This is a genomic window from Acinetobacter sp. T63, from assembly GCF_053852345.1.
Genome location: NZ_CM132659.1, coordinates 922,744 through 1,038,086, shown reverse-complemented (window position 1 = coordinate 1,038,086; position 115,343 = coordinate 922,744). Strand labels below are relative to the sequence as shown.

The window sequence follows — 115,343 nt, the reverse complement described above, 5'->3', positions numbered from 1 at the left end:
CTTTTAATTGTCCAGCCACTAAGAACAGGCCGTGTATAGCTGCTGCTGTGTGGCCTTTAGCTAGATTGAAATCTGATAACTCATCAATAGTGACTACAATGCCATTCGCTAAGTCGATATAAGCGGAAATATATAATTTAGTTTTTACACTGGCACTTTCAATATCTTCTAAAGCACCATTCGCCAGCACTTCACACACACTGAGCATGGCCTTTGCTTTATCATCTGAAAGGTCGCACTGGTCGTAGCTAGTGTACAAGCGAAGCAATACGCTCTCTAGTGATTCAAGATAGACTTGAGCATCTTCTAAATGATTTGCTGCTGTTTTATTGATTTGATTAGGCATGAGAATGCGCTCCTGAGTTTGTAGGAGCCTTGCCAATTACGACCAAGTAATTTAGGTGGCAAAGCTGAAAGGGGTTGGTCGACCAGTAACTCAGGTGACTGGCAAGCGCGAACGCTTCCCCCTCCAGCTCCGCCATAACATGCGAACGCATAGAGATATTACGCATACAAAAAAAGTCCATTAAGCGGACTGTATGCGCTGAGTATTCATAGCCGACCAAAGCTAACTTTGAGATTTTGCTCAAAGCAAGAGAACTATAACCAATATGATCTGGTCTTTGCAATGTGAATTTTTTAAATAGTTTCATTTTTTCCCACCTTTAATGCCCTGGTGCTGCTGGGATAATTTGAAGTTTTTAAAATAGTGGCTTTCTGCTGCCAGTGGCTTCATGTATTCAACAAGTGATTTCAGATAGTTATGATTGTTTTTCATGGCCGACCTCACTTAAAAAAGCATCAATGAGCTGTTTCAGGCTTTCACCATGTAACGCCACAACGCCAGTGGCTTGAGGGTTTTGCATGAGCTGCTCGATACCTTCATCAATGGCCTGAACTCCACCGCCTATGGTGATTAAGTCGATAAAACTGCAAGCCTCATTGTTTACGATTAAATCTGCCTCAATGTCTGCCTCGGTGTTAGTGCGATATGAAGCCAATACAATATCTTTCATGCTGCCACCTCTTTCATAAGCTCATAACGTGCATGACTGCCAATACCTGACTTATTGCGCTCACGATGGGTCACAATGTCATAGCCTGCATTTCGTAAACGCTGAATGATTGCGCTCAGTCGGTAGCAGTTAAAAAGGTCGATAGCTTCAGCCTGGGAAATAGTTTTGCCTTGCTTGAGGTGTGCTAGGACTTGTTTTAATTGGGTGTTGTTCATGCCGACTGCTCCTCAATCCACTTCTGAACGTCCGAAGCTCTCCAGACAGTGACATTGCCACCCATGCGGATCGGCTGCGGAAATTTACCTTCACGCGTCCAAGTCCATAGAGTTTTTTCTGAGATTGGCAAAATACCTTGTCGTGCTGGCTTGGCATTTAGTTTTCGGGTTTTTCCAGCATTTACGCCAGTTTTATATACGTGGATTTTTTCGGGAGTTGCTGGAGCTGAAGCGATTTGTTTAGCTCGATAGAATTGTTCACGTGTTTGCATACTGCACCTTCTATTACGTTATGCGTCATTGCATAGGTGCAGTGTCGTTTTTCTAAGATTTTTGCATCAGGGTAGAAAATCAGCCTCTTTAAGTTGAATAACTACCTGTTTTTATTTTTACTTATAATTTTTCTAATCTTATCAATATCTTTTGGTACTGTTGGTATTTGATTTAACCGCAAAAAATCACTAATAAAACTATATTTATCTTCGGCCTTAACCTTGCCAGTCTTACACTTTTCAAAAAGAAAATTTATTGTGCAGACAAGATTAGCCTCAATATGATTTGTATTTCTTCCCTTTAAATTAGAATATTTTTTGATTTCTTCTTTTGAGTAAATAATTGAGCATTGATATTTAATTAATGAGGATTTTAATTCTTCATCAAGTAAGCTACTTAGCCCCATCTTGTACCAGGCTTCAAGCATATAAGCATTTTGATTTAATGATGTTAGATTAATTTCATCAACTAAATTTTTAATTAATCTCTCCATTTTCTCAAGGTGGATAACATCCTCCTGCGCTGAATTTCTTGTTTCTCTGACCTGAATATCTAGTTTCGCTCTACCCAGAATCAAGCCAGCATCATCCAAAAAAGATTGCCTATCAATATTCAGGCCATCAAATAAATATAAGCTCTGCTCAGATATAGAGGTATTCAAAAAACCGCCATCACATTGTTTTTCTCTTTTTCTAGCCATCACCCCACCCCATTAATTTTATTCGCCAGCTCTGTAGCAGTTGGGTTGTAATACTTCATCAGCGTTTTTAAATCTTTATGTCCTGTGACTTTTGCCAAGTCTTGAACTGGTAGCTTTTGGGATAGCCTTGTGGTGGCCTCATGCCTGGTATCGTGGAAATTTAAATCTTCAATTTTTAGTTTTTCAGTAACGACCTGCCAAAAGTAGCTCGATAAAGTATTTGCACTTGTGAGAGTGCAGACTGTTTCTTCGTGGATTCCCTTCATCAACTCCAGCAATTCTTTTGCTTTCATGGAGAGTGGAACCTTCCGCGAAGTACCGTTTTTTGTATCAGGCAAAAGCACATAATCATCCGTGATATTCGCCCATTTCATACTAACGATTTCGCTGGCTCTCATTGCTGTTTCGATAGCAAACAAGAATGCCCAGGCGGTCTGCTGTTTTTTATTCACTGGCTGGAATGTTGGGTGATAACTGAATGCTTTTAGAATCTGATCTATTTCGTCTTGAGATATGCGCCTGTCCCTATGGTCTGATTCGCTTGGCTTTGAAATATCAGTCAATGGTGAACCTGTGATGATACGAAGCTCTTGTCGTGCATACTTAAACACACCACCCAGCAAGCCTAAATCTCTCTTAACTGTTGCAGCCTTGACCATCTTTAGGCGTTCATTTCTAAACTCAATCATATCGAGCTGATCCACTTGGCTAACTGGCTTCTGCATAAGTTTAGGAAACAACCGGATAAATAAGTTGAGAGAAGCAACTTCTTGTATGTGGCCTTTATGAGTGGGAGCTACAACGTCCCTATAAGATTCAATCAACTCTATAAAGCTCATACCTTCAAGCTGCTTTTGCTTTTCTTCTTTCTTTTTCTGACCTGGACTTATACCACTGGCCAGCATGATTTTTATTTCATCACGCTTTAATCGTGCTTCTTTAATAGAGATAAGCGGATACTCGCCTATTGTGATAGTCCCTTTTTTTCCATCAAGCGTATAAAGCACCTTCCAGACTTTCTTCCCAGTTGGAGAGGTGAATATATATAGCATGTCACCATCACTGACTTTAAACAGCTTTTCTTTTGGTTTTATAGCTTCAATCTGTTGTTTAGTAAGCATTGCACACCTGTGGAGGTTAGAACCACATAAAAAAAGAGGTTAGACTGATTTAACCTCCAGTTTAACCTCTATGTGTACGGTGTTTCAATGAAATTACTTGTTATTGCTTAACAGTACAAAGTGAGATAAAAATATTGATTTTCAATCACTTTCATAGCGTTTTACACACTGCAAGTAAGTGCATGTTTTTGCTAATAAATAGCCATATGATTGCGATGGATCATTTCCAGCGAACGTGCTTCACCTAATACCTGATGCACTTTGTCCGAGGCCAGACCTTTAATAATGTCTGCTGAACGCGAGCTAAAGTTCACCCGCCCGACAGCCACCCGATGGCCTTGACGATCGACACATTCCACCACATCACCACGCTCGAAATGCCCTTCCACGGCGCGTACACCCACCGGTAACAGGCTACGATGATTTTCCTTGATGGCTTTTACCGCACCTTCATCCAATACCAGACGGCCTGCGGTTTGCAGATGCGCCGCTAGCCATTGCTGATGTGCGGTGATACGATCATTGTCGGTAATAAACAGCGTACCGAGCATTTCGCCATCCATCAGACGGGCCAGTACATTATCACTTTCACCGCTGGCAATTAAGGTTGGACAACCCGATTTGGCTGCTAAACGCGCTGCACGGACTTTGGTCAGCATACCGCCACGGCCAAACTTGCCACCACCACCGGCCATATCGAACAGGCTTTCATCTAAAGCACGTACGGTATGGAACAGTTTGGCATCCGGATTAGAGCGCGGATCAGAATCAAACATGCCTTGCTGATCGGTCAGGATAATCAACAGATCCGCATGTACCTGTCCGGCCACCATAGCTGCCAGGGTATCGTTATCACCAAAACGGATTTCGTCAGTGGAAACCGTGTCATTTTCATTAATCACCGGAATCACGCGCCAGTCAATCAGGTGCTGCAAGGCATCACATGAATTGAGATAACGGCGACGATCTGCCAGGTCATCATGAGTTAATAACACTTGCGCAGTTTTAATGTCGTGTTTTTCCAGCACGCTGGACCAGGTTTGTACCAGGCCCATTTGACCAATGGCCGCACAAGCCTGAAGACTGGGTAGATCAGTGGGTCGATTCTCTAGTTTCATTCGAACCATGCCTTCAGCCACAGCACCGGAGGACACCAGAATAATCTCGTGTCCTGCATTATGCAGATCTGCAATCTGATTCGCCCAATGCGAAATTGCATCCAGATCTAAGCCTTTCCCGTTTGCTGTGAGTAAAGATGATCCGATTTTAACAACGATTCGTTTACAACCCTGGAGCTGACGTTGCCCATCTACCACTTCTATCATCTTGTCCTCAGTTACTCTTCATCAAGAGCTTAACGTACGTAATATACTTCCATTTCGCCATCATCTTCATCGTCATCATCGAAGTCATCGCCCTGACCCGCCAGACGTTGCTGACGACGCATTTCACGATAAGCTTCTTTAGCGGCGATGGTTTGCTCGCGTGTTTCAGCTTCAAGCTGGTCACGGAAGGCTTTCATTTCTGCTGCATAGTCTGGATCTTCAACTTCGCGTTCGCGTTGCTGTTCAATCTGATCCATCAGGTAGTACACCACTTCTTTGGTACCTTCAGACATTAGGCCCGAGGTCTGGAATACCGGACCATCCCATTGCAGTTCTTCCAGAATATGTTTACACCATTCTTCGCGTGAATCTTCCGGTAATTGGTCGAGCTTGTTCAGCACCAAGACTACTGGCAATTTGGCCAGCGTTGGCGAGAATTTTTCCAGCTCGTTCAAAATGGCACGGGCATTGTGTGCCGGATCTGAACCATCAATTGGCTGTACATCGACAATGTGAAGCAGAATACGGGTACGCGCCAGGTGTTTCAGGAAGCGAATCCCTAAACCGGCCCCTTCTGCCGCACCTTCAATCAGACCTGGAATATCGGCCATCACAAAAGAACGATGACGATCGGCATCGACCACACCCAGGTTTGGCACCATGGTGGTAAACGGATAGTCTGCAACTTTTGGTTTTGCTGCCGATACTGCACGAATAAAGGTTGATTTACCGGCGTTTGGCATACCCAGTAAGCCAACATCTGCCAGCACTTTCAGCTCTAAACGGATTTCGCGGAATTCACCTTTCACACCTGTGGTAAATTTACGCGGGGTACGGTTAGTCGATGATTTGAAGTGAGTATTCCCCAAACCACCATCACCGCCCTGGGCAACCAGTACTTTCTGACCGTCTTCGACCAAGTCAGCAATAATGTCACCAGAATCTGTATCTACAATCGTGGTGCCTACCGGTACTTTCAGCACCACAGATTCACCACCACGGCCAGCACAGTTTGCGCCTGCACCATTTTTACCGCGCTCAGCACGGAATTTACGGGTATAACGATAATCTACGAGTGTACTGGTGTCGTCATCGGCCTGAATATAAATGCTACCGCCACGACCACCATCACCACCATCTGGACCACCAAATGGTACGAATTTTTCACGGCGAAAACTGGCTACGCCATTGCCACCGTCGCCAGCCTCTACGGTAATGACTGCTTCATCAACAAAGCGCATCTTGCCAATCCTCTAAAAACTTTAAAACCGCCTATTCTGCCATATTTTAAAGGATTTCTCGAATAATTTATGCAGCAAATCTATTGTGCTCACAATTCTTTTTACAATTTGTGTGTCGCCATCTAAAAAGCGCAATCTAGCTAAAACCGGACAGCGCTTATTTTTTTCCAAGCATGATATTCAGCAATCAAATGATTGTTTTTTCTTATTTCTATTTTCAGTCCACAACACCTATAGTGTGCTACTCGCTGACTTGAGAAATTGTTATGTCCTCCCCAACCGCCACGCCAGTGCTGTCCCCTCAATTTGTATTACTGATGGCGCTGGCCTGTGGCCTCTGTGCCGGTTCTGCCTATTTTAACCAGCCACTCATTTATTCAATTGAAAAAAGTCTGGGCATTAGCACCAGTCAAGCCGGCTTTGCTGTAGTAGTCGCGCAAATTGGTTATGGTTTAGGACTTATGCTATTGGTGCCACTGGGTGATTTACTCAATAAACGCAAGCTAATTGTTAGTCTGATGGTCTTCGCGGCAATTTCACAAATCCTGCTGTCTTTGAGCAGCAGCCTGTCTGGACTGTATTTCTTTACCTTATGTGCCACTTTTGGTGCGATTTCTGCGCAGGTGTTAATTCCGTTTGCCTCGACCATTAGTCCGCCGGAATCGAGTGCCGCGATTGTGGGTAAACTGATGAGTGGTCTGGTAATGGGGATTATTCTGTCGCGCACCTTTGCCGGTTTTGTATCGACTTACTGGTCATGGGAAGGTGTGTATTTATCTAGCGGAATACTGACCTTGGGCTTTGCCCTGCTGATGTGGCACAAACTGCCGAATACCGAGCCACAATCCGGTTTAACGGTGATGGGAATTTACCGTTCCTTATTTAAACTGGCGCAGCATCATCCGCATTTAATTCGCCGTGCCTGTGCCGGTGCCTTGGGCTTTGGCATTTTGTCGATGGTCTTTACCTCAATGACCTTTGTCTTGGGCAGCGCGCCTTATCATTTTAGTGATTTTGAAATTGGCCTGTTTGGCTTACTTGGCGTGATCGGGATTTATTCGGCCAGCTGGTCGGGGAAAACCGTGGGACAAGGCAAGGAAAATCTGGTTGCAACGCTCTGTATTTCCCTGATGCTGTTGTCCTGTATTCCGCTGTTTTTTGCCCAGCAGAATATTGTGGTCTACGCGATTGGGGTACTGATGAGCTATTTTGGCCTGACCGCATTTCACGTATTAAACCAGAACCTGGTCTATCGGATTGATATTAAAGCGCGTTCAAGAATTAATGCGGTATATATGACCATTTACTTTTCAGGGGCAGCCATTGGTTCACTCGGTGCGGTGTATGCCTGGGAACATTTTGAATGGATTGGCTGTGTGGCACTTGGACTAATCTTTGCGCTTGGCATTTTAGTGATTGACCGTTTTGATTTTAAAAAGATGAAACAGGCTTAAAATATTTTGATTCATCACTGCTCATGACTCATTCATAAGATAAATCCTGCAAGTTCCTTCTCCCTTTGGGAGAAGGCTAGGATGAGGGGCTGTTATGCTGAATGAGAAGTTTAAACTAGCTTATAAAAATATTTCTTTTTATTATTGTTGATCAATTGCATAGCGCATTAACTTCTGACCTAACGCGATAAAAGTATGACCCATTTCTTTTCCAAGCCTAGATACTCGATAATCAATAAACTCGATATTTTTCGACGTTAACCTCCGCGAATAGCTTGAATATAATCCTATTCTTTTATGATTAAATTATTTAATCCTATCCTTTAAGCTTTGATCTCCAGTCGTGTCTTCCAGAAATTGAAAATGAGCCCAATATATTTGCGCTTAAGTTATAAAATTCGGCTATGAAATAAAAGTCAAAATAATGGCATAGACCGCCAAAAGCGTCGCGACCAGATGTTCAGAGGGTTTCATTCTTGCTTCCCCACAAGCAACTTAATCTATTTTGAAATGCGCGCTTTATTCTCTAAAATCTCCGGCAAACTACGCTCTACCCATCCAATCAAGTAATTCAACTTTTCAGACGCTTGCGAACCCAAAATCGTCAGCTGATATTCCACCTTAGGCGGCACAACGGGATAAACCGTTCTTAATATAAAACCATCTTGTTCCAGCATTTTTAAAGTCTGCGCTAACATTTTCTCGCTCACCCCTTCAATGCGCTGTTTTAACTCGCTAAAACGATGTACACCATCACTTAAACAGCGCAGAACCAATACCGACCATTTATTGGTTAAGTGTTCCAAAATTTCACGTGATGGACAATCTGTGGATAAAACCTGACCAAGTAATTTACTGGTTTCATAAGCTGACATAAAAATCTTTCCTGTGAGTAATAGACTTACTTTTTGGTACGTACTTACATTTAGTAAGTTATCAGATTAGTATTTAACCATCAAGATTATTTTTCAAACAATGTTGGAGTGAGATATGAATATTGCGATTACAGGTGCAACCGGTCAGTTGGGGCAATTGGTGATCCACCATCTTTTCAATTTAAGTTCAGAACATCACCTTATTGCATTAGTCCGTAATATTGAAAAAGCCCAGGCACAATTACCGAAAGGCATCGAAATCCGCCATTTCGACTACGACAAGCCTGAAAGTTTAAGTACCGCATTATTGGGCGTAGATAAGTTACTTTTAATTTCAGCCAATGAAATTGGTCGTCGTACTGCACAACACCAAGCTGTAATTGAAGCCGCCCAGGCGAGTCAAGTTCCTTATATTGCCTATACCAGTTTGTTAAATGCAGATCACTCCAGTTTAGGCTTGGCACAGGAACATCGTGAAACTGAAAAATTGATTCAAGAAAGTGGATTGAGCTATACCCTGCTTCGCAACAACTGGTATATCGAGAACTATTTGGGTGGCTTAACCCAAGAGATCCAACATGGCACAATATATGGTGCAAGTGGGGATGGTCAAATTAGTGCCGCGTCTCGTGACGAATATGCTGAAGCAATTGCACGTGTATTACTCACGGATACCCATCTGAATAAAACCTATGAGTTGGCATCAAGCCAAAGCTTTACTAAGGCTGATCTTGCTCAAGCCATCTCCGAGGTGAGTCAACAACCAGTGCAGTACAATAACTTAAGCCCTGAAGCCTTTGAGCAACTGTTGCTACAGGTGGGCTTAGACAAGGGTTTTGCCAGTTTCTTGGCGGATGTCGATGCTCAAACCCAAGATGGCGTCATGTATAGCCAAAGCCAGGATTTGCAAACATTACTGGGACGTCCAACGGCAAATATCACAAGCATTTTACAAAAACTGATCTAAAGTCAGCTTCAGTTTATGGATGGATCTGGCTCAGTTTCAGATCCATTTTCATATCCAGATTGGCTTGTGTGCGTCGTTCAACATTACGCATCGTGGCATTAAAACCGGAAACTTTCTGCAAGCTCATTGGATCATTCAGATTTAATTGCGGCGCAAATTGATGCAGCAAGCGGACCTTTAACAGCTCATGAAATTCCAGACCGACCGGGCCATTAAATAAAATCTTGACCGGCAGCCGATAGGTGCGCTGCAAATGAAACGGCACACTCATTTTAATTGGAATATCCAGCTGTAACGGCAGTTTGGACAATAACGGATTCTGATAGATTAAATCGGTGCTGGTCTGTAGCGGCATCAGCTGATCAATTTGAATATGGGTTTTATAGTCCACTTTTACATCAATCGGTGTGGTGACTACAAATTGCAGATTGGCCGGATATTTACCTTCCAAAGGCAATTGCACCTGCTGATCCAGCTGAATTTCAGTATCTAAATGGCCTTGGGTATGGGCCTGTAAATAATTGCCGACCTCAATATGAGTAGGTAAATCTTCCGGTAACAACAACCGCGCTTTTTGGGCATTGACATACATCGAGGCCTGAATATTTAAATACAGCCAGAACAGAAGTGCGACCAGCGCAGCTACAATCAAACCCAACACAAGCTGATGGCGAAGTGAAGAAAACATCTTGCACGCTCCTCTACTCGACCATTTGTACAGTAGTCTGTGGCTGCGCCGTTTCGGCCGTCGCCAGACGGATACTTTTTAAAGGAATATTCAGCTCACCCTGCTCAATCTTAATTGGTAAGGTATTTTTTACATCCACCGAGGCCTTCAGCGCGGTTTGAATTGGCACATTTAAATGACCTTGTACCGGAATCTGGGTATTCAGTGTGGTTTTTAAAGGAATATTCAGGTTTTCTTTTAATACCGTTTTTACCGGCGCATTAAATTTCAAATGGACTTTTTGTGCCAGCGGCACATCCATATGAATAGGCACATCCAGCACAATGGGAATGGTGCCTTTGAGCGGTAAACTGATGTCTTTACCCATTAACCTGACTTTGACCTGGGTATCAACCGCCAAGGGCTGGTTAATTTTTAAGGTTTCCCGCACCGGAATGGTGGTACGAATTGGCACATGCGTATCAAAATACACCCGTGGATTTAAGGTCTGGGTCAACGGAATATCCAGATTTTCCTGAATGGGAATAACCGCATTGACCCGGCCACTGACATCGACATCCAGTGCATCATGAATTTTAACTTCGGCTTGGAGTGCTTCCTGCAAATCAATATTGACCTGCTGGTTTTCGAGCGGAATATAAATCTGAAAATGCCGAAAAATCCATAAGGCAATTGCTACACCTACCATGGCTGCCAGCACCATCAAGATTATGCCGCGGAGCATCAATCTGTTTGGCAACGGTTTATCCTATCTGTCATTTTTGTTTTTCTCGACAGAAATTGTGCCCAAAAACCGTGATACGGTTTGCATTTTTTTGTATAGCGTCTTTGCTTATTATTTTAATGAAAGATAAAAAAGAGCCTCAAATGAGGCTCTTTCTGGTCTGCATTACAAATTAAGCATTTGTTTCAGCAGGAACTTTTGGATAGCTTACGCCGCCCATCTGTTCAGCGATACGCAGTACCTGGCAGCTATAGCCCACTTCGTTGTCGTACCATACATAAGCCGTTAAACGGTTACCTGAAGTGATGGTTGCTTGCGCGTCAAATACACCTGCAGTACGTGAACCGATGAAGTCAGAAGATACCACTTCAGTCGAGTTGGTATAACCGATCTGACCTTGCAGGTTCGAGCTGATTGAGATTTGACGGATGTATTCGTTCACTTCGTCACGCTCAACTTCTTTCTCAAGCGTCAGGTTCAGAATTGCCAGTGATACGTTTGGTGTTGGAACACGTACAGAGTTACCGGTTAACTTGCCTTTCAGCGCTGGAAGTGCTTTCGCCACTGCTTTCGCTGCACCAGTTTCAGTAATTACCATGTTCAATGTAGCAGCACGGCCACGACGGTCAGCTTTGTGGTAGTTGTCGATCAGGTTCTGGTCGTTAGTGAACGAGTGAACTGTTTCAACGTGACCGTTAAGCACCTTGTATTTGTCGTCTAACACTTTCAAGGTTGGCGTGATTGCGTTTGTAGTACAGCTTGCTGCAGAGATGATGGCATCTTCATCCAGAATGTCGCCCTGGTTTACACCATAAACAACGTTCTTCATGTCACCTTTACCAGGTGCAGTCAGAATGACACGTGCTGCGCCTGGGCATTGCAGGTGCTGAGCCAGACCGTCAGCATCACGCCATTTACCGGTGTTGTCGATTACCAGTGCATTGTTAATACCGTATGCAGTGTAATCTACTTCAGACGGGTTAGATGCATAGATCACTTTAATGAACTGACCGTTCGCAATAATTGCTTCGTTTTCTTCATCAACAGAAATGGTGCCAGAGAATGGACCATGGATCGAGTCACGACGTAATAAAGACGCACGTTTTTCCAAATCACCATCTGCAGATTTACGCACTACGATGGCTTTTAAGTTCAAGCCACGGCCAAGACCAGACTGACCAATCATTAAACGTGCCAGGATACGACCGATACGACCGAAACCGTAAAGTACAACATCACGGCCTTCTACAGAAGTTGGACGACCTTCAACCGCTTTGACTGCAGCTGCTACAAATGCAGCTGCATCGCCGCCTTGCTCTTTAAAGGCAACCGCAAGTTTACCCAGGTCGATTTCAGCAGTACCAATGTTTTCAACTTTTGCTAATGCTTCAAGAATCGGGAAAGTGTGTACAACTGAAAGCTCAACGTCCATCATACGCGTGAAACGGTGTGCTTTTAAAATCTGAATCACTGAACGGTTAACTAAAGAACGTCCAAATACTGAAACAACAATATTTTTCTCACGGTACAGCTTACCGATCAAAGCGATCATTTGTTCCGCGATTTCTTCACGGTTTTTCCAGCGACCTTGGTGCTCTGCGTGTAGGGCGATGATAGTCTCTTTGCTCACAGATACGTCCTCTAATTAATTGTATATCTAGGCATAAAATTCAAAACCCGACAATTGTAATGGAATTGGCGGCAAGATTGAATCAAAAGCTGTCTAAGACCGCTCTATTTTGCTATATATTCAGTATAAATTTGCAAAATAGTTGTAATTATTTTTATGATTTCGCACCTAAATCTTTAAAAAACGCTATTTTTCATATAAAAAAGAGCAAGTTATCTGTTTGTTGCTTTATCAGACAAATTTTACCGACTGATAACAATATTTTTTTGCTATTCCAGCCGGTCCTGATAGTTCTCGATATTTTTTTGCAAGGCCCGCTCCTGCCGTTTCTGTTTCAGTACATGCAGTACACCTTCAATCACCAGCAGCAATACCGCCAGCCAGATTGGAATGTAGGTCAGCCATTCATCGGCTTCAACACGCTCGCCCAGCATCATTGAGGCGAAAGCCAGCAACACCGGTTCCAGATAGCTAAGCAAACCAAAAATCACAAAAGGCAAATAACGGCTGGCCAGAATATAACTGCCCAAACCTAAGGCACTTAAAAAGCCCAGTCCCAGCACAGCCCAGATCAGATGCGAGTAATTCAACAGCAATGCCATGCTGTCGCTATAAACAAAGCCCAGATAAAACGCGACTGGTAAAATCAGGAACAGATCCCACCAGAAACCGCCTAAATTGTCGGTTTTAAACTGACGGCGTAAAAAGAAATACAAAGGATAAGCCAGCGCCACATACACAGTTTCCCAGGCCACACTGCCAATGCGCCAGATTTCATGTCCGACGCCCAGTACGGCTAGCGCCACCGCCAGCATTTGCCAGCTGGACAGTTTTTCCTTATACAGCACACAGCCAACCAGCACCATCACCAGTGGCAACAGGAAATAACCGAGCGACACTTCCAGACCACGGCCGTTAATTGGCCCCCATAAAAACAGCCACAGTTGCGTGGTACATAAGAACGAACTGATCAGCAGCCACAGCAATAAAAGCGGCTGTTGTAGCACCCGCCTGAAAATCTCGGCCACATGCTTTAAATCACCACTCCACCACATAAACAGGGTGATAAAAGGCAAGGTGGACAGCATGCGCCAGGCAAAAGTTTCTTCACTGTCTAAAGGTTGCAGAAACTGGGTATAGAAATACAGCACACCAAAAGTGATGGATGCCAATACAGACAAAGCAACGCCTTTATACATCTTTCACTCCTGATCTTTGCCGAACGCTGATTATACTCAGTTCATCTCCGGAAAATTCTGTTCGTGCATGAATTATTGACCGAAAAATAAAAAACCATGCCGGAGCATGGTGTATTTTTAGTAGGAGATTGCTTTAACGGGCTGTCTGTTTGGTGTGAATAATATCATCCAGGTTATAGCCTAAAGATTTGGCATATTCGAGATATTCATTGATCACTTCGGGATTGGCCTGCGGGGTACGCGACAACACCCACATATATTTGCGATGTGGCTCACCGACCAGCACGGTCTGATAATCTTCATCCAGTTTTAGCACCCAGTAATCACCGCGACCAATTGGCATCCAGCGGATAAATTCTGGCAGGAAGCTGACTTTCAGTTTGGTATTAAACGGCGCATTTTGTACAAAGGCTTCACCAATAGAGACGGTTTGTTCGCCATTTTTGGTGATACAGCGGTTATCGACCTTGATATTGCCATTTTCATTTAAGGTATAGGTCGCCGTGACATCCCGATCACATTTATTCTGGAAGGACATCGGTTTACGTGCCACCTCATACCAGACCCCTAGGTAACGATCCAATTCCACTTTTTCAACGGTGGGTAGTGGCTCTTTCTGGGCATAAGCCATGGTGGCCAGCCCTAAACCGACCAGCACTGCCCCGCCTACGGCAATTTTTGCCAATTTATAACTCGCTTTAGGGAGATTATTCGTTTTCATCAGGTCACCTTATAGCTTCAATATTGTTCTGGAGTTCTCAGCATACTTGGCTAAATTAACGGTAAATTCAGGTATTTACTGTTGTGTTATGTAAGGAGTTTTTTAACAGTTCCCACACTTTTCTTTACTGCAGCATTTGTGCCTTCAAACGAATAATTTCATCACGCAGACGTGCGGCCTGTTCAAACTGCAATTCTTTTGAGGCTTTGAGCATCTCTTTTTCCAGCTTGGCCACATGCTTGGCAAACAGTTTCGGGTCCGACACGATATGCCGTTCATCCGCGGTTAATGCCAAGGTTTGGGCTGCCATCTGCTCATCAATTACATCTTCTTCCAGCACCTCGCCGGTATCAATTTCTTTAATGACCTGACGCACAGCACTGCGCGGAGTAATACCATGTAGCTGGTTAAATTCAATTTGCTTGGCACGGCGACGTTCAGTTTCATCAATGGCTTTTTGCATGGAATCGGTTATCCGGTCGGCATATAAAATTGCTTTGCCGGCAATATTCCGCGCAGCACGACCAATAGTCTGAATCAGCGAACGTTCGGAACGCAGGAAGCCTTCCTTGTCGGCATCCAGAATCGCCACCAGCGAGACTTCAGGCATGTCCAGACCTTCACGCAGCAGGTTAATCCCCACCAGCACATCATAAATCCCGGTGCGCAGCTCATGAATAATCTTGACCCGCTCGACCGTATCAATATCGGAGTGCAGATAGGCCACTTTAATGCCGTATTCTTTTAAATAGGAACTTAAATCTTCGGCCATGCGCTTGGTTAAGGTCGTGACCAGAACCCGCTCGTTTTTATCTTTACGCAGGTTAATTTCCGACAGGACATCATCGACCTGGGTCAGCACTGGGCGGATTTCAATTTCCGGATCAATCAAACCGGTTGGACGCACCACCTGCTCTACAATCTGCTCGGCTTTTTCCAGTTCATACTGCGCCGGTGTGGCACTGACATAAATGGTGCTTGGAATAATCCGTTCCCATTCTTCAAATTTCATTGGCCGGTTATCCAGCGCGCTTGGTAAACGGAAACCATAATTGACCAGGTTTTCCTTACGCGAACGGTCCCCTTTATACATGGCACCAATTTGCGGCACGGTAACATGCGACTCATCAATAATCAGCAAGGCATCATCCGGCACATAATCAAACAGAGTTGGTGGCGCTTCACCGGCCGGACGACCGGATAAATGACGGGAATAGTTTTCAATGCCGTTGGTATAGCCGAGTTGCTGCATCATTTCCAGATCATAACGGGTACGCTGCTCAATACGCTGTGCTTCCAGCAGCTTGTCATGTGCACGGAAAAAGCCTAAACGCTCTTTCAGTTCTTCACGAATAGTTTCAATGGCGCGCTGCAGATGGTCTTTAGGCGTGACATAGTGGCTTTTCGGGTAGATGGTGACGCGTGGCACTTTGCGGATCATTTTGCCGGTCAGCGGATCAAACCAGCGGATCGAATCAACCTCATCATCAAACAGTTCAATCCGGATGGCATTCTGCTCTGATTCTGCCGGGAAAATATCAATAATTTCACCGCGAATCCGGTAGGTCCCGCGCAAAAATTCCAGTTCATTGCGGCTATATTGCATTTCTACCAGCCGGCGGATGATATCTTCACGTTGAATCCGGTCGCCCTGCACCACATGCAACAACATGCTCATATAGGCATTCGGATCACCCAGACCGTAAATAGCCGATACCGATGCCACAATAATCGAGTCACGACGTTCCAGTAATGCCCGCGTCGCCGACAGTCGCATCTGGTCAATGTGATCATTAATGGCAGCATCTTTTTCAATAAAGGTATCGGAAGATGGCACATAGGCTTCCGGCTGATAGTAGTCATAATAACTGACAAAATATTCAACCGAGTTATGCGGGAAAAAGGCTTTAAATTCGCCGTAGAGCTGGGCCGCCAGAGTCTTGTTATGCGCCATCACAATAGTTGGCCGCTGTAACTGGGCAATCACGTTGGCCATGGTATAGGTCTTACCGGAACCGGTTACCCCCAGCAGCAACTGATCATGCATGCCCTTTTGAATTCCCTGCACCAGCTTTTCAATGGCCTGCGGCTGATCTCCAGCAGGTTGATAATGGGTAACCAATTCAAAAGGTTGATGATCACTCACGGATAGCGTACTCATACAGATCGAAAAAAATAGTCTAACAGATTCAGCCTATTATCTGGCTTCAGATTGTAATTTTTGTACACTTTCTTGTCACCGGCAGCATCGGCAAGGTTCTGTTTTTAGTCCGCAGTGCAACTGAAATAAAGACCTTCACCCGCTGCTGTTTGGCACACTCTCACCAGACATACCCAGATCAAAGCAAAATCTTCATGTGAAACAGAAAAACACCCTCGTCTTGTGCTTTTTCACTTGATTCTGCCCCGCTTCACGGGCAACATGAACACAAGGGATCACATAGATTTAATGACAATGACTTACCGATATCATGATGAAAGTATTATTAAAAGCTTGCCTGAAGATACGATTTTTGTCTTTGGCAGTAATCTGGCGGGTGATCATGCCGGCGGTGCAGCGCGCACTGCCCTGCAACACTTTGGCGCCGTGCGCGGCGTAGGGCGTGGCTGGGCCGGACAAAGCTTTGCCATTCCAACCATGAACGAGCATTTGCAGCAAATGCCGCTGTCGCAAATTCAGCACTATATAGATGACTTTAAAACCTATACCAAAAATCATCCGAAAATGAAGTATTTTCTGACTTCAATTGGCTGTGGTATTGCCGGTTATAAAGTCGAGGAAATCGCCCCGATGTTTAAAGGCATTTCCCACAATGTGATTTTCCCGGCCTCCTTCCGGCCTTTTGTCGAGAAATCTTTACCGAAACTGAACCAGCATTTTCTGCATACCATTTTTCGTGATCCGGTGATTTTTGCCAGCAATCCGGATGAGCTGATTGAAGTACTGGCTTTAAATGACAATGAAAAAAGTCTGGCTAAAATTTTGCTGAATACCCAGATGTACCCGACCGACAGCAATGGCCGTGACCGGATTTTTGAAATTGAAGATATTTTATATGGCCTGAAAGACAAGGTCTTCGAATGGCAAAGCAACTCTGAAGGTTCCATGCTGTTTGGCGGGGTGATTCTAGCCTTACTGGAACTGTATAGTATTAATGAACAGGATTTTGCCGAAGTCTGGCATGGTCAACGTGAAATTACCCCACCGCGTCCGGCGCATCGGGCCAAAAAATAATCCCTCTTTTTAATACCAGAGCAGCCGGCCACTGAGCCGGCTGCTTTTTAATTCAGTGATGCAAATCACATTTATAAAAATAAACACAATTCTTATCACATAATAAAAACTTGATTATAATTCTATTTTTCATTCACTAGAATAATCGAGCTTCAGACTATGACAATACTGGACACGCCTGTTTTTACCCTTGCGCCGATTGCCCTGTGGCTGGAAGACTTTAGTGAAATTAAAAAACAGTTTGAGCTGTGGCGCGCACAAGGCATTCAGGATTTACGTGGCTATTTACTGGAAGATCCAAGCCGTGTCATTGAATGTGCCCGTAAAATTAAAATTCTGAGCGTAAACCAGAAAACCCTGGAACTGTATGAAGCCCAAGATCTGCAGCATTTAATTAGCAACCTGGAGCAGATTTTTAAAGGTGATATGGCCAGTACCCATATTGATGAGCTGATCAGCTTGTGGGAAGGTCAAACCGAATTTTCCAGTCAGGCGGTCAATTACAGCCTGAACGGTAAACGGCTGGATATCCAGTTACGCGGCACCGTAGTCCCTTCACATGAGCATGACCTGTCTTTGGTGCTGGTCAGTACCGAAAACATTACCCCTTATACCGCAGCGCGCCGGCAGGCAGACCAGCAGCGTTTACTGGCTGAATCGCGCTTTGTCTATTCTCCCACCTCCTTGTGGGTGGAAGATTTTAGCCGGATTAAAAGCCGGCTCGATCAGCTGCGCCATTTGGGCATAGATGATTTCAATACCTTTTTAGATGTGCATCCGGATTTTATCCAGCAATGTATCCGCGATGTACTGATTATTGATGTCAATCAGGCCACGCTGGATTTATTTGGCGCCCCGGACAAAAACACCCTGCTGCAAAATATTCATAAAATTTTTGCCGGTGAAATGCAGCATACGTTCAGGGAACAGCTGATCGAGCTCTGGAACGGCAATATTCACCATCAGCGTGAAGCCATCAATTATGCGCTGGATGGCAGCATCCGCCATGTATTGCTGCAATTTACCGTATTTCCCGGCTATGAAGAGGACTGGAGCACGGTTCAGGTGGCCTTGACCGATATTACCGCGCGTAAAAAAAGCCGAAAATTATCTGGAATATCTGGGCAAGCATGATGTGCTGACCAAGCTGCTGAATCGCTCGCATTATAGCGAAGAAGTGAATCGCTTAGAGCGCAGCAGTCTACGGCCTGTATCCAGTATCTATATTGATATGAATGGCTTAAAAGTTGTGAATGATGCCTTTGGCCATGATAGCGGTGATGATCTGCTCAGACGCACCGGTGAACTGCTGAATCAGCTTGTCCAGAATACCCAGTACAGTGCCTGCCGCATTGGTGGTGATGAATTTGTGATTTTGCTGCCGGGTGCCGATGAGATTGCCCTGCACAACTGTTTGGCAGGCTTGCAGGAACTGCTGTTAATTGACAGTCAGTTTCATGGTAATCAGATGCTGAATCTGTCGATTGGGTCTGCGACCACACTACCACAGGAAAGTATTGAAGAGATGCTAAAACGCGCCGATCAGGCCATGTACACCCAAAAACGCGCCTATTATGTCCAGTTTGACCGGCGTGAAACCCAGGATTAAACCCATCAAGCGCCCATAAAAAATGCCACAGAACGTGGCATTTTTCTTAGCGTTTACCCATAGATTTACGGGTCCCACGTGGTGGTGGAAACAGCTTGTCGGCATAACCTTCATCTTTAGGACGAACCTGATTATGCAAGGCATCCATCTGGGCTTTTTCTTCCGCAGATGGCATTGGGAATGGGAGTTTTACCACAGGTTTTTTTGAAGTAGGCTGCTGCTTACTCATGACGATAACTCAAATCAAATTAGCGCTATTTTAAGGTTTTTTGCAGTCAGAAGCGAGCCTCCGGCTTTTTATTCTCAAAAATGCCTTATTTTGAGGCGCAGAAGCACAAATTTCGTGATTTTTTATTAATTTGTTGAGATTTTAAACGACGAAGTGACTATTTTTGAGCTAAGATAGTGTGCTTTTTATTTTTTAATCCCTATAAGAAGGAATACTGCCGTGGACGTACGTCTCTCTGATCGTGTAAATGCCATCAAACCGTCCCCAACGCTTGCTGTGACAAACAAAGCTGCTGAATTGAAAGCTGCTGGTCATAACGTAATTGGCTTGGGTGCAGGCGAACCGGATTTCGATACACCACAACACATCAAAGATGCAGCAATTGCAGCGATTAACAACGGTTTTACCAAATATACCGCTGTTGACGGTACGCCAGGCCTGAAAAAAGCCATTATTGCGAAACTAAAACGTGACAATAACCTTGACTACCAAGCCAACCAGATTCTGGTGTCTTGCGGTGGTAAACAATCATTCTTTAACTTGGCACTTGCACTGTTAAACAAAGGTGATGAAGTGATCATCCCTGCACCATTCTGGGTAAGCTATCCAGATATGGTCATCATCGCTGAAGGCGTGCCAGTGATTGTAAAATGTGGCGAAGAACAACGCTTCAAAATCACTCCTGCTCAGTTAGAAGCAGCCATCACAGACAAAACCCGTTTAGTGGTACTGAACAGCCCGTCTAACCCGACAGGTATGATCTACACCAAAGCTGAACTGGAAGCTCTGGCTGAAGTACTGCGTAAATACCCAGAAGTGTATATCGCATCTGACGACATGTACGAACCAATCCGCTGGGATGACGAGTTCTACAACATCGCTACTGTTGCACCAGACCTGTATGACCGCACTATCGTGTTAAACGGTGTGTCTAAAGCCTATGCCATGACTGGCTGGCGTATCGGCTATGCAGCGGGCCCTGCTAAATTGATCGGCGCGATGAAAAAAATCCAGTCTCAGTCTACGTCTAACCCGACGTCTATTTCACAAGTAGCTGCAGAAGCTGCATTGAACGGTCCTCAAGACGTTCTACAACCAATGATTGAAGCGTTTAAACGCCGTCATGACCTGGTGGTAAACGGCCTGAACGACATCAAAGGTATTTCTTGCTTACCTGCAGATGGTGCGTTCTATGCTTACGCCAACATCAAACCACTGATTCGTGCTAAAGGCTTAAAATCTTGCACAGAATTCTCTGCATGGTTACTGGAAGAAACGGGCGTGGCCGTGGTTCCAGGTGATGCATTCGGTTTAGGCGGTTTCATGCGTATCTCTTATGCAACGGCTGATGAAGTGCTGGTAGATGCGTTAGCGCGTATCAAGAAAGCGGCGGATTCAATCGAAGGCGTTGATGAAGCGATTGCGTCTATCGAAGCTGAAAAAGCTGCTCAATAATCTCTTCTGAGCAATAAAAAAACCGCGACCTGTTCGCGGTTTTTTTATGGCCTGATTTGCTCTAAACGCTCAATTCAGCGGACCATAGATAACGGTTAGATGGCCTTTTTCAGCGCCTGAATGAGCTGACTGCGTGAGATATCAGGACGGTCTGTACCCTTATAAATACAGTAATATTTAAAGGCACTATCCAGACTCACCCGCAGTTTTTTTTGTTCAGAAGCCGACCAGACCCGGCAGCGGTTACTACCCGACAAGGCACTGCCGGCAAGCTGATACAGGTATAAATCCTGGCTGCGCTGTAATGGCGTGCGGATCGCATGATCCGGATGCTCTGAAAGCTGGAAACATGGCTCATTGATCAGCCATTTTTCACTAAACCACAGCTGCAGTAAATCACCCAGATACAGATCGACATGCCCGACTGGCCATATGTTGATATAGGCCGAAGCAACAGGCGTATAATAATCTTCTGGATTGCTGATAAGAGAAAGGTAGTTGTCTTTGTAAAAATTGAGGTTTGCAAAAATTTCAGGGATGCTGAGCGTATTCATTCGCTGTCTCCGATTTAGCCATTTTTGTGCTGGCAAGTTGGTTTAAATCCACACTGTTTAACCATTTGGTCAAACGACTTTCTGGATTTAATCTAACAACAGATTTTTTGCTTTGCAAGATTTTTTCGTGTTTTATTTTATTTTGCACAAATAAAAAGCATATAAACTTTAAATGTAAAAAAGATGACAGTTTTCGCTTGACCCTTGCCAAAATCCCTCTATAATCGCATTCAGATTCTCCCATAGCTCAGTCGGTAGAGCGACGGACTGTTAATCCGCAGGTCCCTGGTTCGAGCCCAGGTGGGAGAGCCAAATTCAAGAAAGCCCAAGCATTTAAGACTTGGGCTTTTTTATTGCCAAAATTTATAGCTTCCAATCTTTTTAATTCCCACAGCGATTCACATCTGAAGGCTGCCAAAAGAGGATGACATCTTCCCGAGCGATCTAATGGCGAGACGTCAATCGCCAGATCAGCAGAGCATCTATCTTCAAAAACAGGTAAATCAGCCCTGATTCCCCTTCTCACAGCCATAAAAAAACGGAACCGAAGTCCCGTTTTCTCTCAAAAAATATTGACTGTTTCAAGCTGCCTGCGCCGGCACACCGCTATGGAAACGGAAAGTATCATCCGGGCTTAAAATCAGATTTTTTTCCACTTCACGAATATGCTGAATCCGACCCTGAATATCTTCTTCCGGATTTTTTAGCTTGGCAGTTTTGGCAACGTCCAATGCCAGTGCCAGATAATCTTCATAATGACGCGATTCAGATTTCAGCAAATAGCGGTAGTAACGCCCCAGCTCTTCATCAACATGCGGTGCCAAGGCATAAAAACGCTCACAGGAACGCGCTTCTACAAAGGCGCCAATCACCAGTACATCAATTAACGCTTCTGGTTCATAGGTACGGATTTCTTTGCGTAAGCCGCCAGCATAACGACCTGCGCTTAAGCCTTTCCACTCCTGTCCGCGTTTGTTCATGAATTCCAGCACCTGTTCATAGTGCAGCATTTCTTCACGAACCAGTTGCGCCAGCTTGACCTGCAAATCGGTAAAGAAGCTGTAGCGGAACATCAGGTTCATGGCTGTACCGGCGGCTTTTTTCTCGCAGTTAGCATGATCCTGCATCAGGATTTCCAGATTATTCAGTGCTTCGTCCAGCCAGGCTTGCGGGGTTTCACAGCCCAGGAAGCCGATCACCGGCTTCATGAGCTCATCATAATTGATTGTCGACATACTAAAACTTCAAGATTATCGTGCAGCTTTAATCGCTGCTTTCATTTGCTGTACAGCTTGGGCCAGACCCACAAACACCGCATCGGCAATGAGCGAGTGACCAATATTCAGTTCGTGAATTTGCGGAATTGCGGCAATCGGCGTCACGTTATCTAAATTCAGGCCATGGCCGGCATTCACCACCAGACCTTTGGCCGCGGCATATTCGGCACCTTTCACAATACGTTCCAGCTCAGCCTGCTGCGCCTCTGCGGTTTCAGCATCGGCGTAGGCACCGGTATGAATTTCAATGGTTGGTGCACCACAAGCAACTGCGGCATCAATCTGGGCAAAGTCAGCATCAATAAACAGGGATACATCACAACCCAGAACAGAGAGAGCCTGCGTTGCCGCTTTTACCGCCGCAAAATTACCGACCACATCCAGTCCACCTTCAGTGGTGACTTCCTGGCGTTTTTCCGGGACAAAGCAAACATGATGCGGTTTGATTTCTTTGGCGAACTCGACCATTTCATCAGTCACCGCCATTTCCAGATTCATGCGGGTTTTCAGCAATGGACGCATACGACGCACATCATCATCCTGAATATGACGACGATCTTCACGCAGATGCAAGGTAATACCCTCTGCACCAGCCTGTTCACAAATCAGTGCGGCATTGACCGGATCTGGGTAAGTGGTGCCACGTGCTTGTCGCAATGTTGCAACATGGTCAATATTTACACCAAGTAATGCAGCCATACTCTTTTCCTAATTACGATTGTGTTTGGGAGTTCTGTATCCACAATTGACGACTTTTTAACGGCCGATCTCCCAGCAGGGAGCTGATCATCTGCCGATATAATTTAGACAGTAATTGTAACTGTTTTGGATTAAAATCCCTACCCTTTTCATGGTCACGCATACTCAAAATCTGCGCGCCACTTAAACCAGAACGGGAAGCCTGCACCGTTGGCATAAAGCCTTCATTTAATAAAAACTGGTACTGCTGCGTTGCACCAATCGGCTGCTGGTTGGCATCCACTTCAAAGTCGATGGCATAACCCAGTTCTTGCAGCAACACATGCTCAAACTGGCGCAGAATCTGTCTTAAAAAGCTGTTCGGCTGCGGATGGCTCGACAGCTGCTGCAATTGCTGCAAAGTCGTGGCATATTGCAGAAAAGTCTCGGGCATCTCGACTTCGAGCGGACACAGACGCAGCAAAATTTCATTCAGATAAAAACCGGAGAAAAAGGCATCGCCAAAGAAAAATACGGGCTGGTTGATAATTTCCAGTTTGGTAAAATTTTTCAGTTCAGATTTACCCGAGGCCTGCAGGCTAATCGGTTGATATTGTGGTGGCGGGGTTTGTCTTAAAATACCATCAATCCGCCCATATTCCTGGGTAAACAGATGCACAATATGACTACGCTCGCGGTATTTACGATGATGGATCAGGTAGCCATGCAAGACTTCATTACGCATGCGGGCAGGATATCAGCCTAATCATCTTTCTTTTTGCTTTCATCTTCTTCATCCCCATCGGGAATGACTGCACCGACCACAGCGGCCGTGCCTTTGACCACGCCTTTGGTGGTTTTATAGGCCACTTTAACCGGAACTGTAACCACCTTATGAATACAGCCTTGCAGCATGAACATGCAGGCTAAAATCACAGCAATTTTGGTCATTACAGTTCCTCGTTTCATGGCTTAGATATCGCTATATCCCAAGCTTTTTAATGCACGTTCATCATCTGACCAGCCACCTTTGACTTTCACCCAAAGCGTGAGCATGATTTTCTGTTCGAACATTTTTTCCATATCGACACGGGCATCCATCCCGATTTTTTTCAGCTTAGCACCTTTTTCACCAATCACAATGGCTTTTTGCCCCGGACGGTCTACAAAGATGGTGGCATCAATATAGGTACAAGCCGGTTTCATACGACCGGTTTTTTCATTTAAAGCCGGCTCTTCGGTTTTAAATGATTCAATCTGTACGGTTAAATCGTATGGCAGTTCTTCACCGAGCTGACGCATGATTTTTTCACGAATAATTTCAGAGGCCAGGAAGCGCTCGGAACGGTCGGTAACCTGATCAAATGAATATAGCGGTGGCTGGAATGGCAGATATTGCTCAATGGTGTCACGCAGATGTTCCAGATTGGCACCACGCAGCGCAGATACCGGTACAATTTCTGCGAAGTTCATCAGCTTGGCGCGCTCCTGAATCAGCGGCAGCGCCTGATTTTTATTCTCGAAGGTATCCAGTTTATTGATCACCAGAATGACTGGCATGTCTGCATTTTTCAATTTCTCCAGTACGAGTTCATCGTTCTGGGTCCATTTTTGTGCATCGACGACGAATAATACCAGGTTCACATCACGCAGCGCCGAGTGCGCGGCACGGTTCATCATTTTGTTGATGGCACGCACTTCTTTTTTGTGCATCCCCGGGGTATCGACATAGACCGCCTGAGATTTTTCACGCGAATCAATCCCGACAATTTTATGGCGGGTGGTTTGCGGCTTACGCGAGGTAATAGACAGTTTTTGACCCAACAGGTGGTTCATCAAGGTAGATTTACCCACGTTTGGCCGGCCCACAATGGCCACAAATCCGCTACGGTAATCCGATGGAATTTCCTGACCTTGTGAACTGAAGAATTGATTGATTAAATCGTGGCTGTCGCTTTGCGACTCGTGATCAGCATCGTTGTGATCGGAATGGATTGTCATTGAGACGTTTGCTCCAAGAGTTTTAAAATTTCCGCGGCAACTGCCTGCTCGGCAAAGCGGCGGCTAGAACCTTCACCTTTCATTACCGGTAAAGCATCGACCCGGCATTCCACCTTGAAATGCTGGTTCGGGGCATCACCCTGAATATCTACAACCTCGTAAACTGGGAGAGGTTTTTTACGTGCTTGTAAATACTCTTGTAGGCGTGATTTCGGATCTTTGAGCTGATCGGTTGGCTCAATATGATCCAGATAAGGCACGTACCATTTTAACACAATCGTCTGTAGCAGGTTTAAATCCCCACAGTCGATATAAATCGCACCAATAATCGCCTCGACTGCATCTGCAAGTATAGACTCACGATGATGACCGCCTGATTTCAATTCACCGGTACTGAGAATTAAATTTTGACTGAGTTTTAAATCATTGGCGATTTTACCCAGTGCTTCCTGACGCACCAGTGTTGCGCGCATACGGGTCAGCCGCCCTTCATTTTCCTGCGGATAGGCGGTGTAGAGATAATTGGCAATAATCATCCCTAAAAGTGAATCGCCTAGAAATTCTAGGCGTTCATAGTTGTGTTTGTGACTGACCGAACGATGTGTCAGCGCCAGCTTGAGCAGATCCGGCTGTTTAAACTGGTATCCGATGCGGCTGGCCAAACGCGTTTCATTGAGCTTGGACTGAGCTTTGATCAAAACTTTTCTCGAATTTCATGACAATATCAATATTCAATAAGAACGGTTTTCTTATCTCATAGTCTTTCTTCACCTGTAGACCATCTACATTGGTGACCTGGGCAACATCCGCAAATTTAATATCACGAATGTTGTTCATACTTAAACGCTTATCCATTTCCCCAATGAATCTTTGCGGACTCAGGTTTTTGGGTCCATGAATCAACTGCTCTTTAATCTGGTTATCCAGCATTCGATCATCGAAATACGGTCCCCAAACCGCAACTGCAATTTTTGCCATAAAAGCAAAACCAATAATTGCAACCAGAATTGCAATATACGATGCCCCTTGTTGATGACGCATTTTGTTATTTTCCTAATGGATGATTTTAATCTATGCTGCCGTTTCGGCTAAAAGACGGCAATTTAAAACCAGGCTCTTTGTGCATCCAGATATAGACGGCACGGCCGGTCAGGTTTTCTTCAGGTACAAAACCCCAGAAACGGCTGTCAGCACTCTGATCGCGGTTATCCCCTAACGCGAAGTAATGACCTTCTGGAACTTTGACTTCCCAATATAAACCATTTGTAGAAGCATATTTACCATTTTCGATATAATTAATAAAGGGTGCCTGACGCGCCACGTTTACGCCTTCCAGTTCACGCATGGTAAAAGTATGCTTGCCTAAAGTTTCCTGATGGTAAATCGAGTTGGGTGTATCGAGGCTGTCTTTTTCACGGCTAAATTCCAGTGCAACTTTCTGCACCTTTTCGCCGTTAATGGTAAATTGGCCATGATCATAAACAATATGATCACCCGGCAAACCCACAATCCGCTTAATGTAGCTAATGCTTGGTTGTGGCGGATAACGGAACACCGCCACATCACCGCGTTCTGGCGAACCGGTATCAATAATTTTGCTGTTGACGATTGGCAAACGCACGCCATAGTCAAATTTATTTACCAGAATAAAATCCCCGGTCTCCAGGGTTGGCACCATTGAATCTGACGGGATATTAAACGGCTCATATAAAAACGAACGCAGCACCAGCACAACGGCCAGTACCGGCCAGAAGTCATACGCCCATGTGATAATGAAATTTTCATTGCCCCGCCCTTTGGTCTGTCTTTGCTTGAAGACAAATTTATCCAGCAACCACACAGCAATAAAAAACAGCGTGGCAGGAACGAGGATCAAATTAAAATCAAAATCCATGGGCGTTTATCCTTCTAATCTTATTAGCGTTCGACTTTTAATACAGCTAAGAACGCTTCTTGTGGGATTTCAACGCTACCCACTTGCTTCATACGTTTCTTACCTTCTTTCTGCTTGGCCAGCAGTTTCTTCTTACGCGACACGTCACCGCCATAACATTTGGCCAATACGTTCTTACGCATGGCTTTTACCGTTGAACGGGCAATGATTTGCGCACCAATGGCCGCCTGAATTGCGACATCAAACATCTGACGTGGAATCAGGTCTTTCATTTTTTCAACCAGTGCAATACCACGATGACGGGCATCCTGACGGTGACAGATCATTGCCAGCGCATCGACTTTTTCACCGTTAATCAAGACATCGACTTTCACCAGCGATGAACTTTCAAAACGCACGAAGTTGTAATCTAGTGATGCAAAACCACGTGAGCAGGATTTCAATTTATCAAAGAAATCCATCACCACTTCGGCCATTGGAATTTCAAAGGTAATGGATACCTGATTACTCATGAATTTCATGTCTTTTTGCACACCACGACGCTCGATACACAAGGTCATGACGTTACCCAAGTATTCTTGCGGCACCAGAATGTGACATTCGGCAATCGGTTCACGTAAGTCTTCAACGGTGGAACCGTCTGGCATTTTCGATGGACTGTCGATGTACACGGTCTGGCCATTTTTCATTACGGCTTCATAAATAACCGTAGGCGCAGAAGAAATCAGGTCCAGATCGTATTCACGTTCTAAACGTTCCTGAACGATTTCCATGTGCAGCATACCAAGGAAGCCACAGCGGAAACCAAAACCGAGCGCATCTGAACTTTCCGGTTCGAAGAATAGCGCTGAGTCATTGATTTGCAGCTTTTGCAGTGCTTCACGGAACGGTTCAAAATCGCTGGCATCAATCGGGAACAGACCAGCATAGACCTGCGGTTTTACTTTTTTGAAGCCCGGTAACACTTCCACTTCTGGCGTGGTTGCCAAAGTAATGGTATCACCAACTGGTGCACCAAAAATGTCTTTAATGCCGGCAATCACGAAGCCGACTTCGCCCGCTTCCAGAATATCGGTTTCAGTATGTTTCGGATTGAAAATACCCACCGAGGTAATGATGTGCGTTTGACCGGTTGATTTCATCAACATCTTGTCGCCTTTACGCACACGTCCCTGCTTCACACGCACCAGAGACACAACGCCCAGATAGTTATCAAACCATGAGTCGACAATTAAAGCTTGTAATGGCGCATCACGGTCACCGGTTGGTGCTGGAATGACATCGACCAGACGCTCTAACACACCCGCAATCCCCAGACCGGTTTTGGCTGAACAGGTCGGCGCATCGGTTGCTTCAATACCAATAATATCTTCAATTTCCTGAATCACACGTTCAGGCTCTGCTTGCGGCAGGTCAATCTTGTTCAGAATTGGCAGTACTTCCAGCCCTTGCTCAATCGCGGTATAGCAGTTGGCAACCGATTGTGCTTCTACGCCCTGGGCAGCATCAACCACCAGTAGTGCGCCTTCACACGCTGCCAGTGAACGTGAAACTTCATAAGAAAAGTCAACGTGTCCCGGGGTGTCAATGAAATTTAACTGGTATTCCTGACCATTCGGATGGGTATAGTACAAGGTCACCGAAGTCGCTTTAATGGTAATCCCACGTTCACGCTCAAGTTCCATTGAGTCCAGTACTTGCGCCTGCATTTCGCGATCCTGCAAACCGCCACAGGTCTGAATGAAACGATCCGCAAGGGTCGACTTGCCATGATCGATATGTGCAATGATCGAGAAGTTACGAATGTTTTTAATATCAACAGATTTTTTAGCTTGCGCCATGGGCTACCTTAAAAAATAACGCGCTATGCAAACCAGATTCAGTGCACAGCAAAAGCCGAATAGAAATTGCGAAGGATTATAGCAGATGGATTTTTTAAAGTATCCAAAATAATGCAAAGCTTTTCGGCCCGGCCGGTTTTAGATCATCCGATACAAACCGGCCAGTGACGATGCTTATGCCGGCTGTGGCGGATACTGGTTAAAATCCATCGGATTCAGATCGGCTGGAATAGGCTGATACGCCTGGGAAAAACTTGGCGACATGCGTTTTGGACGGCCGCTGTCAATTTCCACACAAGCCCATTTGGTCTGCGCGACAAACAGCACGCTCTGGTCCTGCGGACGATAAAACACATACTGGCGAAACAGGTACAGCGCATTAATTTCACTGAGCCAGGTTCTTAAAATCAGCTCTTCACCGGCAAATGCTGCCTTGCGATACTGCACATGATGCTCCACCGCCACCATGGCATGTTTCATTTCCAGAAACTGCGCCATGCCCAGGCCTAAGGTTTCAATATGGGCGCTGGCCACATCCTGCATCCACTGCACATAAACCACGTTGTTGACATGGCCCAGACTGTCAATATGCTCGGGTTGAACCTGAAGTTTTAAATCAAAAAATGTACTGCTCATGCTCTGTTACTGTACTGTGGTATCGGCTATTGAGGCCCCTAGTCTACTGAAAATTGGCCCTGGATAAATTGAAAAATAAAAAAACCACAGCAGGCTGTGGTTTTTAACTGGCTCAGATCAGGAAATTCGCATGCCGACAATAGCACGTTGTCCCTGACGGATTAAGGTCACACGCGCCACGCTGCCCTTTTTCAGCTGCGAAACCGCCTGAACAAAGCTGTTGCTGTCGGTGACTGGGCTATTGTTCAGCTGTACGATGACATCACCCGGTAAAATTCGCGACTGCGCTGCAATACTGCCCGGACGGACTTCCTGAATCAGCACGCCGCCTTTAATTTCCAGCTGACGCATTTCTGCTGCTGACAGGTTCCGGATTGCGACCCCAAGTACCGGGCCTTTATTCTGGCTTGGCGTAACATTGCTCTTGGCCGGGGTGTCATCCGGTGCAGTACTTAAAGTAGCCGAGATATTCCGGCGACGGTCATCGCGTAAAACTTCCAGCTGGATGGTCTGTTTAGGTGCAGTACGGTTCAGATAATTGAGTAATTCGCTGGTGCGCGAAATTGGGGTACCGTTGTATTTTAAGATCACATCACCCGCACGCAAGCCGGCTTTGGAGGCTGGAGAATCCGGTGCCACCTGGGTAATTAAGGACCCTTCCGGTTTATCCAGTCGATACGATTCTGCCAGCGTCCGGTCAATATCCTGCAGGCTCACACCTAAATAGGAACGGGTGACTTTACCATGCTGTTTTAACTGGTCTGCCACTTCCATGGCGACATCAATCGGAATCGAGAAAGACAGGCCCATATAGCCGCCCGTTCCACTAAAGATGCGCGAGTTGACCCCAACCACTTCACCGCGCTGGTTAAATAGCGGTCCACCCGAGTTACCCGGGTTTAAGGCAACGTCAGTCTGAATAAACGGTACCGAGGTTTCCCCCATCATGTTACGCATTTTGGCGCTGACAATACCGGCAGAGGCGGAATAGTCAAAACCGAATGGTGAACCAATCGCCAGCACCGGCTCACCGACTTTCAGGCGATCAACATTACCGGTACGCAGTTCAGGGAAATTGCTGCCAGATACTTTCAGCAAGGCCACATCGGTCCGCTCATCACTGCCGACTACAGTGGCATCAATTTCACGGCGATCATTCAGGACAATGGTGACTTTGGAGGCATTTTCAATCACATGGTGGTTAGTGAGCAGGTAGCCATCTTTGCTAATAAAGAAGGCACTGCCATAACCGGTTTTTTCCTGTGGCGCCTGACGCTGCGGAATCACCACCCCATCGCCAAAGAAACGGCGTAACAGTTCCGGAACCTGTTGTTGTAACAGCTCTTCCTGGCTTAAACGTTTGACCACATTGACACTGACAACACCGGGGCTGACCTGTTCAACCAGGTTGGAAAAATCTACTGAAGCAGAGGCCTGTGCTTGAACAGATGCCATAGTGAACACAGCTGCATAGAGACCCTTCTGTAAGTAGCGATTATTCATATATAGCATTCACTCAATTTGTTTATAAAAATGTGATGTTCTGTTTTTAACATAACGCTTTTTAAGATTTCGTAATAATATGTTCAATTCCTCAACAGGATACAAGTGCTTATGCCATTTTTTATAAAATGGAGTTTTATTGCTTTTTCTCATCATTAATAAGCATCTTGACCCTTGCCTTTTGTTTTAAAAAGCGTTGTCATTACCAGACTTTTTTCAAATTAGCTGATGGACATGTCTAATTTACATGCAACTCATCATTTTGATGTGATCATTGTGGGTAGTGGCGGCGCAGGTTTAAGTCTGGCACTGTCGTTACCAGCTCATTTTAAAATTGCCGTGCTGGCCAAGTCGGCCCTGACTGATGCCAGCACCTTTTATGCCCAAGGTGGGGTCGCAGCCGTACTGGATGAAACCGACTCTATTCAACAGCATATAGATGACACAATGATTGCAGGCGCGCATTTATGTGAACTGAATGCCGTGCAACAAACTGTAGAGGGCGGTAAACCTTCGGTCGATTTCCTGCTTGAACATGGCGTTCAATTTACCCTCGATGAACAGGAACAACTGCATTTAACCCGTGAAGGCGGCCACTCCCAGCGCCGGATCATTCACGCAGCAGATGCCACGGGACGTGCCATTTCAACGACACTGGTCCAGCGGGCCAGAGAAAAACAGAATATCCAGATTTTTGAAAACTTTGTTGCCATTGACCTGATTACCACACAGAAACTCGGTCAAACCGGTAACAATCGTGCATTGGGCCTGTATGCCCTGGATGAAAACACCGATCAGATTGATACCTTCCTGGCACCCTTTACCGCACTGGCCTGCGGCGGTGCCATGAAAGCCTATCTGTACACCTCTAACCCGGATATTGCCACCGGTGACGGGATTGCCATGGCCTACCGCGCCGGTTGCCGCGTCGCCAATATGGAATTTAACCAGTTCCATCCGACCTGTTTATACCATCCGCAAGCCCGTTCCTTCTTGATTACCGAAGCCATGCGCGGTGAAGGCGCCTATTTACGCCTGCCAGATGGGGAACGCTTTATGCTACGTTTCGATGAGCGTGCCGAACTGGCGCCACGTGATATTGTGGCACGTGCGATTGACTTTGAAATCAAGCGTCTGGGGATTCGTCATGTCTGGCTAGACATCACCCATAAACCGGCCGAATTTGTTAAAGAACACTTCCCGACCCTGTATGCGCGTTTACTGGAACTGGGCATCGACATCACCAAAGACATGATTCCGGTGGTCCCGGCAGCGCATTATACCTGTGGCGGTGTAGTGGTTGATGAACACAGCCAGACCGATATTGCCGGCCTGTATGCCATTGGTGAAACGTCTTATACCGGCCTGCATGGTGCTAACCGTATGGCCAGTAACTCACTTTTAGAATGTTTTGTATATGGCATGAGTGCCGCTGAACACATTCAGGCTGAATTCAAGCCCGATTATCAATCACCAAATGTGCCGGCCTGGGATGATTCTCAAGTGACCCATCCGGATGAAGATGTGGTGATTCTACAAAACTGGGATGAACTGCGCGCCACCATGTGGAACTACGTCGGAATTGTCCGCACCACCAAGCGTTTGCAACGTGCCCTGCACCGTATTGAAATGCTGAAACGTGAAATTACCGAGTATTATCAGGACTACAAAGTCAGTAAAAACCTGATTGAACTGCGTAATCTGGTGCTGGTTTCAGAAATGATTGTGCGCTGTGCCATGCAGCGTAAAGAATCGCGTGGCCTGCATTACACCCTGGATTATCCAGAACTGGCAGATGAGCTGCGTAAAACTGTCCTCACGCCGCCAAACTTCCAGGTAGAAACGCCATTGGTGAATGAGGATGTGCCGGCTTAAAATGCTTTTACATCTTCAGTTCTGAAAGATAAAAAACCGAATCGCAGGATGTGATTCGGTTTTTTATTGGGATCAGCCAAAAATGGTTTCAGCCGGATGGTTCCTCAAGTTGAAGCATATTGCGCTGCACTCGAGGTTGGCTTTAATAATGGCAACTGCTCAGGTTCTAGCACTCCGGACAGCAATTGCGGCAGATAGGTCTGCACATAATTACGTAAAGTCAGTGCCACTTGTGCCGAGAAATGTGGCTGCTGCAATTGTGTCTGTAAATGTGCCAAAGCCTGCGTTTCAGTCAGCTGATGGGTTTGCACGGCATAGACATAGCCCAATAAAGCACCTTGTGCCAAAAACTGATACGGCAACCCGGCCTGAGCATTGCTGGCAATTGAACCTAACACCCGTTCGGACGCACTGAGCTTGCGTAGCGGATCACGCGCCACCCGTGCACATGGGTCTTTATAGGCATGGACACAGGAGTTTGCAAAACTTTGTGCCAGTGCATGTAGATCTTTCTGTCGGTGTGGTAACACCACCGCCAGTCCCTGCTGAACCTGCTGTAACAACTGCTGCATGAACTGTTCAATCTGCGGGTCGGCCAGAGCCACACCAATGGTTTGATGACCACGCAGGCTGGCATACCAGGCAAGCATGGCATGCACCCCGTTCCAGAGCCGGTTTTTAATCAGCTGGATTTCACTGATGTCTTCGACAAGAATCATCTGCCGCATTTTTTGTAGTAACGGGCTGGCATTTTCTACATAAATTGGCATGTCAATTTCTGCATTAAACAGAATGAGATCCATCGTTTGTAGAATATGACTCGGCTGGAAATTACGGCGCAAATCTTCCACATACAGGCTGGCCTGACGTTCCTGCTCCGGCTGCAAACGGGTGTTATCCTCAATTTCAACCGGCTCGGCTTCATCTTCTGTCTGCGACTGCTTGAAGATGTTGTATTTAATCCGTAGCTGGCGGTACAGGTTCTGATCAGTCAGTTTGGATACCATACGGTTGACCACGGTATCGCAGAAATAATGCTGCGCTAAAATGGCTTGTGCGGTCTGCACATCACTTAAGGCCACCAGGGCTTTACGGATATGCTCCAGCAATAACTGCTTGGCACCAACTTTATTTAAAATAATCAGCACGGTTAAAGGCGCAGCCGGCTGGTCCTGATGGGCCAGATAACGTGCATACAGGCCTTGCGCAATCACCTCAGCTTCGCTGCTCAGCGCTTTTTCTGGCAGACATAAGGCAATCAAGCTGGATTCGATATACATCTCCTGCATGTGCTGCAGGTTATCTGCATCAATAATGCTCATGTTTTCAATACGTTCATCATAGGACATTTGCCCATAACGAATGCAATAGGTGCCAAAAGCATTCACCGCAGAGCGATACAGCTGGTTACGGGTAGAAGCGTAAATCCGTTTCGGACGGGTATAACCATCCCAATGCGATAATACCTGCGCCAGATAACCGCCACCAATCGCACCAAAACCATGGATTCCGACAGTTAGCTGGTTCAAGGTTTGTGGAAAGGCTTCCTGCAGGCTGGGCATGCCCAAGGCCGGAATATACAGGTTTAAATCTTCCAGATAATCTTCCATGCTTTCATAGTAGTAATGCGCCTTAGACAGCATCTGTTCATTTGGTGCTTTAATGTCCCGCAGCAGCACGGTAATGCCCTGCGCTGCATAGGCCGAGGTCACACCATTGTCTGAATCTTCAAACATGAAACAGTCACTGGCGGAGAGATTCAGCTTTTGCGCAGCGGTCAGGAAAATTTCCGGATGCGGTTTGCCACGTTGGACTTCATCTCCGCACACCAGTACATCAAAAAATTTATAGACATTGGCATTAATTAAATATTCTTCGGCAATGGCACGGCGACTGGACGTCGCCACTGCCATGCGCAGCCCGGATTTACGCAAGCGCTCCAGCACCTGTAGCAAACCGGTTTTAATCGGCACGCCAAACTGACGCACACTTTCCAGCTCCAGCTCATCGGCACGCTGGCGAATTTCGGTATAGGGAATATCTTCACCATATTCAGCCTGTGCCAGCTGTTTGGCACTCCGCGCACTCAAGCCCAGACAACCCATTAAATAGTCATCGCTGAACTCGACTCCAATCAATTCCCGAGATGCCTGTTTCAAGGTTTGAAACCGTAAACGCTCAGTATCAAACATTGTGCCATCCATATCGAAAATTGCGCCCTGGATCATTTTATTTTTAAATTTAAGCATTTCCCCCCTCATTTGATCATTTTTCAACAGGCCTAGAGCCTAGAGCAATTTTTGAGGGAACAACACCTTAGACAAAGAATGAAATATTTAAGGTTAAAAATTAACCACTTGATTGGAGTAAGATTTAAGATATGTAACATTGAGTAATTAATAAGTAACATCATGTAAATCAATAAAGCGATTTTGCTGAAATATAAGGATAAGTTTTAAATAATTCGGAGGGTGCTTTTCGGCGAATTAAATAGGCTTCAAAAAATAAAAAGCTGGAAGCATCAGATTGGCGAAGAAACTGAAGCAAGCAAAATTAAGACGAGTAAGAAAAGGATAAAATCAAGCGAGCCAGATCAAAAGAACAAGTGACCTGAGAATCAAGCCACTTGGGGTGGAATTGAATAGGTTCCGGTCACATGCGCCACCGGTTCCTCCTGCCCGACTGAATAAATCCAGACTTCACCCACGGCCAGACTTTTACCCAGTTTCATGAGCCGGCATTCCGCCCGCAGGTTTTTTCCACCAGCGGGTTTGCGTAAAAAATTGATATTCAGGTTGGTGGTGACCGCCAACCCGACAATCCCAATCTGGCCCAGAATGGCTACATATAAAGCCAGATCTGCAGCCGTCATCATGGTCGGACCAGAGATCGTGCCACCCGGACGTAATTCACTTTCCCCAACCCGATAGGTCAAGCAGGCACCCATTGGCGTGACCGCATCAATCTCACATTTTTCCAGACTCTGGGGAAATTCTTGTTGTAAAAATTCAATAATTTCAGCACGGTTACTTTTCATTGTGATCAAAAAATCCTCTATCATCACGCTACTATAGAAGATTTTTAGTCTTGACCCAAATTTAAGCAGCGACTGTCTGTAAATATTTGAGCGCCTCGGCAAAGACCAGATCCGGACTTTGGGTGGCATCTAAACGTTTAATCCGTTCTGGTTCTGCCTGCCACAACTCCTGATAACCAGCACGCACCTTTTCAAAAAAGGTGACTTTTTCCTGTTCAAAACGGTCCAGCGCACCGCGTTCACGCGCACGGGACATGCCCAGTTCAATCGGTGCATCCAGCCAGAAAGTCAGAGCCGGCATGTGCGAAACAAAATTCTGGTTCAGCAATTGCAACTTTTCCCGGCTTAGGCCACGCCCAGCACACTGATAGGCAAAGCTGGCATCAGTAAAGCGGTCACAGAGTACCGTTTTGCCAGCTGCCAGTGCAGGCAGAATCACCTGCGCCAGATGCTGGGCGCGCGCTGCGTACATCAGCAGTAATTCAGTGTCATTACACATCTGCTCGTCATGATTCACCGAAAGCAGCAGGCTGCGAATCTGCTCGGCCATCGGGGTACCACCCGGCTCACGGGTCAGCACTACTTCGCTGCCTTGGGCCTGCAAATGTTCATAAATACGACGGATGAGCGTGGTTTTACCTACCCCTTCGGTGCCTTCAAAGCTAATAAACATGCTCACTCCTTGTTCTTCGCACGAATGACCGCCAGATATTCCTGAACTGCGCGGTTATGATCTTGCAGATTGGTACTGAATTTATGTCCGCCATCACCGGTGGCGACAAAATAGAGATTGTCGGAATCATCCGGATGCATTGCTGCTTCAATCGCGCGTTTGCTTGGCAGTGCAATTGGTGTTGGCGGTAAACCATAGATGGTATAGGTATTGTACGGCGTTGGGGTACGTAAATCCTTACGGGTAATATTGCCCTGATATTTGTCGCCCATCCCGTAAATGACGGTCGGGTCAGTTTGTAAACGCATACCAATCTTTAAACGGCGCACAAATACGCCAGAGACCTGACGCAGTTCGCTATCGACATGGGTTTCTTTTTCAATAATCGACGCCATCACCAGCGCTTCATATTTATTCTTGTACGGTAAATCTGGTGCACGGTTGGCCCAGGCTTCATCCAGTGCTTTCATCTGACGCTGATATAAATCGGTCAGAATTTTACGATCCGATTCGCCCTTGGCAAAGAAATAGGTATCTGGCGCAAACAGGCCTTCCGGATGCTCAAACGGAATATTCAGTGCTTTTAATAATTGATCGGTCGGCAGATGGCTGACTTCTTTAGTCACCAGCTCATCCTTTTGCAGATGCTGCACCAATTGTTTAAAGGTGGTGCCTTCAATGACCAGAATCCGATTCATCTGCGCATTTTCTGCATTGGAGATCATTTCCATGACTTCACGGATGCTCATACCCTGCTGGATTTCATAAACCCCGGCTTTCATCGAATCATGAATCATGATTTTCTGATACAGCTTCAGAATAATCGGAAAACTGACCTGATCATTTTTTTCCAGACGATCAATAAAACCGGAATAGGTATCGCCATCGCCAATGGCCAGTAATTCTTTCTGGCCTTTTACCGGATAGTCTTTAAACAGGCTGGACCAGAGGATGACTACGACAATGAGGAGTACGCCCAGTAACAGGGTTAAAATGCCTTTCATCGGCAATGGGGAACGAGGCTTGTTTTTCTTTTTCGTTTTAGAGCGGGATGAAGACATATTAATGCATCTGATTCAATTGAAGACGATTAAACAGTTCAATACAGGCTTGAACATCTAAAAGGCGTGCATCGAGCTGGATCACGATTTTCATCGGACTGAGCGCATTACAGAAAAACAGACTCTGGAACTGCGCAATTTCTTCCATATTGACATAACGCTGGCGACAGGAAATGCCGTGCTGCTGCATACGGGCCAGAATTTCAGCCCGCATCACGCCGTGGACGCCATTATAACGAAGTTCCGGCGTAATCCATTCATTGTTTATAAGAATGAAACAATTACTGCTCACCCCTTCAACAACCGAGCCTTGCACATCAGTCACCAAGGCTTCCGGCCAACCCTGCGCATCGGCTTCTTTTTTCAGTATCACTTGTTCTAAACGGTTCAGGCTTTTGATGCCGACCAGATGTGGCATACTCAGCCCCATCGCTTGTTTCAACACACCACTGGCGATTTTTTCATAGTGAAAATCATCCACTGCTTTGGGATAAAAGAAGACCCAGACATCAGCCTCTTGTGCGGGCAGGCTATAACCGCGCTGTCCATCCCCCCGACTAATGATGATTTTTAAGGTGCCGTTAACCTGCGGATAGCGCTGCTGCAGCTGTTGAATCGACTGCTGGATAAACGCCAGATTGGCATGTAAATACAAACGCTCACAGCCGCGTTGTAGCCGCAGCAGATGTAAGGCCTCCAGTTCAATATGGCCATTGCGGATGCGCGCGGTGCTAAAGCAGCCATCGCCATAATGAAAGGCACGGTCCAGCACTGAAACGGCCGATATTTCCTCAGCATTCTTAAAACATTGCATACAACAAGTATCCATTTGAGCTGGCTTTAGTGTAAGAATGGAAGATCTATTTATATTTCTTTTTTATTCATATAAAATTCATTTTTTATTATTTTTTTAGGAATAAGACTAGCGCTATTCTTGCCTCATGTTACAAAACAGCGAAAAATTTGAGGTTAGTCATGAGTTTTACAAAATTAAAAATTGGGGTACTGGCCGCATTAATTTCGGCATCCTCCTTTGGTGTTGCTGCAAAAGATTTTCTGAACGTGTCGTATGACCCGACCCGTGAATTATATGATGATGTGAATAAACAGTTCGGCAAATACTGGGAAAGCCGGACCGGACAAAAAATTAACTTTAAACAGTCGCATGGTGGTTCAGGCAAACAGGCCCGTGCCGTAATTGATGGCCTGAGTGCCGATGTGGTGACGCTGGCTTTGGCCGCCGATATTGATGTAATTGCGGAAAAAGCCAAACTGTTTCCGGCAGACTGGCAAAAGAAATTACCACATAACTCGACACCTTATACCTCGACCATTGTATTTTTAGTGCGTAAAGGTAATCCGAAAGGGATTCAGGACTGGGGCGATCTGGTCAAGCCGGGCGTAGGTATTATTACCCCGAACCCGAAAACCTCAGGCGGTGCACGCTGGAACTATCTGGCCGCCTGGGCTTGGGCTAAACATCAGCCGGGTGGCAATGATCAAACTGCACAGGAATTTGTCCGTAAAATTTATAAAAACACCAAAGTTCTGGATTCAGGCGCCCGCGGTTCAACCACCACCTTTGCCGAGCGTGGCATTGGTGATGTACTGCTGGCCTGGGAAAATGAAGCGCACTTAGCCATTCGTGAGCAGCCGGGTAAATTTGAAATTATTACCCCTAGCCTGTCGGTACTGGCAGAACCGCCGGTGGCCATTGTTGAGAAAAATGCGGAAAAACATGGCAACAAATATTTGGCCCAAGGCTATTTAAACTTCCTGTATTCCCCCCTTGGACAGGATTTAGCCGGCAAACATTATTATCGTCCTCGTAGCGAAGCAGCATTAAAGAAATACAGCCAGGTGTTTAAGCCGTTAAAGCTGGTCACGGTAGATCAGGAATTTGGGGGCTGGGCCAAAGTCCAGTCTGCACATTTTGAAAATGGCGGTATTTTCGACCAGATCGTAAAAGCCAATAGCGCTAAATAATTCAGCTGTAGCATCAGCAACTGTAAGGTAAGCAAAGGAGCATCGACATGATTCATACCGTAATTGTTCCGGGCGTAGGTGGCAGTGAATATAGCCACTGGCAATCCTGGTTACAACGACAGCTCATGTCCTGCTCCCGCGTCGAGCAGCAGGACTGGAATGCTCCGGTACTCGAAACCTGGGTAGAACAGTTCCGAAGCACCGTGGCGGCGATTGATGCACCGCTGCAAATTGTGGCGCATAGCTTTGGCTGTTTGACTACCGTAGCCGCTCTGGCGCAATACCCGGCGCTGCAACGCAAGGTCAAGAATCTGGTACTGGTGGCACCGGCCAACCCGGGCCGTTTTGGTGAAGCCGGTTTTGCCCGTGACAGCCAGCATGACTATCAGGACTATTTTCATCAGCTGCAAGTGCAGGTTCCCGCCAGCATGCTGATCAGTGAAAATGATCCCTGGTTAAATGCCGAACATGCACTGGAACTGGCGCAGTCCTGGCAATTAGAACCGGTAAGCTTGGGCCATGTCGGGCATATTAATGTCGCCTCTGGTTTTGGTCCTTTTCCTGAACTCTGGAATTACCTGATTTCAGAAAAGGCTATGCAGCATATCAGTATTACTGATGACAGCAAGTATTTATTTAAATTTGCAATTTAACCCTCGCAAATTATGCTTGTGCCGAAATTTATTTATTTTTCGCTGGCTGATTTCAGCCCGCATTCTCTCTTTGAGGAGTAATCATGTCGCAGCGGTCCCGAGTGCTGCCAGGATTTGGTCTTTCTCTAGGCTTTACCCTAGCGTATTTATCATTAATCGTTCTGATTCCTTTGTCTGCCGTATTTTTAAAATCGCTGGACATTGGCTGGGAAGGTTTATGGGAAATTTTAAGTTCTGAACGTATCTTAAAATCTTTGCAGTTAAGTTTTAGTGCTGCGCTGATCGCAGCGCTGGTGAACGTCGTTTTTGGTTTATTGCTGGCCTGGTGTCTGGTGCGTTACCGCTTTCCGGGCAAACGCCTGATTGATGCGCTGGTCGATTTACCTTTTGCCTTACCGACCGCCGTGGCCGGTATTGCCCTGACCTCTTTATATGCACCTACCGGCTGGATTGGTCAGTATCTGGAGCCTTTAGGCATTCAGGTGGCCTATACCCCTATCGGGATTACCCTGGCCCTGATCTTCATTGGTATTCCATTTGTGGTGCGTACCGTACAGCCGGTACTCAGCGATCTGGAAACCGAGCTGGAAGAAGCTGCATCTGCCTTGGGCGCAAACCGTCTGCAGATTGTTACCAAAGTGATTTTCCCGATTTTACTGCCGGCATTAATTACTGGTTTTGCCCTGGCCTTTGCCCGTGGCGTGGGTGAATATGGTTCGGTAATCTTCATTGCCGGGAACCAGCCTTTTGAAACTGAAATTGCCCCGCTGATGATTATCTCCCGTTTAGAAGAATATGATTATGCCGGTGCAACCACTATTGCGGTGGTGATGCTGCTGATTTCATTCGTGATGCTGTTCCTCATTAACTTGTTACAAGCATGGGCCAGCCGTCGTACAGGGAGAACAGCCCGATGAGTTTAAATACCAATAGCAATGCTTTGGCCGACAAGCTGCAATCGCGTGATGCCACCCGTGAACCGACCTGGGTACGCTACACCTTACTGGCCATTGCCCTGATTTTCTTCCTGAGCTGCCTGATTCTGCCATTAATTCTGGTATTCGTTGAAGCCTTTAAACAAGGTGTGGGCGTGTATACCCAGGCACTGGTACATCCAGATACCTTATCTGCGGTCAAACTGACCTTACTCACTGCAGCCATTGCCGTTCCACTCAACGTGGTGTTTGGTGTGGCCGCAGCCTGGTCGGTGGCCAAGTTTAACTTCCCGGGTAAATCGATTCTGACCACCATCATTGATTTGCCGTTCTCGGTCTCTCCGGTCATTGCCGGGATGATGCTGGTACTGATTTTTGGTACTCAGGGCTGGATGGGCAACTGGTTAATGGACAACGACATCAAGATTTTATATGCCGTGCCAGCGATTGTCATTGCCACCATCTTTATTACCGTACCGTTTGTGGCACGTGAACTGATTCCACTTATGGAAGCACAAGGCACCGAAGAAGAAGAAGCGGCCATTGTACTGGGTGCATCTGGCTGGCAGACCTTCTGGAAAGTCACCTTGCCGAATATTAAATGGGGCCTGATTTACGGTGTCATTCTGTGTAATGCCCGGGCGATGGGTGAGTTTGGTGCGGTATCAGTCGTGTCTGGACACATTCGCGGTGAAACCAATACTTTGCCCTTACACGTTGAGATTCTCTATAACGAATATACCTTCAGTGCTGCGTTTGCGGTGTCATCCCTGCTGGCCCTGCTGGCGATTGTGACCTTGATCCTGAAAACCTGGGTCGAAATCCATCAGGAAAAGCAGGACAAACGTAATGAAGATTCAACAGTTTCTTAAGGAATGACCTCATGAGTATTCAAGTTAAAAATATTGAAAAACACTTTGGTGCATTCCATGCACTGAACAATATCTCCCTCGATTTTCCAGATGGCCAGCTGGTGGCCCTGTTAGGTCCATCGGGCTGTGGTAAAACCACCCTGCTGCGGATTATTGCCGGTTTGGAATCTGCCGATGGCGGTCAGGTGATTCTGGAAGGTCAGGATGCCACCGATGTTCACGTGCGTGAACGTCAGGTCGGTTTCGTCTTCCAGCATTATGCGCTGTTCCGTCACATGACTGTTTTTGACAACATTGCCTTTGGTTTACGTGTGCGTCCGCGTGCCACCCGTCCATCGGAAGCTGAAATAAAAAAACGCGTGACCCGTTTGCTTGATCTGGTGCAACTCGGCTTTCTGGCCGACCGTTATCCGGCACAATTGTCTGGCGGTCAGCGTCAGCGTATTGCCCTGGCGCGTGCCTTAGCCGTTGAACCACGTGTTTTGCTGTTGGATGAACCGTTTGGTGCGCTGGATGCCAAAGTGCGTAAAGAACTGCGCCGCTGGTTACGTACCTTGCATGATGAATTGCACATCACCTCTATTTTTGTTACCCATGATCAGGAAGAAGCCTTAGAAGTGGCGGATCAAATCGTGGTGATGAACAAAGGCAACATCGAGCAGATTGGTTCACCACGCGAAGTCTACGAAAAACCGGCGACGCCGTTTGTGTTTGACTTCCTGGGTCAGGCCAACCGTTTTGAAGGTCAGAACAGCAATGGCCTGATTCAGCTGGGTGAAGACCGTATTCAGCTGGCCAGCGCACAACAGGGGCCTCAGGGCGAGATCATTGCCTTTGCCCGCCCGGATGAGCTGACCATTCATGCCCAGCCACAGGACAATGCCATTCAAGCCACCTTCTTACGTGAAGTCTGGATTGCCGGTAAAGTGCTGGCAGAACTGAACGACCGTCAAGGGAACTTAATTGAAATTTCCCTCACCCCAGAAGAAGCACGCTTGCATCAGTTCCGTCCAAACCAGACCGTCTGGCTGACAGCAAGTCAATTACATTTATTTGAAAATCAAGTCGCTTAACCGCGCACCGATGGGGCATTTCAAGCCCCATCCTTTTTTGAGGGAAAAAGGACATGAACTTCCAACAGCTCAGAATTATTCGAGAAACTGTGCGCCAGAACTTCAATTTAACCGAAGCCTCTGCGGCGCTGTACACCTCCCAGTCCGGGGTGAGCAAGCATATTAAAGACCTGGAAGATGAACTGGGTGTGCAACTGTTTATCCGTAAAGGCAAACGCCTGCTCGGTTTGACTGAACCTGGTCAGGCCCTACTCGGTATTGTTGAGCGCATGTTGGTGGATGCCGATAATATTAAACGTCTGGCCGATGATTTCAATAAAGTGGATGAAGGCACCCTAACCATTGCCACCACCCACACTCAGGCACGTTATGTACTCCCGCCGATTGTGAACCAGTTTAAAAAAGAATTTCCCAAGGTCCATCTGATTCTGCAACAGGCCAGTCCGGTTGAAATTACCGAGATGCTGCTACAAGGCGAAGCCGATATTGGTATTGCAACAGAATCCTTAACCACAGAAAGCAATCTGGCCAGTGTGCCTTACTATACTTGGCAGCACAGTATTATTACCCCGCAAAACCATCCGCTAGCCCATAAAGCCGAGATCAGCATTCAAGATTTGGCGGAATATCCGATTATTACCTACCACGGCGGTTTTACCGGCCGTTCTAAAATTGACAAAGCTTTTGAAGATGCCGGTATTGATGTTGATATCGTGATGTCTGCCCTGGACGCCGACGTCATTAAAACCTATGTCGAATTAGGCATGGGCGTGGGTGTAGTCAACAATGTAGCCTATGACCAGGAACGTGATTATCGTTTAAAACAAATTGAAACCGATATTTTTGGCCTGAATACCACCTGGCTGGCGGTGCGTAAAGGACATTTACTACGTGGTTATGGCTATGAGTTTATTTCCCTGTGCTCACCTGAAGCCGACATTAAAGCCCTGAAAAAAGTCGCGTATCCGGAAGACTAACCCCAACAAAAAATGGAAATGGAGAGGATGGCATCAGCATCCTCTTTTTTTTATATCTCTCAAGTTGATCCACTAATCAGACTAGTCCAATCCACACTTCTTAAATTTTATGCTAACGCTCATTTTGCACTACATTACAGCACCCCTAAAAAATGGGATAAAGATCACTTAAAATTGTTTATTTTTTCATCAAATTCAGTTTTAATAGCTAGATAATTTTTTAATATCAATACTTTATAAATTTATAATTTAACCAAAAATTAAAGGACGGCCAATGAAGGTCTATTTTTTCTGGGTGTCGATGAGCCTGCTTTTACCAGTGCAAGCTGTCTCTGCAGCAGCGCTGGAGCAGTCCGGACAATCCATGCATATTTTTTTCCAGCCCGATCATTATGCCGAAATCTCCCTGGTGCATTTAGAGGCAGATGTTGCAGGACAAGTCGAAAATCAGGCTGCACTGGCCGAGTTAGGAATTTATGACTATTCCACCGGCAACCTGGCACCCGAGCAGCGTTTTGTTCTCGGTGGTTTTAAACTGCAGCTGAATCCAGAGTTTTCCTTTGCCCTGCTTTATGATCAGCCCTTTGGTGTTAAGGTCAACTATAACTACAACCCGGATTTTTATGGTCAACCATTAGACGTCGAAGCTGCCGACATTCGCTTTAAAACAGAAAATATTAGCGCACTTATCGGGTATCATCCGGATACGCACTGGACTTTTTATGCAGGACTCAGTCATCAGTCTTTTCAGGGAAACCTAGAGCTTTTGGGACAAAACTATTATATTTTTCATGGCTATCAGGCCCATTTTCCTAAAGATGATGCTTGGGGCTGGCTGGCCGGGTTACGCTACCAGATTCCTGAATATGCCATGAGTGCGGCGCTAACTTATCGTTCGGCCATTCATCATCAGCTAGCGGTACAGGAACAGTCTCCACAAGGCCAATTGCAGATTGTGGCGGACCAGAATACTGCTGTTCGCACACCTGAATCGCTGAATCTGGATTTACACACCGGCATCAGTGCCAATAACCTGCTCTATGCGGGTATACGCTGGGTCAACTGGAAAGATTTTTATATACAACCGACTCAATTTGGCGCCGTGATTGATGCTTACGCAACATTCGTTCCTGAAATTAAAGACTTTAAATTAATTCATTATCAGAAAGATCAATGGTCGGCCAAACTGGGCGGGTTACATCGCTGGAATGCACGCTGGATCAGTCAATTAGAACTGGGCTGGGACTCCGGGATTGGCAATCCGGCCTCGACCCTAAATCCGGCAGATGGGCACTATAGCCTCGGCTTAGGCCAGCTCTTTTATTTTCGACCCGACAGTTTTATGGCTGCAGGGGCCTATTATTTAAAGTTTAAACAACCACATATTCAACCCAGTAATTTTGCCGGTACTCAAATTTCCAGTCTAGCCTCGGTCAATCGGGACAATCATGCCTGGGTATATGGACTAAGATTTGGCCATCATTTCTAAAGGCATAAAAAAACGAGCCGAAGCTCGTTTTTTTATAGAAATGGTTTAGAAGCGGAAGCTTACGCCCAATTTCGCCACTGGTAACCATTCATATTCGTTGTCATTGGCAATTTCACGTTCTTCAGCAGCAAGGGCTTGACCTAAAGTACGGCCATCATCACCGACTAAACCTAAAGCAGCTGGATTCGCATTTAAGTTTACAGATGGATTACCATTATAGTAGGCACCGATCTCACCAAACACACCCCAACGGTTAGTAATTGCAGGAGAGAAACCGATCCCTACATAAGGGGCTAAATCATTTTTATAAGATAAGTCACCACTAATTTGAGCACCGGTTGTACCCGCATTAAAACGTGAACCATCTACAGTAAATGACGCATTTGTACCTACGCGACGATCCAGACCATAATCATTGTCAATATAACCTACACCAGCTGCCATATAGAACCAGTTCGCCCATGGACGAATTTCAGCATTTAAATATGTCAGGTTATTATCCATATCTAGATCATATTTGGAGCCATTGATAGATAAGTCATCTGACCAGGAAATATCGCCGCCGTTATAACCTAAAGTTACACCTACGTATGGGTTTGCACTCCAAGAAATCGCACCACCATAACCTGTTGTACCAACTTCAGCACGAACTGCAGCGGGTTTAAAGAAAGAGAAAGTTGAAACACCTTCATCTGTCACGACTGTCTGATCTGCTGCCATTGCTGAACCTGCTGCTGTTGCAAGCACGGAAATGGCTAAAATTTTATGTAAAGATTTCATGTAATGTGCTCCTCAAAATAAAAACTTATTTTTCATGTTTAGTACTATTGTTGATAAGCACAATATAAAGAAGTTCCCGCACAGTTTTTATGCACATTTTGCTCATTTTTTGTTATTTTTTGATACAAACCTATGTTTCTTTTTGAAAGATAACTCTTTTTTGAGGTGAAAGTTTAAGCAGATGTTTCTTCTATTGAGCGAAAACATTTTTCTTTATTATTAATTTCGATCTTAGCGCCAATTTTCATCTAACCCGTGTTCAATTTAGTGTAAAATCTTGAAAATTTTTTTGGAAGGAAGATCATGTCTCAGCTTTCAACGATTATTGAACAAGCGTTTGAAGATCGTGCTAATTTCACCGCGGCAGACTGCCCGGCTGAAATCCGTCAGGCAGTAGAGGAAGCTATTGCTGGCTTAGATAACGGTACACTGCGTGTAGCGGAAAAAATTGACGGTGAATGGGTTGTACACCAATGGTTGAAAAAAGCCGTTTTGTTATCTTTTAAACTGAACGACAACAAACCAATTGAGTCATGTGATCTTCGTTTCTATGACAAAGTCGACACCAAATTCAAAGGCTGGACTGAAGAACAGTTTAAAGCGGCTGGCGTACGCGTAGTACCCCCTGCAGTTGCACGTAAAGGTTCGTTCCAGGCAAAAAATGTGGTGCTGATGCCATCGTATGTCAACATTGGTGCATACGTAGATGAAGGCACTATGGTCGACACTTGGGCCACTGTCGGTTCATGTGCACAAATTGGTAAAAATGTACACTTGTCTGGTGGTGTTGGTATTGGTGGTGTACTTGAGCCACTACAAGCCAATCCGACCATTATTGAAGATAACTGCTTCATCGGCGCACGTTCTGAAATCGTGGAAGGCGTGATTGTTGAAGAAGGTTCTGTGATTTCAATGGGCGTTTACATTGGTCAATCTACCAAGATTTATGACCGTGAAACTGGCGAAATCCACTACGGCCGTGTTCCTGCCGGTTCTGTAGTTGTTTCTGGTAGCCTGCCATCTAAATGCGGCACATACAGCTTATATGCTGCCATTATCGTGAAAAAAGTTGACGCGCAAACACGTGCGAAAACCAGCCTGAACGATTTATTACGCGAAGACTAATTTTTCTTTAGTTTAAGCGGAGCTATCGCTCCTCATCTCTACGGTTAGCAATGATCGTAGAGATTTTTGTTTTTCTACCCGGTGGTTAATTTGTTATGAGTACGCTTCGATCTTCCGCTATTCCTGTTTCTGATCCGTCTGCGGGTTTACGCATTACGGAGATCTTCTATTCATTACAAGGCGAAGCCAATACCTCAGGGCTGCCTACCGTATTTATCCGTTTAACCGGTTGTCCGCTGCGCTGTACTTATTGTGATACCACCTATTCTTTTGAAGGCGGCGAACGTCAGTCACTTGAAGCAATTATTCAGACCACGCTGGACTTTAACACACCGTATGTCTGCGTGACGGGCGGTGAACCGCTGGCACAGCCGAATGCACTGCCTTTAATGCAGCGATTAGCAGATTTAGGCTGTGAAGTATCCCTGGAAACCAGCGGTGCTTTAGATGTATCTAAGGTAGACCCGCGTGTTTCCAAAGTTCTAGATTTAAAAACCCCAACCTCGGGGGAAGTTGCACGAAATTTGCTTTCAAATCTGGACTATTTGACTGCGCATGATCAAATCAAGTTCGTAATTTGTAACCGTGAAGATTATGAATGGTCAAAGCAGCAAGTAGAGTTATATCAACTGCATAAAAAAGTCAGTACCGTCTGGTTTTCCCCTGCCTTTGAAGTTGAAAATGGTGCCGCACGCATGCCGCAACTGGCCCGTGATTTGGCCCAATGGATTTTAGAAGACCATCTCCCTGTTCGTTTTCAGCTACAGTTACACAAACTGCTGTGGAATGACGAAACTGGTCGTTAATCAGGCTGCTGTATAATTGCTCTGTTTGCAAAATTAAGCTGCGAAACGCAAAGCTTTATACACAGCTCAAATTGCTTTTTATTATTTTGGAGATTCTGATGCGCCCTCGTGCCATTGTATTGTTATCTGGTGGTTTAGACTCAACAACCTGTTTAGCGTGGGCGCAAGCGCGTTATGAATGTATCGCCCTCAGTTTTCGTTATGGCCAGCGTTCAACCACTGAACTGGACGCTGCCAAAGCCTTAACCCAGCGTGCAGGTGTAGAACATCGTGTCATTAATATTGATTTAGGTAACTTAGGTGGCTCTGCCCTGACCGATCATAATATTGAGGTACCCGAGCAGGAACAGGATGGTATTCCGGTGACTTATGTGCCAGCACGTAACACCATCTTCCTGTCTTATGCACTGGCAGCAGCGGAAGTATTTGATGCAGAAGCCATTGTTATTGGTATTAACGCGGTGGATTATTCGGGTTATCCGGACTGTCGTCCTGAGTTTATTGAGGCTTTTGCCAATATGGCGCGTCTGGCCACCAAAGTGGGCGTAGAAGGAAAACCACTCAAATTTGAAACACCTTTGTTACATTTATCCAAAGCAAATATCATTCGCTTAGGTCTTGATCATGGCGTAGACTATAGTCAAACGGTGTCTTGCTACCAGGCAGATGACCAAGGACGTGCTTGTGGAAAATGCGATAGCTGTCGTTTACGTAAACAGGGTTTCCTAGACGCAGGTGTGGCTGATCCGACACGTTATATACCGTAATGACAAGGTAGAATCTATGAAGAATTTAAAATCAAACATTATCCTTTCTGCGATTGTGTCTACTGTAGCCGTATTTGCAACATCTGCTCAGGCCAACACAGACAAATTGCAACAGGCATATAAAAGCACCAATGTAAAATCGGCGCTGATTAATGTTTGTAAAGAAGAAACTGCAAAAGGTAAAAAGTTAAGCGCTGCTGAAGTCAGCAAATACTGTACCTGTGCGGTTGAAGCCGATGGCAAGCTGACCAATGCACAAAAATGGGAAATCCAAAGTACCATTAACCAGAAGAAAAGCCCAAGTACCCTTGCTTTTGTCCAAAAACAAAACAAAGACTTACAGGCATGTTTTGGTCCTCAGTTAACCGGTAAATTAAAAACCTTAACTGAAGAAGCCATGAAAGCCGCGCAAGCGCAGCAAAAGAAATAATCATATATTTCCTCCAGAGGCCTGCATCCATTGCAGGCTTTTTTTTGCCCAGTTTGCTGCGTTCATTTTTCTCTACCGGTAATTTGTGAGAAAACGCAGGAAATTCGGTATGATAGAGGCAATTTAAAAACTGACACAATCTAAAAGGACGATATCATGAGCGACTTGAACTTACCGAATCAGACTTTTCCGACCACCACGGCGGAAATCAATCTGGCTGAACTACAGGCGGAATGGTTAATTGTGTATTTTTATCCAAAGGATTCCACTCCAGGCTGTACCACGCAGGCGGTAGATTTTTCTGGCCTGAAAGATCAGTTTGAGGCATTGGGTGCGACCATTCTTGGCGTGTCGCGTGATTCGGTGAAAGCGCATCAGAACTTTACTGCCAAACAGAACCTGACGATTGATCTGATCAGTGATAAGGAGGAAGTGCTGTGCCAGCATTTTGATGTGATTAAAGAAAAAAATATGTATGGCAAAAAAGTCATGGGGATTGAGCGCTCTACCTTTATTTTCCATAATGGCCAGCTGGTCAAGGAATACCGTAAAGTCAAGGCTGCAGGACATGCCGAGCAGGTACTGGAAGATTTAAAAACCTTACAAGCCAACAGTTAAACAATTGCTGGATCGGAAAAAAGCCTGATACAAGCTCAGGCTTTTAATTCACTCATCACGTCTATTGTTATCTCATTATTGAACACGCCACTGACCTTTAAGCTGAATATTGACCTTTTCTCCAACACCACCCATCGCCTTTTTCATACCGAAATCACTACGCTGAATTTGGGTTGATGATTGCACATCCAGCAATTTCGGGTTTCCTGTATTCGGTTTTAAACTGGTATGAAAAACAACCGGACGCGTCACGCCGCGTAGGGTTAAATTACCGGCAATACGATATTGATCAGGACCTAAAGCAGTAAAACGCGTGCTTTTAAAACTGACGGTTTTATATTTTTGGGCATGGAATAAGTCCTCGCCCAGAATCATATGTCTTAAAGACGGTTTACTCAGCTGCAGACTGTCCACATTTAGCACAAATTGGGTTGAGGCCTGCTGCGGTGCTTTTGGATCAAAATGCATGACTGACTGCACCTCTTTAAACTGCCCTCCGACCAGTTGCACGCCCATGGACTTAATCTCAAAACCAACTTCACTTTTTGGGGTCAAGGTCCAGCGCTCGGCATAGGCCGGGCTGATACCCAACAGCATAATAGCCGCACCCAGTAAGCATTTGGTCTTTGACCTTGCTACATGTGACGGGTTCAAGTTCATCGCTTATCTCCTTGCTACACAGCTGGCTTGCTTTATCTCGTTAACAAGATGGAGCCGGCGAGCTTAGGTGAGATTACTACGGTCTTGCGCATGATATTTGTCTTGTAATTGTTGATAAACCGGCGTGTGCTGAAAATTCTGTAAAAATTTGATTGTGCCCGGCGGGAAGGCATCGGTCCAGATTTCTCCACGAAAATAGGCTTCACGTACCGGCGTGGCAGACATGGCACCTTCCAGACTGTCAAGCTCGACCATCTCCCACTCCGGGAAAAATTGCAGATAATAGGAAGACTCATCTTTAAAATGGCCAATTAAACCGACTTTGGCTTCTGGTCCGGCCACCGTGGCCACCAGCATTTTCACCAGTTTCTGCCATTTTTCATCGTTATATACATCGACCACATGCACAAATTTGATCCGCTGCTGCTGCTCTGGGCTAAAGTTGGACAGAATCATCTGCTGGCGTTCAGCGGCAGTAAACGGATTTTTGATATTGCGTTCATCTTGTGCAGAGCCCAGTGCCAAAATCACGTTTTCACTTTGCTCCAGCGCGATTAAAATGGTCTGCATATGTGCCAGATGAAAAGGCTGGAAGCGGCCAATAAACACAAGATAATCAAATTTATAATTCATAGCACATCAACTTTTATGAACTCACCAGTTGTGGCGTCAACAATAATTTTCGCCATAATAAGCCCATAAATTCAAATTAATTGAAAGCAAGGATAGTACGATGACACTGAGCTGTATTCAACAACCCCATCCACATTTGAATGCGAATTTAGACAATGGCGTACTGACCTTAGCCATTCAGCGCCCGGAAGCCAAAAATGCCCTGTATGGCGAACTGTATTTATGGATTGCGCAGGCACTGGACGAAGCCGATCAGAATAAAGACGTCCGCGTAGTAATTTTACGCGGAGCCGATGCTGATTTCAGTGCCGGTAACGACATGCAGGACTTCATGAAGTTTATTCAAACACCATTGCAAGGCAAAGCTGGAGATACGCCACCCTTTGTATTGCTAAAAGCTGCTGCACGTTTTTCCAAACCGCTAATTGCTGCGGTGCGTGGTGTAGCCATTGGCATTGGGGTCACGCTGTTATTACATGCAGATTTAGTCTATAGCGACAACACTGCCCTGTTCCAGATTCCATTTGTGAGCCTCGGCCTGTCCCCAGAAGGTGCGTCCAGCAAACTGCTGGTACAGCAGGCCGGTTTCCATAAAGCCGCAGAATTGCTGCTGACTGCACAGAAGTTTAATAGTGATAAAGCGCTGAGTGCCGGTCTGGTCAATAGCATTGAAGAGGATGTATATGCCACTGCCCAGCAACAGGCGCACATTTTGGCCGCCTTGCCACTGGCTTCTCTCAAACAAACCAAAGCGCTAATGAAACACAATCTGGATGAGATCATTGACTGTATTGATCATGAAGCTGAAATCTTTATGAAACGGGTCGGCTCACCGGAAATGATGGAAGCTGTACAGGCTTTTATGCAAAAACGTAAACCTGACTTTACCCAGTTTCATTAAGTATTATGCTCATCAACGTAGGTGCAGTCGCTGCGCCTACGTTTTTTATGGTTTAGTTGTTTTCTCTTTCTTTTATTTCTTTTGTGATGGTTCCCATGTCAAATTCGTCAGATCCCTCATCTTTAAACTCTGCATCATCTTCAACCGAGAAAAAACGCTATTACGAACCGGCACCACAAGATATTGATGTCGAAAACTTTCGTAAAGTCATCACCAGTCGCCGTTCAGTACGTAAATTTACCGACAAGCCCATTCCAGCGGATATTTTAGATGCCTGTCTGGATTTAGCCTTACTGGCACCGAACTCTTCCAATTTACAGCCATGGACCTTTTATGTGGTTCAGAACCCGGCCAAGAAAAAGCAGCTGGTCAAAGCCTGTCTGAGTCAGTTAGCAGCCAAAACTGCGGCCGAGCTGATTGTTTGTGTAGCACGCACTGATCGCATTGATGAAATGGCCAAACTCAATATTTCCGAGTTCCCTTTTCCTGAAGCGCCGGCTCCGGTAAAAAAATACTATAAATTTATTCCCTATAATTATAAAACTGGCTATTTCAATGCCTTCGGTCATTTCAAAAAAGTGGCCTTTAAAGTCGCACGTAGCCTGGACAAACAATTGCCAGTGTCAGCGTTTCATCCGGCCGATGCCAAACTGTGGGCCTCGAAAACTACCGCTTTGGCCTGTGAAAATCTGGTGCTGGCCTTACGCGCTTATGGCTTTGACAGCTGTATGATGGAAGGTTTTGATGAGCCAATGGTGCGTAAAATCTTAAAGCTGAATGAACAGCAATATGTGGTGATGGTAATTGCTGCCGGTGAACGTGCGAAAGATGGCGTGTTCTTCCCGCAATACCGGTTTGACCGGGAGTTGTTTATTCAGAAAGTTTAAACAAGATGTAAAAAGTCCCACTTTTCTTTAAGAGAGAAGCGGGACTGCTGCACAAGGGAGAGCTGATTAAAAGGCTCTCCCTCTCTGTCAGATATTCCAATATTCAATAATTAAAACTGCACATCTATCATCTGAATAAACTCGAATGCCGGTTCTTCATAAGGATGGCTATCTTTTAAGGCACGGGCTACATTTGCTGCGTTATCTTCCGGTACAATGATTTCCACCCGCCATTCCTCTACTTTTTCAAGCGTGCCGACTTCCCCAATATACGGGTCTGCGCCACGTAAGGGTTTAAATTGCCCGGTGCCCAGCACCTGCCAGGCACAGTGTTCATAATCGCCGATTCCCCCACCACCGGCTTTAAATACAGCAGCTTTGGTGGCTTCCAGATGCGATTCAGGCACATAAAAAATCAGTTTTAGCATAGTCACTCCCGGTATTGATCTATCTTTCATACCGTATTGACTGGCCTGTTGTCATCTGCTGTTTGCAAGAAATGACCTAAATCCTGAATAGCGCTACATCTGTTTGAATAGATACAGTACTGATCCCAAACAATTGCCCAGCTTTAGCTATGGGTTTGGATGAAACATGGCAATGGAATAGCGAGAATTATTGAATCTTCAAAATCGATTAGATCCTTTCTTTGCTTAGGCTATTCCATTGAGCTCATTATTTATCTCAGCAAGGTAATCTGCTTTAAATTTTTTTTAAGACGCCCACAATATTCAGCATCTCGAAATTATCCTGATCGGTGTCCAAGGTATGTGACTTAATTTGCACCTGAATATGATCATTCACCTGAAAATGCCTTAACGGGAAACAGTGCTCATTGGCACTATAGGCGCCCGTACTCGGACTGTCTGACAGCAGTTGGGTAATGCTTAAACGCAGGTCATTTTTTCTGGAGATGGAAATCTTATCCTGATTGGCATACTGACTCTGAATGCCCTTGCCATACAGCTGGATACAGAGCTGGTTATACTGTTTTTGCAGCGCCTGCGTGTACTGAAAACCATCACTCCAGACCAGTCCTTGTGGCGCGGTCTGAATTCGGGTTTCCGGGTTTTTCACCAGTGAATCATCACCCAGATGAATTAAATGTAGCCCCTGCTGAAACACCACATGCGCTTCGGTTAAAGGCTTGAGCTGAACCAGATGACTATGCTGATCAATATATAAATGCTGGTTCTGATAGGACAGCAACAGGATTTCCGGTTGATAGCCCTCCATCCAGACCGTGCCGGCAATATGATCCGGATAATCATATTCACGAGGCAGATATAAGGTATAGCGGCCATCAGCCTGAGAATGGGCATAATAGTTGTGTTCGCCCAGCTGCACATAGATTTTGGCTTGAGCAACAGGCTGCCCACTGGCATCAAATACCTGACCTGAAACCGACCACTTTTCACCTTGTGGCTGCGTACCAGACTGGGACTGGGTTAAACTGGAATGCAGCGGCTGAGCATATCTGACAGACTCCTGAATCTTGGCACTCTCACCACCACAACCGTTCAGCATAATCAAGCTGGTAAAAATAGGAATGACCGTTCGCATCTGCATTTTTGTTATCCACTTTTATAATTATGCTGTTTATTGTACGGTGCCGGGCAAAATCAGCTATCCCCATTTTGGGATGAAACGCCGATAAAAAAGCCACCCGTAGGTGGCTTTTCAAAATAAGGTCAATTAACCAATGAATTTACGTGCGTTACGGAACATACGTAACCATGCACCATCTTCAGTCCATTCTTCAGGTTTCCAGGAATGTTGTACGGCACGGAAGTTACGCTCCGGATGCGGCATCATAATCGTGGCACGACCATCTTTAGAGGTCACACCAGTAATCCCTTCTGGAGAACCGTTCGGGTTCAGTGGATAGTGCTGGGTCACATTGCCCTGACTGTCGACATAACGCAGGCTGATCTGGTTGCCAGCATTTAATGCGGCAAAGTCTTCAGCGCTGGCAACAGCACGACCTTCACCATGCGCAACCGCGATTGGCAGAATTGAACCTTCCATGCCATCAAACAGAATCGAGTTTGATTTTTCTACACGCACGTTCACAGTACGCGCTTCAAACACTTCAGAGGTATTGCGATGGAAACGTGGCCAATGCTCTGCACCCGGAATCAGTGGTGCTAGTTGTGACAGCATTTGACAGCCGTTACAGATACCCACACTGAAAGTTTCTTGACGGTTAAAGAATTTCTCGAACTGATCACGCAGTTTGGCATTAAACAGCACCGATTTTGCCCAGCCACCGCCGGCACCTAAAACGTCACCGTAAGAGAAGCCGCCACAGGTGACCAGACCTTCAAAGTCATCCAGGCTGATACGACCGGCCAGCAGGTCACTCATGTGTACGTCAACGGTGTTGAAACCGACTTTATCAAACGCAGCCGCCATTTCAACATGACCGTTAACCCCCTGCTCACGCAGAATCGCCATGTTTGGACGACGGGTGTTGATGTACGGTGCTTCAACCGGCTCGTTCAGGTCATAAGTTGGCTGCGCGATAATCCCCTGATGGGCTTTATCTGCAATTAAGGCAAATTCCTGATCGGCATTTTCAACGTTGTCACGTAAACGCTGGATCTGATAAGACACTTCTGCCCATGCCTGTTGCAGGTCAGTACGTTCCAGCACCAAACCGTTTACCGCCAACTGGTCAGAATTGTTGACTGTACCGACAACCGCAATTGCATCTTTCAATGTCGACGCTGCAACTTCAGCTTGTAATGCTTCCCAATCTGCTTTGGTAATTTGCAGCACAGCACCAATTTCTTCAGCAAACAGGCTTGCAGTCGATTGATCTTCCAGTGCCACACCCAAGCGTGACGCAAACATCATCTCTGCAACAGTAGCCAATAAACCACCATCACCGATGTCGTGGTAGGCTTTAATCAGGCCGCGGTTGTTCCAGTCTTGTACCAATGCGAAGAAGGCTTTGAAGTCATCGAAGCTGTCGACATCTGGTGTCACTGAACCAATCGCTTTGTACACTTGCGCCAGGATCGAACCGCCCAGACGGAATTGACCTTTAGACAGGTCGATACGTACCAGTACAGATTCAAGATTTTTCAGTTCTGGTGTTAATGTCTTACGCACATCAGTCACAGGTGCAAATGCAGTGATCACGCCTGACATTGGCGAAGTGACAGATTTGTCTTCACCTTCGTCATTCCAAGTCGTACGCATAGACAGTGAGTCTTTACCGACTGGAATGGCAATGCCCAGTGCCGGACACATTTCCATACCAATCGCTTTTACGCCTTCGAACAGTGCCTGATCTTCACCTTTTTGTCCTGCTGCTGCCATCCAGTTTGCAGACAGTTTAATGTCGCCAATCTGGTCAATTTTTGCAGACATCAGATTGCTGATCGCTTCAGCTACCGCTAAACGTGCAGACGCTGCCGGGTTCAATAATGCCACTGGTGGACGTTCACCCATGGCCATCGCTTCACCGGTATAACCCACCAGGCTTGTGGTTGTTACTGCAGCATCCGCTACAGGCACTTGCCATGGGCCAACCATCTGGTCACGTGCCACCATACCGGTAATCGAACGGTCACCAATGGTGATCAGGAACGATTTAGAGGCAACGGTCGGGTTTTTCAGGACACGGTAAATCGCATCTTTCAGATCTGTCACTTGAGCTGCATCAAAATCATCGCCTTTACGCTCGATGCTTTCATATGAACGGCTCATACGTGGTGTACCGCCCAGCATCACCTGCATTGGCATATCCACTGGCTTGTTGCCAAAAAGTGGATCTTCAACGGTTAAATGACGCGCTTCAGTCGCTTCACCCAGTACCGCAAACGGACAACGTTCACGCGCACAGATCGATTCAAACAACGCTAGAGATTCTGGACGGATTGCCAGTACATAACGCTCTTGTGCTTCGTTAGACCAGATTTCCATTGGCGACATGCCTGGCTCAAGCGATGGAATCTTACGTAAATCCAGTACCGCACCGAGCTCATGATCGTTGACCAGTTCTGGCATTGCGTTTGAAATACCGCCCGCACCAACGTCATGCACCGATACGATTGGGTTTTCATCTTCCATGCGCCAGCAGGTATCAATTACTTCCTGGCAACGGCGTTCCATTTCCGGGTTTTCACGTTGTACAGAAGCGAAGTCCAGGCTCTCACCCATGGTACCGCTGTCTACAGAAGACGCTGCACCACCACCTAAACCGATCAGCATGGCTGGACCACCAAGCACGATCAGAAGATCGCCCGGTTGAATTGCATCTTTTTCGACATGATCCGGACGGATGTTACCGTAACCACCGGCAATCATAATTGGCTTATGGAAGCCTTTGACTTCGCCATTGACGTTTTGTTCAAAGGTACGGAAGTAACCATTTAAGGCAGGACGACCGAATTCGTTGTTAAACGCCGCACCACCGAGTGGACCTTCAATCATGATTTGCAGCGGAGAGGCCATACGTGATGGTTTGCCGTAGTTATCTTCCCATGGCTGTTCAAAGCCTGGAATGTTCAGGTTCGATGTGGTGAAACCAGTTAAACCTGCTTTAGGCTTACCACCACGACCGGTTGCGCCTTCATCACGGATTTCACCACCTGAACCGGTTGCCGCACCGGCAAATGGGGCAATTGCAGTTGGGTGGTTATGGGTTTCCACCTTCATCAGGATGTGAGCCGCCTGGCTCTTGTATTTATAAACGTATTGACCGTTTTCTTCTTGCGTTGGGTAGAAACGCTGGGTATCAAAACCTACAATCACCGATGCGTTGTCTTTATATGCTGACAATACATCGGTTGGTGATTCTTTATAGGTGTTTTTGATCATCTGGAACAAAGACAACGGCTGAACTTCACCATCAATGGTCCATTCTGAACCGAAGATTTTATGACGGCAATGCTCAGAGTTGGCTTGCGCAAACATCATCAGTTCGATGTCATTCGGGTTACGGCCCAGTTTGGTGAAAGCTTCAGTCAGATAATCAATTTCATCTTCAGACAGTGCAAAACCAAATTCATTGTTGGCTTTAACCAGTGCTTCTTTGCCCTGACCCAGAATATCAATTGAGTTTAACGGTTTTGGTGCGGTTTCCACGAACAGTGCGGCTGCATCTGTAATGTCAGTAAACACGCTTTCGGTCATGCGGTCATGCAAGATCTGTAATGCTTCTTTAGAAAGCGCTTTTACACCTTTTAGGGTAAACAGCAATCCGCGCTCCATACGGTGCACTGGAATATTACAGTTGGCAAAAATATCCGTCGCTTTGGATGACCACGGCGAAATGGTACCGACACGTGGAGTCACTAAAATTTGGACTTCGTCACTGGCAGGCTGACGTAATTCAAAAGATGCGCCATCATTTAACAGCTCTAAAGCTGATTGTTGCTGCTGCTCGTTGAGCGCTTGGTCAAACAGATAGATCCATTGGCTATCGAAAGATTGAACAGAACTAATTGACGATAAACGTGATAATAGTTGAGTTTTCTTAAAAGAAGAATGTGCAGGTGCACCGGCCACGATAAACATGCTGATTTTGGCTCCACGGGCAGATCTTTTGGACCTCGCCACAATGTGACTTGAAGAGAGCGCATATTCTACTGTGAAATGAGCCAATCAGCTAGAGAGGATTTGATAAATCTGACAGCGAAACGATCAGAGTTTTGATAAAAATCTGTTTATTTCCAGTCAAAAAAATTGAACCGGCCGCGCAGATTATCATATTTTGTTTCATATCGAGTAAAACTGTATTGATAATTTTTTGCATCAGAAAAATTGTCTTATTTTTCAACAGTTCTATAAGCATGATGAAAGCTAGTCCTAGATTGTCTGAATAGCCTGCTGCAGAACCAGAAATTAAATTTTTTGTACGAATTAATCATCCTGAAAGCTGAGTACTCATATCCACCCGAAGAGAGCGTTGCTGTCATCCGCTCAGGATCCCTTTGGTCTTTGCCTTTGTGAACCTTGAACCCTGAGACTTCACCCTCTTAGATGGGATTTTTACGTTCAATATTTCTATTATTTTTCGTCCTGTATTCTCTTGAGTTTAACTTGATTTATTCACCTAAAAGAAAGAATGAAAATATGCAAATCCAACCCTTATAATCTCATACCACGAATATGTCACAAGAGTTTTTTCCATTATGTATTTCACTTCCTAATATCAGGGATAATCTAGTAGATAATATATAGATATTCTCAAGGAAAAAGCCCTATATAAATATCCACCCTAAAATTATCATTGCATCTATTTGATAAATGATTACTTACCTTTCATAAAAAAAACTTGTCAATAATATGAAGAAATAACATTTAAAATAAATTTCATCCAATTCATTCTACAAGAATTGGTTTAAAATATAAGCTTTGACCAACAAGTAAAAATCGAAAAAATATGAATTTTTAATTTTTGTTACTTTTTTTAACATTTTAAATTAACGCAAACTTCAACAAGTTTTAATCCAATCTATAAATTACTGTAATCCCTAAAAAAAATATTCATATATTTGACCCTGCAAAATCATAGTTTTTTATCTAAAAATCACCCCTATATCAGCAAAAAACCTTACTTCCCACTGACTTCATCAGTGAATTTGATGGTTTTATGTTAAGCTCTAGCTCAATTGCTGAGGCAAGGTCCATTTTTGGACTCACCTACGTACATCTTTTTATGCTGTGGATCAAATATCGGCTAGATATTTAAACACCAGATTTCTCATTTTCTGCAGCTTTATGCTCTGCCTGTTTTAGAGCCTTAGTACGTCACCAAAAGATTTGTTTTTTAAAATAAAGGTGCCTCGCTTAAGGAGTAATTATGTTTCAATTCACTAGTACAACCACTGTACTATTGATGGTGCTTTTTTACGGCATTACCTTTGTACTGTCGTTACGTATTAAACAAAAAAATGAAAATGTCGATGGCTATATGGTCTCGAATGGTTCTATTGGCTTTGGTATGTCTGCGGCCAGCATGACCGCAACTTGGATTTGGGCAGCGTCATTCTATGCAGCTGCCTCTTCAGGTTATAAATACGGCGTTTCCGGTGCCTTGCACTACGGCCTCTGGGGCGCGCTGATGATTTTGTTTATTTATCCTTTTGGTAAGCGCTTTCGTGAGTTGGCACCCAATGCACATACGCTGGCAGAAATTATGCATGCCCGCCATGGCAACCAGAGCCAGATGATTTTGGCAGGCTCCAATATTGTGGGAAGTGTCATCAGTTTGATGGTGAATTTTACTGCAGCAGGTGCCTTGGTCGAAATTTTATCTCCCCTAAGCTTTGTACATGGCGTCTTGATCACCGGGATTGGTGTGCTGTCTTATACCCTCTGGTCTGGCTTCCGTTCCTCTGTATTTACCGATTTTGGCCAGCTGGTGGCGATGATCGTGGCGGCGGTGATCATTATCCCAACGCTGTTCTTCACTTTGGGCGGACCGTCCCTGTTTCAAACGGGTATTCACAACCTGCAGCCTGAACAGCTCGATTTCTTCTCTAAAACTGCATTTCTAGAACAAGGTGCGCCTTTCTTCGTCGCAGTCCTGGCGTATGCCATCGGTAACCAGACCATTGCCCAACGTTTATTTGCGGTACGGGAAGACTTGATTAAACCCAGTTTTATTACGGCGACGATTGGTTATGCCGCGATTGTGATCGGGTTGGGGATGCTCGGCTTACTGGCCTTGTTTGCCGGAATTCAACCGATTGATGGCAACTTGAATAACCTGATTCCACAAATGGCAGCGACGTATCTCTCTCCATTTATGGTGGCCCTGTTATTTATCATGGTGATCGGTGCGCTGTCTTCAACGGCTGACTCGGATCTGTCTGCGTTATCTGCGATTGTGATGACTGACATTTATGGAAAACAGATTGCCAAAAACCAACCTAATCCCAAGAAAATGCTGTTTATTGGTCGTATAACCATGATTGTCGCCACCATGCTTGGGATCATTATCGCCACTTTAAAATTTGACATTTTATCAATGCTGATTTTTGTGGGTGCACTTTGGGGGTCTATTGTATTTCCGGTAATTGTCAGCCTGTATTGGGACAAAGTGAATTCTCGTGCCTTTAACTGGTCGGTCGGGCTCGCCTTCGTCAGCTTCCTGATTGTCCGTTTTGAATGGATTCCAATCCAGGGCTTGATTGCGCTTGGCTTTGAGCTACTTGCAACCCTGGGTATTGGTGTGGTGCTGGGTCTGATGACCTTTGGTTTCTTCGGCAAAAAAGTCGGTTTGGTGGTGGGTATCTTGGCCAGTATTGGCTTCATGCCATGGACCATCGGCTTCTTGCGTGAATACGGCACCTTATTAAGCTCACTGACTGCTTATGGCAGCAGTGCTCTGGTCTGTACTGTTCTGACCTTGGTCTACAGTAAAGAACGATTTGATTTTAAACAAATCAACAAGATGGTGATTGAATTTCACCAGCTATCTGAGAAAAGTAAATAAGGAGATTTCAGATGACTAGTCAATTATTGACCCTATATGTACTTTTTTGGCCGTTGATCGCGAGCCTGGTCTTGTTCACAATTTGCTTGAATGTCTATAAAGATGCACAACAAGCCAAGGAAACTGGTGAAGGGCTGGTGTAATTTTAACTCTTCATGAAAAAGCAGGCTCATTTGGCCTGTTTTTTTATGGCCGTTTCATATTGTTTGAATCACTTGTCTATATTGAGGAGCAAGATTTTTTCTGCTTTTCATTCCCATGACAATTCATGTCGCCTCACTCTAGTACTGGGCTTGGTTTTTTGGCATGATGCAAAGCAGTAAATAATTGAATAATGATAAATGACACAGATGCGTTGGTTAGAACTGCTTTCGACAGTTCGGATTGGTAGTAAAAAGCAAAGTACTGAACAGGCGCGTAGCCCGTTTCATAAAGATTATGACCGTATTATTTTCTCGCAGAGTTTCCGGCAGCTGAACCGCAAAACCCAGGTCCATCCGCTTACCCAACATGATGGTATTCATACCCGCCTGACCCATTCGCTGGAAGTGTCCTGTATTGGCCGTTCACTGGGGATGCTGGCAGCAGAAAAAATCAAGGATCAACTGCCTCCGTGGATTACCCCGGCCGATGTCGGCGCGATTATTCAGGCTGCCTGTCTGGCGCATGATATTGGCAATCCGCCTTTTGGTCATGCCGGTGAATATGCCATTCGTGAATGGTTTGATGATGCCTCGCATACCGACTTTTTAAAGGACCTAAGTCCGGAACAGGAAGCCGATGTACGCCAGTTTGAAGGCAATGCCCAAGGCCTGCGCCTGCTGACCAAAATTGACTATCATCCGCATGATGGCGGTATGCGTCTGACCTATGCCACCTTGGGTGCCTATTTAAAATATCCGTGGCTGTCGAAAACCATGGCCTCGCAGGCCAATCGTCCGGCCAGTCAGCGCGCCAAATTCGGTTGCTATCAGGCAGAAAAAGACATTCTGAAACAGATTGCCGAACAGCTCGGCCTGATTGAAATCGGACCTTATCGTTATTGCCGCCATCCGCTGACCTATTTACTCGAAGCCGCAGATGACATCTGCTATGCACTGATTGATCTGGAAGATGGCATTATCCTGAACATGCTCAGCTATGATGAGGTCGAACCGATTTTCCTGAACCTGATTGGCGATTATGGCATGCCGGAAGAACTGTCTTTGGACAGCACCACCTGGCAGCAGAAAATTGCCGCGCTACGTGGCCGGGTGATGAAACGTCTGGTCGATGAAGTCACCAGCGCCTTTGCCAAGCAGCATGACCGGATTCTTTCGGGCCAGCTGAAAGGGACCTTGCTGCAATATTGCTCGGCCGATATTGAAATTGGCATTAACCGGGCCAAAGAACTGGCGCGTGATAAAATTTTTGAACATCCGCAAAAAGCCGGTCTGGAAATTATTGCCCATCAGAGCCTGCAAAGTATTCTGGATGCCTTTATTCCGCTGACCACACCGCATAAAACCTTAAGCTTTAAAGAGCAGCGGCTGATGGCAATTTTGCAGCGTTCCGGTGCCCATTTTGGTCCAGATCACTATGACAATATCATGCAGGTGCTGGATATTATCTCAAAATTCTCGGATCATCAGGCGTATAACCTGGCGCAGGAATTACAAGGCAATAAAGCCGGATTCTTTTAAGTACAGCCAGCCGTTTTGGGAGAACCTCCAAAACTGCTTTATACTTTTGCGCGTGCTGACATTGCTTGTGCAACACCCCGGCCCATCGGCTGTATATCGCAGAGCATCACAGAAAAGTGGATGACTTCAAGATGCAGACGACAGGCTCGGAACTGAAAAATTTAACCGAATAGAAGTGAATAAACTGAATGATTGGATGTCTGATTGGTGAGGTGTTTGCCCTCGAAGCCCCTACGGTCTTATTAAATGTCAATGGTGTGGGCTATGAAGTCGATACACCGCTGTCTACATTTTGCCAATTACAAAAAGGCCAGAAAGTCACCTTATGGACCCATTTAGCAGTCCGTGAAGATGCTCAACTGCTATATGGTTTTCTTGATGCGCAGGAAAAAACCATTTTCCGCACCCTGCTCAAGGTCAACGGTGTTGGTCCAAAAATGGCACTCGGCATTCTATCGACTTTAAGCGTCGACATGCTGATTCACACGGTTGAACATGAAGATATTAACACCCTGGTCAAAGTACCGGGTGTCGGCAAAAAAACCGCTGAACGACTGATGATTGAACTGCGCGACCGCTTTAAAGCGATGGCTGCTGGCAATACACCAAGCAACACCAGCAGCGCACAAATCCAGTTTATGGGGAACTCTGCCGTGGCCGAAGCCGAAGCTGCGTTACAGTCACTGGGTTACAAACCACAGGAAGCACAAAAACTGGTGAATGCTGCCAAAGGCGACTTCACCGAAGCCAGCGACATTATCCGGGCAGCATTAAAGTCGATGAACAAATAGAAAACTCTATCTTGCCTCAAGGCCAGCATGAGATACGCGAAAATGTCATTCGCAACTGTTTGGGGCAGGAAGTATTTGCACAAAAATCTTTCTGCGATATAGTCGAAACGAATCATCTTTTGACGAGTTTTGCGAATGACGATGGTTTTGCTTACTTTTGCCGAATGAGAAATATATTTCGCAAGGTAAGGCCAACCGCAGGTTATTCCCGAAATTTAATTTTCTTGGAACATCCGTCAAAAAGCGCTTTTGACGTCTGCCCCATTAAACTGTATTTACCTGAAGTTTACATAATATATGCAAGACCGTCTTATCAGTGGTTCTGAAAAACCCGAAGATCAAATTGATCGCGCCATCCGCCCCACCTCCCTCGATGACTACATCGGTCAACCGGTGGTGCGTGAACAAATGGAAATCTTTATTGGTGCAGCGCGCGGCCGCGGCGAAGCCCTCGATCATACCCTGATTTTCGGCCCACCGGGCTTAGGTAAAACCACCCTAGCCAATATCATTGCCCGTGAAATGGGCGGCAACCTGAAATCGACTTCGGGGCCTGTGCTTGAACGTGCCGGTGACTTGGCAGCCATGCTGACCAACCTTGAAGAAGGCGATGTACTGTTTATTGATGAAATTCATCGCCTGTCACCAGTGATTGAAGAAATCCTCTATCCGGCGATGGAAGATTACCAGCTGGACATCATGATTGGTGAAGGCCCGGCAGCGCGTTCGATCAAACTGGACTTGCCGGCATTTACTCTGGTCGCCGCCACCACGCGGGCCGGTCTGCTCACTTCGCCGCTGCGTGACCGTTTCGGGATTGTGCAGCGTTTAGAATTCTACTCGGTGGAAGATCTGACCCATATCGTAAAACGTTCTGCCAGTTTAATGGATGTCCCGATGACCGAAGAAGGCGCGGCAGAAATTGCCCGCCGTTCCCGCGGCACACCGCGTATTGCCAACCGCTTGTTGCGCCGGGTACGTGACTATGCCCAGGTCAAAGGCACCGGCGAAGTCACCCATGCAATGGCCCAGCGCGCTCTGGATATGCTCAATGTCGATAAAGATGGCCTGGACACCTTAGACCGTCGCTATCTGTCAATGTTACTGGAACGTTTTGATGGCGGACCTGCCGGTGTCGAAGCACTGGCCGCAGCCATGGCAGAAGATTCAGGCACCTTGGAAGATGTGATTGAGCCTTATCTGATTCAGCAAGGTTATGTGATGCGTACTGCACGTGGCCGGATTGCCACCAATATGGCTTATTTGCAGTTTGGCATGACCCCGCCGGAACCGAAATAACAGCAATGCCTGACCTTCATTGCTTATGAGATGATGAAGGTCTTTGATAAATAACAACTTGAATACATACTCGAACAACAATAATGATGACCGAACAACAACTAATTCAACACCTTCAGCGGCATTTTGATGAGCTGATAGAGCAATTGCAGCCAATCCGGCCCCTACCTTATAGCAAACCATTCCAGTTTTTCAGTGAATCTGAACTGAACTATCTGAACCAGCTTTTGCAAGGCAATCTCAGTCCCTGACTGAGCTTCGACTTTAAAAATGAACGCGGCAAAATCATTGATGCAGATCGAGCCGGCATTGAACAGATCGACCTGCATCGGCATGGGCACTGGTCCATTGATGCCATCCATTTTGATCAGCTATGCGCCATCCACTGGATTAGCCTGTATTTTTCTGAAGAACTTAACCCCTTTATTGAAACCTATACCCAACCACCCGCTTCAGTAAAACCGAAACAGAAGCTTGCCCTGATTCTGACATTAGTGGCTGTGCTGGGCGGAATTGGCTGTTATCTGCTGCAAGACGCTGTAGGGATTGTCTTATCTGTGGCTGCGTTCTTTCTTAGTCTGATCTGGTATGGCTTACTTTAGCTACGGCAATATTTTGCCAATAAGCAGCCTCAGCAGTTTGAGCGAACTTTCGTGATCAGCAGCTATTTCGCCTTGCATCTACGCGATTATGCGGTGGAACGGCTGTACCTCGATCATCCGGACAGTGCCTAAAACCGCACTGGCAACAGTGCTATCAAAATTGCCAATGACCAAGCACAGGCGGCATGGCAAAAAAAGGCATAAATCACGTGTCAATTCACCTAATTCAACCTGTACCGAACGATAAATATCCAATCTCGGCTCTACATTCTTTATACCTTTGTCACTGGATTTGACACCTTGTGCCATAGGAGCAAAAAGTCATTATGCTAAACTGCAAAGCCAACCCAGTCGGGCATTTGACAGAACCTCAGACAACTTCAATCCAGTTCTGTACGGCCCTTCCAGACCAAAACTGAAAATTGTAATGGAACAGTATCATGGCGAATAAATTTGAATTTCAAATTCGTATCTATATGGAAGACACCGATGCAGGCGGGATTGTATACCATGCCAATCATATTCGTTTCATGGAGCGCACCCGGACCGAATGGCTGCGTGCTTCCGGCGTCGATCATTATTGGCATCAAAACGACTATAACTTTGTCGTGCATAAAATTAATGTCAAATATATGCGTCCAATCTTAATGGATGATCTGATTACTGTTACAGCAAGTGTTGTTTCGTGTAAAGCAACGTCATTTGTATTGCAACAAAATATTTATCGTGGTGAAATCATGCTTGCTTCTGGTGAGGTGGAATTGGCATGTTTAAGTTCTGAAATGCGTCCACGTCGCCTTCCGGATGAAATTCGTGGCCTGATTCTAAAAGAGCTAGGACAGGACCAAGACTAAAAACTTATGGCACTACGTAACTATGGCAACACAATTAGAATCATCTCTACAAGTCTCTGATCTTATTTTGCAGGCAAGCCCTGTGGTACAACTGGTCATGTTGGTGCTGTTACTGGCCTCCTTGTATAGTTGGTATCTGATCGCCAAGTTACATCTCAGTTATAAAAAAGCCCAGGCCGATGATGATCATTTCCAGAAAATCTTCTGGTCTGGTGCTGAATTAAATACGCTATATAACAATGCCCAACTCAATTCCAAACGCACTGGCCTGGAAGATATTTTCTACCAGGGTCTGGGTGAATTTCTCAAACTGAAAAAACGTCACGCCCCGACTGCACAAAGTCTGGAAGGCACCGAGCGTATTTTACGTGTCGGTTTAAGCCGTGACCAGGGCCAACTGGAACAAGGCTTAGGCGCGCTGGCCAGCATTGGCTCTGTGGCACCGTATATTGGTTTATTTGGAACCGTGTGGGGCATTATGAATGCCTTTATTGGCCTGGCCGATGTCGATCAGGTAACACTGGCTACCGTTGCACCGGGGATTGCCGAAGCGCTAATTGCCACCGCAATTGGTTTATTTGCCGCAATTCCAGCAGTCCTGGCCTTTAACCATTACACCGCCAAAGGTGAAAGCCTCTATTCAGACCGTGCCTTGTTTGCTGAAGAGATGGTGGCCTTATTACAACGTCAGTCTTTGGGTTCAGCACGGGAACATGACTAATGGCCATTCAACGTTCCGGACGCTTCGAGCGTATTAAAAAGCCCTTAAAAAGTGATATGAACGTAGTGCCTTACATCGACGTGATGTTGGTGCTGCTGGTCATTTTTATGGTCACTGCCCCAATGATTACCAGCGGCATCAATGTCGATTTGCCGCAGGCCAATGGCAATCCGATTGAATCCAAAGATGCACCGGCTGTGGTCAGTTTGGACAAAGACGGCCAGTATTTTCTGAAATACAAAGCTCAAAATTCCAGTCAGCCGCTAACACTCAGTGAACTAACCACACTATTAAGCGAAGCGCAGCAACAGGCACAAGCGGAAAATAAAGAACTGCATGTGGTCATTGAAGGTGAAAAATCTCGTGCGTATGGCGAAGTCATGGCCCTGATGAGCAGCCTTCAGGACGCCGGTTTAACTCAGGTTGGCTTACTGACTGAGCCATTAAAGTAAATGATGAAAAGATTGCAAAAACCACCGTTTCAGCAAAAGGCACTGGCGATTGGCTTCACGCTCGGCGTGCATGTCATTGCCGTGGTGGGTTTACTTTATCTGGGCATGAGCCAGCCACCGGAACCACCCAAACAGATTCGGACCGTGCTGATTAAACCGGAAGATTTACCCCCAGTTACTCGTGAAGAAACCGAGTTTACTGAAACTGCACATAAAAATGTGGCAGCCGAGATTCAGCAAACCGCGACTCCGGTTGAAGATGCCCCGGTGATTCCGGTCGCACCGCCAGCTGCGCCTCAACCAGAACCGGCCAAAGCACAACCAAGCAATACTGCCGCACAGCAACAGGCCGAACAGCAAAAACGCCTGGAAGCACGTGCGCAGGCGGAAGCAGAAAAATTACAGGCACAACAGGCCCAGCGCGCCAAGGCAGAAGCTGAACGTAAAGCCCAAGCCGCTGAAAAAGCCAAGGCCACTGCACAGGCCAAAGCCGAGGCAGAAGCCAAACGCCGCAGCGAAGCTGAAGCCCTGCGTAAGGCAGAAGCAGCAGAAAAAGCCAAACTTGATGCACGTCGTAAGGCGGAAGCGGAAGCCAAACGTAAAGCCGAAGCGGCAGATAAGGCCAAGGCGGATGCGGCAGCCAAGGCGAAGGCAGATGCAGAGGCGAAACGCAAAGCCGATGCTGAAGCCAAACGCAAAGCCGAGGCTGCGAATAAGGCCAAAGCAGAAGCAGCAGCCAAAGCCAAGGCTGAAGCGGAGGCCAAACGCAAAGCCGAAGCAGCTGAAAAAGCCAAAGCCGATGCAGCTGCGAAAGCAAAAGCGGATGCAGAGGCCAAAGCCCGCGCTGAAGCAGAAGCCAAAGCTTCGGCGGCCAAACAGGCGGCTGAAGAAGCGGCACAAAAGAAAGCTGAAGCCAAACGGATTGCCTCTACAGCCAAACGCGATTTTGAAAACAAGATCCGTCGGGCCTGGGATATTCCGGTCGGCTCTTCTGGCAAAACTGCCACGGCACGGGTTACGCTGACCGACAGCGGTTCGGTAGCCTCGGTGATTGTGAACTCCAGTGATCCGGACATGAAAGCCAGTGTCGAGGCCGCGGTACGTGCTGCTGCACCCTATCCAATGCCTTCGGACCCGGATGCACGCCGTGAAGCACGCAGTTTCACCTCAAGCTTTACTGCCAAATAAGCTGACTCACCATCCTGTCAAAAGCCGGGATGGCCTGTTATTTTTCAGTTACACTGCACAACAAGCGACAAAATTTTATTCACTTTTCACAGTGTTATAACAGTTTGGTCATAATTCTCTGCTTTAAATCTCAAATAAGCATGGCATTATGTAGAACAATCACATCAACAAGAATTATGTTTTGAGTAAATAGCGAATGATGGAAATGAAGCCTAAACATCTACTTTGCTTGGCAATTTTTACCGCCTTGGGTCCAATAATGGTCTCTCAAACCCATGCCCAGCTGCATCTGGAAATTGCCAAAGCACCTGCAGAAGCCCCAAAAATTGCCATCATTCCGTTTAGTAATGATCAAAGCATTTACCCGATTGTTGAAAATGACCTGAACCGTTCCGGTAAATTCACCAGCTCATCGAAAAACTTGCCGGCAAGTGCAGCAAATAATAGTCCGAATGCCGCCGCTTGGCAGGCCGCCGGTGTACCTTATGTAGTGACTGGTACCAGCAAGCCAACTGCAGATGGTGGCTTTGAAATTCACTATCAGCTGTATGATGTGCAAAAGCAGCAGTATTTATTAAACGAATTACTGACTGTACCGGCTTCACGTACCCGTCAGGCTGCACATATGATCAGTGACACCATCTATGAAGCACTGACCGGTATTAAAGGCGATTTCAGTGGTCGTATTGCCTATGTCTTGCGAAATCCGGCCACTCCGGAGCAGCGCTATACCCTGCAAATTGCCGACACCGATGGTGAACAGCCAAGAACCATTCTGACTTCACGCGATCCAATCTTGTCGCCGGCCTGGACGCCAGATGCCAAGAAAATTGCCTACGTGTCCTTTGAAACCAAACGCCCTGCGATTTATGTTCAGGATTTATCTACCGGTTCACGTGAAAAACTGGCCAGCTTCCGTGGCTTAAATGGCGCACCAAGCTTCTCTCCAGATGGTTCACGCATGCTGTTTACTGCTTCAATGCACGGCAATCCGGAAATTTACGAGATGGATCTGGGCACGCGTCAACTCAAGCGCATGACCAATGACAGCGCCATTGATACAGAAGCACGCTACGCACCCGATGGTAAATCGTTTATTTTTACTTCAGATCGTGGCGGCTCAGTGCAAATCTATCGCTATGACCTGAACACGGGCAGCAGCAAACGTCTGACCTTCCGCGGCGCATTTAATGCGCGTGGTACTTTAAGTGCCGATGGTAAAAAACTGGCGCTGGTTCATCGTCCAAGTGGCAGCAATTATAAAGTTGCGATTCAGGACATTAATACCGGCATTACCAATATCCTCACCCCAACCAGCCTGGATGAATCTCCAAGCTTCTCACCAAATGGACAGATGGTGGTCTATGCAACCCGTGAAGGTGCGCGTGGCCTGCTGTCCATTATGTCTTTAGATGGTCGTTTCCGTATGAATTTGCCAAGTGAACAAGGTGAAGTGCGTGAACCGGCTTGGGCACCAAAATAAGAGCAACTGAACAACCAAGTTTCATGGAGATGAAAATGAACGCAGTAAAATTATTTGTATTGCCTGTACTGGCCTCAGCGCTGGTGATGACTGGCTGTGCCAACCGTAAGCCTGCAACCGATGTTCAAGCAGGACAAACACCGACCTCTTCAACCACGGTCAATACACAAGGCTTAAGTGATGATGCAGCCTTGAATGCACAAAACCTGGCCGGTGCATCTGCCAAAGGTGTAACTGAAGCCAATAAAGCATTCTTGGCGAAACGTGTGGTGCACTTTGACTATGACAGCAGCGAACTGTCGAATGAAGACCTGCAAACCTTACAGGCGCATGCACAGTTCCTGATGGCCAATGCCAACTCGAAAGTCGCGCTTACAGGTCATACCGATGAACGTGGTACCCGTGAATACAACATGGCCCTTGGTGAGCGTCGTGCCAAAGCGGTTGAAAGCTTCCTGGTCACCACGGGCGTGAATCCGGGTCAATTAGAACCGGTCAGCTATGGTAAAGAAATGCCGGTTAACCCAGGTCATGATGAAAGTGCCTGGAAAGAAAACCGCCGTGTTGAAATCAACTACGAAGCGGTACCACCTTTACTGCGTTAAGATTGCATGATTGAGCAGAGTTGCTCAATATAAAAAAGCGCTCCATCGGGCGCTTTTTTAATACTCAAACACAAGAGCTGAGTCAAATTCTATTTAAGGTGCATCTGCCTGTGCATCTTCTTCATCTTTGGCGGGTTGCATCGACTCAATCATGTCGTGCTTGTTAAATTTCTTGTACTCTGGTTTTGCTTCATACCCCTTCCAGGCCTCTTTAACCTTGTCGGCGCTAATTTCATCTAAACTAATGCCTTCGCTTGGGGTTGGAGTCGCATCAAACTTTAACGTTGTCATATGTGTGCTCCTATATACTGGTTGATTCTGTTCCTTCACATCAACATAGCACTTTCTAGCAGACTTGCAAGGGCAAAATCACGTCAAATAGTTGAGTTTAATTTTTCTTTTAAGCTGTTCTCATCTAAAATATCGGACAAAGCTTTTTTGATCATGCCCGATCGATTCTTATTCGGAGTTTTCCTATTATGTCTTATCGCACCCTGTCCCAATTTCTACAACAACAAAGCGGAAATTTAACCCCTGAACTTGCACAGGTGATTGAGACCATTGCCAACACCTGCAAAACCATTGATCAGGCTTTACAAAAAGGTGCCTTGGCTGGGGTTCTGGGCAGCGCACAAAATGAGAACGTGCAAGGCGAAGAGCAAAAGAAACTCGATGTCATTTCCAATGATTACCTGATTGATGCCTTACAGAAACATCCCAATGTGGGCGGTTTAGCCTCAGAAGAACTGGATGAATTCACTCCGGCACAGGAAAATGGCCAATATTTAGTGCTGTTCGATCCGCTAGATGGTTCAAGCAACATCGACATCAATATGTGTGTCGGCACCATTTTCTCGATTCTTCCGGCAAAAAATGCCGTCACGCAAGCAGCTGATTTCATGCAGGCCGGTGTTCACCAGGTTGCTGCCGGTTATGTACTGTATGGCCCATCAACCATGATGGCCTTAACCGTCGGTGCAGGTGTAGTGTTCTTTACCTTTGACCCGGAAACTCAGGAATTCCTGCTGACTTCGGAAAATATCCAGGTGGCAGCCGACACCAAAGAATATGCAATTAATGCCTCTAACCAGCGTCATTGGGAAACACCCGTTCAACGTTATATTGATGAACTGCTAGCAGGTAAAACCGGTCCACGTGAAAAAGACTTCAATATGCGCTGGGTAGCCTGTATGGTAGGTGATATCCACCGTATTCTATGCCGTAGCGGGATTTTCATGTATCCATACGATCTGAAAGACCCGAAAAAAGCTGGCCGTTTACGTTTAATGTATGAAGCCAACCCGATGAGTATGCTCATGGAACAAGCCGGTGGTGCGTCGACAACAGGTCGTGTACGTATTCTGGAAATTGAACCGACCGATCTGCATCAACGTGTACCAGTGATCATTGGTTCTAAAAACGAAGTTGATCTTGTTACTGGCTACCACGCTTAATTTTTTCTGATTAACACCTGTGGGTCTGTGCTCACAGGTGTGGATGTTCTCCATGCCTATCTTATTTCTCGAATCGAAAGATAATCCTAAAATTAAGCACCTACGCGGCTTGATTGAACAAAACAGCTACCGTAAAAAACAAGGTCAGACTGTGCTTGAAGGTTCGCACCTTTGTCTGGCATGGTTAGAACAAAACCGGAAAATTAACGCGATTTTCACCACCGAAAATGCCCTGAAACATCCTGATCTGAACGATATTCTGGACCAGTGTCAGGGTACGGTGTTTGTGATTGGCGAGTCTTTATATAAAGATTTAAGTACCTTGGGCACCACCCTTGCCTGTCTGGCCATTGTCGATTTGCCAAGTTCCAGTCAGGCGCTTGACTATCAGGCCGATACCTTAATCTTGGAAAATGTCCAGGACCCGGGCAATGTCGGCACCCTGCTACGCTCGGCTGCTGCAGCCGGCATCCAGCAAATTGTCTGCACCAAAGGCTCCGCCTCGTTATGGTCACCACGGGTATTACGTGCCGGGATGGGTGCGCATTTTTCTTTGCAGACCTTTGAAAATATCCAGCTCGAGGAGATTCTGGAACAGTTTAAAATTCCGGTCTATGTCACCAGCTCACACCGTTCCACCAGTCTGTATGCCAAAGACTTAAGCCAGCCATGCGTATGGATTCTCGGTAATGAAGGTCAAGGTGTATCGGATTACGCACTAGCACATGCAGAAGCCGTTACCATTCCCCAACCGGGCGGACAGGAATCCTTAAATGTCGCGATTGCCGGTTCAGTCTGTTTCTTTGAAATGGTACGTCAACGACTCTAATACGTTAATTTATATTAAATAGGCTGGCCCTATTAAAAAAATAGATTACACTAGAAAAATAATAACTTGTAATGTCAACCGAACCATTATTTTTAACGTTAATAGTGCCATGAAGTTAAAAATAATGGTGGGTATCCAATGACAGGATTTTCCATCTCTATGGATTTAGCACCCAAAAAGTCTCAACCTGAAAGTTTGAGTACTCTGAAGAGTACGGCTGAACAACGCCTGAAAACTTTTATGCACGAGGTCACCGGGCGCGCCTTAGTGATGATGGAAAGTGCCACTCAGGGACAGCATGGCATCGCGATGGATCTGGTTCAGGAAGCCTTTATTTCCCTGCACAAATCCTATGCCGATAAAAGCACAGATGAGTGGTATCCGCTGTTCTACACCATTTTAAATAACAAATTACAGGACTGGCGACGTAAAGAAGCCCGTCGTGCACAACCCTTTTCATTTTTCCGCAAAGTCAGCCTGGATGACGATGATGTCGAACAAAATGATCTGGTCGATGAACGTGCACTCAATCCTGCTGAGTTTTTGGACCAAGCCATGACTGCTGAAGAAATTCAGGAGGCAATCGCCAAACTTCCGGTGCGTCAGCAACAAGCGTTTATGCTGCGGGCCTGGGAAGGGTTCGATACTCAGACCACTGCCCAGATTATGAATTGTTCTGAAGGCAGTGTAAAAACCCATTATCATCGTGCTATTCAGGCTTTACGCCAGACTCTGGCACATATGAATCCATATCTGGGAGGATCATCAGAATGAAACAAGATGATTTCTTAAAACAAGTGACTTCCAAACTTGATGGACTCGCCCACCACCACAAAGACAAAGCTGTGGTGATGAATCATGTTCTGGATCAGATTCAGGACCAGCAGACATCACGCTATGGCCTGTGGAAAATGTCCGGTTTTGCACTTGCGGCTGCCATTGCAGGGTTCGTCATTTTACCAAATTCGGTAGAAATGACCGCACAACCGCAAAATCAGGTGGTGGCTACGCCAAAACTTTCACCACAAATGATGGAAGATCTAGAAATGTTATTGGTGCTGGGTGAGGATAAAGTTCAACATGGCAGCTAAACGTTTAGCATTCGCCTTCTGTGCGCTGGGCTTTTTGCAAACCAGCTTTGCAGGCTTTGAGCGTTTCTGGATTTTCTCCAAAGATGCAGACACAAAAATTGTTGAAAGCTGGGAAACCCTCTCAGATGAAGAACAATTGGCCTTAATCAAACGTTATCAGAATTTAAAAGAACTGCCGTCCGATAAAAGTGCTTCTTTGCAACAGCGTATGGACTGGTTTATTCAGCTACCCGATGCAGAAAAGCAGAAAATGCGTGAAACCTGGCAAAAAATGAGTACCCAGGAACGCAAGGAACTCGGCCAAAGAATGCAGAAGGCCACGCCTGAAGAACGCGTGCTGATTCGTGAAGAATATATCAATAAATATATCACGCCGACAGAATACTAAGCGATTAAGCCACACATCAACCCAGTGCTGGTCCATAAAAAAGCCTCTTATCAGAGGCTTTTTTACATTCACTGGATTTATGATTTAAACTGACGGCGTACACGATATACCGCCATGCCCAATAAACCAAATAATCCAGCAAGCCCTAGACTTCCACCACCGCTTCCTTCAGTATTGCTGTTTTTCGCGGTATTGATCAGGCTGATGGTCGCCTCATTAGACAGCTCCTGTTCAGCATCAAATACTGTGTATTTCAGCTCATAATCAAACGGGCTATAGCTGTTACGCACCTGAATCTGCAGGTTTCCGCCATAACAAGTTTCACGCACATAATCCCCTGGACATGGACCACTCCGGTCTGCCGTGACCAGTACACTTGAAGGTACATTGGTTAAACGGATTGGCAATTCAAGTCCATTGCTATCGGTATAAAAGGCCGGTTTATTTTGTCCAGACAGCAGTGTATTGACAGGTCCATCGCCATCATCACTGTCATTTTCCAGCGGATTGACATTAATTTTCAAATCCGAACCGTATTCAATGGTGTAGCGGTCGGCTTTGGCAATCGGTTTGATGTTCATGAATTTTGCTTCAAGCAAACCACTCGACTGAACACTTGGATCCGTCACCGAAGTAATGGTGTAGGCACAATAGGCAGAATCAATATTCTGAGTCACCTGATCATCGACCCGATAGAACAGAATCCGTTTCACATCGGCATCCCATTCGCATTTCAGGTTTGGATCATGCAGCAGTTTACTGCGGTCAAAGGCCGCATCTTCTAAACCACCGCCAATGCCATAGACTTCTGTACTGATATTAAAGTGTTCCGGTTTTAGTTCCAGCAACTGTGCCACGCTACCATCGGCATTTGGTTCATCATGCTTGAGGGCTAATGCAAATGGATCGATATAAATAGTCCGATACTTCTGTTTTTCCTTGGAAAATTTAAGCAAATTTTCATAGTTTTGCAGATCTGCCTGATGTTGGGCCAACAGCTCTTTATTTTTCTCTGGTGCCTGAACCAGCGCTTTTAAACGGTCAATCTCCTGCTGATAGCTGTCAAACAAGGTCACATGCGACACGTTTTTCAGATTGACAATATCTGCTGCGGTCATACGCATGAGTTCAACCGAACCAATTTCACAGCTGTTTTTCTGTTCTGGATCTAAAATCAGGGTGCCATCAGTCACACGCTGTAAACCACGCTGATCTGACACTTCACAGCCAAATCCTTCGACATTGACCAGGTCCGCATCATTGTCCAGATTTTTTGGATAATATAACGGCAGGAATAAGTTGTAGGCTGAAGCCGGCTGAATTGGATAGAGCACATCACTTAACTGCTTGCCACTCAGATTCACCGAGCTCATTGAGTTTTCTTCTGTGCTCGCGAGCGTTTCCGGCAGGTCACATACCCCCTGCTCTACACTTTGTGCATTCGGGAAAATTAGCGCATTGCGTGATGAGCTGATATTCGGTTGCCGCTCGGTTAAATTGCCATTATTCAACGCATAACGGCATGATTTTCCGGTATTAAATGCCAGCACATTAAATCTTAATACTTTGATGCCTGAATCATCATAATAGAAGGTGCTGGCGGCCTCATTTTCGACAATGGTATTGTTATTTAAACTGAAGACCGATTGCGTACTGAGGCGGTGCTCCGGGCCATTGGCCAGGTTAAAAATATGCCCCTGCGTTAAGTTCGCTTTATTTTTGGCCACCGTAGTATTGGTTAAAGTCAGACGCGGCTTGCCACAAAAATCAAAGCTACTCAGGCTGTTGCTGTTGCCATTTTGAATGACACTGCTTTGCTGAATGGTGATATTGGCCTGGGTATCTGCTAGATTTGCCGTACAGTCCATCGCCAGCACACTGCCGACACTGGCGCTGTTCCCCTGAATCAGGCTATTCACCACCGTAATTGGCTGTTCCTGATTATGGGCAGCAATATACAGTGCACCACCCCGCGCTGCCTGCGAATCCAGAATTGCGGTATTGGTCAAGGTCAACGGTCCGGCAACCAGTAAAGCCCCGCCCAGCCCATCGCTATAGCCATTTTTAAGGGTCAGATCGTCAAACATGACATTGGCCTGACTGTCGAGCGTATTAACAATACGATGCAGCCCCTGGCCGTTAATAATGGTCTGATGCGGTATCAGCGCCGGATAACGGTGGGTAATAGGATCTTTCTTGCTGTAATCAAGCGGTGTTGCGCCCATAATCCGCACATTGGATTGCGGGCGTAATTCAGCATTTAACTTGTATTCACCCGCTTGCAGACGGATATAGTCCACTGCAATATAGTTGGTATTGCCGACACTACAGCCCCCAAAGGCTTTGTTCTGTTTGGCCGCCACCAAGGCTTCACGTAGCGAACATTTATCCGGGTTTTCACCATTTTCATCGGCAAATGTAGTGACATAAATAGTACGGTCTTCTGCGGCCATTAATGACATGGCACTGACAATCATGACTCCCAAAAGTGCTTTTTTATAATTTTTCATTCCCTTTCCCTGTTTTTATTTTTTACGGCGCCAAGCTGCCAGTAACATCAACATGAGCACGCCATAGCCAGCCACTGCTCCGCCAGATGTTTTAATTTTGTCACTGTCCATGTGGTTTTCAGGTGCCTGAATCACTTGTACACGAATTTCCACATACGGTTTGGTGGTGTTAAAACGTGTACTGCTGGTCACCAGTTTAATTTTAAAAACATCTGCGCCATGCCAGGCAGAATCCGGGGTATAAATAATCTTGCCCTGCTCATCAATCGTCAGTTGACCCTTGGAACTGGTCTGGGTCTGCTCAATCTGCACACAACCGGCCTGCCAGGCTTTCCCAGTCGGATTGCTGCTAAACAGACTGTCACAGAACTCGGCTGGTACCAGATCACTATCACCAATTAAATCACTGACCGACATTTCGGCAATTTCACCGGCCAGAATATCCCGACCAATGAGACCTGAGGCATCAGGTACGGTAATTTCAATTGCACCACGGTCACACAAGGTATTATCCGAAGCTCGGTTCACCCCGCGCTGATCTGCCGAGGCACAAGTAACCTGCTCAGTGGTGCCCACTTGTGCATAGCCTTTGTTGACGATTGGAGAGTCAGCCAGGGTCTGGTAATTCAGTAAAATACGTGGGCGAATATAGCCCAGGAACTGTTCTTCTTTAACCTGATACGGGCAGAATAATGCGTCCTCATCTTCACTCAGCACCTTACAGGCGCCTTCCAGGATATTCCCGCTAAAAATATGGCTACCCTGCCAGATCTGGTTCGGGTAATTGGCATCGCCCGTTCCACATTCTTCAGAGACCAGATTGTTTTGCAGCACGCTTTGATCGGCTGCCTCTTTGCTACAGTTAGCAGACTGCGCCGTCACAGGATGTGGATTAGCCAGCAGAATACTGTTGGCAATATAGCCTTTTCCTGCCGGGGCTTCTAAACGTACCCCTGCGCTATTGCCCATTAAAGTGACGTTATTGACCCCGATATTGTCTCTCAGGTTCAGCACATAGCCTTCATTGCGGTTAAAGGTCGTACTGCTGATGGTATTGGCAGCGGCCAGCAGCTTGAGATTTTCGACATCTTCTGTAGGTAACTGGGTGTAGAGGTTGGCAGATGCCAGATCGCTGGTTTTGTTGTCGCTAAACACCGCTGCATAAATCCGGAAGCTTGGCAGTCGGCTATAGATGGCGCCACCCTCGGTGGCATGGTTGTGCTGGATTAAACTGTTTTTAATTTCAATAAAGGCTGGCGCGATATTCTCTCCCTCTTCAGCCAGATTATAGATGGCGCCGCCCTGGTTGGCTCGACCCTGACTCAGCTTGACATAATCCAGCACCAGGTATTCATGGTTCAGAATCAGACCGCCCTGATTGGGACGGCAACTGTCGCTGCCACAGCCTTGCAGGCTGACTTCGCTCAGGTTGACCTGAATACGTTTATCATCGCTGCTTTCAATATGAAAAATACGTTCATTACCAGCCATTTCGATAATGGCATTGTTCAGGCCTTTGATATTGTTTTCTTTCAAGCCGGTGTCATAGGTGGTTTTAATGCTTAAGGGTTGGGTAATTTTTAACTGCTGATTGAGTTTATAAACGGCGTGTTTTTCTAACAGAATGACATTGGAGGAATTTTCGCCACCGCAGCCATTATGACCTTCTTCCGGCAACCCCAAATTAATATACTCGACTGCTTCGCGCAGTGAGCATTCTTTATCATTGGCTTGAATATCTTCAGTGATAGTGACAACAATATTGCTACTATAAGCATGTCCCGCAATAAACAGCATACCAATGCCGATGCTCCGCTTGAGCATAAGCTTACTCCTTAACCTATTTATTCATTTTTATTTTTAAGTTGCAGCTTCCTTGCAACTAAGACTTATTTTGAGTGTAATTTGTCATAGCTAGAGTAATTACTCAAGTTTTTTTGTATTTTACCGATATTCGTCAATTAATGCGTAGATCTGGCGCAAATTCGCGCCGCTCAGTTTGGTTTTTTCGCCTTTTAGTAGCTGAATCAGTTGTTGCAGGCTTTGTAACAGCATTGAGGTCTGCTGCGGACCATGTAGCAGCAAGTAGTCAATAATCTGCTGATCAATCTGAATACCTTTACGTTGCAGCACCGAAGTTACCAAAGCCTGACGGTCGGCAAACAGGCTGCCGGTCGGCACTTTCACACTCACAGCCTGAGTTAAACGGGACTGTAAATCGGGCAATTCCAGTTTCAGTTCAATCGGGGCAAAACGTGATGAAAACACCAATTGCCCGCCCATTTCATTGCTGTAATTGATTAAATGAAATACCGCGCGCTGCCAATGCGGCACGCCGCTAATCGCTTCAATATCATCCAGACAGACCAGATCAAAATGATCTAAAGAGGTAATGGCTTCGGTCGGGGCATCCAGAAGTTCCAGCAAAGAGACTTTAATCGCGGATTTGCCAATTTCCAGATAAGAATCGCAAATCGCCGAAAGCAGATGGCTTTTGCCGGTACCCGCACCGCCATAAACATAAAAACGGTTGACCAGCCCCGCATGCAACTGTCGCACTGCGTCAATTACATGGCCCCAGCCCGGACCAGAAAAATCACTGATTCGGGCATCGAGTTGAGGTTCTATATCAAGCTGCAGTTGACGCATATACAGAATAGGCCTTCGTTAAACATCTTTAGGATCAAGAGGATTCATCTTACTCGATTTTTCAGTCTGTTGCAGTGGCTTTGTCTGATCTTTCTCAAGATCAATATCGACATCCACCTGATCAGTTTCTATGCTGATACTGCCCGTTTGCTGGTCATGATGAATGATAGCCGTCGACTGTCCATACCACTGACTGCGTTCATAGCAATCCCGGGCATGACGTAGCAAGACCACAATTACCGCGGCAACCGGCAAGGCAATTAGCATCCCGAGGAAACCGGCCAGTTGCGCACCGGCCAGTACGGCAAACACCACTGCTACCGGTGACAGTCCGATTTTATCGCCCAGTAAAAATGGTTGCAGTACATAGCCTTCTACCGCCTGACCAATCATAAACACCACCAGCACCAAGAACAGTTGCATCCAGTCGATACCAAACTGCAATAAGGTGGCAATGACCGCAGCAATAATCCCGACCGCAAAACCTAAATATGGGATGATACTGGCCAGACCTGCCACCATCCCGATAATCAGGCCAACGTCCAGACCAATCAGTTGCAGACCGGTGGCATAGACCACACCTAGGAGGATCATCACCAGGAACTGACCTTTGACAAACGCGCCTAATACGTTATGGCATTCATTCACAATATGCAGGGTGCTGCGCTCATACGGACGTGGAATTAAACGGCGCAGACTGTCCAGCATACGGTCCCAGTCGAGCAGAAAATAGAAGGCAATAATTGGAATTAAAACAATGGTCCCGCCAATCTGGATAAAGTTCAGACCGGACTGCGCCACCCGTAAAATCATGGCCTGAATGCTGTCGGCGCTGTAATTTGTCTGCACATAGTCCATGATAATGGTTGACATATGCGTGGTATCAATTTCCATCTCATCGACATTAAAAGTTTCAGAAATCCAGGGCAAAAAGGTGGTATTGATCCAGTTAATTCCGACCGGAATACTGTCGCGAGCAATCATCAGCTGTTTCCAGACCAGCGGAATGATGTACCAGACCGCCACGGTCAGCAGAATCCCGATTCCGACAAAAACGATGCTGATGGATAACCAGCGCGGCACCCCGACCCGATATAAAGTATCAACCAGCGGACTGAACAGATAAGCCACAAGAAAGGCGACAATAAATGGAATAACGACCGGCTTGAGTAAATATAAAATCCAAAAAATTAAAGCTATCCCGGCAAGGATAAAAATGCGACGTAAAGTACGATCTGCCATAGAATCTCGCCTTTTTGCAGTGTAATCGTTATATAAAGTAAAATATTTTAATAAAGATAGCATTTTAGCGCATAAATAACATAAGAGTTTCGTATATTCGGGTTATAATCCCCCGCGCGAATGCGGAGACTTCATTATGAGCAACTCAACTTCTAACCCTACCCCTGGTTTAAGCTATAAAGATGCTGGTGTCGACATCGAAGCCGGTGACGCGTTAGTCGATCGAATTAAATCTGTTGCGAAACGCACCACTCGTCCTGAAGTGATGGGTGGATTAGGCGGCTTTGGCGCACTTTGTAAAATTCCTAAAGGTTATGAAGAACCTGTTCTCGTATCAGGCACAGACGGTGTTGGTACAAAATTACGTTTAGCCCTTAATTTAAACCGTCATGACACCATTGGTCAGGATTTGGTGGCCATGTGTGTGAACGACCTGCTGGTTTGTGGCGCAGAACCACTGTTCTTCCTCGACTACTATGCAACGGGTCACTTAAACGTTGATGTTGCAGCCAATGTAGTTACCGGGATCGGTCAAGGTTGTGAGCTTGCGGGCTGTGCACTGGTTGGCGGTGAAACTGCTGAAATGCCTGGCATGTATGAAGGCGAAGATTATGACCTTGCAGGTTTCTGCGTAGGCGTGGTTGAGCAAAGCAAAATTATTGATGGCTCTAAAGTCAAAGCGGGTGACGTTCTGATTGGTGTTGCGTCTTCAGGTGCACACTCAAACGGCTATTCTCTGCTTCGTAAAATTCTGGACGTGAAAAACGTTGACCTGACTCAAATCGTAGATGGCCGTCCGCTGGCAGATGCAGCGATGGAACCAACCCGTATTTATGTCAAACCGATTCTTGAATTACTTAAATCTGTTGATGTTCACGCAATGGCGCACATCACCGGTGGCGGTTTACCTGGTAACTTACCACGCGTACTTCCAAATGGCGCGCAAGCGGTGATTAACGAATCATCTTGGGAATGGCCAGAACTGTTCAAACTGCTGCAAAAAGAAGGCGGTGTTGAACAATTCGAAATGTACCGTACCTTTAACTGTGGCGTTGGTATGGTATTGGTGGTGGATGTAGCAGATGCAGACAAAACTGTTGAATTGCTGAACCAGTTAGGCGAAAAAGCCTGGGCCATGGGTCACATTGTTGACAATGCAGAATCTGTTGAAGGTGCTGACGAAAAAATCCGTGTGATTTTTGCGTAATTGTCTATGTTGAAAATTGCTGTACTTGTTTCAGGCAGTGGATCGAACTTACAAGCCCTGATTGATGCCCGTCTTTCCGGGCAAATTGTTGGGGTCATTTCCAACAAGCCTGAAGCCTATGCGCTGGAACGTGCCCAAAAAGCCGGTATTGCCACTGCGGTAATTGAACACAAGCAATACCCAGACCGTGAAAGTTTTGATGATGTGATGCATCAACAGCTTTTAGACTGGGAGGTTGATCTGGTGGTGCTGGCAGGCTTTATGCGCATTTTAAGCGCCAAGTTTGTTAAAGCCTGGGAAGGGAAAATGCTGAACATTCACCCTTCTCTGCTGCCGCATTACAAAGGCATGCATACTCATCAACGGGTGTTAAACACGGGTGATGTCTATCATGGCTGTACGGTACATTATGTGACTGCCGAGCTGGATGCCGGTCAGGCGCTGGCCCAAGGGGTACTTACTGTATCGCATCAGGACAGCGTGGAAAGCTTGGCCAATCGTGTGCATGTGCTGGAACATCTGATTTATCCGCAAGTGGTGGAATGGATTTGTAGTGGTACGCTGCAGCACACACCAAACGCGGTGCTGTATCGTGGTCAGGTGTTAGCGCAACCGCTACAGTTCTGTCAGCGCTAAAATAAAAAGTAATATCTATAAAAAAACGCATCCTCGGATGCGTTTTTTTATGACCTGATTTTTCCCAAAAGTAATCTTAAGGTGCCTGATCCTGTAATAAGGATTTAATCATCTGTGCCACTTGCTCAGGCTGTTCCAGTGGGAACATATGACCGCCCGGCGCAACATGAAAAGGAATCCCGAATTTCTTCTCAATTTGCTGTGGAAACTTGCGGGCCAGAAACGGACCTTTCTCGGCCACCACCAGTTGTGCCGGTACTTTCAATTTGGCCTGTGGCAACCACCATAAAGATGGATTGGTACGGAAAATCTGTACTTCATCCATTTTAGGAATGGTAAGCGTCACCCCACCACGTACAGGATCTTCTGTCAGTGCATGGTCGATATAAGCCTGAAAACAGTCCGGATCAAAATCTTGATAAAAGCCTTTGGGTCTGAGCAACTCGGCCGCCTGCTGACGTGACTCCCAATGATCACGGCGGCGTTTAGACAATCCCGCCGGTGACATTTTATCGAGGGCTTTCAGCTTCAACAGTTTCGCTACATGCATCACTAAGGCTTCTTTACCCATGATCATTGGCGGATCCAGCATAATCAGCTGGGAAAACAGTTCCGGGCGTTGCTGCGCGGCCTGAAAGCTCAGCACCGAACCAAGTGAATGACCCAGTGCAATCACCTTGCGGCCTTGTGCCTGCCGCACAATACTGTCAATCACCTGCTGAGTCAGACTGTTCCAGTGATTGTCGATTGGATAACGTTTATCTGGCCCGAGCAAAGGCACATCAATCACGTCATAATCATCTTGCAGATGCTGAAATAGTTTTTGATAGACCCGTGACGGTACGCCATTGGCGTGAGCAAAATGGATTAATGGTTTCATTGTAATTTGGTACTTTGTTCAGATTGAATCTGCTGCGATACAGCGCTGGCCATCCCCTGACCTACCGCAGTGCCCATACGACCCAGCATCGAATCTAGCGGATTATATTCAATGGTATAGTTGACGGTTTTGTCGACTTTTAATTCACGTTTTAAAGTATTCATACTGCCCAGACGGTCAATAATCCCCAGTTTCAACGCCTGATCGCCAGTCCAGAATAAGCCGGAGAACAAGGTCGGATCATTGGCTTTTAACTTGTTGCCACGGCCCTGTTTGACTGCAGTAATGAAATGCGCATGCACATTATCCAGCACACCCTGAACATGGGCTTTTTGCGCTGGATCCACCGGTTGTGTCATCGACAGCAATGCCTTATTTTCACCGGAGGTCATGGTGCGATCTTCGACACCCAGCTTTTGCATTAAGCCACTAACGCCATAGTTCGGCATAATCACCCCAATCGAGCCAACCAGACTGGATGGATTGGCAATAATTTCATCGGCAGCTGAAGCAATATAATAAGCCCCTGAAGCGCCGGTATCGCCAATCACCGCATACAGTTTTTTATCCTGATGCTGCTGTTTTAAATACTGGATTTCCTGCCAGATTTCATCGGACTGAACCGGTGATCCGCCCGGTGAATTAATATTTAGCACCACTGCCTTACTGCCGCTTGCTTCATAGGCTTTACGCAGTGATTTAATGGTATTTTCACTATTGACGCTCTGTTTATCCGCTGCGATGGTGCCCACAATATCGACCACGGCAATATGCGAACTGCTGGTCACGGCCGTAGCAGAATTATTGCTACAGCTTTTACCCATAATCACCAGCAGAATAAAAATATAGGCAAAGGTCAGGAACTTAAAGAAAATTCCCCAGCGTCTGGCGCGGCGCTGTTCTTCAACAGAGGCTAAAACCGCTTTTTCCAGTAACTTCCATTCGTTTCCTGTCGGTTGTTGTGCTGTGGGTGGATGGCTATTCTTGATTTCATTTTCTGGTTTAGGCGGCCAATCGGACATAAAAACAATCCAAAACTCGAGTTAATTTTCCTCCATTATATACGCCGAAAAACTGATTGCTGTCTAAATTGAATGTTTTCCCCTATAATATTTTCATTTTTAACCTTTTCTTTAGATTTCACTATACTGAATGACTGATAAACTCGCCCCAACGACTATCTCTCGTTTACTTCATTTTGTCAGTCGACAGCCCCTCAGCCTTTCACGTTGGGCGGCCCGCGTGTTGGCGGCATTTTTGAATGTCTTTCAGCTCAGCAAGACCTCTCAGGTCATTCGCCTCAATTTAAATATTGCCCTGCCGCATTTAGATACGACCCAGCGTGAACAGCTGGCGCGTCAGGCCATTCGCAATGAACTCACCTCTTATTTTGAGTTTTTTAATATCTGGGGCGCAGAAAACCACAAGAATATTTCCCGCATTCATCAGGTGCATGGCGAACAGCTGTTACATGAGGCACTGGCTGCGCAAAAAGGCGTGGTACTGATTGTGCCGCATTTTGGCACCTGGGAAATCATGAATGCCTGGGTGGCGCAGCACACCGAAATGACCATCATGTATAAACCGGTGAAAAATCCATCGGCTGATGAGTTTGTCCGTAACGCTCGCAGCCGTGAACAGGCCAATCTGGTGCCGACCAATGACAGCGGTATTCGTCAGATTTTTAAGGCACTGAAACAAGGTGGAACCACGGTAATTCTGCCGGACCACACCCCGCATTTGGGGGGTGAAATGATTCACTATTTTGGTCTGCCACTTGAATCCAGCAACCTGAGCGCCAAGCTGATTCAAAAAACTAAAGCCGCTGCCCTGTTTCTGTATGCACTGCGCAATGAACAGCAAGGTTTTGATATTTTCATTGAAGCCATGGACGCACGGCTCTACGACTGTTCTGCCAATGAAGGCACCGCAATGATTCACCAGAAGATTGAACAGCTGATTGCCCAGCATCCGGAACATTATCACTGGAGTTATAAACGCTTTAAGGCACATCCAGCCTTAAGACGGATTTATGATATTCCTACGGATGAAGCCTTGGCGTTAATTCAAAATACCAAAGCTAATTCCGCTTAATCGCGCCGCAGCCAGACCCGCGTATGCCGGTACGGCAGCACCTCATTCTCAGTGGGATAAAACTGGATGCTACCCTGCTGCGCGGTCTGCCATAATGGAATTTTTAAGGCGTTCAGTCGGGCTTGTACCTGTGTGCTCGGATGCCCATAACGGTTATTTAGCCCCGCCGATGCAATTGCCAGTTTAGGCTCCAGCTGTTTTAAAAACTGGTAAGATGAACTGTGCCGGCTACCATGATGGCCAAGCACCAGCACATCCACTTTTAAATCCGGATAATCCTGTAATAACTGATATTCAGTCGGCCAGCCTGCATCACCCATCAATAAAAAGCGAGAATAAGGCTGAGCCTGTGCAAACTCGGCCAGCAGCACACAGGAACTTTCATTTTTCTGCTGTTCTACAGGATTTAACTGCTCCGGTTTCGGAGAGAGTACCTGTATCTGGATGCCCGGCTGCCACTGCCATTGCTGTCCCTGCCGGCAATAGTCAAAGCGACTGTCCGGATGTACCTCAAGCTGAGCATTGGCATAGACCTGTTGCACCTGCAACTGTGGCTTTAAGGTCTGATAGGCACCGCTATGATCCTGATCCAGATGGGTCAACCATAAATAATCTAACTGCTGCACGCCTTTGACACTTAAAAAGGGCTGGATAATCTGCCGGCCGATACTCCATTTCTGTTCATCATAATGACCGCCCATATCAATCATCATACTGTGTTCACGATAGCGTAAAAAGATCGCCTGCCCTTGCCCAACATCCAGCACACTAAGTTCCACCTGCCGAGAAAACTGATCCTGAAACAGCAAAGGCAACAAGCACAGCGCTGACCAGGCTTTAGGCACTAGACCTGCGGGAAGAAATAAAATCATCAGTCCCAGCACCAGACTCAGCAGCATCGGTGGGCTCAGCGCAACCGGAATCAGTTGCGGCACAAACAGCAAATCCAGCAACTGCAAACAACCCAATAACAGACTTAGCGCCAAGTCATTGAGCTGAAACAGCAACTGGCTCAGCGGTTCCGCCAGATAAAAACTTAAACCGGCCAGAATATCCAGCGGTACAGTCACCAGACCGATCCAGGGAATGGCCAATAGATTACTCAGCGGCGCAATCCAGGCAATCTGCTTGAAGAAGATGATCATCAGCGGAAACAGCGCAATAAAAATTTTCCATTGCGATTCAAATAACAGCCGGAAGCCCTGCCACAATTTCTGCATCAACGTCTGCTGCGGATGCACCGGTTGTTGCCGGAGGGTCTGGTAAATCCTTAACAGCACAAAGCAGGCGCCATAAGACAGCCAGAATGCCGCCGACAGCACACTCAACGGATCAAGCAGCAGCAATAACGAAGCACTACCAATCAGCAAAGACAGCGGCTGTATCGGCTGCTTTAGCAACAGGCAGGCGCCTGCCACCAGACAAATCAGTAAAGTCCTGAGCGCAGGAATTTCAAACCCAACATAGGCACAATATACAAATACACAGCCCATAAACGGCAGCAACAGCAGATAACTTCGGGGCAATTGCGCATATAATTCGGGCCAATAGCGAGTGACCAAGCGCTGCAGCACAAAACACAGCATAGCGGCAAAAATCAGCACATGCGGCCCGGAAATCGCCAGCAAATGACTCATCCCGAAACGCTGAAACTGCTGCTCGGTGGCTTCATCGAGTAAACTTTTATCGCCAGTCAGCAGTGCCAGTATTAAGCCGGGATGCTGCAATGCCTGCTGCTGGATAAAGTCACGAATCTGTAAACGCTGTGTTTCGATCCACAATTTAAATTGCGGCCAGAGTTGCTGATGCTGTCTTAAATGTGCCCCAAATCCCAGCCGATACAGTTCCGATTCAGTCAGTTCCACAATCGACTGGACCTGAAAGCCGCTCATGATATTTTGCTGGAGATACCACTGCTCTACATCAAACGCACCCGGAACGGCAAAACTGTGCGCCGGCAAGGTCTGCCCCTGTAAACGATAATAACGCCCCAGCTGTAGTTCCTGTTCAGCCGGCAGCAAGGCCAGCCATTGCACCGGCTGGCTATGCCGGTTCAGCACCTGAACCGGTTGCCGGAGCTGGCTGCTACCCAGCTGACTGATTTGCTGGACATAGACCACCACCTCTGCCGGCTGGCGGGTCAGTTCACGAAATATCAACCGCTCTTGCAACTGGTTTTGGGCAAAATTCAGCCCCAACAAAAATGTAATGACAAATGCCACACAGGTATTAATCAATTGGATGCCCAGATGGGACCAATGTAAAGCAGCTATTTGCTGTAAAAGCAGGATAATCAGTAACAGGCCTGACAACCAGAGCGGGAAATCCAGCATCGGCCATAGCGTTTTGCCCATACAGGCAATACCTACAATCCAGCCGGCACCCATGATTTTGAACATGTCGTTTTCTGTCTTATTTTTATTTTGAGCAAGCATAAAGCCCACCGGAGTGGGCTTCAAGGGTCATTGATCTGATAATCGGGTTTTAGTCGGGTACCCAGATGCCATCCTGCATATGCAAAATGGTATCGGCCGACTTGGCCAGCTCTTCATCATGGGTCACAATTAGCATGGCCATATTAAACTCACGGCGCAGCTCGCGTAACAGCTCAAAAATCTTGATGGCGGTTTTACGGTCCAGGTTCCCGGTCGGTTCATCAGCCAGCATGACTGCCGGCTTGGTGACAATGGCACGCGCCAAGGCCACACGCTGACGTTCACCACCCGACAGTTCACCCGGTTTATGGGTCAATCGATGCGATAAGCCCACCCGATCCAGCAGATATTCGGCCTGCTGTTTGACTTCTTTAAAGTTGCTTTCCTTACGCAGCATCAAGGGCATTGCCACATTTTCCAGCGCACTAAATTCAGGTAGCAAATGGTGGAACTGATAAACAAAGCCCAGATATTGGTTACGCAAATAACCACGCTCAGCTTCGCCTAAATTGTCAAAGCGCTGGCCATTTAAATAAACCTCGCCCTGACTTGGACGATCAAGCCCGCCAAGGACGTGCAGCAAGGTACTTTTACCTGAACCACTGGCGCCGACAATCGACACAAATTGTCCCTGTTCGATTTTTAAATCGAGGCCGCGCAGTACATCTACTGTGGTTTTGCCGTCAGTAAAATGTTTAGTGACCTGCTTGGCTTCTAGTACAGTTTTATTCATAACGAAGCGCCTCTGCAGGTTGAATTTTCGCCGCGCGTAACGCCGGATAAATTGTGGCCAGGAAACTTAAAATTAAAGACAGGCTGACAATGACCACGACATCTTGCCATCTTAAATGCGATGGTAAGTAGTTAATGAAATAGGCATCAAACAGATTCAAGCCCAAAACATTGTTCAGCCAGGCAATAAAACCACTGATGCTGGAGGCAAAAATAATTCCAAGAATCGCGCCGGAGACTGTCCCGATCACGCCAATCACGGTCCCTTGCACCATAAAGATTCGGGTAATCGTGCCCGGAGATGCACCCAAGGTCCGTAAAATTGCGATATCGGCTTTTTTGTCAGTCACCACCATCACCAGAGATGAGACAATATTAAAGGCTGCGACCAGAACGATTAAGAACAGTAACAGGCTGACCATGGCCTTTTCCATCTGAATCGCACTGAACAGGTTACCATGGGTATAGGTCCAGTCTGAAGCATAGAAATTGGCTGGCAGTTCACTCACAATGTCGTTGGCAACGGTAGGTGCGGCAAAAATATCGTCCAGCTTCATGCGTACGCCTTGTGCGCCATCCGGCAGACGTAACAGGGTCGAAGCATCATTCAGGGCGATATAGCCCATCATCGAATCAACTTCGGCACCAATGCTGAAAATCCCCACAATGGTAAAACGTTTAAAACGTGGCACCACACCGGCCGGTGATGGCGTTGCTTCAGGCAAGACCAAAGTAATACTGTCATTTAAACTGAGGCCCAAGGCATCGGTCATTTGCTTGCCCAGCACAATCCCAAACTCGCCTTTTTTCAGGTTATCAATGCTGCCTTCCACCATATGCTGATGAATAATCGAAACTTTCTTCTCATATTCCGGCTCGATACCGGTCACCATAATGCCGGAAACCTGACCGTGTGCGGTCAACATCCCCTGTAATTGGGTAAACGGTGCAGCACCTGTAACATGCTCATGTTGCTCAACTTTTTTTGCAAGTTCAGGCCAATCTGTTAAAATCTGGGTAGATGAAACAGTCGCTTGCGGAATCATCCCCAAGACCCGGTTCTTCAATTCACGGTCAAATCCGTTCATCACAGATAACACTGTAATCAGAACAGCAACACCTAAAGTGAGACCGATCATTGAAACCAGAGCAATAAAAGAAATAAAGTGATTACTGCGCCGAGCGCGCGTATATCTCAACCCTATATATAGCGAGATTGGTTTAAACATACCATCTAGTCCGAGGTAATACATTATGGAAAATTTACAGCATCAAAACGCTCAAAATGAACGTCGCGTGATGTCACGTATCGATGCTGCGTTGAGAATCAACTATCAGCTTATTTCTGATCAAGTTGCTCTTAATGATCCTTACGATCCTAATTTTATGTTGCCGCGTTATTTTCTACTACTCGCTGAATTAGATCAATTTGATCATGCGCTTAACTACGAATTAGAACAATTATCTGAAAAAGATCAACAAATTGCTCGAATCTTATCCTTATTCAACCAAAAATTAAACCTGATTACCGGTTCTTTATACGATGCAATTGTACAAAGCATGTTACCTGTACCGGAACAGGTCAACTTTTCCGAAAACGGTTTAAGCTTCTATAGCGAGCGTGAAATTGCCGATGGCAGCTATATTCACGTGACCTTAAGTCATCCGGAAAACTTCTTTCATATTGCTGCAACCGCCCAGGTGGTCTATAGCAATGCCGAAGATAATGGCCGCTATCGTACCGGGGCCTATTTTATTACTTTACACCCGCAAGACCGCAGCAAACTGGCCGAAGTCATCCAGCAGTGTCAATCTAAATAAGTTTCAGGATGTGCCTGTTTACGTGCCAACGCCCGGCTTGCACGTAAATCATGGAAGAAATATAAGAACAAGCCAAACAATAAGACCAAAGCTCCGATCAGCACTGTCAAGCTCAGGGCTTCCTGATTCAGAAATGCACCAATTAGCAGGGCCAGCATTGGGGTCATGACAGTGGTCAGTGACAATGTGGTCGCCTGAATATTCTGTACCAGCTTAAAATAACAGAACATGGCAATCAGTGAAGCCATCACCACCGTATACAGTAAAGAGAATAAAGCCTTGGTTTCCGGAATTTCAGTCGGTGCATAAGGCCAGATTATTGGCAACATCAAAATTGCCATCAAGGTTGAAATCAGGATTGAACCAGTGGCCTGTGCCACAGGTTCCACCTTGGCATTCACTTTTTTGACCCAGAAAATGGACATGGCATAAATCAGCACGCTCAGCAGCATCAGACCAATCCCGACCGGCTGTACATGCTGGTTTTCTCCGCCCAAACAGATAATGCCCAGTCCCAGCACTGCAACCAGCATCCCGAACCATTGCAGTTTTTTCAGACGCTGCTGAAAGGCAAAACGCCCGATCAGGCCGGCAATAATCGGTGCCAGACCAAACATCAGTGCAATCATGCCTGAACTTAAATAGCTGGTGGCCAGATAGGTAAAAATCTGGGAACCAAACAGGCTGCAGGAACCGGCCACATAACTATGCAATGCCGTCTGATCAACCGGAAAACGCACTTTGAGCAGCAACAAAAAGATAAAGGCCAGCGGCAAGGCAATAAAAAAACGTAAAGCCAGCGCCCACAGCATATGCAGATCCGACACACTCCAGACAATCGCCAGCGGTGTCGAGGCCCAGATAAACACCAGCAGCATATAAGTCAGGGCAATATTATTTTTTGAGGGCATATAATTCAGCCGGTTTTACGTTTTTGTTTTTGAATGGTCTGATCCAGACTGCTGGAAAATTCACGTTTATCGCGCTCAGAAATTGGCGGTGGCCCACCGGTCTGCACGCCAGCGCCGCGTAGAGTATCCATAAAATCACGTAAATGCAGCCGCGCTTTAACATTGGCAGTGGTATAGATTTCACCACGTGGATGAATCGCAATACCGCCCTTTTCAATCACCTGCGCTGCCAGTGGAATATCTTGGGTCACCACAATATCGTTGGCCTGCATCCGCTCAACAATTTCCTGATCGGCCGCATCCGCCCCACTCATGACCTGCAGGGATTTAATCCGCACCGATGGAGTAATGCCCACATTCTGATTGGCTACAAAAATTACTTCGAGCTGATAGCGATCAGAAGCCCGGATAATCACATCTTTTAAAATTCTTGGTAAGGCATCGGCATCCACCCACAGCTTAAATGGCAGCACTTTCAATTCCGGCAATTTTGATGCCCCTAGTGTAGCAAAATTCACTCAACGCCGCGGTGGGAAATACAGGCTTTTTCACCAAGATGCTGCTAGAGTAATAACACGCTGGATCAGCTGATTTTGCTTAAGCTGCTTGAGCTCATCTTTTGACTTTTCTCATCATTTCGGGCATTTTCAAAGGAGAAATCGGCGCCCCGACTTGAAAAATTTAAAACACCCTCGATTAAATAGATTAAGGCCACTCGACATTCTCTTAACGTGCTTATGAAAAATCAGAACAGACCAGACATTATTACCATTGAAGATCAAAGTTTTGGCAGCCATGTAGAGCATTGGACGCTGCTCACCGATCAGCCGAATGTTGATGTTCCCAAATGGTTAGGTCAGGCACTGGATGCACCCATCATGCCAATGGGGCTATGCGCACAAGAATGTGATATGGATGACAGCACCTGGCTGATTCAGGGTCCGGTCAAACAGCCGATTCAACTGGCGCAGGTCATTGCCGTAGAGGCCAATCAGCCGAAAGCGGTTAAAACGGCCTTTCCATGTTTTGAAAGCCCGTATAAAACCCCGGTGACCATTGAACGGATTATTAGCTGCCCTTCCAATACCCAGGCGGTTTTGGGATTAAATCTGGGTGAAAACACCACGGTCTATGCCTTTGACAGTCTGTATAGCGTCAATCACCACCAGTACCAAAAAGACCAGACTTATATCGCGCATCTGAATGGTTGGGCTTACGAGCTGGAAGCCGTGGCAGAAGATGAGCAACTGATTGTTGATGATCCGGCCTCGATTAAACATCACCGTGCCTTAAATGATATTCTGGCGGCCAATAATGGTGTTGCCCCGGCCAATTTGCAGGAACAGATTGACGCCTGGGAGCCAAAATCTGAAGAAGATAAAGCCCCGGTGACCGTGAATTTCTCCAAAATGGTGGCCTATTTATATGGTGAAGTCTTAGGACAGGAAGATGAAGCCTGGTTCCAGGGCAATGTGGTCGGTAAAACCCAAGCGCAATTTATGAATCAGGATTACACCCTGTATGATGTCTGCCTGATTCATGAAGACAACCAGCCAGCCACTTTAATCCGTATTGCGACCAAAGAACCCAAGTTTGCTGATTTTGAAATTGGCCAGTTCATTCGCGGCAATATCTGGATTCAGGTCAGTATTTACGCGAAAAAACAATAATTTATATTTAAAGAAAGACCTGCTTCAATATGAGCTTTCAGCTTGAAGCAGGTCTTTTTTGTATCTTTTGAATTTATTTGATTATATTTTATCCACAGTTTTATTCTAAATAGCACTATTTTAAATTCAAAAATCACTTATTTATCCACAGTTTTAAATTTTAAAGCTTATTATTTAATCTCTATTGATTTTCATAGACTTAGATTAAATCTGTTTAAAAATTGAATATTGAATAAATCCGGTCAACAGAATGAAGAGATGATGTTCTGATTTTAAATCGGCTGAAAAGTTTATTAAGGAAAATGTATTTAGTACTTTATTTAACCAATTTTTTATGTTAATAATATGTGACAAATCGAAAGTATCAACGATAAATAGATCACTGGAATATAATATCTATGAAAATCGTGCAAGAAGAAAACTTACAATCTGTTGAACATCAAATGGGTCAGCGTTATCGTCTGGATAAAATGTCCTGCCTGTTTTTTGTTCTGGGCATGATGATTTCTGCCTACCTGCTGCATCAATTTATTTTTTAATCCGTATTCCATATCCCATAAAAAAAAGCCCATCCTGATGATGGGCTTTTTCGTATACGCTGGATTAGCCGTTGCGTTTGGCAAAGTCATCCATAAAGTTAACCAGTGCCTGAACACCTTCAAGTGGCACGGCATTATAAATGCTGGCACGCATACCACCAACTGAACGGTGACCAGCCAGATTCAACAGATGATTGGCTTCCGCTTCTTGCAGGAACTGTTTTTCCAGATCGGCATTGGCCAGCGTAAATGGTACGTTCATGATCGAACGGTTGGCTTCAACAATCGGGTTGGCGTAGAAATCGCTTGAATCGATATAACCATAAAGCAGTTTGGCTTTTTCAAGGTTGGTCTGATGCATGGCATCAACCCCACCATTTTCCAGTAACCATTCAAAAACCAGACCGGATAAATACCAGGCATAGGTCGATGGCGTATTCACCATTGAACCATTTTTTGCCTGATCTGAATATTTCAGGATGCTTGGAATTTCCGGCTTGGCCTGATCCAGTAAATCTTCACGGATAATCACCAGGGTTAAACCTGCCGGGCCAATATTTTTCTGTGCACCCGCATAAATTAAACCAAACTTGCTAACATCTAGCGGTGCAGACAGAATGCTAGATGAATAGTCACACACCAACGGCTTGTCGGTTTCAGGAATGCTGGCAAATTGCAGACCACCAATGGTTTCATTGTCGGCATAATGCACATAAGCTGCATCTGCAGATAAATCCCACTCGCTTTGCGCGCTAATCGCATGTTTACCATCAATCTGAATACCTGCGTTCACGACATGAATATCGCCATAACGCTGTGCTTCTTTTAATGCTTTTTCAGACCAGATACCGGTATGGATATAATCGGCCTTGTTATTTTTACCGAGCAGGTTTAATGGAATTGCCGAGAATTGTAAGGATGCCCCACCCTGCAAGAACAGTACTTTATAGTTCTCAGGAATGTTCATGAGTTTGCGTAAATCGGCTTCTGCTTTTTCTGCAACCGCAACATAATCTTTGCTACGATGGCTCATTTCCATGATCGAAAGGCCTTTGCCGTGCCAGTCCAGCATTTCTGCTTGAGCTTTTTCTAATACGGCAGTGGGTAATGCAGCAGGGCCAGCACAGAAGTTGTACGCGCGCATGATTTTTCCTTGTCAAGGTGAAACACAATAAAATAGGCATTTAACCACATCTTGCTCGGGCTTGCACAAAATTATTTCAATCTTGGCACGCAGATACAGTCGAAAAATCAATATAGATTCACAAGATAATTTGAAATTTTCCAGCAGATTGGAAACCTATCTCACTCTATATCTAGCCCAATGTGGATGACCTCTTTCTATTACTTAAATACATTTTGCACTGATCTTGAATATATATGCAGTAATAGGCAGTGATCTGGCAAGCGCAGTAAAATGTAGTGATTAAGAGTGCACTCACTCACCAAATACCTGAATATTCAAGTTGCGGATTTTACTGCTACCGCCCGGCTGGTCAAAGCTGACGTCATATTGCACCAGATTTTTCGGATATGCATATTCATAGCTAATCTTGTACTGACCCGGCTGATTACTACCGGTTTCAATACTTTTGGTCATCAGGGTACGCGATTTATATTCGCCTTTTGGAATCACCTTGGCAAAGCGTTTCATGACTTTCTGGTTGTCCTGAAAATGGCTTTTGAGTTCTGGTTCGAGATGATTCAGAAACTGCTCGAACTCGCCATCACGTAAATTGTCATAGGCCGCCTGTGCCACCTGCTCTTGCTGCGGACTCGGGTTTGGAATGGCGTCCATGGCTTTTTGACCCAGCTGATCACATCCGGCCAAAGCCAGAACACTCAAGCCCATCCATAATTTAAGCTGCATATTGGGTTATTCCTGTACGGTACTGTGTAAAAAAGGACGCCGAAGCGTCCTTTTCATGAGAAGAGAAATTATTCTTCAGCCGGTTTTTCATCCTGCTCAGCAGATGCTGCATCGGTCTCTAGCGTATCTAAAGCTGTATTTTCATCAGCTAAATCTTCAGAAAATTCATCTTCTTCCACGGCTTCAATCGCTTCTACACCCACCAGCGTTTCGTTTTCACCTAAACGGATTAAACGTACACCTTGCGCATTACGACCGGTTTCCGCCACTTCCGAAGCACGGGTACGTACCAGCGTACCGCCATCCGAAATCAGCATCAATTCTTTCGAAGCATCAATGGCCACCGCGCCGACCAGTTCACCGTTACGTTCAGAGGTCTTGATTGCAATTACACCCTTACCGCCACGTTTTTTGGTCGGGAAGTCATCGACCGGAGTACGTTTACCATAACCATTGGCGGATGCACACAGCACTTCACCGGTTTCTGGTACCACGACCAGCGATACAATCCGGCTCACAAAATTGCTGTCGGTTGCATCATCTTCGCTATCGGCTGTATCGTCTTCGGCTTCTTCCGCTTGCGCTGCCCCAATGGTGACACGCATACCACGCACACCCTTGGCTGAACGGCCCATGGCACGAACATCAGTTTCAGCAAAACGGATTGCCTTACCTTCATTCGAGAACAGCATGATTTGCTGTTCGCCATCGGTAATCGCCACGCCAATCAGGGTGTCTTCTTCGTTCAGTTCAATGGCACGTAAACCGTTAGAACGCACATTGCTGAACTGCTCCAGCTCGACACGTTTAACCGTACCAGACGCTGTTGCCATAAACACATAGAAGTTTTTGCGCAGATTTTCAGCCTGCTCGGCAAATTCTGCAACAATTTCATCATCCAGGTCTGTGGCTGACAGCTCTAGGCCCAGCTGCTTTAACTGAACACGCAAGGCATCCGACAGATCATCACCATCTACCAGTTCTGCAAATGCGGCTTCAAGTTCGGCATAATGGCTAGCAATTACTTGATTTTGCTGTAATTGTACTGAGTTGGCTTTCACAAAACTACGGAAATCGGCCAGACGCTCTTTGAATTTCTTCGGTGCATCAATTACTGGCAGAATCGCGGTAATGGTTTCATTGGCATCTAATGGCAACAGGTTGACCATTGGACGGCCTTTCGAACCACGTGAAGCTTGTGGCACTTCAAATACTTTCAGGCGATAGACCTTACCGACATCGGTAAAGCACAGTACGGTCGCGTGGTTCGAGGTGACAATCAGATGCTGGATATAATCATCTTCTTTCATGCTTGTGGCAGACTTACCACGACCACCACGGCGCTGAGCCTGATAATCGGACAATGGCTGAGTCTTGGCATAACCGGATTGTGAAACGGTTAACACCACCTGCTCTTCAGGAATTAAATCTTCACGCGAGAAGTCGATGCGGGATTCAACAATTTCAGTGCGACGTGCATCGCCATATTGCTGCAATACCAGCGCCAGCTCTTCACAAATCACCGCCATCAATAAATTAAAGTCATTTAAAATAGCAGTGTATTCGGCGATTTGCGCCAGAATTTCAGAATATTCTGCATGTAACTTGTCTTGTTCCAGACCGGTTAAGCGGTGTAAACGCAGTTCCAGAATCGCACCGACCTGCGCTGGAGAAAGACGGTAAACATCTCCATCTAAACCAAATGGACGGCTTAAATCTTCACCTTCAATTTCATCCGGGCGAATAGACACGGAACCGGCTTTTTCCAGCAATGCCACCACACCACCAGCGGCCCATTCGCCAGCCTGTAAACGCTCACGCGCTTCGGCCGGGTTAGCAGAAGTTTTAATGGTTTCGATGATGGCATCAATATTCGCCAAAGCAACGGTCAGACCTTCCAAGATATGACCGCGTTCACGTGCTTTGCGCAGTTCATACATGGTACGGCGAGTCACCACTTCCTGGCGGTGACGGATAAACGCAGCAATGATGTCTTTCAGGTTCATCAGTTTTGGCTGACCGTTGTCGAGGCAGACCATGTTGATGCTGAACGAGTTTTCCAGCTGCGTATTCAGGAACAGGTTATTGACGATGACTTCGGCGTTCTCACCACGTTTCAAGTCAATCGTAATGCGCATACCGTCTTTATCGGACTCGTCACGTAACTCCGAGATTCCTTCCAGTTTTTTCTCTTTAACCAGTTCAGCAATACGCTCAATGGTTTTGGCTTTGTTAACCTGATACGGAATTTCAGTAAAGACAATGGTGGTACGAGCAGATTTCTGGTCTTCTTCAAAATGATATTTACCACGGATATGCAAACGGCCTTTACCGGTACGGTAAGCATCAACAATGCCCGATTTACCGTAAATGATGCCGCCTGTCGGGAAGTCTGGACCACTGATGTGTTCCATCAGGCCTTCAATGCTGATATTCGGATTATCGGCATAGGCCAGGCAGGCATTAATCACTTCGGTAAGGTTATGCGGTGCCATGTTGGTCGCCATACCGACAGCAATACCGGCAGAACCATTCACCAGCAGGTTTGGAATACGGGTTGGCAGAACGTCAGGAATACGCTCCGAGCCATCGTAGTTATCGACCCAATCTACGGTATCTTTTTCCAGATCGGCCAGGAGTTCATGGGCCAGCTTGGTCATACGTACTTCGGTATAACGCATTGCGGCCGCACTATCGCCATCAATCGAACCAAAGTTACCCTGACCATCCACCAGTTGATAGCGCAGACTGAAGTCTTGCGCCATACGAACGATGGTTTCATAGACTGCGAAATCGCCGTGTGGATGGTATTTACCGATCACATCACCCACAACACGGGCAGACTTTTTGTAGGCTTTGTTGTAGTCATTGCCCAATTCGTGCATTGCATAAAGCACACGACGATGAACAGGTTTTAAACCATCTCGTACATCTGGCAATGCCCGTGACACAATCACGCTCATTGCATAATCGAGATATGAATGCTTGAGTTCATCCTCAATGGCAATCGGTCTAATTTCCGATACGCTCATGCATACTCCTTGTTATACAAGCAGATTTCTGCCCGCATTTTATATCGTAAATTTGGCAAAAAATTTAACTCAAAACTTGAGTTAAAAAACGAAAATTTAGCTGGGAATTATAGCATAAATAGTCCTATTTTTGTGTCATCCCGTTCATCTTAATCTCGTTAATTTTCTAATGTTTAATGATTAAATTTTAACTCATTTTCAAAAAACCGAATTTGTAGAACTTGATTCACTTTTTATCAGAATAATCCAGCCCCGGATTTTGCATTTCCCATTAAAAAAGCACGTTAACCTGCCCCAGATTAACGTGCTTGATCCCAGCAAAGCGATGTTTTAATTGGGCTGGTTGAGTACTTTCCGGTAAGTCATGACCGCAACCACCAGCAAAATAGGCAATAGCATCTCTACGCCTTCTTCAATGGTCATAATAATGACTTCGGTATGCTGCATCAGCTTGATATTAAAGTCTTCATTTAAAGTCGAGCTGGTACGGTCCAACAGCTTGCTCAAACCACCACACAATACCGTTAAGGCAATAAACAGGTAGGCAATATTCGGATTCGACTTAAATTGACGAATGACCTGCACAAAAATCTTGGCCAGATTAAAAAATACGAAAATAATTGCCAGCAGCAAGATAAAACCTAACAGCTTGTCCATAAAAGGGATTTCTGCACTGCGATAAAAATTGGTTTTAATAAAGCTGTCATCGAACAGACGTTTATGAAAATCCATTTCCCTTAAGCCCAACAGCGCAGCGCCCAAAGCGGTAAAAATACGTGTCTTTAACTTCAGCTCTGTATTCAGCACACACAGTACAGCCAGCAAATACCAGAGCCAGGCACTAAAGGTCTCAAACGGTCCCGACTCGCTAAACAGGAATTGAGTCACTTGAACAGGTGCAAATAAGGCGGTATGAACACAGACACCAATATAAATGCCGATCAGCAGAAAACTGATGAATAAGATGTGAGCAGTTTTGGACAGGGACATTACAACGCGGGATAAAAAATGAAAGGCGAATTCTATCACTTTTCATTCAAATGAAACACAAATCTTTTATAAGGCACAGTCATCCTTATTTTCAGGCATAAAAAACGCCCCTGAACAAAACAGCAAAGTAAAACTTTTACTGCTTGCGCAAGAGCGTCTTTTTAACTGAAGTACTGAAGTTCAGGAATTAGATTTTAGAAACCAATTCTGGAACTACAGTGTTCAAGTCACCTACTAACCAGTAGTCAGCTACTGCATTAATTGGTGCTTCTTCATCTTTGTTGATCGCAACGATCACTTTAGAATCTTTCATACCGGCCAAGTGCTGGATCGCACCTGAGATACCCACAGCGATGTACAGATCAGGCGCAACAATTTTACCTGTTTGACCAACCTGCATATCGTTCGGAACGAAGCCCGCGTCAACCGCTGCACGAGATGCACCTTGTGCTGCACCCAGTTTGTCTGCCAGTGGATCAAGTACTTTGTGATAGTTCTCACCTGAACCTACACCACGACCACCTGATACTACAATACGTGCAGCTGTTAATTCAGGACGTTCAGATTTCACGATTTCTTCGTTCACAAACTTAGAAATACCTGCATCGCCTGTAGATGCCGCAGCTTCAACCGCAGCTGAACCACCTTCCGCAGCAACCGCATCAAATGCTGTACCACGTACAGTACCGACAACAATTGCTTCTGAAGATTCAACAGTTGCAATCGCGTTACCGGCATAAATTGGACGCTTGAATGTATTTGGACTATCTACTGCAATAATGTCAGTAATCATGCTGACATCCAGCAATGCTGCAGCGCGAGGTAAAATGTTTTTACCTGTTGTTGTAGATGCTGCAAGGATATGGCTATAGCCTTTACCCAATTCAGCAACCAGTTTTGCGACATTTTCAGCCAGCTGATTTGCATAGGCAGCATCATCAGCCAGTAATACTTTGCTCACGCCCGCAACTTTAGCTGCCTGATCAGCAACTGCTTGCGCGCCAGAACCAGCAACCAATACAGTGATATCACCACCGATTTTTTGAGCTGCAGCCACAACGTTTAACGTTGCACCATTTAGTGCTTTGTTGTCGTGCTCAGCGATAACTAAAATACTCATGATTTATATCCTTCTGTATTAGATCACTTTCGCTTCATTTTTTAATTTTTCAACAAGCTCATCTACAGACTTCACTTGTACGCCCGCTTTACGTTCAGCTGGTGACTCAACTTTTACAGTTTTCAGTTTAGTCCCGGCTGATACACCGTAATCTGCAGGAGACTTGGTATCCAGCGGTTTTTTACGCGCTTTCATAATGTTTGGAAGTGCCGCATAACGTGGCTCATTCAAACGCAAGTCAGTCGTGATGATTGCTGGCAGTGATAATTCAACAGTTTGTAAACCGCCATCGATTTCACGTGTCACTTGTACTTTGTCGCCGTCTACTTTCACTTCAGAAGCGAATGTACCTTGACCTGCGCCCAGTAAAGCACCCAACATCTGACCCACCTGGTTTGAGTCATCATCGATTGCCTGTTTACCTAAAAGGATCAGTTGTGGCTGCTCTTGCTCAACAACACCTTTTAAAATTTTAGCCACTTCAAGTGCGCCAATTTCATCTGCAGTTTCAACTAAAATACCGCGGTCAGCACCAAGCGCCATAGCAGAACGGATTTGTTCCTGCGCTTCTTTAGGACCGATAGAAACAACAACGATTTCTGAAACTGTTCCTTTTTCTTTTAGACGAACCGCTTCTTCCACGGCGATTTCACAGAATGGGTTAATTGACATTTTAACGTTAGTAAGGTCAACCCCACTATTGTCCGGTTTAACGCGAACTTTAACGTTGGCATCAACCACACGTTTTACAGCAACAAGAGCCTTCATGTAATCCTCGGCTGTTTTAGTAAATGTAAAAGATGAGAAAAGTTAAGATAACTCTTCACTTAAATTTTTGTAGGTGTCTTATCTTGCAATGGGTTTGGCATTTCGGTCAAGTCACAATTGCCCAAGAAGCTGTAAAAATGCGTAAAAATAGCTGAACGTTGCGTTCATACTTTTTTCATCCAGCTTAACCCAGCTATATTTCAGCCAGATTAAGCTATATTTTAACCATTGATTTATATTATCTTTTTATCTTATGTATCACATCAGTTGTTCTGATTAACTAGCCAGCACAATAAAATGAATTATTATTCATTTTTTAACATAGCAGACCGAAACCTGGCTATTTTGATGTCATTTAGGATAGCAGTTTGTATCCCCTGCCAGACTTTGGTCTAAGATGACCATCGGTTCATTTCTGTTTTTGTAACAATTCTCTTTTTCACGCTCTCCATATAAAAAAGCATGTCGACCTAGGACATGCTTTTTCTAAATTTCACAGCTTAATTGACCATTAACCAGCTGGCTGCCAGCGCCAGTAAACCACCAGATGTACCATCAATCCACTTCTGTTTACGTTCATCCAGCTGGGTTTTCTGGGTGATTTTGGCAAAGATCAGACTTAACGCGCAGTACACAATAAAAATTAGCCCAATAAAAATACAGGACAATAACAAGCCTTGAGTAACGGTATTTCCAGTTTTATCAATAAACTGCGGCAAAATCGCAAAGTAAATCAGCATGCCTTTCGGATTCAACAGTGCCGTAAAAAATCCTTTGCGCACCGGATGACTGCTGCTGCGACTTTCAATCGCCAGCTTTTTCTTGCTCAATACCGACTTGAATAAACCCACCGCCAAATACAGCAAATATGCGATACCTAACCAGCGAATCGCCTCAAATAACAGCGGAAAGGACACGATTATCGCGGCAATTCCCAACGCCACCAGAATCGAATGCACTAGATAACCACAACATACACCGACTGTGGCCATCATGCCTGCTTTTGCATCTTTACCCATCACTTGCGACAAAATGAATAACATATCTGGCCCCGGCGTAAAAATCAGCGGCAACACAGTCAATGCAAAAAGTACCCATACAGACATTTCCTTTTACCCGTCTTACTTGAGAAAGTGAAAATTAGTATCTGCGAAACGCCATAAAATAGGATTTCAAATATTCTATAATCTAAATAATTTTTCAATTTATCTTCTAATTTATGAAGCAATATCCAAAGTCTGTTCGAATAAAGCTGGATCGCATCGACAAAAATATCATTCGAGCTTTACAGAACAATGGCCGCATTCAGAATAACGATTTGGCCCGTGAAATTGGCCTGTCGCCGTCCTCCTGCTTAAGACGGGTGAAAATTTTAGAAGAAGCCGGAGTAATCCAGAATTACACTACGGTGGTGGACCCGCATAAGATTGGGTTTCAACTGATTTTATTTTCCCGGATCTGGCTGGTCGGGCAGGATGCCGAAACTATTGATACCTTCATTGAGGCGATGAAAGAATTACCGCAGGTGATGGAGTGCTATATTATTTTGGGGGAATGCGATGCGATGCTGAAAGTGGTGGTGCCCGATTTAGAAAGTTATCGTAAATTTCAGTCCACCCATTTAACCAAAAAAAATGGCATCACCAGTGTCAAAACCGATTTGCCAAGTCAAATTATTAAACAGAGTTTTCAGCTGCCGCTGGAAGATTTATAAGCCTAGTTGGCGATTTTGAAGATTGTTAAGTTGCAGCACGCAAGATAACCTTCTCTTGCTATGCTGCACGCAGTACTTATATTTAAGCCTGCTGACCATCCAAAAAGTCGCGGTGCACGTGGCTTAAATCAATCAGGTCATATTCAGCCAGATTAAACACTTTCCAGACCTGCATAAAATCTTCAGTTGCATCGACGGTTTGGGTCAATTGCTGGCTTTCCTGCCACTGACGATCGGAAATCCATAAATAGCCTTGACCTGTTTCCGTATGAACTGCCTGCACCTTACCTTGTGCGTTAATGCCTTGAATCACGGCCTGTTCAGGTAAAATGGCCTGCATGGCTGGCAGGTTAATTTCCACAAAGTGTTTCACCTGTCTTAAACCATAACCGGCAAAAATTTCTTTTTGCGCCGGACTCAGCTGTTCATATTTTTGTTGAATATCCGAAATCATATCTATGCCTTTACATTTTTCCCAAATCATCAATCAGGTTGGGTCCTCGGAATTTTTGTGCTCGTTCTGAATATTACTCGAGTCAAAAATTAACCCTCTTTATACGCCATCTCCACCTTTATTTTTATTCTACAATGGTGGCACATGCTCATGCCTGACACCTCTATTCTAGTCTTTCACCCGTGAATTGAAAGTCCTTTTCACTTGCCTCAATTCAGCCCTGCTCTTTGCGCTGCGCCCTTGGATGAGCCTGATCATAAACCTGCGCCAAATGATCAAAATCGACATGGGTATAAATTTGTGTGGTGGTCAAATTACTGTGCCCCAACATCTCCTGCACCACACGCAAATCACGGCTATTAGATAACATGTGGCTGGCAAAACAATGTCGCAATAAGTGCGGATGCAAATCGACATTGACACCAGCACGCTGGGCCTGCAACTTGACCCGGTTTTCAATTTGCCGCGCACCGAGTGGCTGACCTTTTTCCGTAATAAACAGCTGCGCATCCGGGACAAAATCACCCTGCCACAGCGGATAAATCTGTAGCCAGCGCATCACACTGTCTTTGGCTTTAGAACCAAACGGTACCACCCGGGTTTTATTGCCCTTACCGGTAATCCGCAATAACTGCCGGTTAAAATCCAGATCTTTAATTCTTAAGCCCTGCACTTCCGCCAGGCGCAATCCACTGGAATACAGCAGCTCTAAAATCGCTTTATCACGGACCCAGAGCTGTTTTTGCCGCTCTGACTCCGGCTCTGGCTGATCTAAAATCTGCTGTACCGTTTCAATATCGACCATGCCCGGCAAAGGACGTGGCTGACGTTTTAACTGAAAATCATCAGCCGGATTAAACGCCAAATAACTCCCCTGTTCAGCCCATTTCATAAACTGGCGAATAGAAGACAACATGCGCTGCAAACTGCTGGAACTCAACTGCTGCGCTTCGACCTTATGCGCCAGAAACTCACGCAAGTCAGCGGTTTCCACATCGGCCAGCGGCATGTTTTTCTGCTGACAAAAATGAAGGAAATCACCAACATCACGTGCATAAGCATGCAAAGTATGTGCCGACTGATGCTGGATTTCGCGTTGTTTCAGCCACATCTCCAGTAACTGTTCAGCACTTAACTTCATCACACCATCCTATGTTCTGGTAAAAAATTGTCTTTTAAAAAGTAGCTTTGCAAAAATAGTCGTGTAAAAAACGGTTGATCTCCCCGGCGACACGTTCAGCCTGCGAGGATGCAAACCAGTGATCAGCATCGGGCATAATCACCAATCGGGCATTCGGCAACTGCCGAGCCAGAAACTCACCAACGGCAACCGGACTCAATTCATCCTGATCGGCCCAAAGCAATAACACCGGCAGATCAATACTGGCCAATTGTTCCGGATGATAATAGCTCTGATCTTCCACAAACCACTGCGGCAGCTTGGCCCATTGCAGGGGCTCAATCTCACGCCAGTCTTTGGCCTGAAACGGAGTTAAATCCAGTCCGCCCGAAGTAGCCATTAACACCAAGGCCCGAAGTCTATTCGGCTGCTGCAATGCAGCGGCTATGGCCAACACTCCGCCCATCGACTGGGCAATCAGAATGCTGTCCTCTTCAATCTGACTGATCACCCGCGTTTTCAGATCGGCCAGACTCTGAATGCTGGCATCAGGTTCTACCCCATCAAAACCAGGATAAGCAATCACGGTTTTCCGGGCCAATGCTGGCAACCGAGCCATTAACGGCTGCCAGAATTGCTGACTACCTGAGGCACCCGGCAGAAAAACAAGTTTATGCATCATCATGGCTCTGCAGGCAAAACTCAAATCATCCTAACATAAAAAAGCACCGTGAATAGAACGGTGCTTTTGTATAGGAAATGGTCAGATTAGCCCTGGAAATAACGTAAATCCAGACGGCCTTCATAGACATTGGCAGTTGGACCGGTCATCCAGACCACATCGCCTTCTTTCCATTCGATCTGTAACTTGCCACCCGCCAGCTCAATTTCAACTTTGCTGGCTAGTAAGCCACGGCGCATCCCGGAAACTGCTGCCGCACACGCGCCCGTACCGCAGGCCAGCGTTTCACCGACACCACGTTCAAACACACGTAAACGGGCATGCTGTTCATCCAGAATTTGCATAAAGCCGGCGTTAACGCGCTGCGGGAAACGCTCATGCGATTCAATTTGTGGACCTAAACGTGCGACATCAGCCGTCAAAATATCCTGCACAATGGTCACGGCATGCGGATTCCCCATATTGACCACATCAATGCTCAGCTTCTCTTCATTGGCCAGCATCAGGTCATATAAGTTGTCCGGTTCATCGGCAATAAACGGAATTTCTTGCGGCAGGAATTTTGGCTGCCCCATATTTACCCGCACCCAGCCATTTTGCCCCAGTTCCGGCTCGACAATCCCGGCTTTGGTTTGCACCTTGATTTTGGTTTTACTGGTCAGCTGGCGCTCATGCACAAAACGGGCAAAACAGCGCACGCCATTGCCACACTGCTCGACTTCTGAACCATCGGCATTAAAAATACGGTATTTAAAATCGGCATTCGGAACATCAGGTGGCTCAACCACCAGCAACTGGTCAAACCCCACACCAAAGTGACGGTCGGCCAGACGCTGAATGGTCAGGCTATCGAAATAGGCGCGCTGGCTGATTAAATCAACCACCATAAAGTCATTGCCCAGACCATGCATCTTGGTAAATTCTAAAAACATCCTGATTTACTCCTTAAGGCAATAAACGCTCACGTTCCCAGAGTGATTCAATGGTTTCACGTTCACGAATCAGATGCGCCTGATCACCATCGACCATCACTTCTGCAGCACGGCCACGGCTGTTGTAGTTGGAGCTCATCACAAAACCATAAGCGCCGGCACCCAGCACTGCCAGTACATCGTTTTCCTGAATGGCAAGATCACGCTCTTTACCAAGGAAATCACCTGTTTCACAGATGGCACCGACAACATCCCACTGTTGGGTTTCGACATCGGTACGTGGCGTCACCGGCTGAATGTCCATCCACGCTTCATATAAAGCAGGACGAATCAGGTCATTCATTGCCGCATCAATAATTGCAAAATTACGGTGATTGGTCGGTTTGAGTAAATCAACTTTGGTCAGCAGCACACCGGCATTGGCGGAAATACTCCGGCCCGGTTCCATATACACTTTCAGGCCCAGTTTTTCTAAAGCCGGGCGCAGTGCATTGGCATATTCTTCGACCGATGGCGGAGTTTCATCTTTATAGGTCACGCCCAAACCACCACCAATATCAATGTGTTTGAGTGTGATGCCCATCTGTTTCAGCTGCTCGATCATCAGCATGACCCGATCCAGCGCATCAACAAAAGGCTGGGTTTCGGTCAGTTGTGAACCGATATGACAGTCAATCCCGACAATGTCCAGATTAGGTAACGATGCTGCATATTGATAGGTATCAAATACGCTATCTGATGGAATACCGAATTTGTTTTCTTTTAAACCGGTTGAAATATAAGGATGGGTTTTGGCATCGACATCCGGATTCACACGTAAAGAAATTGGCGCTTTAACCTTCAGTTCAGCCGCCACTTTCTGAATCCGATCCAGCTCTGCATAGGATTCAACGTTAAAGCAGGCAATGCCCACTTCCAGTGCTTTTTTAATGTCAGCTTCGGTTTTGCCTAAACCTGAGAATACAATTTTCGAAGCATCGCCACCGGCTTTCAACACGCGCGCCAGCTCGCCGCCGGTCACGATATCAAAACCCGCACCGAGCTTGGCCAATACATTCAGCACCGCAATATTGGAGTTTGACTTGACCGCAAAACAGATTTGATGGTCGATAAAGCCAAAAGCACGATCCATATCTAAATAATGCTTTTCAAAAGTTGCTTTTGAATAAACATAAAGTGGTGTGCCAAATTGCTGCGCCAGCTGTTGTAAAGAACATTGTTCGGCGTGCAAAACCCCATTGATGCGGGTGAAACTCATGAATGTATCCTTTCTATGAACGTTAAGGTGTCGTCGTGGAATTCGAAGCTACAGGTGCAGCAAACTGTTGCTGTACCGGTGCAGGTGTCGGCTCTTCAGGATGTTGCTCTGAATCGACATTGGGATATAACAGATATTTGGCACGTTTGTCGTAATTTGGATCACTCGGCAACTGTAAAGCTCCCGATTGACCACAACCGACCAGTACAAAACTGGCTGTCAATAAACTGATGCAGCAAATGACAGAACGCATCTGACCACCTATTTAAAATTTTCCATGAAGTATAACGCGATCACTGCTGTGACCAAAGTGTTAAACGCTAGAGATTAGCTTGTGCCATAAAAAAACGCCAGTTGGACACTGACGTTTTTTGTTGTGCAATGGCTTATTTCTGTTTTGGCTTATAGAAACCGAAATAGCCAATCAGCAGAATCACAAACCAGATCGGACTGATCATTAAGGCTTGCAAGGTATCTGGCTCCAGGGACAGCACATAGATCATGCTAATAAAGAAGATGATCACCATCCAGCAGGTAAACAGGCCACCCGGCAATTTAAAAGTCGACTGGGCATGCAGTTCCGGACGGGTTTTGTAATAGACAATATAGCTCCAGATAATAATCAGCCAGACGCAAATAAACAGAATGGTCGAAAGCGTGGTCGCCAACGTAAAGGCTTTCACGGTATCGGGTACAAAGTATTGTAACGCTGCACCCAACAGCAGACACACCGCCGAGAAATACAACGCATTGGCCGGGACTGCACGTTTATTTAAACGGCCAAAGGCTTTAGGACCCTGCTGCTCACGTGACAGGCCAAACAGCATCCGGCTGGTCGAGAATACACCACTGTTCATGGACGACATCACCGAAGACAGCACCACCAGATTCATGATAATCGCCGCGGCCGCAATACCCGCCTGACTGAACAGGTTTACAAACGGTGAGATATTTGGATCAATCTGGTTCCATGGCGTTACCGACATCACAATTAATAAGGCCAATACATAGAAAATGATGATACGTACCGGAATCGAGTTCACTGCTTTCGGCAGGTTTTTCTCTGGATCTTTGGTTTCAGCCGCTGTGGTACCGACCAGTTCTACCCCAACAAAGGCAAAAATCGCAATCTGGAAACCGGCCAAGAAGCCCATAGTACCTGTCGGGAACAGGCCGCCATGACTCCAGATATGTGTAAAGGATGCGACTGTGCCGGCATCTGAGGTAAAACCGGTAAAAATCATCCATAAACCGACTGCAATCAGCACAATAATGGCAATAATTTTAATCAGCGCAAACCAGAACTCCATTTCACCAAACAGCTTCACGGTCACCAGGTTCAAGCCCATAATGAAGACAATAGCTGCAATACTGATCATCACCCCTTCTTCAGGCGTAAACGGCATCCCGCCATTAAAGAATTGCAGGTAATAAATAATCGCCGACAGGTCTGCAATGCCGATGGTGATCCAGCACAGCCAGTAGGTCCAGCCGACGAAATAGCCGGCCCACGGGCCAATCAGGTCGGTGCTGAAATCAATAAAGGATTTATATTGCAGATTGGACAGCAACAGTTCGCCCAGCGCCCGCATCACGCAGAACACCATAAAACCAATAATCATATAAATAATCAGGATCGATGGCCCGGCCAGGCTGATGGTTTTGCCTGAGCCCATGAACAGTCCTGTTCCAATGGCGCCACCAATGGCAATCAGCTGTAAATGCCGGTTGGATAAGCTTCGCTGCAGATTGCCTTTTTCTTGTGACGAACTTGTATTTTGATACGACATTATTGAATTCAACTTCAGTGTTAACCACGACAAACTAACGTAAAAGAAATCAGAAAACAAAAAGAAATGCCACTTCATCTATATTTTCTACGGAATAATTAAATTTAATTTATTTTTCTTATAACAAAAAGTTATCAATTTATCCAAAGGGAGGATTGACAAGGTTTATATCAATTTTCTTGTCAAAACATAAATTCTGTGTAACAAATAAAAATGCAGCACGCAACTATATCTCTTGCTCAGGATGAGCATGGCATATCAATTGCTTATATAGAAAACAAAATATCTATTTTGAGACATAAGAAGAAACAATGATGCAAGACTTACAAACACTCATGGAAACCCTTAGTGGCTGGGTCTGGGGCCCATATATGCTGGTGCTGATTGTCGGTACCGGGATATTCCTGACCTTCCGCCTGCTGTTCTGGCAATTCCGGATGCTGCCGTTGGCCTTTAAACAGGTTTTTGGCAAACACCCGGACAAACATTCCGGCGATATTTCCCAATTCGCCTCCCTCATGACCGCACTTTCTGCCACCATTGGTACCGGTAATATTGCCGGTGTGGCCACAGCCTGCGTACTCGGTGGTCCGGGCGCCGTATTCTGGATGTGGATGACCGCCCTGTTCGGGATGGCGACCAAATATGGCGAAGGTGTTTTGGCGGTCAAATACCGGGTAAAAAACGAGAAAGGTGAAATGTCCGGTGGTCCAATGTATTACATTGAACGTGGCCTGAAATGGAAATGGCTGGCGCTGATTTTCGCCTTTTTCGGTGCAGTGGCCTCCTTCGGGATTGGTAGCTCGGTGCAATCCAACACGGTAGCACTGGCCGTTGAAAATGGGTTTGGCCTGGAAACCTGGATTACCGGCATCATCATTACCGTATTTTCAGCCCTGGTAATTCTGGGCGGGATTAAATCCATCGCCAAAGCCTCTTCGGTTATTGTGCCGATTATGGCGGTTGGTTATATGGCCGGTGGTTTGGTCATCATCCTAAATAACCTTGAACTGGTGGTGCCAGCACTCAAAATGATTGTCACCTATGCCTTTACCGGTGAAGCTGCCGCAGGTGGTGCGATTGGTGCCGCGATCCGTTATGGTGTTGCGCGCGGGGTCTTCTCCAATGAAGCCGGTATGGGTTCTGCGCCAATTGCTGCCGCTGCGGCCAAAACCGACCATCCGGCACGTCAGGGTCTGGTTTCAATGACTGGTACCTTTATTGACACCATTATTGTCTGTTCAATTACCGGTATTGTGCTGGTCATGGGCTTTATTATGGCCGGCCAGTCTTTTGGTGATCAGAACGGTGCAGTACTGACCATTAGCGTATTCGACAAACTGCTGCCGGGAATCGGGGGCTGGGTGGTGACTTTCGGGGTGATCTTCTTTGCCTATTCGACTATTTTAGGCTGGAGCTATTACGGTGAAAAATGTGCGACCTATCTGCTTGGTGAGAAATTTGTACTGCCGTATCGCCTGATTTACATTGCGTCGGTGTTTATTGGCTGTGTCGCAACTCTAGATCTGGTCTGGCTGTTTGCCGATACCTTTAATGGTTTAATGGCAGTACCGAACTTGATTGCCTTATTGCTGCTGTCGGGTGTAATTGCCAAAGAATCGAAAGATTTTATTGCACGACGCAAATCCGGCGAACTTTACTAAAGCGTTTAGACAAAACTACAAGATTAACCACCTGCGGGTGGTTTTTCTTTGCCGCTGTATCAACAATTTGAAAATCAGCATTTCCTCTGTATGCTGTGGGGCAAGATTTAAAAAACACATTCCAGACGTTTATTTATGGCAAAAGCAAAAAGTGTCTATCGCTGTGAACAATGCGGCGCAGATCATCCTAAATGGGCTGGTCAATGTTCAGACTGTGGTGAATGGAACTGTTTAACCGAAGTCAGCATTGCCCCTGCGGTGACCCATCGTGCCCAGCCACGTATGGGCGGCGGCTATGCCGGTCAGGCTTCAACTGTGACCACTTTAAACCAGATTTCAGTCTCTACCGAAACCCGCCTTGCCACCGGTATTGGCGAATTTGACCGGGTACTTGGTGGTGGTCTGGTCACCGGTTCAGTGGTACTGATTGGTGGTGATCCCGGAATTGGTAAATCGACCATTTTGCTGCAAACCGCGACCCATATGGCCGCCAGCAACAGCGCTGCCTTATATGTCACCGGTGAAGAATCCTTATCACAGGTGGCCTTACGCGCGCAGCGTCTGGATTTACCGACCGATCAGCTCAAGGTGATGGCTGAAACCTGTGTGGAACGGATTTGTGAGGTGCTGGCCCAGCAACGTCCTGCAGTGGCGATTCTGGACTCCATCCAGACCTTATATACTGAAACCTTGCAGTCTGCACCGGGCGGCGTATCGCAAATCCGTGAATCGGCGGCGCTCCTGACCCGTTTTGCCAAAAATAGTGGCACAGCCTTGTTTATTGTAGGTCATGTGACCAAAGAAGGTGCATTGGCCGGGCCACGTGTGCTGGAACATATGGTGGACTGTGTGCTGTATTTTGAAGGTCAGTCCGATTCCCGCTACCGGATGATTCGTGCGGTCAAAAACCGTTTTGGCGCGGTCAATGAACTGGGCGTGTTTGGCATGACCGATAAAGGCTTGCGTGAAGTGGCCAATCCGTCAGCGATTTTCCTGAGCCGTTATGATGAAGCCATTCCCGGCTCAATTGTGATGATTAGCCGCGAAGGTACACGACCGCTGTTGGTGGAAGTACAGGCACTGGTCGATGATGCACATGGTCAGCCGCGCCGGGTTGCACTCGGCTTAGAACAAAACCGGCTGAATATGCTGCTGGCGGTGATGCATCGCCATGGCGGCGTGCAGACGTCCGGTCAGGATGTCTATGTCAATATTGTCGGCGGGCTGAAAATTACCGAAACCGGCTCCGATCTGGCGGTGCTGCTGGCCTGTGCTTCCAGTATTCGTGGCAAAGCCCTGCCCCAGCAACTGGCGGTGTTTGGCGAAGTCGGTTTATCCGGTGAAATCCGTCCGGTGCCGAATGGTCAGGAACGTCTAAAAGAAGCGATTAAACATGGCTTTAAATATATTATTTTGCCACGTGCCAATGCACCGCAAAAAGCGATTCCAGGGGTGCAGGTGATTGCGGTCGCCCGTTTGCATGAAGCCCTGAGCGAGGCCATGAGTTTAAGTGAAGAACTGCACTAGAGCCTTTGCCCTATTTTTTGAGCTTTTCATGTGAAAAAAGCTGAATTCTGTATTGAAATTCGGGACAAATGCCTGCATAAATACAGGGCGATAAATTTCTTTTTTTAAATAGGAAAAATTGATGGAAGTTCGACAGCGTGGTTTGATGGCTGGTATTTTAACAGCTGCCCTCTTGGTTGCCCCTTTAGCAGCCGAAGCAAAACGTGCCGGTGGTGGTAAAAGCCATGGCATGAGCCGTTCAGCAACACCAACTCAATCTTACCAACAGCCTCGTCAAGCTACTCCTGCACAACAGCCCGCTCCAGCTACTGCGCCTGCGCAGCAAAAATCTGGTCCGGGTGTCGGTGGTATGGTCGCTGCGGGTGTTGCAGGTGCTGCGATTGGTGCAGTGGCTGCCAATGCCTTAGCAGATGATCAGCCAGCCAGCCAGGCACAGGCTCAACAGGAGGAAGAAGGTGGAATCCCAGGCTGGATCTGGATTCTCCTCGCTGCAGCAGTCGCCTTCTTCATTTTCCGCAAGATGGGCGCAAAAAAAAAATTAGCAGCCAATAACCCGTATGCGCCAAATAACGGTGCCAATAACGCACCGTTTGGTCAATCTGCTGCTGCACCACATGCCGGTGGCGATAACACCAATATCTTTGGCCAGAACGTCGGTGGTTCAGCCCCAACCAACAATGCGCCATTTGGTGCAGCACCAGTGAATAACGCTGCCTTTGGTACCGCGTACACCAACAGTGGTAACCAGTTACCAGATGGTACGGAGCCAGCAGCCTTTCTGCGTGTTGCACGTCAGCGTTTTAACCATATTCAGTCTATGAATACGGCCAGCAATATTGCTGAAATTCAGCGTTATTTAACCCCTGATCTGTACCAGTCAATGTATCAGGACATCATGGCCAATCAGGATCAGGATGTGGCTGAGTTTTCTAACCTGAATGCGATGGTGGTCGATTCTGCTACTGAAAATGGTCAGTATGTAGTGAGTGTGCGCTTTACCGGTACGGTGAGTGAAGATTTAAACAGCTTGCCACAGCCATTCACTGAAATCTGGCATTTTGTTAAGCCAGCAGGTTCTAGCCAGGACTGGTTGGTTGCGGGTATCCAGCAAGAACACTAATTAAACCTAAGATCAAAAACAGCGGCTTCGGCCGCTGTTTTTGTTTTTGCACCGCCTGCGGAATGTTATTCATTTAGTTGCTTTATTTTGTCCCCAACCGATTATCTCGAGGGATGGAAAGACCTAGAGATGTGATACAGCGATCATCTCTATAAGACGGTATGTCTGCTCTGCGCCATTCAGTACGTTCCTACGTATTTTCGCTTGAGCTTACAATATCGCTCTTCACTAACAGACTGCTGATAAAATTCACCCATTAAAAAAAGCCCCGACCTGCGGAGCTTTTTCATGTTTAATTTACAGCGCGTACTGCGAGCTTATTCTGGTAATGGAATAAACTGTTTATCACTGTTTTGCACTTTACGCTCACCAACCACCACTTGCAGCTCTAAAGACTGTTCTTCACGTTCAATCAGGATATTCACCGGCTGGTTCGGTTGCTGCAGCGCCACATAATTAATCAGGTGTGATGTTGAGCTAATCTCTTCATCATTCACTTTCAGGATTTTATCGCCACGGCGAATACCTGCTTTGGCCGCAGGACCATTGGCCAAGACATCTGCCACCACCACGCCACTTTGTTTTGGCTCCAGAATATTCTGTTGCTGTACCGCCAATAAGCTAATACCTAGCCAGCCACGTACCACGCGACCATCTTTTAAAATCGAGTTCAGTACCTGCTGGCAGACCTGTGCCGGAATAGCAAAGCCAATGCCCAAAGAACCGCCCGATTGCGAGAAAATTGCGGTATTAACCCCAATTAAGTTCCCGGCCACATCAATT

General features: G+C 46.1%; 113 protein-coding genes, 1 tRNA gene and 1 pseudogene (2 of these 115 only partly in view). 47 read left to right on the top strand and 68 right to left on the bottom strand.

The annotated features are described in order from the left end of the window. From ACVLR6_RS04990 to cgtA, 9 genes are all read right to left on the bottom strand, one after another. Positions 1 to 346, bottom strand: partial view of a hypothetical protein gene (locus ACVLR6_RS04990; RefSeq protein WP_455995949.1) — the 5' portion only. Its footprint begins 50 nt before the window's first position; only the first 346 of its 396 coding nucleotides appear in the window; its start codon is at positions 344 to 346; its stop codon lies beyond the left edge, outside the window. After that, complete coding sequence (locus ACVLR6_RS04985) at positions 339 to 653, bottom strand: hypothetical protein (RefSeq protein ID WP_455995947.1); 315 nt, start codon at positions 651 to 653, stop codon at positions 339 to 341. The genes ACVLR6_RS04990 and ACVLR6_RS04985 overlap by 8 nt, the downstream gene beginning before the upstream one ends. Positions 654 to 761: 108 nt before the next feature. Continuing rightward, positions 762 to 1,016, bottom strand: coding sequence for a hypothetical protein (locus tag ACVLR6_RS04980; RefSeq protein WP_455995945.1), 255 nt, complete (start codon positions 1,014 to 1,016; stop codon positions 762 to 764). Next, positions 1,013 to 1,231, bottom strand: coding sequence for a helix-turn-helix domain-containing protein (locus ACVLR6_RS04975; protein WP_455995943.1), 219 nt, complete (start codon positions 1,229 to 1,231; stop codon positions 1,013 to 1,015). The genes ACVLR6_RS04980 and ACVLR6_RS04975 overlap by 4 nt, the downstream gene beginning before the upstream one ends. Further along, a complete protein-coding gene (locus tag ACVLR6_RS04970) occupies positions 1,228 to 1,503 on the bottom strand; it encodes a helix-turn-helix transcriptional regulator (RefSeq protein ID WP_163169981.1) in 276 nt (91 codons plus the stop codon). Before ACVLR6_RS04970 ends, ACVLR6_RS04975 begins: the two co-directional genes overlap by 4 nt. Positions 1,504 to 1,604: 101 nt before the next feature. Next, on the bottom strand, positions 1,605 to 2,204 hold the full coding sequence (locus ACVLR6_RS04965) for a hypothetical protein (RefSeq protein ID WP_168405097.1): 600 nt from the start codon (positions 2,202 to 2,204) through the stop codon (positions 1,605 to 1,607). After that, the gene (locus tag ACVLR6_RS04960) at positions 2,204 to 3,325 is read right to left on the bottom strand and encodes a tyrosine-type recombinase/integrase (RefSeq protein WP_455995941.1); all 1,122 of its coding nucleotides are present in this window, start codon (positions 3,323 to 3,325) and stop codon (positions 2,204 to 2,206) included. The genes ACVLR6_RS04965 and ACVLR6_RS04960 overlap by 1 nt, the downstream gene beginning before the upstream one ends. 191 nt (positions 3,326 to 3,516) lie before the next feature. Next, positions 3,517 to 4,650, bottom strand: a complete 1,134-nt coding sequence (gene proB / locus ACVLR6_RS04955) for a glutamate 5-kinase (RefSeq protein WP_005176735.1) — start codon at positions 4,648 to 4,650, stop codon at positions 3,517 to 3,519. A 29-nt stretch (positions 4,651 to 4,679) separates the two neighbouring features. Then, positions 4,680 to 5,891 (bottom strand): Obg family GTPase CgtA, encoded by a 1,212-nt coding sequence (cgtA, locus tag ACVLR6_RS04950; RefSeq protein WP_005176732.1) that lies wholly within the window; start codon positions 5,889 to 5,891, stop codon positions 4,680 to 4,682. Positions 5,892 to 6,157: 266 nt separating this feature from the next. Here cgtA and ACVLR6_RS04945 point away from each other — a divergent pair, with 266 nt between their 5' ends. Next, positions 6,158 to 7,345, top strand: a complete 1,188-nt coding sequence (locus tag ACVLR6_RS04945) for an MFS transporter (protein ID WP_160243403.1) — start codon at positions 6,158 to 6,160, stop codon at positions 7,343 to 7,345. Positions 7,346 to 7,845: 500 nt separating this feature from the next. On the opposite strand, the gene ACVLR6_RS04940 is transcribed toward ACVLR6_RS04945, so the two are convergent. Next, positions 7,846 to 8,220, bottom strand: a complete 375-nt coding sequence (locus ACVLR6_RS04940; protein ID WP_163142376.1) for a winged helix-turn-helix transcriptional regulator — start codon at positions 8,218 to 8,220, stop codon at positions 7,846 to 7,848. Positions 8,221 to 8,335: 115 nt separating this feature from the next. Here ACVLR6_RS04940 and ACVLR6_RS04935 point away from each other — a divergent pair, with 115 nt between their 5' ends. Beyond that, positions 8,336 to 9,187 carry an SDR family oxidoreductase gene (locus ACVLR6_RS04935; RefSeq protein WP_163142379.1) on the top strand — a complete coding sequence of 284 codons (852 nt, stop codon included), beginning with the start codon at positions 8,336 to 8,338 and terminating at the stop codon, positions 9,185 to 9,187. A gap of 13 nt (positions 9,188 to 9,200) precedes the next feature. On the opposite strand, the gene ACVLR6_RS04930 is transcribed toward ACVLR6_RS04935, so the two are convergent. The 6 genes from ACVLR6_RS04930 to uvrB form a co-directional block, all read right to left on the bottom strand. Beyond that, positions 9,201 to 9,875, bottom strand: a complete 675-nt coding sequence (locus ACVLR6_RS04930) for a hypothetical protein (RefSeq protein WP_455995939.1) — start codon at positions 9,873 to 9,875, stop codon at positions 9,201 to 9,203. Between the two features lie 13 nt (positions 9,876 to 9,888). Then, the gene (locus ACVLR6_RS04925; protein ID WP_455996157.1) at positions 9,889 to 10,599 is read right to left on the bottom strand and encodes an MFS transporter; all 711 of its coding nucleotides are present in this window, start codon (positions 10,597 to 10,599) and stop codon (positions 9,889 to 9,891) included. Between the two features lie 172 nt (positions 10,600 to 10,771). Then, positions 10,772 to 12,229, bottom strand: a complete 1,458-nt coding sequence (locus tag ACVLR6_RS04920; RefSeq protein ID WP_005176709.1) for a glyceraldehyde-3-phosphate dehydrogenase — start codon at positions 12,227 to 12,229, stop codon at positions 10,772 to 10,774. A 269-nt stretch (positions 12,230 to 12,498) separates the two neighbouring features. After that, positions 12,499 to 13,428, bottom strand: coding sequence for an EamA family transporter RarD (gene rarD, locus ACVLR6_RS04915; protein ID WP_160243406.1), 930 nt, complete (start codon positions 13,426 to 13,428; stop codon positions 12,499 to 12,501). Between the two features lie 133 nt (positions 13,429 to 13,561). Next, positions 13,562 to 14,149, bottom strand: coding sequence for a lipocalin family protein (locus ACVLR6_RS04910; RefSeq protein ID WP_005176705.1), 588 nt, complete (start codon positions 14,147 to 14,149; stop codon positions 13,562 to 13,564). A gap of 124 nt (positions 14,150 to 14,273) precedes the next feature. Then, positions 14,274 to 16,295: an excinuclease ABC subunit UvrB gene (gene uvrB / locus ACVLR6_RS04905; protein ID WP_035362953.1), complete on the bottom strand. Its 2,022-nt coding sequence runs from the start codon at positions 16,293 to 16,295 to the stop codon at positions 14,274 to 14,276. Between the two features lie 309 nt (positions 16,296 to 16,604). Between uvrB and ACVLR6_RS04900 the strand changes: the two genes are divergently transcribed. Then, the gene (locus ACVLR6_RS04900; RefSeq protein ID WP_045795109.1) at positions 16,605 to 17,384 is read left to right on the top strand and encodes an A1S_2505 family phage non-structural protein; all 780 of its coding nucleotides are present in this window, start codon (positions 16,605 to 16,607) and stop codon (positions 17,382 to 17,384) included. Between the two features lie 159 nt (positions 17,385 to 17,543). Beyond that, positions 17,544 to 18,993, top strand: a pseudogene (locus ACVLR6_RS04895) (diguanylate cyclase domain-containing protein). Positions 18,994 to 19,039: 46 nt separating this feature from the next. On the opposite strand, the gene ACVLR6_RS04890 reads toward ACVLR6_RS04895, so the two are convergent. Continuing rightward, on the bottom strand, positions 19,040 to 19,222 hold the full coding sequence (locus ACVLR6_RS04890) for a hypothetical protein (RefSeq protein WP_005176699.1): 183 nt from the start codon (positions 19,220 to 19,222) through the stop codon (positions 19,040 to 19,042). Between the two features lie 219 nt (positions 19,223 to 19,441). Between ACVLR6_RS04890 and ACVLR6_RS04885 the strand changes: the two genes are divergently transcribed. Continuing rightward, entirely contained in the window at positions 19,442 to 20,677 is a 1,236-nt protein-coding gene (locus ACVLR6_RS04885; RefSeq protein ID WP_005176698.1) for a pyridoxal phosphate-dependent aminotransferase, read from the top strand. 95 nt (positions 20,678 to 20,772) lie between these two features. Here the strand turns inward: ACVLR6_RS04885 and ACVLR6_RS04880 are convergent, their stop codons facing one another. Next, positions 20,773 to 21,231 carry a hypothetical protein gene (locus ACVLR6_RS04880; RefSeq protein ID WP_168397349.1) on the bottom strand — a complete coding sequence of 153 codons (459 nt, stop codon included), beginning with the start codon at positions 21,229 to 21,231 and terminating at the stop codon, positions 20,773 to 20,775. A gap of 236 nt (positions 21,232 to 21,467) precedes the next feature. Between ACVLR6_RS04880 and ACVLR6_RS04875 the strand changes: the two genes are divergently transcribed. Then, positions 21,468 to 21,543: transfer RNA gene (locus ACVLR6_RS04875), tRNA-Asn, on the top strand. Between the two features lie 269 nt (positions 21,544 to 21,812). Here the strand turns inward: ACVLR6_RS04875 and miaE are convergent. The 11 genes from miaE to ACVLR6_RS04820 all read right to left on the bottom strand — a co-directional run bounded on the left by miaE (position 21,813) and on the right by ACVLR6_RS04820 (position 31,061). After that, on the bottom strand, positions 21,813 to 22,466 hold the full coding sequence (miaE, locus tag ACVLR6_RS04870; protein ID WP_005176696.1) for a tRNA-(ms[2]io[6]A)-hydroxylase: 654 nt from the start codon (positions 22,464 to 22,466) through the stop codon (positions 21,813 to 21,815). 15 nt (positions 22,467 to 22,481) lie between these two features. After that, on the bottom strand, positions 22,482 to 23,207 hold the full coding sequence (gene pdxJ / locus ACVLR6_RS04865; RefSeq protein WP_016660036.1) for a pyridoxine 5'-phosphate synthase: 726 nt from the start codon (positions 23,205 to 23,207) through the stop codon (positions 22,482 to 22,484). A 13-nt stretch (positions 23,208 to 23,220) separates the two neighbouring features. Then, a complete protein-coding gene (gene recO, locus ACVLR6_RS04860; RefSeq protein ID WP_168397348.1) occupies positions 23,221 to 23,931 on the bottom strand; it encodes a DNA repair protein RecO in 711 nt (236 codons plus the stop codon). A 17-nt stretch (positions 23,932 to 23,948) separates the two neighbouring features. Continuing rightward, positions 23,949 to 24,137, bottom strand: coding sequence for an NF038104 family lipoprotein (locus ACVLR6_RS04855; protein WP_005176688.1), 189 nt, complete (start codon positions 24,135 to 24,137; stop codon positions 23,949 to 23,951). Positions 24,138 to 24,158: 21 nt separating this feature from the next. Continuing rightward, positions 24,159 to 25,187, bottom strand: a complete 1,029-nt coding sequence (era, locus tag ACVLR6_RS04850) for a GTPase Era (protein WP_016660033.1) — start codon at positions 25,185 to 25,187, stop codon at positions 24,159 to 24,161. Beyond that, positions 25,184 to 25,885, bottom strand: coding sequence for a ribonuclease III (rnc, locus tag ACVLR6_RS04845; RefSeq protein WP_005176685.1), 702 nt, complete (start codon positions 25,883 to 25,885; stop codon positions 25,184 to 25,186). Before rnc ends, era begins: the two co-directional genes overlap by 4 nt. Then, positions 25,857 to 26,228: a DUF4845 domain-containing protein gene (locus ACVLR6_RS04840; protein ID WP_168397347.1), complete on the bottom strand. Its 372-nt coding sequence runs from the start codon at positions 26,226 to 26,228 to the stop codon at positions 25,857 to 25,859. The genes rnc and ACVLR6_RS04840 overlap by 29 nt, the downstream gene beginning before the upstream one ends. Before the next feature lie 25 nt (positions 26,229 to 26,253). Then, positions 26,254 to 27,081 carry a signal peptidase I gene (lepB, locus tag ACVLR6_RS04835; RefSeq protein WP_168397346.1) on the bottom strand — a complete coding sequence of 276 codons (828 nt, stop codon included), beginning with the start codon at positions 27,079 to 27,081 and terminating at the stop codon, positions 26,254 to 26,256. Between the two features lie 23 nt (positions 27,082 to 27,104). After that, on the bottom strand, positions 27,105 to 28,922 hold the full coding sequence (gene lepA, locus ACVLR6_RS04830; protein WP_005176673.1) for a translation elongation factor 4: 1,818 nt from the start codon (positions 28,920 to 28,922) through the stop codon (positions 27,105 to 27,107). A gap of 174 nt (positions 28,923 to 29,096) precedes the next feature. Beyond that, positions 29,097 to 29,558 (bottom strand): acyl-CoA thioesterase, encoded by a 462-nt coding sequence (locus ACVLR6_RS04825; RefSeq protein WP_005176672.1) that lies wholly within the window; start codon positions 29,556 to 29,558, stop codon positions 29,097 to 29,099. A gap of 117 nt (positions 29,559 to 29,675) precedes the next feature. Then, a complete protein-coding gene (locus ACVLR6_RS04820) occupies positions 29,676 to 31,061 on the bottom strand; it encodes a Do family serine endopeptidase (RefSeq protein ID WP_455995936.1) in 1,386 nt (461 codons plus the stop codon). Positions 31,062 to 31,289: 228 nt separating this feature from the next. Between ACVLR6_RS04820 and nadB the strand changes: the two genes are divergently transcribed. Next, on the top strand, positions 31,290 to 32,936 hold the full coding sequence (gene nadB, locus ACVLR6_RS04815) for an L-aspartate oxidase (protein ID WP_075174747.1): 1,647 nt from the start codon (positions 31,290 to 31,292) through the stop codon (positions 32,934 to 32,936). A 104-nt stretch (positions 32,937 to 33,040) separates the two neighbouring features. On the opposite strand, the gene mtlD is transcribed toward nadB, so the two are convergent. The 5 genes from mtlD to pabC all read right to left on the bottom strand — a co-directional run bounded on the left by mtlD (position 33,041) and on the right by pabC (position 38,521). Next, positions 33,041 to 35,185 carry a bifunctional mannitol-1-phosphate dehydrogenase/phosphatase gene (gene mtlD / locus ACVLR6_RS04810; RefSeq protein WP_168397344.1) on the bottom strand — a complete coding sequence of 715 codons (2,145 nt, stop codon included), beginning with the start codon at positions 35,183 to 35,185 and terminating at the stop codon, positions 33,041 to 33,043. A gap of 368 nt (positions 35,186 to 35,553) precedes the next feature. Further along, the gene (locus tag ACVLR6_RS04805; protein WP_005176662.1) at positions 35,554 to 35,973 is read right to left on the bottom strand and encodes a PaaI family thioesterase; all 420 of its coding nucleotides are present in this window, start codon (positions 35,971 to 35,973) and stop codon (positions 35,554 to 35,556) included. Positions 35,974 to 36,034: 61 nt separating this feature from the next. After that, a complete protein-coding gene (tmk, locus tag ACVLR6_RS04800) occupies positions 36,035 to 36,646 on the bottom strand; it encodes a dTMP kinase (protein ID WP_005176660.1) in 612 nt (203 codons plus the stop codon). A 2-nt stretch (positions 36,647 to 36,648) separates the two neighbouring features. Then, positions 36,649 to 37,707, bottom strand: a complete 1,059-nt coding sequence (mltG, locus tag ACVLR6_RS04795) for an endolytic transglycosylase MltG (protein ID WP_104505507.1) — start codon at positions 37,705 to 37,707, stop codon at positions 36,649 to 36,651. A 1-nt stretch (position 37,708) separates the two neighbouring features. Then, a complete protein-coding gene (gene pabC / locus ACVLR6_RS04790) occupies positions 37,709 to 38,521 on the bottom strand; it encodes an aminodeoxychorismate lyase (RefSeq protein ID WP_455995934.1) in 813 nt (270 codons plus the stop codon). A gap of 161 nt (positions 38,522 to 38,682) precedes the next feature. Here pabC and ACVLR6_RS04785 point away from each other — a divergent pair, with 161 nt between their 5' ends. The 7 genes from ACVLR6_RS04785 to ACVLR6_RS04755 all read left to right on the top strand — a co-directional run bounded on the left by ACVLR6_RS04785 (position 38,683) and on the right by ACVLR6_RS04755 (position 45,692). Continuing rightward, on the top strand, positions 38,683 to 39,693 hold the full coding sequence (locus ACVLR6_RS04785) for a sulfate ABC transporter substrate-binding protein (protein WP_104471280.1): 1,011 nt from the start codon (positions 38,683 to 38,685) through the stop codon (positions 39,691 to 39,693). 47 nt (positions 39,694 to 39,740) lie between these two features. Next, entirely contained in the window at positions 39,741 to 40,346 is a 606-nt protein-coding gene (locus ACVLR6_RS04780; protein ID WP_005176655.1) for an alpha/beta hydrolase, read from the top strand. Between the two features lie 83 nt (positions 40,347 to 40,429). Continuing rightward, entirely contained in the window at positions 40,430 to 41,263 is an 834-nt protein-coding gene (gene cysT, locus ACVLR6_RS04775; RefSeq protein ID WP_005176654.1) for a sulfate ABC transporter permease subunit CysT, read from the top strand. Further along, complete coding sequence (gene cysW / locus ACVLR6_RS04770) at positions 41,260 to 42,153, top strand: sulfate ABC transporter permease subunit CysW (protein WP_455995932.1); 894 nt, start codon at positions 41,260 to 41,262, stop codon at positions 42,151 to 42,153. The genes cysT and cysW overlap by 4 nt, the downstream gene beginning before the upstream one ends. Before the next feature lie 11 nt (positions 42,154 to 42,164). Beyond that, complete coding sequence (locus ACVLR6_RS04765) at positions 42,165 to 43,226, top strand: sulfate/molybdate ABC transporter ATP-binding protein (RefSeq protein WP_005176652.1); 1,062 nt, start codon at positions 42,165 to 42,167, stop codon at positions 43,224 to 43,226. Positions 43,227 to 43,279: 53 nt separating this feature from the next. Next, entirely contained in the window at positions 43,280 to 44,203 is a 924-nt protein-coding gene (locus ACVLR6_RS04760; protein ID WP_075167787.1) for a CysB family HTH-type transcriptional regulator, read from the top strand. Between the two features lie 274 nt (positions 44,204 to 44,477). Next, on the top strand, positions 44,478 to 45,692 hold the full coding sequence (locus ACVLR6_RS04755; protein ID WP_455995930.1) for an OmpP1/FadL family transporter: 1,215 nt from the start codon (positions 44,478 to 44,480) through the stop codon (positions 45,690 to 45,692). 45 nt (positions 45,693 to 45,737) lie between these two features. On the opposite strand, the gene carO is transcribed toward ACVLR6_RS04755, so the two are convergent. Beyond that, positions 45,738 to 46,472 (bottom strand): ornithine uptake porin CarO, encoded by a 735-nt coding sequence (gene carO, locus ACVLR6_RS04750; RefSeq protein WP_286422954.1) that lies wholly within the window; start codon positions 46,470 to 46,472, stop codon positions 45,738 to 45,740. 303 nt (positions 46,473 to 46,775) lie between these two features. Here carO and dapD point away from each other — a divergent pair, with 303 nt between their 5' ends. The 5 genes from dapD (at position 46,776) to ACVLR6_RS04725 (ending at position 50,218) form a co-directional block, all read left to right on the top strand. Further along, positions 46,776 to 47,597, top strand: coding sequence for a 2,3,4,5-tetrahydropyridine-2,6-dicarboxylate N-succinyltransferase (gene dapD / locus ACVLR6_RS04745; protein ID WP_005176646.1), 822 nt, complete (start codon positions 46,776 to 46,778; stop codon positions 47,595 to 47,597). 95 nt (positions 47,598 to 47,692) lie between these two features. Beyond that, positions 47,693 to 48,403: a 7-carboxy-7-deazaguanine synthase QueE gene (queE, locus tag ACVLR6_RS04740; protein WP_075167785.1), complete on the top strand. Its 711-nt coding sequence runs from the start codon at positions 47,693 to 47,695 to the stop codon at positions 48,401 to 48,403. A gap of 98 nt (positions 48,404 to 48,501) precedes the next feature. Then, positions 48,502 to 49,170, top strand: a complete 669-nt coding sequence (queC, locus tag ACVLR6_RS04735; RefSeq protein WP_005176642.1) for a 7-cyano-7-deazaguanine synthase QueC — start codon at positions 48,502 to 48,504, stop codon at positions 49,168 to 49,170. 16 nt (positions 49,171 to 49,186) lie between these two features. Next, positions 49,187 to 49,600 carry a hypothetical protein gene (locus ACVLR6_RS04730; protein ID WP_005176638.1) on the top strand — a complete coding sequence of 138 codons (414 nt, stop codon included), beginning with the start codon at positions 49,187 to 49,189 and terminating at the stop codon, positions 49,598 to 49,600. A 156-nt stretch (positions 49,601 to 49,756) separates the two neighbouring features. Next, positions 49,757 to 50,218 carry a peroxiredoxin gene (locus tag ACVLR6_RS04725; RefSeq protein ID WP_005176635.1) on the top strand — a complete coding sequence of 154 codons (462 nt, stop codon included), beginning with the start codon at positions 49,757 to 49,759 and terminating at the stop codon, positions 50,216 to 50,218. Between the two features lie 75 nt (positions 50,219 to 50,293). On the opposite strand, the gene ACVLR6_RS04720 is transcribed toward ACVLR6_RS04725, so the two are convergent. Both ACVLR6_RS04720 and ACVLR6_RS04715 read right to left on the bottom strand, forming a co-directional pair. Then, positions 50,294 to 50,878 carry a YceI family protein gene (locus ACVLR6_RS04720; RefSeq protein WP_005176631.1) on the bottom strand — a complete coding sequence of 195 codons (585 nt, stop codon included), beginning with the start codon at positions 50,876 to 50,878 and terminating at the stop codon, positions 50,294 to 50,296. A 63-nt stretch (positions 50,879 to 50,941) separates the two neighbouring features. Beyond that, positions 50,942 to 51,511 carry a nicotinate-nicotinamide nucleotide adenylyltransferase gene (locus tag ACVLR6_RS04715; RefSeq protein WP_075174739.1) on the bottom strand — a complete coding sequence of 190 codons (570 nt, stop codon included), beginning with the start codon at positions 51,509 to 51,511 and terminating at the stop codon, positions 50,942 to 50,944. Positions 51,512 to 51,611: 100 nt separating this feature from the next. Between ACVLR6_RS04715 and ACVLR6_RS04710 the strand changes: the two genes are divergently transcribed. Both ACVLR6_RS04710 and ACVLR6_RS04705 read left to right on the top strand, forming a co-directional pair. Then, the gene (locus tag ACVLR6_RS04710; protein ID WP_160241484.1) at positions 51,612 to 52,412 is read left to right on the top strand and encodes an enoyl-CoA hydratase; all 801 of its coding nucleotides are present in this window, start codon (positions 51,612 to 51,614) and stop codon (positions 52,410 to 52,412) included. A gap of 95 nt (positions 52,413 to 52,507) precedes the next feature. After that, positions 52,508 to 53,299, top strand: coding sequence for a nitroreductase family protein (locus tag ACVLR6_RS04705; protein WP_160243417.1), 792 nt, complete (start codon positions 52,508 to 52,510; stop codon positions 53,297 to 53,299). A 110-nt stretch (positions 53,300 to 53,409) separates the two neighbouring features. Here the strand turns inward: ACVLR6_RS04705 and ACVLR6_RS04700 are convergent, their stop codons facing one another. The 3 genes from ACVLR6_RS04700 to purL all read right to left on the bottom strand — a co-directional run bounded on the left by ACVLR6_RS04700 (position 53,410) and on the right by purL (position 58,828). Continuing rightward, entirely contained in the window at positions 53,410 to 53,727 is a 318-nt protein-coding gene (locus ACVLR6_RS04700; protein WP_005176621.1) for a hypothetical protein, read from the bottom strand. A gap of 274 nt (positions 53,728 to 54,001) precedes the next feature. After that, the gene (locus tag ACVLR6_RS04695; protein WP_455995927.1) at positions 54,002 to 54,868 is read right to left on the bottom strand and encodes a carboxypeptidase-like regulatory domain-containing protein; all 867 of its coding nucleotides are present in this window, start codon (positions 54,866 to 54,868) and stop codon (positions 54,002 to 54,004) included. A gap of 126 nt (positions 54,869 to 54,994) precedes the next feature. Beyond that, entirely contained in the window at positions 54,995 to 58,828 is a 3,834-nt protein-coding gene (gene purL / locus ACVLR6_RS04690; RefSeq protein WP_168414590.1) for a phosphoribosylformylglycinamidine synthase, read from the bottom strand. Between the two features lie 1,288 nt (positions 58,829 to 60,116). Between purL and ACVLR6_RS04685 the strand changes: the two genes are divergently transcribed. From ACVLR6_RS04685 to ruvB, 5 genes are all read left to right on the top strand, one after another. Beyond that, on the top strand, positions 60,117 to 61,754 hold the full coding sequence (locus tag ACVLR6_RS04685) for a sodium:solute symporter family protein (protein WP_005176615.1): 1,638 nt from the start codon (positions 60,117 to 60,119) through the stop codon (positions 61,752 to 61,754). Between the two features lie 11 nt (positions 61,755 to 61,765). Further along, entirely contained in the window at positions 61,766 to 61,897 is a 132-nt protein-coding gene (locus tag ACVLR6_RS04680; protein ID WP_005176614.1) for a putative transporter small subunit, read from the top strand. A 198-nt stretch (positions 61,898 to 62,095) separates the two neighbouring features. Then, a complete protein-coding gene (locus ACVLR6_RS04675) occupies positions 62,096 to 63,436 on the top strand; it encodes a deoxyguanosinetriphosphate triphosphohydrolase (RefSeq protein WP_160243421.1) in 1,341 nt (446 codons plus the stop codon). 188 nt (positions 63,437 to 63,624) lie between these two features. After that, entirely contained in the window at positions 63,625 to 64,227 is a 603-nt protein-coding gene (gene ruvA / locus ACVLR6_RS04670; RefSeq protein WP_005176612.1) for a Holliday junction branch migration protein RuvA, read from the top strand. A gap of 297 nt (positions 64,228 to 64,524) precedes the next feature. Beyond that, positions 64,525 to 65,526 carry a Holliday junction branch migration DNA helicase RuvB gene (gene ruvB, locus ACVLR6_RS04665; RefSeq protein WP_005176611.1) on the top strand — a complete coding sequence of 334 codons (1,002 nt, stop codon included), beginning with the start codon at positions 64,525 to 64,527 and terminating at the stop codon, positions 65,524 to 65,526. A 164-nt stretch (positions 65,527 to 65,690) separates the two neighbouring features. Here ruvB and ACVLR6_RS04660 read toward each other — a convergent pair whose 3' ends face one another. Further along, a complete protein-coding gene (locus ACVLR6_RS04660) occupies positions 65,691 to 65,888 on the bottom strand; it encodes a hypothetical protein (RefSeq protein ID WP_160243422.1) in 198 nt (65 codons plus the stop codon). 680 nt (positions 65,889 to 66,568) lie between these two features. Between ACVLR6_RS04660 and ybgC the strand changes: the two genes are divergently transcribed. The 6 genes from ybgC (at position 66,569) to pal (ending at position 71,431) form a co-directional block, all read left to right on the top strand. Continuing rightward, positions 66,569 to 66,982 carry a tol-pal system-associated acyl-CoA thioesterase gene (ybgC, locus tag ACVLR6_RS04655; RefSeq protein ID WP_005176609.1) on the top strand — a complete coding sequence of 138 codons (414 nt, stop codon included), beginning with the start codon at positions 66,569 to 66,571 and terminating at the stop codon, positions 66,980 to 66,982. Between the two features lie 22 nt (positions 66,983 to 67,004). Further along, positions 67,005 to 67,703 carry a protein TolQ gene (tolQ, locus tag ACVLR6_RS04650; RefSeq protein ID WP_005176608.1) on the top strand — a complete coding sequence of 233 codons (699 nt, stop codon included), beginning with the start codon at positions 67,005 to 67,007 and terminating at the stop codon, positions 67,701 to 67,703. Next, a complete protein-coding gene (tolR, locus tag ACVLR6_RS04645) occupies positions 67,703 to 68,155 on the top strand; it encodes a protein TolR (RefSeq protein WP_104498625.1) in 453 nt (150 codons plus the stop codon). Before tolQ ends, tolR begins: the two co-directional genes overlap by 1 nt. 3 nt (positions 68,156 to 68,158) lie before the next feature. Further along, entirely contained in the window at positions 68,159 to 69,343 is a 1,185-nt protein-coding gene (gene tolA / locus ACVLR6_RS04640) for a cell envelope integrity protein TolA (protein WP_160243423.1), read from the top strand. Between the two features lie 199 nt (positions 69,344 to 69,542). Beyond that, positions 69,543 to 70,826 (top strand): Tol-Pal system beta propeller repeat protein TolB, encoded by a 1,284-nt coding sequence (tolB, locus tag ACVLR6_RS04635; RefSeq protein ID WP_370459252.1) that lies wholly within the window; start codon positions 69,543 to 69,545, stop codon positions 70,824 to 70,826. Between the two features lie 35 nt (positions 70,827 to 70,861). Beyond that, entirely contained in the window at positions 70,862 to 71,431 is a 570-nt protein-coding gene (pal, locus tag ACVLR6_RS04630) for a peptidoglycan-associated lipoprotein Pal (protein WP_005176597.1), read from the top strand. Between the two features lie 93 nt (positions 71,432 to 71,524). On the opposite strand, the gene ACVLR6_RS04625 is transcribed toward pal, so the two are convergent. Continuing rightward, positions 71,525 to 71,722, bottom strand: a complete 198-nt coding sequence (locus ACVLR6_RS04625) for an NF038105 family protein (protein WP_005176594.1) — start codon at positions 71,720 to 71,722, stop codon at positions 71,525 to 71,527. 188 nt (positions 71,723 to 71,910) lie between these two features. Here ACVLR6_RS04625 and ACVLR6_RS04620 point away from each other — a divergent pair, with 188 nt between their 5' ends. From ACVLR6_RS04620 to ACVLR6_RS04600, 5 genes are all read left to right on the top strand, one after another. Continuing rightward, entirely contained in the window at positions 71,911 to 72,885 is a 975-nt protein-coding gene (locus tag ACVLR6_RS04620) for a class 1 fructose-bisphosphatase (RefSeq protein ID WP_180103589.1), read from the top strand. A 52-nt stretch (positions 72,886 to 72,937) separates the two neighbouring features. Continuing rightward, positions 72,938 to 73,714: a TrmH family RNA methyltransferase gene (locus ACVLR6_RS04615; protein ID WP_455995922.1), complete on the top strand. Its 777-nt coding sequence runs from the start codon at positions 72,938 to 72,940 to the stop codon at positions 73,712 to 73,714. A gap of 159 nt (positions 73,715 to 73,873) precedes the next feature. After that, positions 73,874 to 74,488 carry an RNA polymerase sigma factor gene (locus tag ACVLR6_RS04610; protein WP_005176588.1) on the top strand — a complete coding sequence of 205 codons (615 nt, stop codon included), beginning with the start codon at positions 73,874 to 73,876 and terminating at the stop codon, positions 74,486 to 74,488. Further along, positions 74,485 to 74,805 (top strand): hypothetical protein, encoded by a 321-nt coding sequence (locus ACVLR6_RS04605; protein WP_016660007.1) that lies wholly within the window; start codon positions 74,485 to 74,487, stop codon positions 74,803 to 74,805. The genes ACVLR6_RS04610 and ACVLR6_RS04605 overlap by 4 nt, the downstream gene beginning before the upstream one ends. Further along, positions 74,795 to 75,193: a DUF3106 domain-containing protein gene (locus ACVLR6_RS04600; RefSeq protein WP_005176585.1), complete on the top strand. Its 399-nt coding sequence runs from the start codon at positions 74,795 to 74,797 to the stop codon at positions 75,191 to 75,193. Before ACVLR6_RS04605 ends, ACVLR6_RS04600 begins: the two co-directional genes overlap by 11 nt. Before the next feature lie 77 nt (positions 75,194 to 75,270). On the opposite strand, the gene ACVLR6_RS04595 is transcribed toward ACVLR6_RS04600, so the two are convergent. The 4 genes from ACVLR6_RS04595 to cxpE form a co-directional block, all read right to left on the bottom strand. Next, positions 75,271 to 77,703: a CSLREA domain-containing protein gene (locus ACVLR6_RS04595; RefSeq protein WP_455995920.1), complete on the bottom strand. Its 2,433-nt coding sequence runs from the start codon at positions 77,701 to 77,703 to the stop codon at positions 75,271 to 75,273. Between the two features lie 15 nt (positions 77,704 to 77,718). After that, positions 77,719 to 79,527 (bottom strand): rhombotarget A, encoded by a 1,809-nt coding sequence (gene rbtA / locus ACVLR6_RS04590; RefSeq protein ID WP_168395033.1) that lies wholly within the window; start codon positions 79,525 to 79,527, stop codon positions 77,719 to 77,721. Positions 79,528 to 79,647: 120 nt separating this feature from the next. Then, complete coding sequence (gene hda / locus ACVLR6_RS04585) at positions 79,648 to 80,352, bottom strand: DnaA regulatory inactivator Hda (protein ID WP_005176580.1); 705 nt, start codon at positions 80,350 to 80,352, stop codon at positions 79,648 to 79,650. Between the two features lie 18 nt (positions 80,353 to 80,370). After that, positions 80,371 to 81,594: a chloramphenicol efflux transporter CxpE gene (gene cxpE / locus ACVLR6_RS04580; RefSeq protein WP_005176578.1), complete on the bottom strand. Its 1,224-nt coding sequence runs from the start codon at positions 81,592 to 81,594 to the stop codon at positions 80,371 to 80,373. 136 nt (positions 81,595 to 81,730) lie between these two features. Between cxpE and purM the strand changes: the two genes are divergently transcribed. Both purM and purN read left to right on the top strand, forming a co-directional pair. Continuing rightward, positions 81,731 to 82,801 carry a phosphoribosylformylglycinamidine cyclo-ligase gene (gene purM, locus ACVLR6_RS04575; RefSeq protein WP_075174826.1) on the top strand — a complete coding sequence of 357 codons (1,071 nt, stop codon included), beginning with the start codon at positions 81,731 to 81,733 and terminating at the stop codon, positions 82,799 to 82,801. A 6-nt stretch (positions 82,802 to 82,807) separates the two neighbouring features. Continuing rightward, complete coding sequence (purN, locus tag ACVLR6_RS04570; protein ID WP_104500385.1) at positions 82,808 to 83,437, top strand: phosphoribosylglycinamide formyltransferase; 630 nt, start codon at positions 82,808 to 82,810, stop codon at positions 83,435 to 83,437. 76 nt (positions 83,438 to 83,513) lie between these two features. On the opposite strand, the gene ACVLR6_RS04565 is transcribed toward purN, so the two are convergent. Both ACVLR6_RS04565 and sppA read right to left on the bottom strand, forming a co-directional pair. Next, positions 83,514 to 84,317, bottom strand: coding sequence for an alpha/beta fold hydrolase (locus tag ACVLR6_RS04565; protein ID WP_005176572.1), 804 nt, complete (start codon positions 84,315 to 84,317; stop codon positions 83,514 to 83,516). After that, positions 84,314 to 85,339: a signal peptide peptidase SppA gene (sppA, locus tag ACVLR6_RS04560; protein ID WP_016660002.1), complete on the bottom strand. Its 1,026-nt coding sequence runs from the start codon at positions 85,337 to 85,339 to the stop codon at positions 84,314 to 84,316. The genes ACVLR6_RS04565 and sppA overlap by 4 nt, the downstream gene beginning before the upstream one ends. Before the next feature lie 130 nt (positions 85,340 to 85,469). Here sppA and ACVLR6_RS04555 point away from each other — a divergent pair, with 130 nt between their 5' ends. Further along, the gene (locus ACVLR6_RS04555; RefSeq protein WP_160243428.1) at positions 85,470 to 86,411 is read left to right on the top strand and encodes a lysophospholipid acyltransferase family protein; all 942 of its coding nucleotides are present in this window, start codon (positions 85,470 to 85,472) and stop codon (positions 86,409 to 86,411) included. On the opposite strand, the gene ACVLR6_RS04550 is transcribed toward ACVLR6_RS04555, so the two are convergent. From ACVLR6_RS04550 to ACVLR6_RS04540, 3 genes are all read right to left on the bottom strand, one after another. Then, positions 86,408 to 88,810, bottom strand: a complete 2,403-nt coding sequence (locus ACVLR6_RS04550; RefSeq protein WP_455996155.1) for a DNA internalization-related competence protein ComEC/Rec2 — start codon at positions 88,808 to 88,810, stop codon at positions 86,408 to 86,410. The two genes, ACVLR6_RS04555 and ACVLR6_RS04550, sit on opposite strands and share 4 nt — an antisense overlap. Positions 88,811 to 88,895: 85 nt before the next feature. Beyond that, on the bottom strand, positions 88,896 to 89,579 hold the full coding sequence (lolD, locus tag ACVLR6_RS04545; protein WP_005176563.1) for a lipoprotein-releasing ABC transporter ATP-binding protein LolD: 684 nt from the start codon (positions 89,577 to 89,579) through the stop codon (positions 88,896 to 88,898). Then, the gene (locus tag ACVLR6_RS04540) at positions 89,572 to 90,807 is read right to left on the bottom strand and encodes a lipoprotein-releasing ABC transporter permease subunit (protein ID WP_005176562.1); all 1,236 of its coding nucleotides are present in this window, start codon (positions 90,805 to 90,807) and stop codon (positions 89,572 to 89,574) included. The genes lolD and ACVLR6_RS04540 overlap by 8 nt, the downstream gene beginning before the upstream one ends. Positions 90,808 to 90,832: 25 nt before the next feature. Here ACVLR6_RS04540 and ACVLR6_RS04535 point away from each other — a divergent pair, with 25 nt between their 5' ends. Next, a complete protein-coding gene (locus tag ACVLR6_RS04535) occupies positions 90,833 to 91,399 on the top strand; it encodes a PilZ domain-containing protein (RefSeq protein ID WP_160241498.1) in 567 nt (188 codons plus the stop codon). On the opposite strand, the gene ACVLR6_RS04530 is transcribed toward ACVLR6_RS04535, so the two are convergent. Together ACVLR6_RS04530 and ACVLR6_RS04525 are read right to left on the bottom strand one after the other, a co-directional pair. Further along, positions 91,387 to 92,310 carry a DMT family transporter gene (locus ACVLR6_RS04530; RefSeq protein WP_005176560.1) on the bottom strand — a complete coding sequence of 308 codons (924 nt, stop codon included), beginning with the start codon at positions 92,308 to 92,310 and terminating at the stop codon, positions 91,387 to 91,389. The two genes, ACVLR6_RS04535 and ACVLR6_RS04530, sit on opposite strands and share 13 nt — an antisense overlap. 5 nt (positions 92,311 to 92,315) lie before the next feature. After that, a complete protein-coding gene (locus ACVLR6_RS04525; protein ID WP_005176559.1) occupies positions 92,316 to 92,783 on the bottom strand; it encodes a YaiI/YqxD family protein in 468 nt (155 codons plus the stop codon). Positions 92,784 to 93,047: 264 nt separating this feature from the next. Between ACVLR6_RS04525 and ACVLR6_RS04520 the strand changes: the two genes are divergently transcribed. Both ACVLR6_RS04520 and ACVLR6_RS04515 read left to right on the top strand, forming a co-directional pair. Next, positions 93,048 to 93,980 (top strand): hypothetical protein, encoded by a 933-nt coding sequence (locus ACVLR6_RS04520; RefSeq protein WP_075168247.1) that lies wholly within the window; start codon positions 93,048 to 93,050, stop codon positions 93,978 to 93,980. Positions 93,981 to 94,378: 398 nt separating this feature from the next. Further along, the gene (locus tag ACVLR6_RS04515) at positions 94,379 to 94,519 is read left to right on the top strand and encodes a hypothetical protein (RefSeq protein WP_005176552.1); all 141 of its coding nucleotides are present in this window, start codon (positions 94,379 to 94,381) and stop codon (positions 94,517 to 94,519) included. Between the two features lie 64 nt (positions 94,520 to 94,583). On the opposite strand, the gene serC is transcribed toward ACVLR6_RS04515, so the two are convergent. The 7 genes from serC to ACVLR6_RS04480 form a co-directional block, all read right to left on the bottom strand. After that, positions 94,584 to 95,663 carry a 3-phosphoserine/phosphohydroxythreonine transaminase gene (gene serC / locus ACVLR6_RS04510; protein ID WP_045795159.1) on the bottom strand — a complete coding sequence of 360 codons (1,080 nt, stop codon included), beginning with the start codon at positions 95,661 to 95,663 and terminating at the stop codon, positions 94,584 to 94,586. Positions 95,664 to 95,957: 294 nt separating this feature from the next. After that, positions 95,958 to 96,389 (bottom strand): DUF3887 domain-containing protein, encoded by a 432-nt coding sequence (locus ACVLR6_RS04505; protein WP_160241500.1) that lies wholly within the window; start codon positions 96,387 to 96,389, stop codon positions 95,958 to 95,960. Positions 96,390 to 96,457: 68 nt separating this feature from the next. Then, positions 96,458 to 99,421, bottom strand: coding sequence for a DNA gyrase subunit A (gene gyrA, locus ACVLR6_RS04500; RefSeq protein ID WP_455995914.1), 2,964 nt, complete (start codon positions 99,419 to 99,421; stop codon positions 96,458 to 96,460). Positions 99,422 to 99,751: 330 nt separating this feature from the next. After that, a complete protein-coding gene (locus ACVLR6_RS04495) occupies positions 99,752 to 100,411 on the bottom strand; it encodes a hypothetical protein (RefSeq protein WP_104470341.1) in 660 nt (219 codons plus the stop codon). 187 nt (positions 100,412 to 100,598) lie between these two features. Next, a complete protein-coding gene (locus ACVLR6_RS04490; protein ID WP_005176532.1) occupies positions 100,599 to 101,531 on the bottom strand; it encodes an FAD-binding protein in 933 nt (310 codons plus the stop codon). 18 nt (positions 101,532 to 101,549) lie between these two features. Continuing rightward, positions 101,550 to 102,299 carry an electron transfer flavoprotein subunit beta/FixA family protein gene (locus tag ACVLR6_RS04485; RefSeq protein ID WP_005176529.1) on the bottom strand — a complete coding sequence of 250 codons (750 nt, stop codon included), beginning with the start codon at positions 102,297 to 102,299 and terminating at the stop codon, positions 101,550 to 101,552. Between the two features lie 500 nt (positions 102,300 to 102,799). After that, complete coding sequence (locus tag ACVLR6_RS04480) at positions 102,800 to 103,405, bottom strand: LysE family translocator (RefSeq protein WP_168381689.1); 606 nt, start codon at positions 103,403 to 103,405, stop codon at positions 102,800 to 102,802. Positions 103,406 to 103,518: 113 nt separating this feature from the next. Between ACVLR6_RS04480 and ACVLR6_RS04475 the strand changes: the two genes are divergently transcribed. After that, entirely contained in the window at positions 103,519 to 104,013 is a 495-nt protein-coding gene (locus tag ACVLR6_RS04475; RefSeq protein WP_045795165.1) for an Lrp/AsnC family transcriptional regulator, read from the top strand. An 82-nt stretch (positions 104,014 to 104,095) separates the two neighbouring features. Here ACVLR6_RS04475 and ACVLR6_RS04470 read toward each other — a convergent pair whose 3' ends face one another. The 7 genes from ACVLR6_RS04470 to ACVLR6_RS04440 form a co-directional block, all read right to left on the bottom strand. Then, on the bottom strand, positions 104,096 to 104,467 hold the full coding sequence (locus ACVLR6_RS04470) for a hypothetical protein (protein ID WP_034597425.1): 372 nt from the start codon (positions 104,465 to 104,467) through the stop codon (positions 104,096 to 104,098). A 214-nt stretch (positions 104,468 to 104,681) separates the two neighbouring features. Further along, a complete protein-coding gene (xerA, locus tag ACVLR6_RS04465) occupies positions 104,682 to 105,608 on the bottom strand; it encodes a site-specific tyrosine recombinase/integron integrase (protein ID WP_455995910.1) in 927 nt (308 codons plus the stop codon). Between the two features lie 34 nt (positions 105,609 to 105,642). Next, positions 105,643 to 106,266 carry an alpha/beta fold hydrolase gene (locus ACVLR6_RS04460; protein WP_455995908.1) on the bottom strand — a complete coding sequence of 208 codons (624 nt, stop codon included), beginning with the start codon at positions 106,264 to 106,266 and terminating at the stop codon, positions 105,643 to 105,645. Positions 106,267 to 106,355: 89 nt separating this feature from the next. Further along, positions 106,356 to 107,201: a diaminopimelate epimerase gene (dapF, locus tag ACVLR6_RS04455; RefSeq protein WP_016659990.1), complete on the bottom strand. Its 846-nt coding sequence runs from the start codon at positions 107,199 to 107,201 to the stop codon at positions 106,356 to 106,358. A gap of 13 nt (positions 107,202 to 107,214) precedes the next feature. After that, entirely contained in the window at positions 107,215 to 108,459 is a 1,245-nt protein-coding gene (gene lysA / locus ACVLR6_RS04450) for a diaminopimelate decarboxylase (protein ID WP_016659989.1), read from the bottom strand. A gap of 22 nt (positions 108,460 to 108,481) precedes the next feature. Then, positions 108,482 to 108,712, bottom strand: a complete 231-nt coding sequence (gene lptM / locus ACVLR6_RS04445) for an LPS translocon maturation chaperone LptM (protein ID WP_016659988.1) — start codon at positions 108,710 to 108,712, stop codon at positions 108,482 to 108,484. Positions 108,713 to 108,845: 133 nt separating this feature from the next. Beyond that, entirely contained in the window at positions 108,846 to 110,249 is a 1,404-nt protein-coding gene (locus tag ACVLR6_RS04440) for an amino acid permease (protein ID WP_104488820.1), read from the bottom strand. A gap of 314 nt (positions 110,250 to 110,563) precedes the next feature. On the opposite strand from ACVLR6_RS04440, the gene ACVLR6_RS04435 reads away from it, so the two are divergent. From ACVLR6_RS04435 to ACVLR6_RS04425, 3 genes are all read left to right on the top strand, one after another. Continuing rightward, positions 110,564 to 111,913, top strand: a complete 1,350-nt coding sequence (locus ACVLR6_RS04435) for an alanine/glycine:cation symporter family protein (protein WP_034597619.1) — start codon at positions 110,564 to 110,566, stop codon at positions 111,911 to 111,913. Positions 111,914 to 112,048: 135 nt separating this feature from the next. Continuing rightward, positions 112,049 to 113,440 (top strand): DNA repair protein RadA, encoded by a 1,392-nt coding sequence (gene radA, locus ACVLR6_RS04430; protein WP_016659986.1) that lies wholly within the window; start codon positions 112,049 to 112,051, stop codon positions 113,438 to 113,440. A 121-nt stretch (positions 113,441 to 113,561) separates the two neighbouring features. Continuing rightward, entirely contained in the window at positions 113,562 to 114,560 is a 999-nt protein-coding gene (locus ACVLR6_RS04425) for a Tim44 domain-containing protein (protein ID WP_455995905.1), read from the top strand. Between the two features lie 317 nt (positions 114,561 to 114,877). Here ACVLR6_RS04425 and ACVLR6_RS04420 read toward each other — a convergent pair whose 3' ends face one another. Then, a protein-coding gene (locus tag ACVLR6_RS04420; RefSeq protein WP_455995903.1) for a trypsin-like peptidase domain-containing protein crosses the window boundary here: on the bottom strand, positions 114,878 to 115,343 show its end. 713 nt of this gene lie beyond the right edge of the window; 466 of the gene's 1,179 nt are visible here — the last part of the coding sequence; the start codon falls outside the window, past its right edge — the gene reads right to left on this strand; its stop codon occupies positions 114,878 to 114,880.

Excerpts from the sequence above, each read along its gene's own strand:
- ACVLR6_RS04940 (WP_163142376.1), bottom strand. The coding sequence starts at position 8,220 with ATGTCAGCTTATGAAACCAGTAAATTACTTGGTCAGGTTTTATCCACA.
- ACVLR6_RS04550 (WP_455996155.1), bottom strand. The coding sequence starts at position 88,810 with ATGTTCAAAATCATGGGTGCCGGCTGGATTGTAGGTATTGCCTGTATG.
- ACVLR6_RS04440 (WP_104488820.1), bottom strand. The coding sequence starts at position 110,249 with ATGTCGTATCAAAATACAAGTTCGTCACAAGAAAAAGGCAATCTGCAG.
- cxpE (WP_005176578.1), bottom strand. The coding sequence starts at position 81,594 with ATGGCAGATCGTACTTTACGTCGCATTTTTATCCTTGCCGGGATAGCT.
- sppA (WP_016660002.1), bottom strand. The coding sequence starts at position 85,339 with ATGTCCGATTGGCCGCCTAAACCAGAAAATGAAATCAAGAATAGCCAT.
- ybgC (WP_005176609.1), top strand. The coding sequence starts at position 66,569 with ATGGCGAATAAATTTGAATTTCAAATTCGTATCTATATGGAAGACACC.
- ACVLR6_RS04960 (WP_455995941.1), bottom strand. The coding sequence starts at position 3,325 with ATGCTTACTAAACAACAGATTGAAGCTATAAAACCAAAAGAAAAGCTG.
- lysA (WP_016659989.1), bottom strand. The coding sequence starts at position 108,459 with ATGAGTTTCACCCGCATCAATGGGGTTTTGCACGCCGAACAATGTTCT.
- ACVLR6_RS04755 (WP_455995930.1), top strand. The coding sequence starts at position 44,478 with ATGAAGGTCTATTTTTTCTGGGTGTCGATGAGCCTGCTTTTACCAGTG.
- ACVLR6_RS04490 (WP_005176532.1), bottom strand. The coding sequence starts at position 101,531 with ATGAGTATTTTAGTTATCGCTGAGCACGACAACAAAGCACTAAATGGT.
- ACVLR6_RS04535 (WP_160241498.1), top strand. The coding sequence starts at position 90,833 with ATGGAAAATTTACAGCATCAAAACGCTCAAAATGAACGTCGCGTGATG.
- mltG (WP_104505507.1), bottom strand. The coding sequence starts at position 37,707 with ATGTCTTCATCCCGCTCTAAAACGAAAAAGAAAAACAAGCCTCGTTCC.
- ACVLR6_RS04780 (WP_005176655.1), top strand. The coding sequence starts at position 39,741 with ATGATTCATACCGTAATTGTTCCGGGCGTAGGTGGCAGTGAATATAGC.
- ACVLR6_RS04680 (WP_005176614.1), top strand. The coding sequence starts at position 61,766 with ATGACTAGTCAATTATTGACCCTATATGTACTTTTTTGGCCGTTGATC.
- ACVLR6_RS04970 (WP_163169981.1), bottom strand. The coding sequence starts at position 1,503 with ATGCAAACACGTGAACAATTCTATCGAGCTAAACAAATCGCTTCAGCT.
- tolR (WP_104498625.1), top strand. The coding sequence starts at position 67,703 with ATGGCCATTCAACGTTCCGGACGCTTCGAGCGTATTAAAAAGCCCTTA.
- pabC (WP_455995934.1), bottom strand. The coding sequence starts at position 38,521 with ATGCAATGTTTTAAGAATGCTGAGGAAATATCGGCCGTTTCAGTGCTG.
- ACVLR6_RS04600 (WP_005176585.1), top strand. The coding sequence starts at position 74,795 with ATGGCAGCTAAACGTTTAGCATTCGCCTTCTGTGCGCTGGGCTTTTTG.
- ACVLR6_RS04555 (WP_160243428.1), top strand. The coding sequence starts at position 85,470 with ATGACTGATAAACTCGCCCCAACGACTATCTCTCGTTTACTTCATTTT.
- ACVLR6_RS04595 (WP_455995920.1), bottom strand. The coding sequence starts at position 77,703 with ATGAAAAATTATAAAAAAGCACTTTTGGGAGTCATGATTGTCAGTGCC.
- ACVLR6_RS04965 (WP_168405097.1), bottom strand. The coding sequence starts at position 2,204 with ATGGCTAGAAAAAGAGAAAAACAATGTGATGGCGGTTTTTTGAATACC.
- ACVLR6_RS04900 (WP_045795109.1), top strand. The coding sequence starts at position 16,605 with ATGACTTACCGATATCATGATGAAAGTATTATTAAAAGCTTGCCTGAA.
- tolB (WP_370459252.1), top strand. The coding sequence starts at position 69,543 with ATGGAAATGAAGCCTAAACATCTACTTTGCTTGGCAATTTTTACCGCC.
- ACVLR6_RS04725 (WP_005176635.1), top strand. The coding sequence starts at position 49,757 with ATGAGCGACTTGAACTTACCGAATCAGACTTTTCCGACCACCACGGCG.
- ACVLR6_RS04700 (WP_005176621.1), bottom strand. The coding sequence starts at position 53,727 with ATGCTAAAACTGATTTTTTATGTGCCTGAATCGCATCTGGAAGCCACC.
- pdxJ (WP_016660036.1), bottom strand. The coding sequence starts at position 23,207 with ATGGCTGCATTACTTGGTGTAAATATTGACCATGTTGCAACATTGCGA.
- ACVLR6_RS04425 (WP_455995905.1), top strand. The coding sequence starts at position 113,562 with ATGGAAGTTCGACAGCGTGGTTTGATGGCTGGTATTTTAACAGCTGCC.
- purN (WP_104500385.1), top strand. The coding sequence starts at position 82,808 with ATGTTGAAAATTGCTGTACTTGTTTCAGGCAGTGGATCGAACTTACAA.
- ACVLR6_RS04825 (WP_005176672.1), bottom strand. The coding sequence starts at position 29,558 with ATGAGCAGTACATTTTTTGATTTAAAACTTCAGGTTCAACCCGAGCAT.
- nadB (WP_075174747.1), top strand. The coding sequence starts at position 31,290 with ATGGACATGTCTAATTTACATGCAACTCATCATTTTGATGTGATCATT.
- queC (WP_005176642.1), top strand. The coding sequence starts at position 48,502 with ATGCGCCCTCGTGCCATTGTATTGTTATCTGGTGGTTTAGACTCAACA.
- ACVLR6_RS04730 (WP_005176638.1), top strand. The coding sequence starts at position 49,187 with ATGAAGAATTTAAAATCAAACATTATCCTTTCTGCGATTGTGTCTACT.
- ACVLR6_RS04975 (WP_455995943.1), bottom strand. The coding sequence starts at position 1,231 with ATGAACAACACCCAATTAAAACAAGTCCTAGCACACCTCAAGCAAGGC.
- lepA (WP_005176673.1), bottom strand. The coding sequence starts at position 28,922 with ATGGCGCAAGCTAAAAAATCTGTTGATATTAAAAACATTCGTAACTTC.
- ACVLR6_RS04470 (WP_034597425.1), bottom strand. The coding sequence starts at position 104,467 with ATGATTTCGGATATTCAACAAAAATATGAACAGCTGAGTCCGGCGCAA.
- xerA (WP_455995910.1), bottom strand. The coding sequence starts at position 105,608 with ATGAAGTTAAGTGCTGAACAGTTACTGGAGATGTGGCTGAAACAACGC.
- ACVLR6_RS04530 (WP_005176560.1), bottom strand. The coding sequence starts at position 92,310 with ATGCCCTCAAAAAATAATATTGCCCTGACTTATATGCTGCTGGTGTTT.
- ACVLR6_RS04705 (WP_160243417.1), top strand. The coding sequence starts at position 52,508 with ATGTCAAATTCGTCAGATCCCTCATCTTTAAACTCTGCATCATCTTCA.
- lolD (WP_005176563.1), bottom strand. The coding sequence starts at position 89,579 with ATGAATAAAACTGTACTAGAAGCCAAGCAGGTCACTAAACATTTTACT.
- ACVLR6_RS04625 (WP_005176594.1), bottom strand. The coding sequence starts at position 71,722 with ATGACAACGTTAAAGTTTGATGCGACTCCAACCCCAAGCGAAGGCATT.
- ACVLR6_RS04695 (WP_455995927.1), bottom strand. The coding sequence starts at position 54,868 with ATGCAGATGCGAACGGTCATTCCTATTTTTACCAGCTTGATTATGCTG.
- ACVLR6_RS04605 (WP_016660007.1), top strand. The coding sequence starts at position 74,485 with ATGAAACAAGATGATTTCTTAAAACAAGTGACTTCCAAACTTGATGGA.
- ACVLR6_RS04805 (WP_005176662.1), bottom strand. The coding sequence starts at position 35,973 with ATGAAAAGTAACCGTGCTGAAATTATTGAATTTTTACAACAAGAATTT.
- ruvA (WP_005176612.1), top strand. The coding sequence starts at position 63,625 with ATGATTGGATGTCTGATTGGTGAGGTGTTTGCCCTCGAAGCCCCTACG.
- pal (WP_005176597.1), top strand. The coding sequence starts at position 70,862 with ATGAACGCAGTAAAATTATTTGTATTGCCTGTACTGGCCTCAGCGCTG.
- ACVLR6_RS04475 (WP_045795165.1), top strand. The coding sequence starts at position 103,519 with ATGAAGCAATATCCAAAGTCTGTTCGAATAAAGCTGGATCGCATCGAC.
- ACVLR6_RS04495 (WP_104470341.1), bottom strand. The coding sequence starts at position 100,411 with ATGTCCCTGTCCAAAACTGCTCACATCTTATTCATCAGTTTTCTGCTG.
- cgtA (WP_005176732.1), bottom strand. The coding sequence starts at position 5,891 with ATGCGCTTTGTTGATGAAGCAGTCATTACCGTAGAGGCTGGCGACGGT.
- ACVLR6_RS04480 (WP_168381689.1), bottom strand. The coding sequence starts at position 103,405 with ATGTCTGTATGGGTACTTTTTGCATTGACTGTGTTGCCGCTGATTTTT.
- ACVLR6_RS04710 (WP_160241484.1), top strand. The coding sequence starts at position 51,612 with ATGACACTGAGCTGTATTCAACAACCCCATCCACATTTGAATGCGAAT.
- queE (WP_075167785.1), top strand. The coding sequence starts at position 47,693 with ATGAGTACGCTTCGATCTTCCGCTATTCCTGTTTCTGATCCGTCTGCG.
- ACVLR6_RS04460 (WP_455995908.1), bottom strand. The coding sequence starts at position 106,266 with ATGCATAAACTTGTTTTTCTGCCGGGTGCCTCAGGTAGTCAGCAATTC.
- ACVLR6_RS04565 (WP_005176572.1), bottom strand. The coding sequence starts at position 84,317 with ATGAAACCATTAATCCATTTTGCTCACGCCAATGGCGTACCGTCACGG.
- ACVLR6_RS04720 (WP_005176631.1), bottom strand. The coding sequence starts at position 50,878 with ATGAACTTGAACCCGTCACATGTAGCAAGGTCAAAGACCAAATGCTTA.
- ACVLR6_RS04760 (WP_075167787.1), top strand. The coding sequence starts at position 43,280 with ATGAACTTCCAACAGCTCAGAATTATTCGAGAAACTGTGCGCCAGAAC.
- tolQ (WP_005176608.1), top strand. The coding sequence starts at position 67,005 with ATGGCAACACAATTAGAATCATCTCTACAAGTCTCTGATCTTATTTTG.
- lepB (WP_168397346.1), bottom strand. The coding sequence starts at position 27,081 with ATGGATTTTGATTTTAATTTGATCCTCGTTCCTGCCACGCTGTTTTTT.
- ACVLR6_RS04610 (WP_005176588.1), top strand. The coding sequence starts at position 73,874 with ATGGATTTAGCACCCAAAAAGTCTCAACCTGAAAGTTTGAGTACTCTG.
- lptM (WP_016659988.1), bottom strand. The coding sequence starts at position 108,712 with ATGCGTTCTGTCATTTGCTGCATCAGTTTATTGACAGCCAGTTTTGTA.
- dapF (WP_016659990.1), bottom strand. The coding sequence starts at position 107,201 with ATGTTTTTAGAATTTACCAAGATGCATGGTCTGGGCAATGACTTTATG.
- cysT (WP_005176654.1), top strand. The coding sequence starts at position 40,430 with ATGTCGCAGCGGTCCCGAGTGCTGCCAGGATTTGGTCTTTCTCTAGGC.
- rbtA (WP_168395033.1), bottom strand. The coding sequence starts at position 79,527 with ATGCTCAAGCGGAGCATCGGCATTGGTATGCTGTTTATTGCGGGACAT.
- ACVLR6_RS04715 (WP_075174739.1), bottom strand. The coding sequence starts at position 51,511 with ATGAATTATAAATTTGATTATCTTGTGTTTATTGGCCGCTTCCAGCCT.
- ACVLR6_RS04515 (WP_005176552.1), top strand. The coding sequence starts at position 94,379 with ATGAAAATCGTGCAAGAAGAAAACTTACAATCTGTTGAACATCAAATG.
- carO (WP_286422954.1), bottom strand. The coding sequence starts at position 46,472 with ATGAAATCTTTACATAAAATTTTAGCCATTTCCGTGCTTGCAACAGCA.
- ACVLR6_RS04520 (WP_075168247.1), top strand. The coding sequence starts at position 93,048 with ATGAAAAATCAGAACAGACCAGACATTATTACCATTGAAGATCAAAGT.
- ACVLR6_RS04620 (WP_180103589.1), top strand. The coding sequence starts at position 71,911 with ATGTCTTATCGCACCCTGTCCCAATTTCTACAACAACAAAGCGGAAAT.
- ACVLR6_RS04785 (WP_104471280.1), top strand. The coding sequence starts at position 38,683 with ATGAGTTTTACAAAATTAAAAATTGGGGTACTGGCCGCATTAATTTCG.
- ACVLR6_RS04985 (WP_455995947.1), bottom strand. The coding sequence starts at position 653 with ATGAAACTATTTAAAAAATTCACATTGCAAAGACCAGATCATATTGGT.
- era (WP_016660033.1), bottom strand. The coding sequence starts at position 25,187 with ATGACAATCCATTCCGATCACAACGATGCTGATCACGAGTCGCAAAGC.
- ruvB (WP_005176611.1), top strand. The coding sequence starts at position 64,525 with ATGCAAGACCGTCTTATCAGTGGTTCTGAAAAACCCGAAGATCAAATT.
- purM (WP_075174826.1), top strand. The coding sequence starts at position 81,731 with ATGAGCAACTCAACTTCTAACCCTACCCCTGGTTTAAGCTATAAAGAT.
- serC (WP_045795159.1), bottom strand. The coding sequence starts at position 95,663 with ATGCGCGCGTACAACTTCTGTGCTGGCCCTGCTGCATTACCCACTGCC.
- ACVLR6_RS04890 (WP_005176699.1), bottom strand. The coding sequence starts at position 19,222 with ATGAGTAAGCAGCAGCCTACTTCAAAAAAACCTGTGGTAAAACTCCCA.
- ACVLR6_RS04505 (WP_160241500.1), bottom strand. The coding sequence starts at position 96,389 with ATGCAGCTTAAATTATGGATGGGCTTGAGTGTTCTGGCTTTGGCCGGA.
- ACVLR6_RS04765 (WP_005176652.1), top strand. The coding sequence starts at position 42,165 with ATGAGTATTCAAGTTAAAAATATTGAAAAACACTTTGGTGCATTCCAT.
- ACVLR6_RS04820 (WP_455995936.1), bottom strand. The coding sequence starts at position 31,061 with ATGAATAATCGCTACTTACAGAAGGGTCTCTATGCAGCTGTGTTCACT.
- purL (WP_168414590.1), bottom strand. The coding sequence starts at position 58,828 with ATGTTTATCGTGGCCGGTGCACCTGCACATTCTTCTTTTAAGAAAACT.
- ACVLR6_RS04840 (WP_168397347.1), bottom strand. The coding sequence starts at position 26,228 with ATGCGTCATCAACAAGGGGCATCGTATATTGCAATTCTGGTTGCAATT.
- ACVLR6_RS04945 (WP_160243403.1), top strand. The coding sequence starts at position 6,158 with ATGTCCTCCCCAACCGCCACGCCAGTGCTGTCCCCTCAATTTGTATTA.
- mtlD (WP_168397344.1), bottom strand. The coding sequence starts at position 35,185 with ATGCTTAAATTTAAAAATAAAATGATCCAGGGCGCAATTTTCGATATG.
- tolA (WP_160243423.1), top strand. The coding sequence starts at position 68,159 with ATGAAAAGATTGCAAAAACCACCGTTTCAGCAAAAGGCACTGGCGATT.
- ACVLR6_RS04675 (WP_160243421.1), top strand. The coding sequence starts at position 62,096 with ATGACACAGATGCGTTGGTTAGAACTGCTTTCGACAGTTCGGATTGGT.
- tmk (WP_005176660.1), bottom strand. The coding sequence starts at position 36,646 with ATGTTTATTAGCTTTGAAGGCACCGAAGGGGTAGGTAAAACCACGCTC.
- recO (WP_168397348.1), bottom strand. The coding sequence starts at position 23,931 with ATGCGTAATGAAGTCTTGCATGGCTACCTGATCCATCATCGTAAATAC.
- ACVLR6_RS04925 (WP_455996157.1), bottom strand. The coding sequence starts at position 10,599 with ATGCTCCGCGGCATAATCTTGATGGTGCTGGCAGCCATGGTAGGTGTA.
- radA (WP_016659986.1), top strand. The coding sequence starts at position 112,049 with ATGGCAAAAGCAAAAAGTGTCTATCGCTGTGAACAATGCGGCGCAGAT.
- ACVLR6_RS04980 (WP_455995945.1), bottom strand. The coding sequence starts at position 1,016 with ATGAAAGATATTGTATTGGCTTCATATCGCACTAACACCGAGGCAGAC.
- ACVLR6_RS04615 (WP_455995922.1), top strand. The coding sequence starts at position 72,938 with ATGCCTATCTTATTTCTCGAATCGAAAGATAATCCTAAAATTAAGCAC.
- miaE (WP_005176696.1), bottom strand. The coding sequence starts at position 22,466 with ATGTCGACAATCAATTATGATGAGCTCATGAAGCCGGTGATCGGCTTC.
- ACVLR6_RS04930 (WP_455995939.1), bottom strand. The coding sequence starts at position 9,875 with ATGTTTTCTTCACTTCGCCATCAGCTTGTGTTGGGTTTGATTGTAGCT.
- ACVLR6_RS04660 (WP_160243422.1), bottom strand. The coding sequence starts at position 65,888 with ATGGATGGCATCAATGGACCAGTGCCCATGCCGATGCAGGTCGATCTG.
- dapD (WP_005176646.1), top strand. The coding sequence starts at position 46,776 with ATGTCTCAGCTTTCAACGATTATTGAACAAGCGTTTGAAGATCGTGCT.
- ACVLR6_RS04685 (WP_005176615.1), top strand. The coding sequence starts at position 60,117 with ATGTTTCAATTCACTAGTACAACCACTGTACTATTGATGGTGCTTTTT.
- ACVLR6_RS04485 (WP_005176529.1), bottom strand. The coding sequence starts at position 102,299 with ATGAAGGCTCTTGTTGCTGTAAAACGTGTGGTTGATGCCAACGTTAAA.
- ACVLR6_RS04910 (WP_005176705.1), bottom strand. The coding sequence starts at position 14,149 with ATGAAAACGAATAATCTCCCTAAAGCGAGTTATAAATTGGCAAAAATT.
- ACVLR6_RS04540 (WP_005176562.1), bottom strand. The coding sequence starts at position 90,807 with ATGTTTAAACCAATCTCGCTATATATAGGGTTGAGATATACGCGCGCT.
- gyrA (WP_455995914.1), bottom strand. The coding sequence starts at position 99,421 with ATGAGCGTATCGGAAATTAGACCGATTGCCATTGAGGATGAACTCAAG.
- hda (WP_005176580.1), bottom strand. The coding sequence starts at position 80,352 with ATGCGTCAACTGCAGCTTGATATAGAACCTCAACTCGATGCCCGAATC.
- rarD (WP_160243406.1), bottom strand. The coding sequence starts at position 13,428 with ATGTATAAAGGCGTTGCTTTGTCTGTATTGGCATCCATCACTTTTGGT.
- ACVLR6_RS04880 (WP_168397349.1), bottom strand. The coding sequence starts at position 21,231 with ATGAATACGCTCAGCATCCCTGAAATTTTTGCAAACCTCAATTTTTAC.
- cysW (WP_455995932.1), top strand. The coding sequence starts at position 41,260 with ATGAGTTTAAATACCAATAGCAATGCTTTGGCCGACAAGCTGCAATCG.
- proB (WP_005176735.1), bottom strand. The coding sequence starts at position 4,650 with ATGATAGAAGTGGTAGATGGGCAACGTCAGCTCCAGGGTTGTAAACGA.
- ACVLR6_RS04855 (WP_005176688.1), bottom strand. The coding sequence starts at position 24,137 with ATGACCAAAATTGCTGTGATTTTAGCCTGCATGTTCATGCTGCAAGGC.
- ACVLR6_RS04935 (WP_163142379.1), top strand. The coding sequence starts at position 8,336 with ATGAATATTGCGATTACAGGTGCAACCGGTCAGTTGGGGCAATTGGTG.
- ACVLR6_RS04435 (WP_034597619.1), top strand. The coding sequence starts at position 110,564 with ATGCAAGACTTACAAACACTCATGGAAACCCTTAGTGGCTGGGTCTGG.